Source organism: Variovorax sp. MSC1_012 (genome assembly GCF_023667525.1).
Lineage (GTDB): Bacteria > Pseudomonadota > Gammaproteobacteria > Burkholderiales > Burkholderiaceae_C > Variovorax > Variovorax beijingensis_B.
In genome coordinates, this window is record NZ_JAMOZJ020000002.1 from 57,672 (window position 1) to 170,465 (window position 112,794).

107 protein-coding genes and 3 pseudogenes (2 of these 110 running past the window's edge) are annotated in these 112,794 nt (G+C 64.3%); 70 read left to right on the forward strand and 40 right to left on the reverse strand.

Annotation, left to right across the window (positions count from 1 at the left end; all coding sequences use genetic code 11):
• Together L1081_RS25725 and L1081_RS25730 are read left to right on the forward strand one after the other, a co-directional pair.
• Positions 1–721: the final stretch of a phage integrase family protein gene (locus tag L1081_RS25725; protein WP_489417474.1), read on the forward strand. 986 nt of this gene lie to the left of the window's left edge; only the last 721 of its 1,707 coding nucleotides appear in the window; its start codon lies beyond the left edge, outside the window; it ends in the stop codon at positions 719–721.
• A 294-nt stretch (positions 722–1,015) separates the two neighbouring features.
• Positions 1,016–1,513, forward strand: coding sequence for a hypothetical protein (locus L1081_RS25730; protein ID WP_489417475.1), 498 nt, complete (start codon positions 1,016–1,018; stop codon positions 1,511–1,513).
• 52 nt (positions 1,514–1,565) lie between these two features.
• Here the strand turns inward: L1081_RS25730 and L1081_RS25735 are convergent, their stop codons facing one another.
• Positions 1,566–2,444, reverse strand: coding sequence for a macro domain-containing protein (locus L1081_RS25735; protein ID WP_489417476.1), 879 nt, complete (start codon positions 2,442–2,444; stop codon positions 1,566–1,568).
• Positions 2,441–2,941 carry a TIR domain-containing protein gene (locus L1081_RS25740; RefSeq protein ID WP_489417477.1) on the reverse strand — a complete coding sequence of 167 codons (501 nt, stop codon included), beginning with the start codon at positions 2,939–2,941 and terminating at the stop codon, positions 2,441–2,443. The genes L1081_RS25735 and L1081_RS25740 overlap by 4 nt, the downstream gene beginning before the upstream one ends.
• A 207-nt stretch (positions 2,942–3,148) precedes the next feature.
• Here L1081_RS25740 and L1081_RS25745 point away from each other — a divergent pair, with 207 nt between their 5' ends.
• Positions 3,149–3,559 carry a hypothetical protein gene (locus tag L1081_RS25745; RefSeq protein ID WP_489417478.1) on the forward strand — a complete coding sequence of 137 codons (411 nt, stop codon included), beginning with the start codon at positions 3,149–3,151 and terminating at the stop codon, positions 3,557–3,559.
• A 67-nt stretch (positions 3,560–3,626) separates the two neighbouring features.
• Here the strand turns inward: L1081_RS25745 and L1081_RS25750 are convergent, their stop codons facing one another.
• Entirely contained in the window at positions 3,627–3,785 is a 159-nt protein-coding gene (locus tag L1081_RS25750; RefSeq protein WP_489417479.1) for a hypothetical protein, read from the reverse strand.
• Between the two features lie 73 nt (positions 3,786–3,858).
• Here L1081_RS25750 and L1081_RS25755 point away from each other — a divergent pair, with 73 nt between their 5' ends.
• The 9 genes and pseudogenes from L1081_RS25755 to L1081_RS25795 form a co-directional block, all read left to right on the forward strand.
• The gene (locus L1081_RS25755; protein ID WP_489417480.1) at positions 3,859–4,209 is read left to right on the forward strand and encodes a hypothetical protein; all 351 of its coding nucleotides are present in this window, start codon (positions 3,859–3,861) and stop codon (positions 4,207–4,209) included.
• Between the two features lie 557 nt (positions 4,210–4,766).
• Positions 4,767–5,138, forward strand: a pseudogene (locus L1081_RS25760) (DNA-binding protein); the annotation flags it as partial.
• Between the two features lie 279 nt (positions 5,139–5,417).
• Positions 5,418–6,311 carry a DNA-binding protein gene (locus L1081_RS25765; RefSeq protein WP_489417981.1) on the forward strand — a complete coding sequence of 298 codons (894 nt, stop codon included), beginning with the start codon at positions 5,418–5,420 and terminating at the stop codon, positions 6,309–6,311.
• 513 nt (positions 6,312–6,824) lie between these two features.
• Positions 6,825–7,031: a type II toxin-antitoxin system VapB family antitoxin gene (locus tag L1081_RS25770; protein WP_145744535.1), complete on the forward strand. Its 207-nt coding sequence runs from the start codon at positions 6,825–6,827 to the stop codon at positions 7,029–7,031.
• The gene (locus L1081_RS25775) at positions 7,028–7,402 is read left to right on the forward strand and encodes a type II toxin-antitoxin system VapC family toxin (protein WP_489417481.1); all 375 of its coding nucleotides are present in this window, start codon (positions 7,028–7,030) and stop codon (positions 7,400–7,402) included. The genes L1081_RS25770 and L1081_RS25775 overlap by 4 nt, the downstream gene beginning before the upstream one ends.
• A 592-nt stretch (positions 7,403–7,994) precedes the next feature.
• Positions 7,995–8,234: pseudogene (locus L1081_RS25780) on the forward strand (ISNCY family transposase); the annotation flags it as partial.
• Positions 8,235–8,537: 303 nt separating this feature from the next.
• Positions 8,538–9,050 (forward strand): helix-turn-helix domain-containing protein, encoded by a 513-nt coding sequence (locus tag L1081_RS25785; protein WP_489417482.1) that lies wholly within the window; start codon positions 8,538–8,540, stop codon positions 9,048–9,050.
• A 62-nt stretch (positions 9,051–9,112) separates the two neighbouring features.
• Positions 9,113–9,742, forward strand: coding sequence for a nucleotidyl transferase AbiEii/AbiGii toxin family protein (locus L1081_RS25790; protein ID WP_489417483.1), 630 nt, complete (start codon positions 9,113–9,115; stop codon positions 9,740–9,742).
• A gap of 148 nt (positions 9,743–9,890) precedes the next feature.
• A pseudogene (locus tag L1081_RS25795) lies at positions 9,891–10,478 on the forward strand (IS21 family transposase); the annotation flags it as partial.
• On the opposite strand, the gene L1081_RS25800 reads toward L1081_RS25795, so the two are convergent.
• On the reverse strand, positions 10,448–10,822 hold the full coding sequence (locus L1081_RS25800; protein WP_489417982.1) for an autotransporter-associated beta strand repeat-containing protein: 375 nt from the start codon (positions 10,820–10,822) through the stop codon (positions 10,448–10,450). The pseudogene L1081_RS25795 and the gene L1081_RS25800 sit on opposite strands and share 31 nt — an antisense overlap.
• On the opposite strand from L1081_RS25800, the gene L1081_RS25805 reads away from it, so the two are divergent.
• Entirely contained in the window at positions 10,787–11,011 is a 225-nt protein-coding gene (locus L1081_RS25805) for a hypothetical protein (protein ID WP_489418027.1), read from the forward strand. The two genes, L1081_RS25800 and L1081_RS25805, sit on opposite strands and share 36 nt — an antisense overlap.
• A gap of 316 nt (positions 11,012–11,327) precedes the next feature.
• Here L1081_RS25805 and L1081_RS25810 read toward each other — a convergent pair whose 3' ends face one another.
• A complete protein-coding gene (locus tag L1081_RS25810) occupies positions 11,328–11,480 on the reverse strand; it encodes a hypothetical protein (protein ID WP_489417484.1) in 153 nt (50 codons plus the stop codon).
• Positions 11,481–11,716: 236 nt separating this feature from the next.
• Between L1081_RS25810 and L1081_RS25815 the strand changes: the two genes are divergently transcribed.
• A complete protein-coding gene (locus L1081_RS25815) occupies positions 11,717–11,899 on the forward strand; it encodes a DUF3606 domain-containing protein (RefSeq protein WP_489417485.1) in 183 nt (60 codons plus the stop codon).
• Complete coding sequence (locus tag L1081_RS25820; RefSeq protein ID WP_489417486.1) at positions 11,896–12,141, forward strand: hypothetical protein; 246 nt, start codon at positions 11,896–11,898, stop codon at positions 12,139–12,141. The genes L1081_RS25815 and L1081_RS25820 overlap by 4 nt, the downstream gene beginning before the upstream one ends.
• A gap of 43 nt (positions 12,142–12,184) precedes the next feature.
• Here the strand turns inward: L1081_RS25820 and L1081_RS25825 are convergent, their stop codons facing one another.
• From L1081_RS25825 to L1081_RS25860, 8 genes are all read right to left on the reverse strand, one after another.
• Complete coding sequence (locus tag L1081_RS25825; RefSeq protein ID WP_489417487.1) at positions 12,185–12,349, reverse strand: hypothetical protein; 165 nt, start codon at positions 12,347–12,349, stop codon at positions 12,185–12,187.
• A 331-nt stretch (positions 12,350–12,680) separates the two neighbouring features.
• Positions 12,681–13,715: an IS110 family RNA-guided transposase gene (locus tag L1081_RS25830; RefSeq protein ID WP_489417488.1), complete on the reverse strand. Its 1,035-nt coding sequence runs from the start codon at positions 13,713–13,715 to the stop codon at positions 12,681–12,683.
• Between the two features lie 206 nt (positions 13,716–13,921).
• Positions 13,922–15,742, reverse strand: coding sequence for an acyl-CoA dehydrogenase C-terminal domain-containing protein (locus L1081_RS25835; protein ID WP_489417489.1), 1,821 nt, complete (start codon positions 15,740–15,742; stop codon positions 13,922–13,924).
• Between the two features lie 270 nt (positions 15,743–16,012).
• The gene (locus L1081_RS25840) at positions 16,013–16,543 is read right to left on the reverse strand and encodes a MarR family transcriptional regulator (protein ID WP_489417983.1); all 531 of its coding nucleotides are present in this window, start codon (positions 16,541–16,543) and stop codon (positions 16,013–16,015) included.
• 83 nt (positions 16,544–16,626) lie between these two features.
• Positions 16,627–17,433, reverse strand: coding sequence for an alpha/beta fold hydrolase (locus L1081_RS25845; RefSeq protein WP_489417490.1), 807 nt, complete (start codon positions 17,431–17,433; stop codon positions 16,627–16,629).
• A gap of 125 nt (positions 17,434–17,558) precedes the next feature.
• The gene (locus tag L1081_RS25850; protein ID WP_489417984.1) at positions 17,559–18,716 is read right to left on the reverse strand and encodes a 2Fe-2S iron-sulfur cluster-binding protein; all 1,158 of its coding nucleotides are present in this window, start codon (positions 18,714–18,716) and stop codon (positions 17,559–17,561) included.
• Positions 18,717–18,781: 65 nt separating this feature from the next.
• Positions 18,782–19,633, reverse strand: coding sequence for an FAD binding domain-containing protein (locus L1081_RS25855; protein WP_489417491.1), 852 nt, complete (start codon positions 19,631–19,633; stop codon positions 18,782–18,784).
• Positions 19,630–22,011: a molybdopterin cofactor-binding domain-containing protein gene (locus L1081_RS25860; protein ID WP_489417492.1), complete on the reverse strand. Its 2,382-nt coding sequence runs from the start codon at positions 22,009–22,011 to the stop codon at positions 19,630–19,632. Before L1081_RS25860 ends, L1081_RS25855 begins: the two co-directional genes overlap by 4 nt.
• Before the next feature lie 573 nt (positions 22,012–22,584).
• Here L1081_RS25860 and L1081_RS25865 point away from each other — a divergent pair.
• The 14 genes from L1081_RS25865 (at position 22,585) to L1081_RS25930 (ending at position 35,594) form a co-directional block, all read left to right on the forward strand.
• Complete coding sequence (locus L1081_RS25865; RefSeq protein ID WP_489417493.1) at positions 22,585–22,902, forward strand: Rieske 2Fe-2S domain-containing protein; 318 nt, start codon at positions 22,585–22,587, stop codon at positions 22,900–22,902.
• On the forward strand, positions 22,899–24,152 hold the full coding sequence (locus tag L1081_RS25870; RefSeq protein ID WP_489417494.1) for an FAD-dependent oxidoreductase: 1,254 nt from the start codon (positions 22,899–22,901) through the stop codon (positions 24,150–24,152). Before L1081_RS25865 ends, L1081_RS25870 begins: the two co-directional genes overlap by 4 nt.
• A gap of 29 nt (positions 24,153–24,181) precedes the next feature.
• Complete coding sequence (locus L1081_RS25875; protein ID WP_489417495.1) at positions 24,182–25,492, forward strand: Rieske 2Fe-2S domain-containing protein; 1,311 nt, start codon at positions 24,182–24,184, stop codon at positions 25,490–25,492.
• The gene (locus L1081_RS25880; RefSeq protein ID WP_489417496.1) at positions 25,489–26,004 is read left to right on the forward strand and encodes a nuclear transport factor 2 family protein; all 516 of its coding nucleotides are present in this window, start codon (positions 25,489–25,491) and stop codon (positions 26,002–26,004) included. The genes L1081_RS25875 and L1081_RS25880 overlap by 4 nt, the downstream gene beginning before the upstream one ends.
• A gap of 17 nt (positions 26,005–26,021) precedes the next feature.
• Complete coding sequence (locus tag L1081_RS25885; RefSeq protein WP_489417497.1) at positions 26,022–27,017, forward strand: amidohydrolase family protein; 996 nt, start codon at positions 26,022–26,024, stop codon at positions 27,015–27,017.
• A gap of 24 nt (positions 27,018–27,041) precedes the next feature.
• Positions 27,042–28,085 carry a 2,5-dihydroxypyridine 5,6-dioxygenase NicX family protein gene (locus L1081_RS25890; protein ID WP_489417498.1) on the forward strand — a complete coding sequence of 348 codons (1,044 nt, stop codon included), beginning with the start codon at positions 27,042–27,044 and terminating at the stop codon, positions 28,083–28,085.
• Positions 28,082–28,723 carry an isochorismatase family protein gene (locus tag L1081_RS25895; protein ID WP_489417499.1) on the forward strand — a complete coding sequence of 214 codons (642 nt, stop codon included), beginning with the start codon at positions 28,082–28,084 and terminating at the stop codon, positions 28,721–28,723. The genes L1081_RS25890 and L1081_RS25895 overlap by 4 nt, the downstream gene beginning before the upstream one ends.
• 80 nt (positions 28,724–28,803) lie before the next feature.
• A complete protein-coding gene (locus tag L1081_RS25900; protein WP_489417500.1) occupies positions 28,804–29,982 on the forward strand; it encodes an ABC transporter substrate-binding protein in 1,179 nt (392 codons plus the stop codon).
• Between the two features lie 15 nt (positions 29,983–29,997).
• Positions 29,998–30,867 (forward strand): ABC transporter permease subunit, encoded by an 870-nt coding sequence (locus tag L1081_RS25905; RefSeq protein ID WP_489417501.1) that lies wholly within the window; start codon positions 29,998–30,000, stop codon positions 30,865–30,867.
• Positions 30,864–31,877, forward strand: coding sequence for an ABC transporter permease subunit (locus L1081_RS25910; protein WP_489417502.1), 1,014 nt, complete (start codon positions 30,864–30,866; stop codon positions 31,875–31,877). The genes L1081_RS25905 and L1081_RS25910 overlap by 4 nt, the downstream gene beginning before the upstream one ends.
• A complete protein-coding gene (locus L1081_RS25915) occupies positions 31,874–32,638 on the forward strand; it encodes an ATP-binding cassette domain-containing protein (protein WP_489417503.1) in 765 nt (254 codons plus the stop codon). The genes L1081_RS25910 and L1081_RS25915 overlap by 4 nt, the downstream gene beginning before the upstream one ends.
• The gene (locus tag L1081_RS25920) at positions 32,619–33,341 is read left to right on the forward strand and encodes an ATP-binding cassette domain-containing protein (protein WP_489417504.1); all 723 of its coding nucleotides are present in this window, start codon (positions 32,619–32,621) and stop codon (positions 33,339–33,341) included. Before L1081_RS25915 ends, L1081_RS25920 begins: the two co-directional genes overlap by 20 nt.
• Positions 33,342–33,452: 111 nt before the next feature.
• Positions 33,453–34,694: an MFS transporter gene (locus L1081_RS25925; protein WP_489417505.1), complete on the forward strand. Its 1,242-nt coding sequence runs from the start codon at positions 33,453–33,455 to the stop codon at positions 34,692–34,694.
• A gap of 27 nt (positions 34,695–34,721) precedes the next feature.
• Positions 34,722–35,594: a LysR substrate-binding domain-containing protein gene (locus L1081_RS25930; protein WP_489417506.1), complete on the forward strand. Its 873-nt coding sequence runs from the start codon at positions 34,722–34,724 to the stop codon at positions 35,592–35,594.
• A gap of 65 nt (positions 35,595–35,659) precedes the next feature.
• Here L1081_RS25930 and L1081_RS25935 read toward each other — a convergent pair whose 3' ends face one another.
• Positions 35,660–36,517 carry an EamA family transporter gene (locus tag L1081_RS25935; protein WP_489417507.1) on the reverse strand — a complete coding sequence of 286 codons (858 nt, stop codon included), beginning with the start codon at positions 36,515–36,517 and terminating at the stop codon, positions 35,660–35,662.
• Entirely contained in the window at positions 36,517–37,395 is an 879-nt protein-coding gene (locus L1081_RS25940; RefSeq protein ID WP_489417508.1) for an SIS domain-containing protein, read from the reverse strand. The genes L1081_RS25935 and L1081_RS25940 overlap by 1 nt, the downstream gene beginning before the upstream one ends.
• An 88-nt stretch (positions 37,396–37,483) precedes the next feature.
• Here L1081_RS25940 and L1081_RS25945 point away from each other — a divergent pair, with 88 nt between their 5' ends.
• Entirely contained in the window at positions 37,484–38,380 is an 897-nt protein-coding gene (locus L1081_RS25945; RefSeq protein ID WP_489417509.1) for an oxidoreductase, read from the forward strand.
• Positions 38,381–38,489: 109 nt separating this feature from the next.
• Here the strand turns inward: L1081_RS25945 and L1081_RS25950 are convergent, their stop codons facing one another.
• From L1081_RS25950 to L1081_RS25975, 6 genes are all read right to left on the reverse strand, one after another.
• Positions 38,490–39,473 carry a tripartite tricarboxylate transporter substrate-binding protein gene (locus tag L1081_RS25950; RefSeq protein ID WP_489417510.1) on the reverse strand — a complete coding sequence of 328 codons (984 nt, stop codon included), beginning with the start codon at positions 39,471–39,473 and terminating at the stop codon, positions 38,490–38,492.
• A gap of 120 nt (positions 39,474–39,593) precedes the next feature.
• Positions 39,594–40,370, reverse strand: coding sequence for an enoyl-CoA hydratase-related protein (locus tag L1081_RS25955; protein ID WP_489417511.1), 777 nt, complete (start codon positions 40,368–40,370; stop codon positions 39,594–39,596).
• A 9-nt stretch (positions 40,371–40,379) separates the two neighbouring features.
• A complete protein-coding gene (locus L1081_RS25960; RefSeq protein WP_489417512.1) occupies positions 40,380–41,570 on the reverse strand; it encodes a CoA transferase in 1,191 nt (396 codons plus the stop codon).
• A 48-nt stretch (positions 41,571–41,618) separates the two neighbouring features.
• Entirely contained in the window at positions 41,619–42,398 is a 780-nt protein-coding gene (locus L1081_RS25965) for a 3-oxoacyl-ACP reductase FabG (protein WP_489417513.1), read from the reverse strand.
• Positions 42,399–42,408: 10 nt separating this feature from the next.
• Entirely contained in the window at positions 42,409–43,545 is a 1,137-nt protein-coding gene (locus tag L1081_RS25970) for a thiolase C-terminal domain-containing protein (RefSeq protein WP_489417514.1), read from the reverse strand.
• A gap of 1 nt (position 43,546) precedes the next feature.
• Positions 43,547–43,906 (reverse strand): OB-fold domain-containing protein, encoded by a 360-nt coding sequence (locus tag L1081_RS25975; protein WP_489417515.1) that lies wholly within the window; start codon positions 43,904–43,906, stop codon positions 43,547–43,549.
• A gap of 187 nt (positions 43,907–44,093) precedes the next feature.
• On the opposite strand from L1081_RS25975, the gene L1081_RS25980 reads away from it, so the two are divergent.
• Both L1081_RS25980 and L1081_RS25985 read left to right on the forward strand, forming a co-directional pair.
• On the forward strand, positions 44,094–45,239 hold the full coding sequence (locus tag L1081_RS25980) for a PrpF domain-containing protein (RefSeq protein WP_489417516.1): 1,146 nt from the start codon (positions 44,094–44,096) through the stop codon (positions 45,237–45,239).
• A 224-nt stretch (positions 45,240–45,463) separates the two neighbouring features.
• Positions 45,464–46,243 (forward strand): SDR family oxidoreductase, encoded by a 780-nt coding sequence (locus L1081_RS25985; protein ID WP_489417517.1) that lies wholly within the window; start codon positions 45,464–45,466, stop codon positions 46,241–46,243.
• A gap of 56 nt (positions 46,244–46,299) precedes the next feature.
• On the opposite strand, the gene L1081_RS25990 is transcribed toward L1081_RS25985, so the two are convergent.
• On the reverse strand, positions 46,300–47,037 hold the full coding sequence (locus L1081_RS25990; protein WP_489417518.1) for a helix-turn-helix domain-containing protein: 738 nt from the start codon (positions 47,035–47,037) through the stop codon (positions 46,300–46,302).
• Between the two features lie 387 nt (positions 47,038–47,424).
• Between L1081_RS25990 and L1081_RS25995 the strand changes: the two genes are divergently transcribed.
• The 10 genes from L1081_RS25995 (at position 47,425) to L1081_RS26040 (ending at position 57,736) form a co-directional block, all read left to right on the forward strand.
• A complete protein-coding gene (locus L1081_RS25995; protein WP_489417519.1) occupies positions 47,425–47,733 on the forward strand; it encodes a hypothetical protein in 309 nt (102 codons plus the stop codon).
• A complete protein-coding gene (locus L1081_RS26000; RefSeq protein ID WP_489417520.1) occupies positions 47,730–49,748 on the forward strand; it encodes an FUSC family protein in 2,019 nt (672 codons plus the stop codon). Before L1081_RS25995 ends, L1081_RS26000 begins: the two co-directional genes overlap by 4 nt.
• Positions 49,745–49,957, forward strand: coding sequence for a DUF1656 domain-containing protein (locus L1081_RS26005; protein ID WP_489417521.1), 213 nt, complete (start codon positions 49,745–49,747; stop codon positions 49,955–49,957). The genes L1081_RS26000 and L1081_RS26005 overlap by 4 nt, the downstream gene beginning before the upstream one ends.
• 20 nt (positions 49,958–49,977) lie before the next feature.
• Positions 49,978–50,961, forward strand: a complete 984-nt coding sequence (locus tag L1081_RS26010) for an HlyD family secretion protein (protein WP_489417522.1) — start codon at positions 49,978–49,980, stop codon at positions 50,959–50,961.
• On the forward strand, positions 50,958–52,418 hold the full coding sequence (locus L1081_RS26015) for an efflux transporter outer membrane subunit (protein ID WP_489417523.1): 1,461 nt from the start codon (positions 50,958–50,960) through the stop codon (positions 52,416–52,418). Before L1081_RS26010 ends, L1081_RS26015 begins: the two co-directional genes overlap by 4 nt.
• 81 nt (positions 52,419–52,499) lie before the next feature.
• On the forward strand, positions 52,500–53,405 hold the full coding sequence (locus L1081_RS26020) for a LysR substrate-binding domain-containing protein (protein WP_489417524.1): 906 nt from the start codon (positions 52,500–52,502) through the stop codon (positions 53,403–53,405).
• 1,041 nt (positions 53,406–54,446) lie between these two features.
• The gene (yghU, locus tag L1081_RS26025; protein ID WP_489417525.1) at positions 54,447–55,322 is read left to right on the forward strand and encodes a glutathione-dependent disulfide-bond oxidoreductase; all 876 of its coding nucleotides are present in this window, start codon (positions 54,447–54,449) and stop codon (positions 55,320–55,322) included.
• A gap of 219 nt (positions 55,323–55,541) precedes the next feature.
• Positions 55,542–56,156: a glutathione transferase GstA gene (gene gstA / locus L1081_RS26030; RefSeq protein ID WP_489417526.1), complete on the forward strand. Its 615-nt coding sequence runs from the start codon at positions 55,542–55,544 to the stop codon at positions 56,154–56,156.
• A gap of 26 nt (positions 56,157–56,182) precedes the next feature.
• Complete coding sequence (locus L1081_RS26035) at positions 56,183–57,274, forward strand: oxidoreductase (protein ID WP_489417527.1); 1,092 nt, start codon at positions 56,183–56,185, stop codon at positions 57,272–57,274.
• A 117-nt stretch (positions 57,275–57,391) separates the two neighbouring features.
• Complete coding sequence (locus tag L1081_RS26040) at positions 57,392–57,736, forward strand: carboxymuconolactone decarboxylase family protein (protein ID WP_021004317.1); 345 nt, start codon at positions 57,392–57,394, stop codon at positions 57,734–57,736.
• A 78-nt stretch (positions 57,737–57,814) separates the two neighbouring features.
• Here L1081_RS26040 and L1081_RS26045 read toward each other — a convergent pair whose 3' ends face one another.
• The 3 genes from L1081_RS26045 to L1081_RS26055 all read right to left on the reverse strand — a co-directional run bounded on the left by L1081_RS26045 (position 57,815) and on the right by L1081_RS26055 (position 61,414).
• Complete coding sequence (locus tag L1081_RS26045) at positions 57,815–58,723, reverse strand: LysR family transcriptional regulator (protein WP_018907319.1); 909 nt, start codon at positions 58,721–58,723, stop codon at positions 57,815–57,817.
• Positions 58,724–58,788: 65 nt separating this feature from the next.
• Positions 58,789–60,177 (reverse strand): glutathione-disulfide reductase, encoded by a 1,389-nt coding sequence (gor, locus tag L1081_RS26050; protein ID WP_489417528.1) that lies wholly within the window; start codon positions 60,175–60,177, stop codon positions 58,789–58,791.
• Between the two features lie 292 nt (positions 60,178–60,469).
• Positions 60,470–61,414 carry a LysR substrate-binding domain-containing protein gene (locus tag L1081_RS26055; RefSeq protein WP_489417529.1) on the reverse strand — a complete coding sequence of 315 codons (945 nt, stop codon included), beginning with the start codon at positions 61,412–61,414 and terminating at the stop codon, positions 60,470–60,472.
• 207 nt (positions 61,415–61,621) lie between these two features.
• On the opposite strand from L1081_RS26055, the gene L1081_RS26060 reads away from it, so the two are divergent.
• The 4 genes from L1081_RS26060 to L1081_RS26075 all read left to right on the forward strand — a co-directional run bounded on the left by L1081_RS26060 (position 61,622) and on the right by L1081_RS26075 (position 68,807).
• On the forward strand, positions 61,622–62,797 hold the full coding sequence (locus L1081_RS26060) for an efflux RND transporter periplasmic adaptor subunit (RefSeq protein WP_489417530.1): 1,176 nt from the start codon (positions 61,622–61,624) through the stop codon (positions 62,795–62,797).
• On the forward strand, positions 62,794–66,000 hold the full coding sequence (locus L1081_RS26065; RefSeq protein WP_489417531.1) for a multidrug efflux RND transporter permease subunit: 3,207 nt from the start codon (positions 62,794–62,796) through the stop codon (positions 65,998–66,000). Before L1081_RS26060 ends, L1081_RS26065 begins: the two co-directional genes overlap by 4 nt.
• Positions 65,997–67,523: an efflux transporter outer membrane subunit gene (locus tag L1081_RS26070; protein ID WP_489417532.1), complete on the forward strand. Its 1,527-nt coding sequence runs from the start codon at positions 65,997–65,999 to the stop codon at positions 67,521–67,523. Before L1081_RS26065 ends, L1081_RS26070 begins: the two co-directional genes overlap by 4 nt.
• A gap of 261 nt (positions 67,524–67,784) precedes the next feature.
• Complete coding sequence (locus L1081_RS26075) at positions 67,785–68,807, forward strand: oxidoreductase (protein ID WP_489417533.1); 1,023 nt, start codon at positions 67,785–67,787, stop codon at positions 68,805–68,807.
• Between the two features lie 399 nt (positions 68,808–69,206).
• Here L1081_RS26075 and L1081_RS26080 read toward each other — a convergent pair whose 3' ends face one another.
• Positions 69,207–69,935: a UTRA domain-containing protein gene (locus L1081_RS26080; RefSeq protein WP_489417534.1), complete on the reverse strand. Its 729-nt coding sequence runs from the start codon at positions 69,933–69,935 to the stop codon at positions 69,207–69,209.
• Positions 69,936–70,040: 105 nt separating this feature from the next.
• On the opposite strand from L1081_RS26080, the gene leuC reads away from it, so the two are divergent.
• From leuC to L1081_RS26095, 3 genes are read left to right on the forward strand one after another with little or no spacing between them, the layout of a single operon-like run.
• On the forward strand, positions 70,041–71,426 hold the full coding sequence (gene leuC, locus L1081_RS26085) for a 3-isopropylmalate dehydratase large subunit (RefSeq protein WP_489417535.1): 1,386 nt from the start codon (positions 70,041–70,043) through the stop codon (positions 71,424–71,426).
• Positions 71,423–72,055: a 3-isopropylmalate dehydratase small subunit gene (gene leuD / locus L1081_RS26090; protein WP_489417536.1), complete on the forward strand. Its 633-nt coding sequence runs from the start codon at positions 71,423–71,425 to the stop codon at positions 72,053–72,055. The genes leuC and leuD overlap by 4 nt, the downstream gene beginning before the upstream one ends.
• The gene (locus L1081_RS26095; RefSeq protein ID WP_489417537.1) at positions 72,052–73,044 is read left to right on the forward strand and encodes a tripartite tricarboxylate transporter substrate-binding protein; all 993 of its coding nucleotides are present in this window, start codon (positions 72,052–72,054) and stop codon (positions 73,042–73,044) included. The genes leuD and L1081_RS26095 overlap by 4 nt, the downstream gene beginning before the upstream one ends.
• Before the next feature lie 42 nt (positions 73,045–73,086).
• On the opposite strand, the gene L1081_RS26100 is transcribed toward L1081_RS26095, so the two are convergent.
• Positions 73,087–73,830, reverse strand: coding sequence for an IclR family transcriptional regulator domain-containing protein (locus L1081_RS26100; protein WP_489417538.1), 744 nt, complete (start codon positions 73,828–73,830; stop codon positions 73,087–73,089).
• A gap of 138 nt (positions 73,831–73,968) precedes the next feature.
• Here L1081_RS26100 and L1081_RS26105 point away from each other — a divergent pair, with 138 nt between their 5' ends.
• From L1081_RS26105 to rrtA, 10 genes are all read left to right on the forward strand, one after another.
• On the forward strand, positions 73,969–74,937 hold the full coding sequence (locus L1081_RS26105; protein WP_489417539.1) for a tripartite tricarboxylate transporter substrate-binding protein: 969 nt from the start codon (positions 73,969–73,971) through the stop codon (positions 74,935–74,937).
• A 20-nt stretch (positions 74,938–74,957) separates the two neighbouring features.
• Complete coding sequence (locus L1081_RS26110) at positions 74,958–76,202, forward strand: Rieske 2Fe-2S domain-containing protein (RefSeq protein WP_489417540.1); 1,245 nt, start codon at positions 74,958–74,960, stop codon at positions 76,200–76,202.
• A gap of 27 nt (positions 76,203–76,229) precedes the next feature.
• A complete protein-coding gene (locus L1081_RS26115) occupies positions 76,230–76,694 on the forward strand; it encodes a nuclear transport factor 2 family protein (protein WP_489417541.1) in 465 nt (154 codons plus the stop codon).
• 2 nt (positions 76,695–76,696) lie between these two features.
• Positions 76,697–77,656 (forward strand): 4-hydroxythreonine-4-phosphate dehydrogenase PdxA, encoded by a 960-nt coding sequence (locus L1081_RS26120; protein ID WP_489417542.1) that lies wholly within the window; start codon positions 76,697–76,699, stop codon positions 77,654–77,656.
• Complete coding sequence (locus tag L1081_RS26125; RefSeq protein ID WP_489417543.1) at positions 77,653–78,666, forward strand: FAD-binding oxidoreductase; 1,014 nt, start codon at positions 77,653–77,655, stop codon at positions 78,664–78,666. The genes L1081_RS26120 and L1081_RS26125 overlap by 4 nt, the downstream gene beginning before the upstream one ends.
• Before the next feature lie 217 nt (positions 78,667–78,883).
• Positions 78,884–79,453, forward strand: a complete 570-nt coding sequence (locus L1081_RS26130; RefSeq protein WP_489417544.1) for a MarR family transcriptional regulator — start codon at positions 78,884–78,886, stop codon at positions 79,451–79,453.
• A gap of 124 nt (positions 79,454–79,577) precedes the next feature.
• Positions 79,578–80,765 (forward strand): Rieske 2Fe-2S domain-containing protein, encoded by a 1,188-nt coding sequence (locus tag L1081_RS26135; protein ID WP_489417545.1) that lies wholly within the window; start codon positions 79,578–79,580, stop codon positions 80,763–80,765.
• 67 nt (positions 80,766–80,832) lie between these two features.
• Positions 80,833–81,858 (forward strand): tripartite tricarboxylate transporter substrate-binding protein, encoded by a 1,026-nt coding sequence (locus tag L1081_RS26140; RefSeq protein ID WP_489417546.1) that lies wholly within the window; start codon positions 80,833–80,835, stop codon positions 81,856–81,858.
• 114 nt (positions 81,859–81,972) lie between these two features.
• Positions 81,973–82,875, forward strand: coding sequence for a 2Fe-2S iron-sulfur cluster-binding protein (locus tag L1081_RS26145; protein ID WP_489417547.1), 903 nt, complete (start codon positions 81,973–81,975; stop codon positions 82,873–82,875).
• Positions 82,876–83,457: 582 nt separating this feature from the next.
• Positions 83,458–84,069, forward strand: a complete 612-nt coding sequence (gene rrtA, locus L1081_RS26150; RefSeq protein ID WP_489417548.1) for a rhombosortase — start codon at positions 83,458–83,460, stop codon at positions 84,067–84,069.
• A 22-nt stretch (positions 84,070–84,091) separates the two neighbouring features.
• Here rrtA and L1081_RS26155 read toward each other — a convergent pair whose 3' ends face one another.
• The 3 genes from L1081_RS26155 to L1081_RS26165 all read right to left on the reverse strand — a co-directional run bounded on the left by L1081_RS26155 (position 84,092) and on the right by L1081_RS26165 (position 88,407).
• Positions 84,092–86,851, reverse strand: coding sequence for an endo-1,4-beta-xylanase (locus L1081_RS26155; protein WP_489417549.1), 2,760 nt, complete (start codon positions 86,849–86,851; stop codon positions 84,092–84,094).
• A 152-nt stretch (positions 86,852–87,003) separates the two neighbouring features.
• A complete protein-coding gene (locus L1081_RS26160; protein WP_489417550.1) occupies positions 87,004–88,218 on the reverse strand; it encodes a fumarylacetoacetate hydrolase family protein in 1,215 nt (404 codons plus the stop codon).
• A gap of 21 nt (positions 88,219–88,239) precedes the next feature.
• On the reverse strand, positions 88,240–88,407 hold the full coding sequence (locus L1081_RS26165; RefSeq protein WP_489417551.1) for a hypothetical protein: 168 nt from the start codon (positions 88,405–88,407) through the stop codon (positions 88,240–88,242).
• 141 nt (positions 88,408–88,548) lie between these two features.
• Here L1081_RS26165 and L1081_RS26170 point away from each other — a divergent pair, with 141 nt between their 5' ends.
• Positions 88,549–89,583 carry a LysR substrate-binding domain-containing protein gene (locus L1081_RS26170; RefSeq protein WP_489417552.1) on the forward strand — a complete coding sequence of 345 codons (1,035 nt, stop codon included), beginning with the start codon at positions 88,549–88,551 and terminating at the stop codon, positions 89,581–89,583.
• Positions 89,584–89,853: 270 nt separating this feature from the next.
• Here L1081_RS26170 and L1081_RS26175 read toward each other — a convergent pair whose 3' ends face one another.
• From L1081_RS26175 to L1081_RS26195, 5 genes are all read right to left on the reverse strand, one after another.
• A complete protein-coding gene (locus L1081_RS26175; protein ID WP_489417553.1) occupies positions 89,854–90,354 on the reverse strand; it encodes a winged helix-turn-helix transcriptional regulator in 501 nt (166 codons plus the stop codon).
• A gap of 30 nt (positions 90,355–90,384) precedes the next feature.
• Positions 90,385–91,728 carry an aminotransferase class III-fold pyridoxal phosphate-dependent enzyme gene (locus L1081_RS26180; RefSeq protein ID WP_489417554.1) on the reverse strand — a complete coding sequence of 448 codons (1,344 nt, stop codon included), beginning with the start codon at positions 91,726–91,728 and terminating at the stop codon, positions 90,385–90,387.
• Positions 91,725–92,735 carry a phosphotransferase gene (locus tag L1081_RS26185; protein ID WP_489417985.1) on the reverse strand — a complete coding sequence of 337 codons (1,011 nt, stop codon included), beginning with the start codon at positions 92,733–92,735 and terminating at the stop codon, positions 91,725–91,727. The genes L1081_RS26180 and L1081_RS26185 overlap by 4 nt, the downstream gene beginning before the upstream one ends.
• 92 nt (positions 92,736–92,827) lie before the next feature.
• Positions 92,828–93,493 (reverse strand): haloacid dehalogenase type II, encoded by a 666-nt coding sequence (locus L1081_RS26190; protein ID WP_489417555.1) that lies wholly within the window; start codon positions 93,491–93,493, stop codon positions 92,828–92,830.
• Positions 93,490–93,750 (reverse strand): hypothetical protein, encoded by a 261-nt coding sequence (locus L1081_RS26195; protein ID WP_489417556.1) that lies wholly within the window; start codon positions 93,748–93,750, stop codon positions 93,490–93,492. Before L1081_RS26195 ends, L1081_RS26190 begins: the two co-directional genes overlap by 4 nt.
• 175 nt (positions 93,751–93,925) lie before the next feature.
• On the opposite strand from L1081_RS26195, the gene L1081_RS26200 reads away from it, so the two are divergent.
• From L1081_RS26200 to L1081_RS26240, 9 genes are all read left to right on the forward strand, one after another.
• Positions 93,926–94,972, forward strand: a complete 1,047-nt coding sequence (locus L1081_RS26200; RefSeq protein WP_489417557.1) for a substrate-binding domain-containing protein — start codon at positions 93,926–93,928, stop codon at positions 94,970–94,972.
• Positions 94,972–96,459: a xylulokinase gene (gene xylB, locus L1081_RS26205; protein ID WP_489417986.1), complete on the forward strand. Its 1,488-nt coding sequence runs from the start codon at positions 94,972–94,974 to the stop codon at positions 96,457–96,459. The genes L1081_RS26200 and xylB overlap by 1 nt, the downstream gene beginning before the upstream one ends.
• Positions 96,460–96,490: 31 nt before the next feature.
• Entirely contained in the window at positions 96,491–97,855 is a 1,365-nt protein-coding gene (xylA, locus tag L1081_RS26210; RefSeq protein WP_489417558.1) for a xylose isomerase, read from the forward strand.
• Positions 97,856–97,880: 25 nt separating this feature from the next.
• The gene (locus L1081_RS26215) at positions 97,881–98,951 is read left to right on the forward strand and encodes a TIM barrel protein (RefSeq protein ID WP_489417559.1); all 1,071 of its coding nucleotides are present in this window, start codon (positions 97,881–97,883) and stop codon (positions 98,949–98,951) included.
• Positions 98,948–100,132, forward strand: coding sequence for a Gfo/Idh/MocA family protein (locus L1081_RS26220; RefSeq protein ID WP_489417560.1), 1,185 nt, complete (start codon positions 98,948–98,950; stop codon positions 100,130–100,132). The genes L1081_RS26215 and L1081_RS26220 overlap by 4 nt, the downstream gene beginning before the upstream one ends.
• Positions 100,133–100,166: 34 nt before the next feature.
• Positions 100,167–101,651, forward strand: coding sequence for an ATP-binding cassette domain-containing protein (locus L1081_RS26225; RefSeq protein ID WP_489417561.1), 1,485 nt, complete (start codon positions 100,167–100,169; stop codon positions 101,649–101,651).
• The gene (locus L1081_RS26230; protein WP_489417562.1) at positions 101,632–102,675 is read left to right on the forward strand and encodes an ABC transporter permease subunit; all 1,044 of its coding nucleotides are present in this window, start codon (positions 101,632–101,634) and stop codon (positions 102,673–102,675) included. The genes L1081_RS26225 and L1081_RS26230 overlap by 20 nt, the downstream gene beginning before the upstream one ends.
• A gap of 73 nt (positions 102,676–102,748) precedes the next feature.
• A complete protein-coding gene (locus L1081_RS26235) occupies positions 102,749–103,705 on the forward strand; it encodes a substrate-binding domain-containing protein (RefSeq protein ID WP_489417563.1) in 957 nt (318 codons plus the stop codon).
• Between the two features lie 301 nt (positions 103,706–104,006).
• Positions 104,007–105,152 carry an SMP-30/gluconolactonase/LRE family protein gene (locus L1081_RS26240; protein WP_489417987.1) on the forward strand — a complete coding sequence of 382 codons (1,146 nt, stop codon included), beginning with the start codon at positions 104,007–104,009 and terminating at the stop codon, positions 105,150–105,152.
• A 30-nt stretch (positions 105,153–105,182) separates the two neighbouring features.
• Here the strand turns inward: L1081_RS26240 and L1081_RS26245 are convergent, their stop codons facing one another.
• The 4 genes from L1081_RS26245 to L1081_RS26260 form a co-directional block, all read right to left on the reverse strand.
• A complete protein-coding gene (locus L1081_RS26245; protein ID WP_489417564.1) occupies positions 105,183–107,183 on the reverse strand; it encodes a phosphatase PAP2 family protein in 2,001 nt (666 codons plus the stop codon).
• A gap of 76 nt (positions 107,184–107,259) precedes the next feature.
• On the reverse strand, positions 107,260–108,786 hold the full coding sequence (locus L1081_RS26250) for a PepSY domain-containing protein (protein WP_489417565.1): 1,527 nt from the start codon (positions 108,784–108,786) through the stop codon (positions 107,260–107,262).
• 16 nt (positions 108,787–108,802) lie between these two features.
• Positions 108,803–110,914 (reverse strand): TonB-dependent siderophore receptor, encoded by a 2,112-nt coding sequence (locus L1081_RS26255; protein ID WP_489417566.1) that lies wholly within the window; start codon positions 110,912–110,914, stop codon positions 108,803–108,805.
• A gap of 119 nt (positions 110,915–111,033) precedes the next feature.
• The gene (locus tag L1081_RS26260; RefSeq protein WP_489417567.1) at positions 111,034–111,393 is read right to left on the reverse strand and encodes a hypothetical protein; all 360 of its coding nucleotides are present in this window, start codon (positions 111,391–111,393) and stop codon (positions 111,034–111,036) included.
• Between the two features lie 83 nt (positions 111,394–111,476).
• Between L1081_RS26260 and L1081_RS26265 the strand changes: the two genes are divergently transcribed.
• The gene (locus L1081_RS26265) at positions 111,477–112,289 is read left to right on the forward strand and encodes a DUF6891 domain-containing protein (RefSeq protein ID WP_489417568.1); all 813 of its coding nucleotides are present in this window, start codon (positions 111,477–111,479) and stop codon (positions 112,287–112,289) included.
• Between the two features lie 36 nt (positions 112,290–112,325).
• On the opposite strand, the gene L1081_RS26270 is transcribed toward L1081_RS26265, so the two are convergent.
• On the reverse strand, positions 112,326–112,794 hold the 3' portion of the coding sequence (locus L1081_RS26270) for an SgcJ/EcaC family oxidoreductase (protein WP_489417569.1). 17 nt of this gene lie beyond the right edge of the window; 469 of the gene's 486 nt are visible here — the last part of the coding sequence; the start codon falls outside the window, past its right edge; it ends in the stop codon at positions 112,326–112,328.

Consider the following 112,794-nt stretch of genomic DNA (forward strand, 5'->3'; position numbering starts at 1 on the left):
CAATCCCTTTGCCGGCGTGAAGGTCAAGGGAACGGGCCGTGGCGGCGCGCTCGATGCATCCCGGGTGTTCACGGAGCACGAATGGACGCTGATTCGCTCCACCGCCGACGGCATCGAGTGGATCAGCGGGTGGAGCGAGGAGGGCGCCCGGCGCCTGCGCTTCGTGCTGGATTTCTGGTACGCAACCGGTCTTCGGCCGAGCGAGATGGTCGACGCCCGGCTGGGCAGCATCGAACATGATGCGCAGGGCGACGACTGGCTGAACGTGGTCGGCAAGGGCAGCAAGCACGGGAAGGTGGCCTTGCCATTGCTGGCGCGGGGTGCGCTCGATCAGTACTTGGCGCAACGGGGGCTACCCGTGACGCGGCCGCGCTGGAACCCGAAGACCGCGTTGATTCCCGGCCTGGCAGAGGACGGCACCGGCATCAGCGCGTCGCGCTTGTGGGCGGTCATGCGCCGCTTCTTCCTCCACGCCGCGCAGGCCTTGGAGGGCGTGAGTCCGTCCACCGCGGACAAGCTCAAGCGCGCCACGCCGCACTGGATGCGACACACCCATGCGACCCACGCGCTCGCGCGCGGCGTCGAGCTGACGACCGTGCGGGACAACCTGCGGCATGCCTCCGTGGCGACGACCTCGGTCTACCTGCATACCGATGAGGTCAAGCGGGCACGGCAGATCGGGGAGGCTTTTCCGGCTCGACCTTTCACGAGCGCGGCTTAATTTGAGGTGCAGTCTCGGAATGGAGATCGGCGCCGCTCTAAAAAAACTTAAGCCGCTATCGGCCAGATCGCCACTAGGCCATCGCCACGACACTCGAGTACAGACGTCGCAGATGCTACTCCGACATATCCAGGATTGGCTCGTACAACCGAGCAAAAAAAAAGCCAACGTGCCAACTAAAACGCGCCCCTCGCCTGAAGTCTTCAAGAAGGCACGCGAGGCAGGAATCACCCTGTCTTGGCGCGAAGCCGACAAACCGGCCGCCGCTGCTATTAACTAAGTAAGATGTCGGGGATGAACCAGAACAACAGCCCACGTCTCCCACCCATGCTTAGTGGCGTCGAGAACGGCTCATTAGTCTGGAAGCGAATCACGGACATCGACCACGGACTGCTCGGGTACTTCCTTACGTGCCATCTTGTAATCGAGCACTATATGGACGAGTACCTGAAAGCAACCATCGAAGGGCTCGATTGGGAAAAGGCCAAGCTGACCTTTGGGCAGCGGATGAACCTCTTGAAGTGGGATACGCTAGTACGGGATCAGAAATTCGACCCTATCCCCGCGATCAAGCACATGAATACGCTGCGGAATAGGATCAGCCACCGGTTGGAGATCAAGCTAGACGCGGAAGCTTTGCTGCCGCTCACGTACTACTTGAAGGGCGTTGATCCGGGCCTTGCGATTCCCACAGACCCAAAGAAGCTGCTTGAAGTATTCGTCAACACGTGCTGTGCCACTTTCGCTAGTCACCTTTCCTTTCACCACCACGTGCGATACCCCAATAGCTAGAGTGAGTAGCGGCTGTCATATGTCCCCGCAGACGCTAGCGACCTGCGGAGCTCTAGGCGTGAAGGCTTTGTCCAAGAAAATCTCTAACCTGAAACAGGTTGAGGGAGAATTTCGAAGCTTCCTCCGGACGTATAACTATTATTAGCTTGTTCGAAAAAGCGCGTTCGCTACAAGCATCCGCAAAAGACTGAGCAATGCGCTCGATCATTTTTTTCCGAGGATACGCAACCCTGCCGCGGCCCGTGCCCATCAGTGGCATCACTATATCGCCGACTTCAGCTTTAGACGCCAAACTCAACCAGAGCTTTTCAAGGGCCTCATCGACAATCTTGAGGCTTGAGCGCGCATTTCGCTCCTCATCCATGTGAGACATAGCTACAAGATAAAAATTCTTTCCGTGCGCATTTACTCTGGCGACAGTGCCTATTGGGTATTCATTCTTTTTGCCAGGGCGATTCTCGTTAACAATGAAGCTTTCTTTAGCCAGCGACGCCTCGATTTGACGATCAATCTCTACAGTTTGGCCGTTGAATAATTGTGTGGCAAGTTGCCCTTGCAAACTCGCCGCAGCAATTAAACCCGACGCCATATCGGTATCAAAGGTCGAGCTAGTGCTGATGATGACCTCGCCAGGAATGTTGAAAAGATCACCAATACGAACCTCTATGGAAAAATCCTTGCTCGGAATTTTGTAGCTCACGCGTGACAAAGGTCTCCGCGTAGACACCACGTAAACGACTGCGAGTAAGGCCAGAATGAGTAGGCCGTAGTAGTGGTACTGATCCTTCTTATAAATGGCAAACGTATCGGCCAAGTCGACACACAAGTAAAGCACACTCATCGCGGCCAAAAATTTGCCAATAGCCTCGCCCGAAAACAAGGCATAACGCCAATACGACCACGTTCTTATCGATTCAAAGAAGTATTTCACAGGCCTAACTGCGTGTAGACGTGGTCGAGATAATAATAATCGCCACTCTTGCCCTCGCCGCGCAACCGGTGGAATTCAGACGGCCAATAATCCATTGCGTATTCAATGATGTTGTGCTTGAAAGGCACGTAAACCACGAGTTCGCTTCTAATCGTAGGCGGGCAACGAGCATCGATCGTTCGATTCCCGTTCAAATTTACACCAATGATCGGCAACCCCAATTTCAAAGCGACCTCCATTTCCCATTTCACGAATTTCGTGAGAAGACGCGTTTTTTCACCAATCAAAACGACTAGCAGCTTTGAATTTGCAAACCGCTCGCGAAGCTGCCGTTTGATGCTCTCTTCTTGACTTGAATCTCGTGCTGTATTCAATTCATGAGCATCATGGAAATTTAACGAGAAGCCGTCATTTGCCTTCCACGCCGTCATGAGGCGGTAGTAGTGCATGTCCGTGTCGCCATCGAAGGCGATATAGGTCTTGTTGCGGTAGCCCATCGGGAACTCCTCACTGCTAGAAGTTGTGTAGCAGCCTCAGGAGTGTAAGCGGGGACCTACAAATTTATGGTCGGTAGGTGCCCATATACGGGACGACCCTACGTCAGCACCCAATGCTCCAGATCGAGTTCCCGTACGCTTTCACGACGTCATCAGCCATGCGGCCCATGTACGTGCGAGCGCGATGCCGATCTGCGCCGCCAAGCCGTGGCCACCCGGTTGCAGTTTGTGGTGCCTGAAGGCCAGGCGCCGCTCGAACTGCAAGCGCGCAGCGAAACCCACGCGTTGCGCGGGGAGGGCGAACGGCTCATCGACGCACCCGCCACGCTGCGCCTGCCCGGAGGCGGGCAGTTGGTCATTACGCCGGGCGGTGACGACCTAGTGGCACTTGCGCGCGCGCACGGGGATGCCCGCGATGCACTGGGCGCGGCACTGCGGGCACATGGCGTAGCGGACATCGCGGAGGCTCGGTCGCGGTCGGCCGATCTCGACGCGCAGATCAAGCTCGCGCAGCACCACCGCGCATGCGGCGCTCGAACGCCTTCCGCCGCGAGCGGCAGAACCGGCCCTGTCGATCGAGGAAGCCGAAGCCGCGCAGCAGGCCGTGATAGTGGCTGAAAAGGCCGCACAGAAGACGCTCGTCGAGGCACAGCGCCGTCAATCGGCGGCTCAGGAAGCAAGCGCGTCAGCGCAGCGTGAACTCGCCTCTGCGCAGGCCGCGCTCGCGGACCCAGGCCGGCAGCAACGCCATGCGCAGGCCAGCAAGCAATGGCTGACGGTGGGCGCCGAGGTCGAGGCGCTGACCGCCCGTATCGAGCAGCTCACACGCAGCCATCTGCGCCACGATCAGTTGCTGGTTCTCGAAAACACGCTGCAGCTGGCCGGGGGCGCAGGGCCTGGAAGAACAGCGGGAGGCCGTGGCGGGGCAACTTGCCCAGGCGCGGCGCCGGCAAATCGAGCTGCAGCGCCGCGCCGATGCACTCGCGCTGCTGTGCCGCAAGCTCGAAGAGAAACGCCAGGCGACGCTGACCCCGCCTGCAGGCGCCGTTGCAGGCGCGCATGCAGCACTACCTGCCGCTGCTGGTGCCCGGAGCGACCATGCACATGGACGCCGGGCTGCGCCCGCCACTCTGACGCGCCTCAACGCTGGTGGCGCCGTCGAGAGCGGGCAGCTGCAAGAGCTGAGCTTCGGCGCGCGAGCAGCTGCGGCTCACAGCCGCTTCGCGTATGCCGACCTGTTGCAGGAAGCGGGCGCCCGACCCTGCTGATCCTGGATGACGCGCTGGTGCCCAGCGATGCGCCTCGGCCGGCGCAGATGAAGCGCGCTCTGTTCGATGCGGCGCAGCGGCACCAGGTGCTGCTGTTCACCTGTCACCCGGAGCATTGGCGGGACATGGGGGTTGCGCTTCGGCCTCTGCCTCCGTGAGATTGATCGGCGCTGCGGCACGCCGGCCCTCTGCCTGACCGGGAAGATTGAAGGCAGAAAGCCGCGAATTACAAGTCACGATGAGTTGGCGCAGTCAGAGTGGAGCCAAGCGACAAACCAGGCGAGTAGACGGGTGAACCACTTGCCGGCTCGCGGTTTCGCCGCACAGTCGGCGGCAGCTCCGAGCCAGGCATTTCGCATAGACATGTCAGTCTTAATGATTTTTGGCGCTTATGAGCTAAAACTGGCCGTATCCCGGCTTGACCTCCGTCCAGCTGAACGGCTATCACCGAATTCGCGTGAGGGTCGAGAGTGCCGAAATGCTGAAGCACCAGTCGCTCATCTGGATTAAAAATTGAGTCCTCCCCATCGTCGAACCCTAATTGCACTGGAGCAAGCATGGCCTCGGAGAACACCCCGCCGCCACCCACCGAATCTGGAATCGCCCCTCAACCTCCCGGTGTGCATGACGATCGGCCGGAGCCCTCTGATGGAGGCGAGCAGAGCGGCGTGGCCCGTTCCTCCGCCACGCCTGGATCCTCGAGCGCCGAATCTGAGGCAGTGGAGTCCGCAGTTTTACCAGTCCCGAGTTCCCCCCACGCGCCTTCGGAACCTCCCAGCGACGCCGAAGGCGCACACCCAACTCCGCGCGGAATCCAGGAGCACCGTGTTTGGGCCGCCGCCGACGCGCTGCTGATCGCGGGACTCCATCCGACAATCGAGCGCGTGCGCCAGAAGCTCGGGCGTGGTTCGCCCAACACTGTCAGCCCAATGCTGACGCGCTGGTACGGCGTGCTGGGTAAGCGGTTCGCCAACAATCTTGGGAGCACGCCGAGCCGCGCGACCGAGGCACCTGGGACCCCTGAGGTGCCGGGTGATGGACATCGAACGCCTCTACCCAAGGCAACTGACTTCCCGCCTAGACCCATGCTTTCGGACTCCACGAGCCCAAATCCGCCGCATGCGCCCTCAGGATCAACGAGCGATGGCGAAAGTGCACGTCGAGGGCCGCGTGGGGTCCAGGAGCACCAGGTTTGGGCTGCGGCAGACATGCTGCTGACGGAAGGACTACGTCCCACTATCGAGCGGGTACGTCAGAAACTTGGGGGCGGCTCGCCCAATACCGTCAGCCCTATGCTCGAGCGCTGGTTCGCGACACTCGCCACGCGGCTCACCAAAGGTCCGGGCGCTGCGCCAACTAACGCAGCAAATGTTGCCGTGGCGGTCGAATCGCCCAAGGTCGCGCACGATCAAAAAATGCCCCCTTTCATGGACACGTTTGTGCGCAAGCTCTGGGAGGAGGCGCAAACTGAGGCGCGCAACGCACTCGCGCGTCGGGAAGCCGACGCTCAAGCGGCTGAGCAACGGCACAGGGCGTACTTCGAGGCTCAAAGCGCACAACTGCGTTTGGAACAGGCCTCCTTCGCGCAAGCCCGCGGTGACCTGGAATGCGCGCTTGTGTCGGCTCATCAGGCCCTACGCTCGGTACAGGAGCAGCTCGAAGATGCCGCGCGCGCGCAACATGAGAGCGAGCGCGAAGCAGCACGCCTTAAGCACCAGCTCGCTCAGGCGCATGCTGAGCAAGAACGACAGCGTCGCGCTCTCGCGCAGGGGGAGACCCAGAGAGCGGCGGAAAATCGGGAGACCGAGGAGCGAGCGGCAGAACGCGAAAAGCGCCTGCTTTCGGAAATTGAGCAAGAGCGCTCTGCGACACGACTAGCGCTTGCCGACCTCCTGAAGGAACAGGAGAGAAAACTTCACGCCGAGAAAGAATTGGCCCGCGCGCGTGATGAGGGGTGCAACGCGCCCACCGAAAGCCTCGCCACCATTGAACAGTTGCGCCAGCGTTTGGCGTCCGAGGAGCAAGCGCATCAGGCCACACGAAGCCTACTTGCCGCAGCGTTGAAGGACAAGTCTCATGGCGGCTCCGCGGCGAGTGCTTAGGTCGAGCGCGAAAGTCTCACTCGAACCCAGAACGGCGTCATTTGCGCGCCAAGTCGCTCCTTCGTTCACCGCGGCTGTCCGGAATTTACTGTTCGATTTGCGCGGCTGTCTGGAGCTTATTGCAAAGCCGTCCGGAAGTTATTGCCAAAGTGTCTGCAATTTATTGTTCCCGCGGGCTCGAATGCGAAGACGGCGCCGTCGGGAAGGACTTCCCGGTGTGGAATGCCACGAAGAAAATTAAACAATGTATCTTATGTTAAATTAAGATCAGGCAGTTTGCCACTGAGGTTTCCGGTTGATCCCTACATGTGGTTCTAGTAATTCCTTTGACATCAACCGAACTCGCGCCCCTGCTTTCTGGGAGGTTCGCCTGCAGCGACGAAAACTTCCGACGTTTTCACAAAAAAATGGGGACAGTCGGGACCATAAACACAAGACGGGCACAGCTTTCGCAACGGCCGTTCAGATGATAAAATTGATGTCATATTGCATCAAAATGGATTCGGGCCGATCATGCGCACCACTGTCACCATCGAAGATTCTCTTTTCGAGAAAGCCTTGGAAATGGCCGATCCGGACATGGACAAAACGGAAATTTTTCGGGAAGCCTTCCGGACCTTCGTGCGTGTTCAGGCGGGCAAGCGCCTCATTGCGCTCGGAGGGGCGGCGCCCGACATCAAGGACGTGCCGCGTCGTCGGAGCGACCCTGTCTCGTCATGAGCGTGCTCGTAGACACGTCTGTTTGGGTCGACCATTTCCGCAGCGGCAACGCCGCACTCGCGCACCTGGTCGGCTCGGATTTCGCCTTGACCCATCCGCTGGTGCTCGCTGAGCTGGCCTGTGGCAAACCACCTTCTCCGCGGGAGCACGCCCTTGGCAGTCTGAGCCTGCTGAGGACATGCCATCAAGCAACGCTGGATGAGGTGCTGGAACTGATCGAGCGCGAAAAACTGTACGGGCTCGGGTGCGGATTCGTCGACATGGCGCTACTCGCATCGACCCTCATCACTCCTGGCGCACGGCTATGGACCCTGGACCGGCACCTGTCGGAGCTGGCGCAGCGCTTCAAGGTCGCTCATGGCATCCACTGAAGCCCCAGCCGAAAGGCTGTCGAATCGGTCCTTGACGCCTCTCAAGCGCGATCATGCGCTGCTAGGCCCCGGCCAACTTTCACAGATGGCTGAGGAAGTCGCGCACGAATTAATGGCCGAAGGCGAGTCCAACACACGCGCGACTCGTACAAGGCGGCGATGCGCTACTGGGCTGCAAGGAACGAACGGAACGCTTGTCCTTTGACCTTAGCGCCAAGGCGGCAGCGAACAATGCGCGGGTGGCCCCGTTGGGCGTCCTCTTCATTGAAGGTGCGCTCCTGAGGCCCACTACGGCGCTCCCGCAGCGCCCCCAATGGCTGCGATTCAACATCTTTTGTCCTATTGCGCATGGTTTCACCACGCCGGCAAGACTGCGCCACTCACGGATCCAGCAACGCAAGCCAGGTTGCCAGACTCATCCCCGGAGCGGTATGCAAAGGATGCTGGCCGCAGAGCAAGTAGTTGCGCCAAGCTCCAGAAGAGACCTCGGCTCGCAGCGTTCCGGGGTCGCTTCTCAGTGCAGCTCGCTCTTAAACTTGTATCTAGAAAATTTGTAGGCCCCAAATAGTAATGTCGCGTTTGGCCCGAATAGAAACCCAGCGATGAGCAACTAGCCCCAGGGATTTCCGAGCGTGCCATCACGATCATCCGCCAGCGTTACGCCGACTTCGGATTGACACTGGCAGCCGAGAAGCTGCAGGAATGCCATGGAGTCGTGCTCAGCAGCTGTTCGGGCGTTGATGTTGGCTGCAGGCTTGTGGACGCCCAGCAAACGATGGCGGCCAAGGTCCACCGACCGCGCAACCGTCGAGCGTGCGTCGGCGAGCTGATCCCTACTTCGACCTGCCAACCAGTTGCCGTCATCTGCCTGTACCCGTGCCGCCGTGCGCCAACGCGGGCAATGCCAGAAAAGCTTCTAGGTCGTCGAGCCGTTGAGCGCCCCACGTGTCTTCACTTGCCAAGCAATCCCCAGGCACCCTTCGGCTTAAATGATTGGCAAGGATGGCCTCAGTCTTTCTGCCGGCCGTTCCACTAGGCACACGGATGCAGTTCGGGGCATCGGGCCGACACAGCGCCCGCGTCCTTCGTGTCCAATATATTGCACATATGAGCCAGTCCTTGGCACAATATGCATATGTCCACTCTTCACGAAATTGGCAATGCTGTCCGCCTGCGCCGTACAGAGATGGGCCTTACTCAGGAGACCCTTGCGCATATCAGCGGCCTTTCACGCTCGACTATCAGCGCCGTCGAGAAGCAGTCCATCGGCAACTTGAGTATCACGAGAGCAGAGGAGCTGCTGGACTCCATCGGGTTGTCAATGCACGTGAGCGCGACAACGCCCTCCCCCGCTGATAAGAAATCCCGACCGAGCAGATCGGCACTGGACCGCGCCGCGGCCACTGCAAGCGTGAGTTATAGATCTGCGATGACTGCCAGGCAGTTGGAACGTGCACTGCTCAGGGGCGACACGCCGGAGCAGATCCGGCCACATCTTCAGGTCCTGCTCGATGAAGCGCCAATGTCGCTGCTTGCTAAAGTGGTCGACGAACTTCACCTTGAGAAGGGGATTGCTCGCGCTCAGGTCTGGAGTCAGATGCGGCGCCTGGCGCAGGATCTCCAGTGCTTCAGGCGCGTGTGGCAATGACCAGGGTCGATTTCAGTCGCGTGGGCCCATGGCGCAGGCTTTGGCCTGCGGCGCTACGACTCATGTCCCATCTGGAAGAGGTCACTGTGGAGCCACCCTGGACGTTCGGAGGCGGCACGGTGCTGATGCTCCGCTTCGATCATCGATTCAGCAAGGACATCGATCTGTTTGTGCCGGACCCGCAGTACCTAGGCTATGTGAACCCGCGCTTCGGCGGTCCCGCTGAGGATCTCACCAGCGAGTATGAAGAGAACGCGCAGTTCATCAAGCTGCAACTCGACGCTGGAGAGATCGATGTTGTGGTCGGCGCACCGCTGACGGAGCCGAACTTCGAGATCGTCGACTACAAGGGGCGCCCAATCCGCGTCGAAACGTCGGCAGAAGTCATTGCTAAGAAGATGTGGCATCGTGGCAATGAAGCAAAGGCACGCGACCTGTTCGATCTTTGCGCCGTGGCCACATTCGAACCGGAGGCCATTGGCATTGCGCTTCCACATATGGAGCGACACGCTGCGGCGTTCCTGAAGCGACTCGAAGATCGAGCGGAAGCCACAGAACTCGAGTTCGACATGATCGAATCTCGTTCTTTTCAGATGCCATTCTGGGAGTGCTTGACACTCGCTCACACGATATTGGCTCCCGTACTCCCGCCCAAAGAACGAGCCAAGCCTAGGGAGAACGGGGCGCAGTAGATTTCGGCATATCGCGAGCTCTGGAGGCTGGCGGACGACAATTATCTTGAGCGGTCGACGACAACTATCCTGAGCGGTTGACGCGCGCGCCCGGGGTGCGTTTGCGGTCGGGTTTTAAAGTGGATTGCCTCTAGAGGAGGCAGCCACCTTGCCCGGCAAACGCATATCGGATCATCAAGTGACCAAGTACAAGGAACTGCGCGGCAAGCACAGCCAGGAGGTGGCGGCTGCCAAGGCTGGGGTGAGTGTGGCCAGCGCGCGCCGGATCGAATCAACGGTTCTTCTGCCCTCCCAAAAGCCTGCGCGGACTTGGCGCACGCGCGTCGACCCGCTGACCGAGGTGTGGGCGGCGGAGGTCGTGCCGATGCTGGAGGCGGCCCCTGGGCTGATGGCGGTGACGGTGCTGGAGGAACTGCAGCTTCGATACCCACAGCGCTTTGACGGCGCGGTGTTGCGCACCCTGCAGCGCAGAGTGCGGCAGTGGCGCGCCGAGCACGGTGGCGAGCGCGAGATCTTCTTCGCCCAGGAGCATCCGCCTGGCCGGCTCGGCCTGTCGGACTTCACGGTGTGCGACGAGTTGGCCATCACCATCGTCGGGGTGATCTTGCCGCACCGGCTGTACCAGTTTGCGTTCGCGCACAGCGGCTGGCGCCATGCGTGCATCGTCCTGGGTGGCGAGAGCTTCCAGGCATTGGCGAGCGGCCTTCAGGAGGCGCTATGGATGTTGTTCGCCGTGAGCACCAGGGTGCCGGCATCGGTCTTGGTCAGCGCGCCAGCGCCGCCGATCGCACCGGTCAGCATGGTGAACGTGCCAGCGCCCATGCAAACCTCGATGCAATTCACCCGAGACTTCCAGTTGCTGTGACCTTCCTGTCTTGCGGACGGGCGGGCACCGCGGCAACACAGCAAGGGGTGCTTGGAGCCCAAGGGCTGAACGCCCTGGAAGAAATCTCCGACACGAGCTGGTGAATATTTCAGGCACTCTGGCTCAGGCGGTTCAGCAGTATCGATGCGATCGTTCGGACGCCCGACGAAAGCGCTGCCGTGCTGCCCATCGACTCCCTCCAAGAAATTGAGCATGCCAGCTTCCCTCTGGAGGAAGCGGATCACGCCAAGATCAGGTGCGTCGAATTGCTGCACGCTGTCGGCTATCTGGATGCAACGATCACCCGGGCTGGCCACGAGGACAGGCGAGCCCGGGTGGCGCGGATCACCTGGATGGGACGAACGGCGCTCACCAATCACCGCAAGAAGCCACGAACCTCTTGAGCCCGGGCGGTGGGAGCGACTCCCAGCCCTGATACAATCAAACCTCGCCTCAACTTGATTTGGGTGTTGACTGGCCAGTCAAGACGAATCTCACACCGGCGCGTCGAAGTCACTACGACGAGAAAAACAACAGGTGGCTTCCGCAAGTGAAAATTTGCCGTAACCGTGGACCGCGTGAGAGTTCACGACCAAATCTCCAAGCCCGCCTCGTGCGGGCTTTTTCGTGTCTGCTGTGCAGCGAGATCCTGCGCCTTTTATTGTTGTGGGTCCCGCGCGCGGTTGAGCTCTGCTCGCCCTTGCGGAGTTATGCGCAGGATCACGCCCCCGCGGCCCGGGCGGGGGCGTCGGGACCGGGGAGGTTCGCTTCAATAAGCTCGGCAGCGACTAGCACAGCTGCGCACTGAATGTCTGCCTCGTCATGGATGGCCAGGGGAAACGAGGCGTCCTCGATGCGGCGCAGGAAATTCATTGGCATAACTTCTCCTTGGTTCGCGACGAGCCGGATTGTTCATGGCCCAAATATTGACCCAACGCGTGACGGACTGACTTTCAGACCCCACAAGCCCGGCGGGCGGGGTCCAAGACGCCCGACGTAGGAGAAGCACTCCGGGAAAAGGCGGCACCCGGTGACGGCTCCAGTCTTTCAATTCAACCATCTTAGGGGCAACGCGCCCAATGGGACGCGGCGGCATCAGGAGCAAAGAAATGGCAGACGACCCGAAGAAGACCGGACTGGATCGCAAACTGGTCGCCTTGGATGAGCCGCACGAGGTGCGATCGTGGACGGAGACCCTAGGCTGCACGGAGGATCAGCTGCGATTCGCCGTGGAGGCCGGCGGCAATTCGGCAGACGCGGTTCGGAAATATCTCGCGCAGAGGCCTGAATGAGCCACCTGCGTCGGATCTGCGTCCATGTTGACGAGCCTGACCCCGGGCACTTTTACTGGGTGCTCATGGAAGAAGGCGACGACGCCAGTCAGTGGACGGAGCTCGAGTCGGCCGACGAACCTTATGGCATGTGGCTCGATGCTCTGCAGGCCGGCGTCCGGGCGCTGGAAGGCTACGCCCCGGACGAGCGCGTCGGCCCTCGCACCACTGGTGACGACGAAGACGTGAGCCCTGTCGGGTAAGCGCGGGAACGCATGCCGAAGCGCTGAGGGGTTCCGCTATCCACTACACGCGCATCAGCTGAAGCCCACCGTCTGGAGTTTCGAACGAGTTTTCATCGTTCTTGTTCAGATGGCGTCCTTCCATCAAATACTCTTTGAGGCCGGCGATTGAAGCTTCATTGCGACCGTCGAGCGTCGTGATGTGCATGAAGTCCGTGCGTTCTGTCACGGTGCGCCTAGGCGGCAGCGTTGACCGCTGCACTCGTCGTCAAGGCGAGTTGCCCGGACGTACATGGACGCCCCCTATGCCAAGCTCTCAATCTGCAACGACTCGAAGGTAAAGATTGCACCCGTACATCCGGACTTTGACGCGGCCTTTTGAGCCGCTGTCCCTGATGAGATTTGCTGGTTGACGCCTCGATCGCTTACATGCACTCTGGGTGCCTCGTCCGGCGCGGGCTTTGCCAACCACGGTCTGACCTGTCTTGCCATCACTTCATGATCGCCTTAGCAATCGGTGGTTTGTTCTCCCTGACGTTGTAGTTGCTGGTTATTCTGACTCAGGCCGCCGCTGTGCTGCGAACGTAGCCGGCGTCGAACTGCCTGTCATGCGCAAGCAGCGCCCACACGATTCGCGCGTTCTTGTTCGCGAGTGCCACTGCGGCCACGTTCTTGTTTCGTCGGTTGACGACTGAGCTGATCCAACTGCATGCGTCGGCCCGCTGGCTCACGCGGTAGATCACCGAGCGCGCGCCGTGGATCAACAATGTCCGCAGGTAGGTGTCGCCACGTTTGCTCATGCCGAGCAGGTTTGACTTTCCACCCGAGGAATGCTGCCGGGGAACCAAGCCGAGCCAGGCAGCAACCTGCCGGCCGCCGTCGAAGTTCTTCGCATCACCGATCGATGCGACCAGCGCGCTGGCGGTAATCGGCCCTATGCCAGGGACCATGGCCAGCTTGCGGCTGAGGTCGCTGCTGCGATGCCATGCATGAATCTTGTCTTCGAGTTCCTCGACCTGGCGATCCAGCTCCTTGAGGTGATCAAGCAGCCGCTGGATGAGCAGTCGGAACGCACCCGGCAGTTCGTTGGCACCGTCTTCGATCAGCTCGGGGACACGCTTGGCGATGTGGCTGATGCCCTGCGGCACGATGAGGCCGAACTCGCCCAGTAGCCCGCGGATCTGGTTCGCCTGCGCAGTGCGCGCCCGTACGAATCCCTGCCGGACCCGGTGCAGCGCCAGGACTGCTTGTTGCTCGACGTTCTTCACCGGGACGAAGCGCATGTTAGGCCGCCCGACCGCTTCGCAGATGGCTTCTGCATCGGCGGCATCGTTCTTGTTGGTCTTGACGTAGGGCTTGACGAACTGTGGAGCCATCAGCCGCACCGTGTGGCCCATGCTCTGCAGCTTGCGACCCCAGTGGTGCGCGCTGCCGCAAGCCTCCATGCCGATCAGGCAAGGCGACAGGTTGACGAAGAACGCAGCCATCTGGTTGCGCCGCAACTGCTTCTTCAACACTGCCTTGCCATGCTCGTCGATGCCGTGGACCTGGAACACGTTCTTGGCAAGGTCGATGCCAACAGTCGTAATCTTCATGGTGGACGCCCCTTTCGGTTCAAGTGGTTGGTGACACTTCCACTGTGGCACGCGAATGCCGGTATGGGTGGGGGCGTCCATCCCATTGCTTACGCTGAACGGACACCTCGCGATGAATTCCCTGGTTCGTCGGGAGTAAGTCGACATTCATCAAGCACGAGGAATTGATACTTGGCAGTAAGAACTTCGCCTTCGAATCATTCCAGTCAGTACATATCGGCTGGCAGCGCCGTGACGCTTTCAGCGCCGTCCACGATGCTGTCGCGCAGGCCCGGCGCCTTGGCAAGGATGTGCTCGGCGTAGAAGCGCGCGGTGGCGATCTTGGCCTGCATGAAGTCCACGTCGACGCTGTGCGACACCAGGTCCTCTGCAATGATCAGCGAGCGTGCCAGCTGCCAGCCCGCCACGAGGTTGCCCGCGAGCATCAGGTAGGGCACGCTGCCCGCGAACACCGCATTGGGCGATGCCTTGGTCTGGCCCGCGACGAAGTCGACCACCTCGACGAAAGCTTCGCGTGCGGCCTTAAGGCGCTTGAGAACCGCCGCGGCGGCCGCGCTGTCGCTCTTGGCCAGCTCGGCCTCGGTCTTCTCGATCTGCACTGCAATGGCCTTGGCGGTCTGGCCGCCGTCGCGCGCGGTCTTGCGGCCCACGAGGTCGTTGGCCTGGATGGCGGTGGTGCCTTCGTAGATCGTGAGGATCTTGGCGTCGCGGTAGTACTGCGCCGCGCCGGTCTCCTCGATGAAGCCCATGCCGCCATGCACCTGCACGCCGAGCGAGGTCACTTCCAGGCTCATCTCGGTGCTGTAGCCCTTCACGAGCGGCACCATGAATTCGTAGAAGGCCTGGTTCTGCTTGCGCGCCTCGGCATCGGGGTGGTGGTGCGCGGCGTCGTAGGCGGCGGCGGCCACCGAGGCCATCGCGCGGCAGCCTTCGGTGTAGGCGCGCATGGTCATCAGCATGCGCTTGACGTCGGGGTGGTGGATGATGGGCGCGCTCGCGTTCATCGACCCGTCGACCGGGCGGCTCTGCACGCGGTCTTTCGCATAAGCCACGGCGTGCTGGTAGGCACGCTCGGCAATCGCGATGCCCTGCATGCCCACGGCATAGCGGGCGGAGTTCATCATGATGAACATGTACTCGAGGCCGCGGTTCTCCTGGCCGACGATGTAGCCCACAGCGCCGGGTCCGGCGCTGTCTGCGATGCTCGCCGCCATGCCGTCGCCATACTGCAGCACCGCGGTAGGCGAGGCCTTGATGCCCATCTTGTGCTCGATGCTCACGCAGTGCACGTCGTTGCGCTCGCCGAGCGACCCGTCCTTGCCCACGATGAACTTCGGCACCACGAACAGGCTGATGCCCTTCACGCCCTCGGGCGCGCCGGTCACGCGGGCCAGCACCAGGTGCACGATGTTCTCGGCCATGTCGTGCTCGCCGTAGGTGATGAAGATCTTGGTGCCGAAGACCTTGTAGGTGCCGTCAGGCTGCGGCTCGGCGCGGCTGCGCACCAGCGCAAGGTCGCTGCCGGCCTGCGGCTCGGTGAGGTTCATGGTGCCGGTCCACTGCCCGCTCACCAGCTTCTCGAGGTACACCGCCTTGAGTTCGTCGGAGCCCGCCGTGAGCAGCGCCTCGATGGCGCCATCGCTCAGGAGCGGGCACAGCGCGAAGCTCATGTTGGCCGAGTTGAGCATTTCGCCGCAGGCCGCGCCGATGGTCTTGGGAAGGCCCTGGCCGCCGAAATCCGCCGGATGCTGCAGGCCCTGCCAGCCGCCCGACACGTACTGCGCAAAGGCTTCCTTGAAGCCCGGCGTGGTCGTGACCTGGCCGTCCTTGAAGGACGAGGGATTGCGGTCGCCCTCGATGTTCAGCGGCGCAACCACGTCCTGGTTGAAGCGCGCACATTCCTCGAGCACGGCCTGCGCGGTTTCGAGGCCGGCGTCCTCGAAGCCCGGCAGCCTGGCGATCTCGCCGATGTTGGCCAGGTGCTCGATGTCGAACAGCATGTCCTTGAGGGGGGCGATGTAGCTCATCTCAATCCTGCTTCCAAAAGCAGTCCCAAATTACTTAGTAAACACAACTTGCGTACCGGTCAACCAATTCCCAAGAGCCTGGGGCGTGGCCGGCTTCCCACGACTCTCAAGGGACAGCCAAAGAAATCAGCAGAAGACCGATCCACGGAGATACCGAGTCGCACGAAGACGGCAGCTGCTGCGAACGATCACCAAGGGATATGGGCGCTGAAAGTAATCAGTGCGCCGAAATTCATCCGCCTGTGAAAGACGAAAACTCCATCCGGCGACTCAGCTTTCCTTTTCCTTCTTTTCATGTGCATCGACAAGCTGCGCAAGCAACCTCATGAAGACAGCGCGATCCTCCGGCGACAACGGTTCGATCAGCAGTTCCTGGGAGCGATGAATGCTCTCTTGCAAGTCGTTGATCAGGTTGAGCCCATCCGTGGTGATCACCGACAGTCTTGACCGACGATCGTCCGGGTTGACGCGGGTTTCGACCAACCCCTTGTCACTGAGACGTTTGAGCACTTCCGCCGTCGTAGTCCTGTCCAGCGAAAGCTCTCGACCGATCGCTTTCTGATCCAGCCAAGGGTTCATCGAAAGCGCTGTCAGCATGCCGACCTGAAGCGGCGTGATGCTCTCGGACTTGCATAGATCGAAAAAGATCGCCTGTCCGATCTGGGTCAGCCTGCGGATGAGGAAACCCGGGCGACGCCACATGACCTGGCGCAATGGATTGAAAGGCTCCAGGACCGGTTGCTTTGCCACATCGGCCGAGCCGACTGTCTTTTTCTGAGCGGGAGAACGCTTTGTCATTATCTCGAGATCGCTGAAGGTGTCAGCCGACGAGTTTATCGACTCCCTTGAGGGTGAATGGAAACCAAACCGCGCTTCAGGTTGCGCTAACGCAGGTCGACCTTCAGGTAATCACCAAGCAAGCGATAAAAATCTTCCTCGTCATCCCACGGGATCATGTGCCCGGCATTCAAGGCCGTGCATTGCGACAATCCAGGCGCGAGAGCCTCGATCTCAGCAAGGTCTTCCGGCAGCATCACCCCTCCTCGGCCGGCCGCCATCAGAAGGCCCGGCGTCTGCAGTTTGGGTAGATCGGCGTGGATGTCGTCCTCATGGAAGCCAGCATGCGCCTGGACAATGGCATCCTGGTCGCAGGTATGAAGCCATTCGGCCCGAAGCTGCAACTGTTCGTCTGACCAGGTGGGTGCATAGGGGCGAAGCTCTTCGGCCGTGATGCCCTTGACAGCCATTTGGATCGACTCGACATACCAAGACAGGGGGACTGGGTAAGGCCGGCGCCCGGGGCCGGACATGGGCGGATCGACAAGCAGCAGCCTATCCATACGTCCCGGATCGCGCGCCGCGGCGCGAATCGCCACGCGGGCGCCCATTGAGTGACCCAGCAGCGTCACGGACGACCACCCCAGGACATTCAGCAGGTCCAGCACATCGGCCGCCATGGCATCAAGGCTCGCGACCATTCCCGTTGCGCTGAAGGACAGACCGCGCCCCCGGAAGTCAAGGACATGGACGTCGAAGTGCCGAGCCAATCGCTCGGCGACGAAGCCCCAGGTGATTGCAGGACTCGTGATTCCCGGCAACAGGAGCAGTCGAGGGCCCTGCCCACCGTAGCGCAAGAGGTGCAGCCGCACTCCGTTCGCGCGCACGTGATAGCCATGGAGAAAGGAACTCATTGAGACTCCAAAAAAGATCCACTCACTCGCCCGTATCCGAGGATCCAGCGTCCCGTTGGAAGCTGCGGTGAAAGCACCATCCAATCGCTCGCGTGTTTTGCTCATCGCACCTGGAGCGAGCCATGTCAGGGCTGCGGCGGTTTTCCAAACCAGCCACGGATGCGACTCCAGAGCACGCTCCACATCATCCCGGCGACGGAAACCGTGGATTGTGGTTCATTGGACGCAACCGTTTTCCCGCCCAACCGTCGCGTGATCTGTTTGCCGAAGTCCGCGACCATGCGGCGCACGAAATCCTTCACGAGTCCGGAGCGCGAGAATTGCGCCAGTGGACCCTGGAGGGCATAGATCATGTCCACGTGGACACGAGTGTTGCCCGCCGTCAGTGCTTCCAGGCGATAGGTGATGTCTCCCTGGGTGCGCGACTTGCTCAGGCTGTCCTGGCCTGCACCGCGCAGGACTGCGCGCCTGGCAACGTCGTCACGCTCCAGCCGCGCTGCACCAGCGAATGCCGCCGACATCGGACCGAACTTGATCGCGATGGTGCCCTTGACCCGCTCTCCCTCGTGCGAGTCGATGGTCGCACCGGGCAAGCAGGACGCAACGGCAGGCAGGTCGCCCATGAATTCCCACACCTGATCGGCGGGATAGGGCACATCGAAATGCACTTCGATCGCGTTGCCCTTGGCCTTGGCCTTGGCCATCGCGACGGGATCGACCTCCGCCATTTCCGCGGCAGCCACCGGATCCGCCGTGGGCGGCTTGGCGGTCGAACGCGCTGGCGGCTGCGCCTGGCTCGGCGTCGTGACCGGGCCCAGTGCCACGGTTCGCGGCAGGCTCAGCGTCTGCCGCAGCTTTTCGACTTGCGTGTCGGGGGCGTCACGCTGCTGTTGCAGCACATCCAGGATGGCGTCCACGATGCCCTGGTAGCCGGTGCAGCGGCACAGGTTCCCGGACAGCTCCAGGCGCACGCGCGCCTCGTCGGCGTGGGGCAGACGCAGCACGATGTCGCGCGCCGTGGTGAGCATGCCGGGTGTGCAGAAGCCGCACTGCAGTGCGTGATGACGCGTGAACGCCGGACGCAGCCTCTGCATCACCGCATCATCGTCGTAGCCCTCGATGGTGGTGACCTCCTGGCCTTCACATGCCACGGCGAAAGTGATGCACGAGCGCGTCGGTTGCCCGTTGACGAGCACCGTGCATGCGCCGCAGACGCCATGCTCGCAGCCAAGATGGGTTCCTGTCAGGCGCAGCTCGTCCCGCAGGAAGTCACCAAGATGCATCCGCGGTTCCGCCTGCCGGCTGAAGCCGCGGCCGTTGACCTGAATAGAGATGGGGTTCAAGTCTCTTACTCCGCTGGCTTGTGGTTGGAAAAGACACCGGACTGCTCGAGCGCGCGCTCGACGCAGGCCGTGAAGAGCTTCCGGTCGATAACGTCGCGATCAGGAAGCGCGATGCCAATGGCCGCGCTGACCTTTTCACGCCCCGCAGCCTGCGCACCCTTGCTGGCAACTTCCGCCGCGAACTCGTCCAAGAGGATCGGGGGCCCGTCCGCTGCCCCCAGAACCACGCGTGCACGCTTGCGCGAGACATCGAAATAGACCGCTGCGCTGGCTTCGGCAAATTCCCCAGGCTTGCGGCAGACCTTGTGATACCCCCAGCGCGTGCTCGGCGTCTCGGATGGCACATGGATCGCCACGATCAACTCGTCAGCCTCGAGCACGGTCGTATAGGCGCCGAGCATGAGGCCGTCCGCCTCGATCGTGCGTTCGCCGCGCGGCGACCTGAGCACGATGCGGGCACCAAGTGCAGCGAGCGTCACCACCCAGTCCGCAGCCGGATCTGCATGCGCCAGGCTGCCTCCGACGGTGCCGCGGCTTCGGATGGCCCGGTAGGCGATGCCACCCGCGACCTGGCGCATGGGATGCGCAGCCAGCGGCGGGTACACACCATCCTCGATCTCGGCATGCGTGACGGCAGCGCCGATCTCGACCCACTCGCCCTTGCGACTGACGGCGCGCAGCACCGCGATATGGGCGATGTCGACCACTTGCGCGGGTCGCGCCAGTCTCAAGTTGAGCATGGGACCGAAGGACTGGCTTCCGCTCATCGCCTTGGCCGTGCCGCCGCCCTTGGCCAGCACCTGGATCGCCTCATCCACGTCGAAGACCCGCGTGTATGCAAATTTCGCAGCCTTCATTTGACGAGCTCCTGTTGCGGCTTCGCGCTTTCGAGGGCCTTGAGCAAGCGGCGTGGCGTCAGGGGCGTCATCAGCACCTCGGCAGCGCCCGTGCCCCGCAACGCGTCGTTCACGGCGTTGAAGATCACCGCGGGCGGCGCGATCGCGCCCCCCTCCCCCACGCCCTTGGCACCGAACTCGGTGTGCGGCGAAGGGGTCTCGAAGTGCTCGATGCGGATGCGCGGCACTTCCGTGGCGCCAGGCAGGATGTAGTCGGCCAGCGTGGAAGCCAGGGGCTGGCCTTGGTCATCGTATGGGCTTTCTTCGTACATCGCGGTGCCGATGCCCTGCGCGATGCCCCCGATGGTCTGCCCCTCCACGATCATCGGATTGACCATGGTGCCGCAATCCTCGACGACGACGTAGTCGAGGATCTCGACCTCGCCTGTCTGCGTGTCGACGGCGACAACGACCGCATGGGTGGCATAGGTGAAGGTACCCGTGTCGACCCTGGGCTTGTATGCACGCGAAACCTCCAGTCCACCGAGATGCACGTTCTCGGGCAGGTCCTGTGGCGTGAGGTACCACGCGCCGCCCACTTGGGACAGCGGAATCGACTTTTCCCCGGCGACCGCGAACCCCTCGACCAACGCGACGGTCTGCGGGTCCACCCCCATGAGATAGCCGGCGATCGACTGGATGCGAGGCAACAGTTCCTTGCACGCCGTCGAGATGGCGCCTCCGGACATGACGGTGGCCCGAGACGCGTAGGTCCCCGAGGAGAAGGGCGTGAGCGCGGTGTCGCCATGCACCACCCGGATCCGGGCAACAGGAATGCCCAGCACATCATTGGCGATCTGCGCGAAGCTGGTCTCCATGCCCTGGCCATGCGAGTGCACGCCGACGCGCACTTCCAGTCCGCCATCCGCGGTCATCCTGACCACCGCCTGATCGAAACCAGGCACCACCGGCAATCCCCAGTTGGCGAACACGGTCGTGCCGTGCGCGGACTGCTCCGTGTAGGTTGCCGTTCCGAAACCGATCCGACGTCCGTCCGGCTCTCCCCGGGCTTGCCGGTCACGCACAGCAGCCAGTCCGATCATCTCCACGGCGCGGCGCAGGCTTGCGGGGAAGTCACCGCTGTCGAAGTGCTTGTTGGCCACGTTGACGTAGGGCATGGCAGCGGCCGGGACCAGGTTGTCCATGCGGACCTCCCATGGCTCTCGGCCCACTTCACGCGCCACGGCGTCCATGAGGAGCTCGATCGCGAAGCACACGCCGGTGCGCGCCACGCCGCGGTAGGCCATGAAGCCCGGCTTGTTGGTCGCGACACACAGGGTCTCGCAACGATAGCCGCGGAAGGTGTAGGGCCCCGGCAGGTTGCCGATTGCCTGACCAGGCTCCAGACCGACGAAGAAGGGATAGTAGGAATAGGCACCGCCGTCGATGGTGATGACAGCGTCCAACGCGAGGAGCTTTCCCGTGCGGTCCGCGTAGGCAGTGAGCTGGTAGTGATGCTGCCGCGTGTTGGCGCCGACGATCAGATGCTCACGCCGATCCTCAAGATAGCGAAATGGGGTCCGGTACGTCTTGGCCAGCCAGGCGATGCACAGATCTTCGGGGTACAGCTGCCCCTTGTAGCCGAAGGCGCCTCCCACGTCCGGAGATACCACGCGCACCGCCTCCTCGTTCATCGAGAGGTGCTGGGCGATACCGACGCGCAGCAGGTGCGGGACTTGCGTCGCACTGACGACCACGAGTTGATCGGCCTGGAAATCCCAGTAGGCCAGCACCGATTTGCCCTCCAGCGGCACGATGCACTGACGCGACAGCTCGACGGTGCGACTGACCTTCACTTCCGCCTTCGCGGCAAGTTCATCGAAGTCGCGATTGGCCCGCAGCGTGAGAAACACATTGTCTTTCCACCCAGGGTGGAGGAAGTCTCCTTTCGCCGCAAGAGAGGACTCCGCGCCGTGGTAGACGGGCAGCTCGTCATAGGAGACCTGCACCTCCTCGAGCAGGTCTTCCGCCACTGCACGCGTGGGCGCAACAGCCATGGCGACCGCCTCTCCCACGTGCCGTACCTTGCCCGAAGCCAGTGGCGGCAAGGCCGAGTACTGGTATGTGGGTAGCGAAGAAGGGGAACCGATGTCCGCCGCATCCGGCATCATCTCGCGCAAGAACACCTTCCCCGCAATCGCTTCCGGAATCTCGACACCCGTGATGGTGGCGTGCGCCAGAGGGCTGCGCAGGAACGCGACCTCCTGCAGACCCGGCAATACGAAGTCGCCCACGAAGTTGCCCTTGCCCACCATGTGGCGCGCATCCTCCTTGCGAGGCACACGGGCTCCGATGCCCTCGCGTTTGAGCACTCTCGCCGGAATGTCTGCTTGGTTCATGCGTTTCCTTTTGCTTGACTAATTTTCCCCGTGCACCGCACAGGATGTGCGACACGGCGGCACTGTCCCAGCGATCCCAGTGGCTGCTCACTCATGCGCACCGATGGTCCCGCGAAGCTGGCGCGTGACAGCACTTCGTGCGCCGCGTTCGCCGCCGCATCGCTGACTCATCGAAAGCCCCCGAGCGAAGCCATGACCTCGACCAGGCGCGCCCGATGTGCGCGCGAATTCGAGATGTTCAGCTGCCGAATCCCACCATTCGCATCGCAGTTGTCAGCGCGTCGCCCACGGCCTCATTCCTGTTTTATGACAGTACACATGCAGAAGTATAGACGTGCTGTCCGCGCGTGTGAAGGCAGCGTTTCTTGATGAAAACCCTGACGCCATGAACTCACTCATTTGGTGCCATACCTAATGAACATGCACATTCTTCGCTCTTTTTCCGATGCGTTTCCATCCACTCTGGTGCAGTGCCAACAAGTACAAACCCGCACTTGAAAAGACCAACTTATCCTACTAATATGACAGTTCACTGAGTATTTATTTCGGATCTTTCAACGACTGGATGGAGCCATGGATTGGATCAAGGTCGCCTCGGCGCAAGAGCTGAGCAACGATGAAGCGAAGACGGTCGATGTCGCTGGTTACGGTGTCGCGCTGTACCGCATCGACGACGAGTTTTTCGCCACCGACAGCATGTGCACCCATGCCACCGCTTTGCTGTCGGAGGGTTACGTGGAAGACGGTTGTGTCGAATGCCCCCTGCATCAGGGCCGCTTCGACATTCGTACGGGCAAAGCGATGTGTGCGCCGGTCACCGTGGACCTGCGCACCCATGCCGTGAAGCGGGAGGGCGATCACATCTACGTGTGGTCGCCTGCCGGCAAATGACCTCGCGCGGCATCGTCATCGTTGGTGCGGGCCAGTCGGCGGCTGTCGCGGCACACGCCCTGCGCGAGCAGGGCTACAGCGGGCGCATCACGATGGTGGGTCGGGAGCGCCACAGACCGTACGAGCGCCCGCCTTTGTCCAAGGCCGTCCTGATGGCTGCCGACGCCCCCCGGCTCGACGTCCTCACGGATGAATCCTGGGCGCGCAGCAAGATCGACCTGCTCAGCGGCAGCGATGCCGTTGCACTGGACCTTGTGCAGCAGCACGTCCGCCTTGCGGACGGGCAGGTGCTCGGGTACGAGCTCTGCCTGCTCGCCACCGGCGGCGAGGCGGTCACGCTCGCGTCCGTTCCGGCCGGCCGCCCGGGTGTGCACTACATCCGGACCCTGAATGACGCGCGCAGGCTGCGCGCAGCCCTTCAAGGAAAGCCGCAAGTCGCAATTCTTGGCGGGGGGTTCCTCGGCCTCGAAATCGCCCACTCGGCACTGTCCGCAGGCGCGTCGGTGACGGTGCTCGAACGCGCCACAGCCCTGCTCGATCGCTTTGTGCCGCGGGAGGCGTCGGCATGGCTGGAATCGCGAATGCGCGCAGCGGGCGCAACGCTCCTGCTCGGCGCGTCCTGCAGCGGCATCCATTCACTGCCGGCCGGTCGGTCGCGCCTGAGCACCAGCACCGGCGAGCTGGAAGTGGATGAGGTGGTCGTCGCCATCGGCCTGTTGCCCAACGACGCGCTGGCGCGCGATGCGGGGCTGCAGATCGCGGCAGGCGGCGGCATTCTGGTCGACACGTCCTGCCGCACCAGCGACGCACACGTGTTTGCATGTGGCGATTGCACCAGCCAGCGCCGCCCAGGCCAGGCGGCGCCAACGCGCCTCGAATCCTGGCAGAACGCGAACGAGCAGGGGCGCACGGCCGCTGCCGCCATGCTGGGCCTGCCTCTTCCTGCACCCGCGGTGCCGTGGTTCTGGACCGACCAGGGGAAACACAACATCCAGATGCTGGGCCTGCCGGCCAGCGATCTCGAATATGTGCGCCGCGGCGACCCGGCCGACGACAAGGTGCTGTGGATCGGCCATCGGGGTTCTGTCCCCTTGCACGGCGTCGCCATCAATGCAGGCGCCGATCTGCGAGCCGTTCGCCCTCTCTTCGAACGCGGGCGCCCCGTGCAGCTGGAGGACTTTCAACGGGACGCCATCCCTCTACGCGCATGGGCCAAGCAGATGCAGGCCCACGTCGCCATCACCGCTTAAACCACCTCTCTCAAAGCTAAGGAGCTTTCATGTATCAATCGCAGGCGGTCATCGGCATCACGAATGCCCGAAAGAACCCGCCCTTGGAACAGTGCGTCTGGCCAGCGGACGCCATGAACAACATTCCGGACTGGGTCTACACCAGCCAGGCGATCTATGACCAGGAGATCGAGCGCATCTTTCGCGGCGACACCTGGAACTTTGTCGCCCTGGAAGCGGAGATTCCCAACCCGGGCGACTACAAGCGCGGCTATGTAGGCGCCACGGCCGTCGTGATCGTTCGCGCGGAGGACCACACGATCTCCGTCTTCGAGAACCGCTGTGCCCATCGCGGCGCGGAGTTCTGTCGCGCCAGCCAGGGCAATACGAAGGAGTTCGTCTGCCCCTACCACCAGTGGTCGTACGACCTCAAGGGCAACCTGCAGGGCGTTCCGTTCAAGCGCGGCATCAACAAGGTCGGTGGCATGCCGGCGGACTTCAAGAACGCCGACCACGGCACCCGCCAGTTGCGCGTGGCCACGCGCAACGGCGTGGTGTTCGCCACCTACTCCGACAAGACCCCGCCCCTGGAAGAGTACATGACCCAGGAGATCGTCGAAGAGTTCGACGTCCCCTTCTCGGGCAAGAAACTCAAGATCCTGGGCTACTGCCGCAACGAGCTTCCGTGCAACTGGAAGATGTACCACGAGAACCTCAAGGACCCGTACCACGCGACGCTGCTGCATTCGTTTCTCGTGGTGTTTGGCCTGCTGGTTCCCGGCATCAAGTCGATCGTGTTCGCGGACAAGGCGCATGGCCGCCATGGCTTCATGGCGTCGGCCAAGCCGGACGAGATCTATGCCACTGTCGCGGACGACGACAAGGCGCAGATGCGTTCCTTCAGCGACAACCTCCGGTTGCGCGACGAACGGTTCCTGGACTACGTACGGGAGTTCAAGTCGCCCTGGTCCGCCAACATGATGACCATGTGGCCGAACCTCATCGTTCAGCGCCAGATGAACACGATGGGTGTGCGCCAGATCATCCCGAACGGTCCGAACAGCATGGTGATGCAGTGGACGATGTTCGGGTACGAGGACGACACGCCGGAGATGACACGGCACCGCCTGCGTCAGGGCAATCTGATGGGCCCGGCCGGCTTCCTGGGTCTCGAGGACAACGAGGCCTTGAAGTTCGTGCAGGAAGGCCTGCGCAACTCTTCCACGGACAACAACGTCGTGAAGCTCGATGCCGGCCACCAGGGCACGGCACGCAATCTCATCTCCGAGTCCTGTATCCGCTCCCTCTACCAGTACTACCGGGACGTGATGGACATCCGTGTCGCGGAGAAAGCAGCATGAAGGATCGGCTCGCCTACGCCAAGACCACCATCTCGCCCCGACGCGCGGCCGAGCTGCGAGCCGAGATCGAGTCGTTTCACGTCGAGTACTGCGCGGCCCTGGATGCGAACGACGTCGAACGCTGGCCGGACTTCTTCAGCCAGGAAGCGACGTACCGCGTGACATCGCGCCAGAACGCGCTTTTGAACATGCCCGTGGGACTCATCTACTGCGAGGGTCTGGACATGATCATCGACCGCGCCCTCGCCGTCGCGCACTCGCAGATGTTCGCGCCGCGACACATGCTGCATGTGCTGGGGATTGCACGCGTACTGCAAGAGACGGGAAACACGATCAGTTCCCAGACGCCCTTCATCCTGATGCAGACCCTGGTGGAGGGCCCATCGACGGTGCATCTGGCAGGGGTCTATCACGACCGCTTCGTGCGCGAAGGCGAACGTCTGCTTCTTGCCAGCCGTGAAGTGATCCACGACACGGAAATTCTCGACACCGCCTTGGCGTACCCCGTCTGAGGCCACCTAGGAAGACCATGAATCCAACCCCCAAGATCGCGCTGGAGGAGCACTTCTGCGCCCCCGGCTTCGACGCGTACTCAGCCCCATACACGCGAGCGCTGCCCGCCGAATTCGTCGCCAAGCTCGACGCCAGGCTGACCGATTTCGACGATCAGCGCCTTGCGGAGATGGACGCAGGGAACATCGAGTACGTCGTGCTGTCGCAAACGATGCCTGGCGTACAGGCTGAGGCAGATCGCGACACCGCCATCCGCCGAGCGCGCGAGAACAACGAGTTCCTTGTCGAGCGCGTGTCGCGCCATCCGCGACGCTTCGGCGCCTTTGCCCACGTGGCCATGCAGGATCCGACCGCCGCAGCTGAGGAGCTGGAACGCACCGTCGTCGAACACGGCTTCAAAGGCGCCATGATCAACGGCCATACCCTGGGTCGCTACTACGAAGGTGGCGCGTTCGATGTGTTCTGGGAGCGCGCGCAGGCGCTCGGCGTGCCCATCTATCTGCATCCCAACGCGTTCAGCCAGGCACCGGCTCTGCTCGAAGGCATGCCGGTGCTCCAGGGCGCTGCATGGGGATGGGGCGTGGAGACGGCGGGCCATGCGTTGCGCCTGCTGTTCGGCGGGGTGTTCGACCGATTCCCGCGCCTGACCCTGGTGCTGGGCCACATGGGGGAGGCCCTGCCGTACCAGCGCTGGCGCATCGACAGCCGTTTCGCCGCGTATCCATCGGGCATCAAGTTGGCGCGCAAACCCAGCGAGTACATCGGCAGCAACATCCTGATCACCACGTCCGGCGTGTGCTCTGCACCGGCCCTGCTGGGCGCCATTGGCGAGCTCGGGGCACAGGCCGTGCTTTTTTCGGTGGACTACCCCTACGAGTCCACCGCCGAGGCCTGCACCTTCATCGAAGACGCACCTCTCGACGACAAGACACGGGCACAGGTGTGCCATGGCAATGCGCGCCGGCTCTTCAAGCTAGGCAGCCCGGAAGACCTGGCGCTGCTGCAGTTCTGACACTTCACTCCAAAGGACGAAAAAATGGCAGTCAGCGATTATCAGATGATCAAGGCCTGGGACGAGGTCCTGAAGCTCAGCAAAGTGGAGCGCGGACAGACGGTCTCCATTCTGTGCGGCCCCCACACGCACCCGCAGACGCTCCAGACAGCAACGATCGCCGCGCAGGCCGCGGGCGCGATCGTGACCAGGATCGAGTTGCAACCCATCAACGCGGAGAAGGCCACCAGCCGCGACCTGATGAACTACCTGGGCGCGACGCCCCTGACCAACAACCCGGCCGCGCTGGCGGCGATGAAGAACAGTGACCTCGTCCTGGACTTGATGCTGCTGCTGTTCTCGCCCGAACAGATGGAGATCCTGGAGTCGGGAACGAAGATCCTCCTGGCCGTAGAGCCGCCGGAGGTCCTGGTGCGGGCAGTGCCCACCGAAGCCGATCGCAAGCGCGTGCTGGACGCGTCGAAGCTGCTCAAGAAGGCCAAGAGGATGCACGTGACGTCGCCGGCCGGCACGGACGTGACGTTCCAGCTCGGCGAATTTCCGGTCATCACCGAGTACGGTTTCTGCGAGGAACCCGGGCGCTGGGACCACTGGCCGAGCGGCTTCCTCTTTACTTTCGCCAACGAAGGCGGCAGCGACGGCACCATCGTGATCGATCGCGGCGACATCCTGCTGCCGCAGAAGAACTACGTCTCGGACAAGATCACGATGAATCTGAGCGGCGGCTTCGTGCGCAGCATCGAAGGTGACGTCGATGCCGCCCTGCTGCGCGAATTCATGGAAGCCTACAAGGACCCCGAGGCCTACGCCATCGCGCACATCGGCTGGGGGATGCAGCCGCGGTGCTACTGGCACACACTGTCGCTGATGGACCGCGAAGCGACGACCGGCCAGGATGCGCGCTCGTTCGAAGGCAATTTCCTGTTCTCTCTGGGCCCGAACAACGAGGCCGGCGGCTCTCGCACCACGCCTTGTCACCTCGACATTCCGCTGCGCAATTGCACGGTGGCGCTGGATGACATCGTCGTGGTTCGCGACGGCAAGGTGATCGACGAGGCTTTCCAATGAGCTTCGATCAAGACATCTACCAGAAGCAAGGGTTCGGCAATGCCGTGGCGCCCATGGCGCCCTACGGCCTGTTGATCATCGACTTCATCAATGGCTTCGCCGATCCGCTCACGTTCGGCGGCGGCAACATCGGCCCCGCCATCGAATGCACGCGCGGGCTTCTCGCCCAAGCGCGCCAGCGCCAATGGCCGGTCGTGCACACGCGGGTCGTGTACCAGGACGATGGCGCCGACGCCAACATCTTCGCGCTCAAGGTTCCTCCCATCCTTGCCCTGCGCGAGGATGCGCCCGAAAGCCAGATCGTGCCGCAACTGCAGCCGGTGGCCGGAGAGTTGGTGCTGCGCAAGACCAGTCCCTCGGCCTTCTTCGGGACTTCGCTGGCCGCCTGGTTGTCCCTGCGCGGCATACGGACCCTCCTGATTGCCGGCTGCACGACCAGCGGTTGTGTCCGCGCCAGCGTGGTCGACGCGATGTGCCACGGGTTCCGCCCCCTCGTCGTGACCGACTGCGTGGGCGACCGGTCGCCACAGGCACACGACGCCAACCTGTTCGACATGAATCAGAAGTACGCGACCTTGATGGCCCGTGATGTCGCGCTCGAAGCGACCACCAGGGCAGAAAACAACGCCTCGGTCTGACACCCGTTCGAAGGTCCGTCACCTCGTTCGAACCCCTGGTGCTCACGGCGCCAGACCCGCCCCACTATTTGGAGAAAAGAATGACCATCAAATTCGTTGCCGCCTTGGCGGTCTCACTCGCGACGATTGCCTTTCAGGCCCGCGCCGACGTCATCAAAGTTGGCGTCATCGCTCCGATGTCCGGACCGTTTTCAGCCGTGGGGCAAACCTGGGAGGGTGCGACCAAGGCATACCAGAAGCTCAATGGCACGACCGTGGGCAAACACACGATCGAAGTCATCTATCGCGACCTTCCGGAGATCAACCCCGCGCAAGCCAAGGCACTGGCACAGGAACTGATTGTCAAGGAAGGTGCCCAGTACATCGCCGGCCTCTATTTCACTCCTGACACCTTGGCCGTGGCTGCGCTCGCGCAGGAGGCCAAGGTGCCGGTCGTGATCTTCAACGCGTCGACATCCTCGCTTCTCGACAAGTCGGACTTCCTGCTGCGCACTTCGTACACCTTGCCGCAGATGGCGGTGCCTGTGGCCAAGTACGCACTGGAGAAGAACGTCAGGAATGTTGTCACGCTGGTCAGCGACTTTGGTCCCGGCCTGGACGCCGAGAAGGCCTTCACCACGGCGTTCGTCAGCGGCGGTGGCAAGCTGCTCGAGGCCATCCGCGCGCCGCTGAAGACAACCGACTTTGGTCCTCTGATGCAGCGCGTGAAGGCGCTCAAGCCCGACGCCCTCTACGTCTTTGCCCCAGGCGGTCCCGCGACCTACGCGATGGTCAAGGCATACAACGAGGCTGGATTGAGGGCGGCCGGCGTGCGTTTTCTCGGCACTGCCGAGACCGATGAGGACCAGCTGAGAGCGATCGGCCCGGATCTTCTCGGCATCGAGACGGGCATGTTCTATTCGGCAACGCACAACTCTGCGCTGAACAATGCCGTCATCAAGGCCCTCGGCGAGGTTGCCCCCAAGGCCATTCCGACCGTTCAGCTTGCGAACGCGTATGACGGTCTGCATGTGGTCTATCACATGGTCAAGGCAACGGATGGAAAGCGGGACGGCGCCAAGGCGCTTGCCAGCGCCAAGGGTCACGCCTGGGAAAGTCCGCGAGGCCCGGTGAAGATCGACCCGGCGTCCCGCGAGTTCGTGCAGAACGTCTACATGCGCGTGGTCGAAAAGGACCCGTCTGGACGCTACGTCAACCGGGAATTCCGCACGTTCGAGATGCAGCCCGACTACGGCCGCACCCAGAACGCGTCCAAGTAACGCAGAGTCTGCAGCATGTCTCTCGCGCTTCTTAGCAGCATCCTGATCGACGGGATCGCGTACGCGATGATCCTGTTCATGATCACAGTGGGCCTGTCGATGACGATGGGCCTGATGCGGGTGGTGAATCTGGCCCATGGCGCCTTCGCGATGCTCGGCGGCTTCTTCGCAGCCACGATCCCGCAATGCCTGGGCGTGCCGATCTGGCTGGGCTTCTTTCTCGCCATCGTCCTGGTCGGGCTGGTTGCGCTGCTGTTCGAGCGCATCCTGCTTCGGCGCTTCTATCGACGCGACGATCTCGATCAGATGCTGGTGACGATCGGACTGATGTTCGTGGCAACCGCCGCGGTGAATCTGCTGTTCGGTTCGACGGTGACATCGGTGGCGCTGCCGGAGCTGTTCAACGGCACGGTCGATCTTGGCTTTCGGTCCATCCCTCGGCATCGCCTCATCGTTGTGGCCTGTGGGCTCGTTGTGGTCTGCGTTCTTTGGCTGGCGGTGGACAAATCGTCCTTTGGCATCCGGGTACGCGCTGCCGTCGACAACGCGCCCATCGCACGAGCCATCGGCATCGACACGACGAAGATCTATGCCGCCACTTTTGTGATGGGTGCAGCGCTCGCCGCACTGGGAGGCATAGCCGGCGCGGAATTGCTGCCCATGGAGCCGACCTACGCCTCCAAATACTTGGTGATCCTCCTGGCCGTCGTCGCCGTGGGAGGCAACGGAAATCTGTTCGGCTCATTCTTTGCAGCGTTGCTGCTCGGCATTGTGGAGACTTCGATGAAATACATGGTTCCGCAGCTCGCATCCGCTGCGTTTTTCCTGACGATGATCATCGTCCTGCTGGTTCGACCGCAAGGGTTGTTCGGGAGACACGCATGAGCGCGGTCAGTGCGCCCATGACGGTGCCCGCACCGTCTCGCGCCCGGCCGTGGATGCAGCTGCGCGGAGAGCTCGTGCTGATGCTGGTGGGACTGCTGGCCTTCGTGCTGTTCCCGCAGGACCTGGGTTTGCTCACCAACATGGCGACCATGTCCATCTTCGCGCTGTCGCTGAGCCTCGTGCTGGGACAGGCCGGCATCGCGACCCTGGGCCAGGCCGCGTTGTACGGCAGCGGTGCCTACGTCGCGGGCTGGACGGCGCTGTACCTGACGGCAGACCCGATTGTGGGCTTGCTGCTCGGCGGGCTGGGCGGCGGCGTGATCGCGCTGCTGAGCGGCGCCGTCATGCTGCGATCGACCAAGCTGACGCTGGTCATGCTGACCATCGCGGTCGCCCAGTTGCTGCTTGAACTGGCCAACTGGGCGAGGTGGCTCACGGGCGGCGACGATGGACTTGCCGGTTTCAGCATCGCTCCCCTGCTGGGCATCTGGGAATTCAACTTCCTGAGCCACACGGGCTACTTCTATGCCTTGGGCGCACTTGTGCTCGTGTACTTCCTGCTGAGGAACCTCGTGGAGTCGCCGTTCGGCCTGACGGCCAGGGCGATCCGGCAGGATCCCGGACGCGTTCAGGCGCTGGGGGGGCGCGTCTACTTGCACTTGCTGGCCGTCTACACCGTTGGCGGGATCGTGGCGGGGCTGGCTGGCGCATTGACAGCACAGACCAGCAAAGTCGCCAACCTCTTCATGCTGGATTTCACGACATCGGCCGGTGTCGTGGTCATGATCGTTCTGGGTGGAACGCGCCGCCTGTCGGGCGCCGTGCTCGGCACCGTCGCGTACATGACCATCCATCACATCGCATCGACCTTGAACCCCTATCACTGGTTGTTCTTCATCGGGTCGATGCTGATCGTCGTACTCATCGTCCTGCCTGAAGGCTTGATCGGGCTGGTGGACCGCGCTGTGATGTACACCAAGCGGTCTGGCCGCAGTGGGGTGGCACGATGACCCACCGACTCCAGACTCATAACCTAAGTCACTCCTTTGGCGGCCTGGCGGTCACGCAGAACGTCACGCTGTCCCTCCCCCAGGGAGCCCGCACGGCATTGATCGGTCCGAACGGCGCTGGCAAGACGACTTTGGTCAACCTGCTGAGCGGGGCGTTGCGCCCGCAGTCGGGTGACATTCAGCTGGACGGCCGCTCGATCGTCCAGCTGCCGCAGCACGCACGCGTGCGCAACGGCATCGTTCGCACGTTCCAGATCAGCCGCCTGTTCAAGGAACTCACCGTGGCGGACAACGTCAAGGTCGCCGTGTTGCAGCGGCACCGGGCCTCCATGCAGTGGTGGCCCTCACCGACGCGTTCCGCACGAGTGCAGGAAGATGTCGACGAGACACTCGGCATGCTGGGGCTGCACCCCTATGCGAACCGGGTGGTGGGGCAACTGGCGCTGGGCGAGCAGCGGCTCGCGGAGATCGCACTGGCACTCGCGATGAAGCCCGAGGTGCTGCTGCTCGATGAACCGGGCGCAGGCGTGCCGCAGGGAGAGGGCGGCCGCATCATGGAAGCCATTGGGAGCTTGCCCAAGGATCTGTCCGTCCTGCTGATCGAGCACGACATGGACCTGGTGTTCCGGTTCGCGTCGCGCATCATCGTCCTGGTCGCCGGTGCGGTGATGGTCGAGGGGACGCCGCAGGAAGTCGCTGCCAACGAGCAGGTCAAGCAAATCTATTTCGGACGAGACGGTCATGCCCAAGCCCACCATTGAACTTCGGTTCGACGACGTCACCGCAGGCTATGGCGGCCTGCCGGTCCTAGAGCATCTCAGCTTCAGCGTACGCGAAGGCGAGCGCCTCGGTCTGATCGGGCGCAACGGCGCCGGCAAGACCACGACGCTCGCGACAGCCATGGGCCTGGCCGACCTGATGAAGGGGCGCATTCACTTCGGCGGCGACGACATCAGCAGCGCGAGCACCTATGCACGCGCGCGCGCCGGCCTGGGCTACGTGCCGCAGAGCCGCGACATCTTTCCCTCGTTGACGGTGGAGGAGAACCTGCTGTCGGGCCTGCAGGGACGCTCGGCCAGCGTTGCCCTGCCACCTATCTATACGCTGTTTCCGCGGCTCAAGGAGCGCCGACGCAACGCAGGCACGCAGCTGTCGGGCGGCGAGCAGCAAATGCTGTCCGTGGCACGAGCACTCGTCGGGCAGCCGCGCATCCTGTTGCTCGACGAACCGCTCGAAGGCTTGGCGCCGATGGTGCGCGAGGAGTTGATGGACGCCATTGTCCGGATGAGTGATCAGCTCGGCGTAGGCTGCGTCATCGTGGAGCAGCACGTGGATGTCGTTCTCGAATTTTCCAACAACGTGATCGTGCTGGAACGCGGCCTGGCCGCCTACTCCGGGTCTGCGGCGGTGCTGAGCGGCGAAGAGGCATTGCTGAACCGCACCATCGGCATCCAGAAGTGCTGAAGACGAACGCATCGTTTGTTCGACGTGACCTCGGCGCTGTGAGTTTCTTCTTGGCGAGGGTGACGACCGCTGTTCCTCTGTTCACTTTCATTTCGTCGTAAGGATCGGCACATGACGCCCTCTCCTCATTCACCTTCAGAACTGCGGCAGCATTGGCGCTACGTCCTGGGCTGCTTCCTCGGCTTGGCCGGCGGCGTCTCATCCCTGTACTTCTACAGTTCAGGTCTGTTTCTGAAGCCCCTCGCTGCCGAGTTCGGCTGGACCAGAGGCACCGCGTCCCTGGGATCGCTGATCAGCAGCGTGCTGCTCGGATGCGCGGCGCCGTTCATCGGGCAGGTGATCGACCGGTACGGCGCGCGACGCGTCACCCTGCTCTCCCTGGTGGGCCTATCGATCTCGCTCCTGCTTCTGGGCGTTTGGACACAGGGCCTGGCCAGTTTTCTGGCGCTGGTCGCTGTCCTGGCACTGCTCGGTGGCGCGACCTCGCCCTTGTCCTTCACAAGGATCCTCGTGGGCAAGTTCTCTCGCCAACGCGGACTGGCCCTGGGCATCGCCATCACCGGAACCGGCGTCGGGGCCATCCTGATTCCGCTGATCGTCACGCCGGCCATCGCCCATTTCGGATGGCGAGCCACCTACCTGGGTCTTGCGGCCGTTGTCCTTGCCCTCTTGCCATTGATTGCCTACTTCCTGCGGGGCGCGGATGCGGCCCCTGCAGAGAAGGGCCACCGTGCCCCGGCCGGAAGTAACCTGAAGGCGCTGGCCGATCCGCACTTCTTACGCATTGCCACCGTCTTCCTGTTGTGCTCGGTCGGCATCTTCGGCACGATCGTGCACGTCGTTCCGATGCTCACCGACCTCGGGCTTTCCCCGAACCGCGCCGCCGGTTTCGCCAGCATCCTTGGCGTGGCGGTCATCGTCGGACGAATCGTCACCGGCTTTCTGCTGGACGTGTTCGATGCCGCGCGCTTGTCGGCTACGCTCTTCATGCTGTCTGCCGCCGGCATGCTGCTTCTGGCAACAGGCCAACCGGCGCTGGTGCTTCCCGGGTTGCTCATGACGGGCTTTGCGGTCGGCGCGGAGTTCGACCTCGCAGCCTATCTGGTGAGCCGAAGATTCCCGCTGAGCCTCTACAGCACCCTCTTCGGGGGCGTCTATGCCACGGTGGCCATTGGTGCCGGCATCGGGCCATTCCTCGCGGGACGGCTCTTTGACATTTCCGGCAGCTATATCTCATGGCTCTGTCTGGCAGCGGGACTGCTGCTTGCAGCCGCAATGATCTGCCTCACCGAGCGTCCGGCCGCCAAGCACGCGAGCGGCACGGTCGCAGCGGCGGGTTCGAGCGAGCGCTGAGTTCGCTGCGCCTTCACTTTGGTCACGATGCACAGTCTCCGTGCGCTCCTGGGCCCGCTGCGCGTGTTCGATGCGGTGTGCCGCGCCAAGGGGATCACGCGCGCCGCTCAGGTGCTTCATGTGACGCCCGGTGCAGTCAGCCAGCAAGTCAAGCAGTTGGAGGTCGGGCTCGGAGCGCAGCTGTTTCAGAAATCTGGCCGCGAGATCGAACTCACCGCGGTCGGCAAACGACTGGCCCACCGCGTCTCGGATGCTTTCGATCGCCTGAACGATGCGCTCAATGACGTGGTCGATATCCAGCTGGACAAGCGGCTGCGGCTGAAAGTGGCGCCCAGCCTCGCCATCCGATGGCTGGTACCTCGCCTGCACGGTTTCTACGCGCAACACCCCGACATCGACCTCGAGATTTCGACCATTGCAATGGCCGACGACATCAGGCTCGAGGGCGCTGACTGCGCGATCCGGCATGGCATGGGAGAGTGGACCGATGTCGAGTTGGACCACCTCTTCGACGACGAATTTCTTCCGGTCTGCGCACCCAGCCTGGCCAGGCATCTGAAGACACCTCAAGACCTGCTGCAAGCCAACCTGCTGCACTCGATGATGCGGCCGGAAGCTTGGTCGCTATGGTTCAGTTCGGCTGAACTTGTAGATTCCCCGCGCCTGCATGGAATCACGTTGGCGAATGCCGCGCTGTGCTACCAGGCGGCGGCTGATGGATTGGGGGTTGCCATCGCCCAGCGCGCCTACGTGGATGACGACATCCGCAGCGGGCGGCTCGTCATTGCCGTGGATCACGTCGCCAGAACGGAGTCCGGGTACTACTTGGTCTGCGATCCGCTGAAAGCCTCAGAGGCTCCAGTGAGGCTTTTCAGAAATTGGATCCGTTCTGTTCGTTAGCAACGGGTATCAGCCATCACCTATGAGCCCCGGTTACCACGTGCAGAGCTGGCTCGAAGAAGGCGTCAAAGGCTGATCGCCGCGATCCCCGCCAGCACGATCACCGCGCCGGCAATGCGGCGCGCGAGATGACCCTCGCCAAACAGTCTGCATGCAACGAGTGAGCCAATGACGATGGACGACTCGCGCAGGGGCGCGACGAGCGCCACCGGCGCCTTCAGCATGGCCGTGAGAACGAGAATGTAGGCGAGCGGGGAGAACACAGCCACGATGAGGATCGGCACGGCGTCGGCACGGAAGGCCGCTCGAATGCGATGGCGCCGGCGCAGCAAACTGGGGGTCAGGATCAGGCTCTGCAGCAGCAGCGTGGCCGCGTAGTAACTCACAGGCGCCAGGTGCAGCGCGATGACCGAGTAGCCATCCCAGACCGTGTAGGCGGCGATGGTTGCCCCCGTCGCGGCGCCCCAGAACAAGCCTTGAAGCGGGCGGCTCCCGGTCCTGAACGGATTGCCGGTGACGACGAGAATGCCCGCCACGACAAGCGACGCGCCGAACATCGCGGCCGCGGTGAGCTGTTCATCCAGGAGCAGAATCGCGAACAGCATCGCCAGCACCGGCCCAGTGCCGCGGGCAACCGGATAAACCACCCCCAGCTCGGCGCGTTCGTAGCCGGCCTGCAAGGTCAGAGAGTAAGCGGTGTGCAACACGGCCGAGACGACGGCGCCCGCCGCGAGCTGCCAGCTGAGCGCCTGCTGCCCATTCGCCATGAAGACGAGGCTGATCGGGACGCACAGCAGCGCCGAAGCGTAGGTGTAGGCGCAGACGAACAGCAAGGCATCACCGCGCTTGTACTTCGAGGCCAGATTCCATACCGCATGGGCCACGGCCGCGGCGAGGATCATCGCGACGGTGCCGGGCAGCATCAGGCGATATCGGGCAGGTCGATGCCCGCCCGTTCCGCGCGGCGGCTGCGCTGCGGGTCGCGCAGCGCGACAGCCGCGACCAGCGCGTCGATCACCACGAGCTGTGCCAGCCGACTCCCGGCCGCGGCCATCTGGGCCGTCAGTGGCGCACCGCCAACGACAAGCGCGATGTTCGCGAGGGTCGCCAGCGGTGTGCCGTACTGGTTGGTGATGGCGATGAGCGAGGCGCCGGCAGAAGCTGCCGCATCGGCGATGGCGAGCGTCGTCGAGGTGCGTCCGGTCGAACTGATGGCGATGACGACGTCACCAGGGCCCAGGAGCCGCGTCGCGATCATTGCCGACAGATGGTCCGCGATGCCGATGGTCGTCACGCCGACTGCGCGCAGTCGGAAAACCGCATCAGCGGCGACCGTCGCGGAGGGACCGGCTCCGAATGCGATCACCTGGCGCGCCTGCTCGATGGTGCTGACCGCCCGCTCGAGCGCCGACAGCTCCAGGGCTCCGCCGAGCGCGGTCAGTGCGTCAGTGCCTGCGCGGATCGAGGCCTCGAGCACCGCAGCGGTCGTCGCACCCGCGGTGAGCACGTCGGATGGCGCGAAGAACTCGGTAGTCCCGCGGGCACGCGCGATTTCGATCTTCAGTTCGGTGAAACCGCTGAACCCTATCGCACGTGCGGCGCGAATCACGCTCGGCGGCGAAACGCCGGCGCGGGCAGCGACCTGCGCAGTCGTGCTCGCGCCCACGAACAAGGGATCGGCGAGCAGGAGCTCGACGACCTTTGCCTCGCTGGCAGCCAGATCGCCGGTTCGGGCCTGGATGCTTCCGATCCATTGCAACAAGCGCGCGTTGCCTGAAACCGTGTTACCTTCTTTTCTCATAATAGGTAATAGATTACATCGCGCCCGTGACGATCGCAAGCATGGCGTATACGGAACGCTGAAGGAACGCTCGAAGGAGTCTGTGTTCATGAATACAACAAGGGCTGCATCCATCGCCGTTGTGGGTCCCGGTGCGATCGGCACCGCGGTCGCGGCGGCACTGCACGAAGCCGGTCGCACACCGTTGCTGTGCGGTCGCACACCTCGGGAGCGCCTGACGCTTCAGGATGGTGATCGCCTCATCACCGTGCCCGGTCCGGTGCGGGTAGACCCTGCACAAATCGGTGAGACGGTCGAGGTGGTCTTTCTGGCGGTCAAGGCGACGCAGATCGAGGCGGCGGCAGACTGGCTCACCGCGTTGAGTGGCCCGAAGACCGTCGTGTGCGTTTTGCAGAACGGCGTCGAACAGTTGGAGCGGATCGCCCTGCATGCCCGGGCCGCGCAGATCGTCCCCGCGGTCGTGTGGTTTCCTGTGCAAGCCCAGGCCGACGGCTCGGTGCGCTTGCGCGCAGACATGCGCCTGAGCCTGCCAGACACGTCGCACGCCCGCGTGGCGGCCGAGGCGCTGCGGGGCACACGCTGCCGCGTCGAGCTGGCCGCGAACTTCCACGCGCTGGCCTGGCGCAAACTGCTGCAGAACGCGGTGGCCGGGCTCATGGTGCTCACGCAACGTCGCTCGGGCATGTTCGGCCGGCCCGATATCGCCGCGCTCGCCCTTGCCTATCTGCGGGAATGCCTGGCCGTGGCCCGAGCCGAGGGTGCAGAACTCGACGACGGGGTGCCGCAGGAGATTCTCGACAGGTTCCAGGCATCTCCCACGGACATGGGCACCTCCATCCTCACGGATCGCGAAGCCGGGCGGCCGCTCGAATGGGATATCCGCAACGGTGTCGTTGCGCGCCGCGGCCGGGCTCGGGGCGTCCCGACGCCGATCAGCGATATCCTGGTGCCTCTGCTCGCGGCCGCGAGCGACGGCCCTGGCTGATCCTGCGGCCGATGAGCGCACTGTCGCGCCTCTTCCTCCTCGCCGCCGGCGCCGCAATCCTCAGTCGAGTTGCTGTCCAGCCAGTGTGCGATCACAAGCCGCCACGGCGCTAGTCAGCTTTGAATCCCGAAGCTTTGACCACTGGCTCCCAGAAGGCACGCATTTCGTCAAACCTGGCTCGGGCCTGAGCCGGCGAGCTTCCCGTCTCCACAAAGCCGAGCGTGCGGATCCTGCGCGCGAACTGCTCGGTTGCAACTGCTTTTCGGACCGCAGTGCTCCATTCGGAGACGACGACCGCGGGCGTTCCAGGAGGCAGGCATATGGCCAATACACCCACTGCGGTGAGCTCCTTTCGGCCGAGCTCGCCGAACGTTGGAACGGCAGGCAGTAGCGGGGAGCGTTGCGCAGAGGTGACTGCCAGCACACGAAGCTTGCCGGCGTTGTGGTGCTGTGCGAAGTCTCCGACCGTTGAACTACCCGCTGCGACATTGGCGCCGACGAGGTTCACGATCATCGGGGCTGCGCCCTGAAACGGCACGTCCTGTAGCGGTGTTCCGATGACTTTTGCGATCCGCAATCCCAAGAAATGGGTCGGGCCTCCCGATGCGGCATGGCCGAAGTTGGCATGCTCAGGATGAGCACGCACCCATTGGGCATATTCGGCAAAGGTCTTGACGGGCGAGGACGCTGGTACAGCCAGCGCCATCGGAAACTCGACCACCGTCGACGCCGGCAGGATATCCCGCTGCGCAGCGTAGTTGAGCTTGTTGAAGACGAATGGATAGATCGATTGCAGGAAGTCAGGACACAACATGGCCACGCTTCCGTCGGCAGGGGCGGCACGCAGCGCATCGATCGCAATCTTTCCGCCGGCTCCGGGCTTGTTCTCCACCACGACCGTGCGATTGAGCGGCTCATGCAGCTGATCCGCAAGCGTCCTTGTGACGACATCGAGTGTCCCGCCGGGCGAGAAGCCCACAAGAATCCTTGCGGGCGGTCGGCTGGCCGACTGCGCGATGGCCGACGACGTGCCGAAGGACACGGCAACGATGAGTGCGAGGCTGTAGAGCCAGGCGGTGCTCGGTTTGTTCAAGGGCTGCTCCAGGAAAAATCAGCGAGGTCACGTCGGTTGTTGCAGCGTCGGCACGAGGCCACTCGAGGGGTTCGAGCGCGCGTCGACCCACGACGCTGGAGCCCTCTGCGCGAGGCAAAGTCAGCGACCGCGGAAGACCGGGGCGCGCTTGTCAGCGAACGCACGGCGCCCCTCCAGTCGGTCCTCGCTGTCCCTCAGCACTCCAAAGGCCTGGCGCTCCAGTTCCAGTCCACCGGCAAGCGGCAGCTCCCGTCCGGTCATCGCCAGACGCTTCGCAGCGGTCATCGCCAATGGCGCATTGGCAGCCATCGCTCGCGCCAGGTTGATCGCCGTTTCCTGCAGCTCGGGAAGGGGAACCACCTTGCTGACCAATCCGATCCGCAACGCTTCGTTGGCATCGATGCGTTCGCCCGTCAGAAGCATCCACATCGCGTCCGACTGGCCCACCGCGCGGATGAGGCGTTGCGTGCCCCCGGCGCCTGGGATGCTGCCGACGCGCACCTCCGGCAAGCCGAACTGCGCGTTGTCGGAACAAATGCGGATGTCCGCAAGCAAAGCCAGTTCCAGTCCACCGCCCAGGGCATAGCCATTGATCGCGGCGATGACAGGCTTGTCGGTCTGCAGCGTGCCGAAATTGGAATGCCGGGTACCGGTGCGAAAGACCTGCCGGGCTGCGCTGTCGGCAGGCGGCATCGTTTTCTTGAGATCTGCACCTGTGCAGAACGCACGCTCGCCCGCGCCCGTCAGCACGAGGACGCGAATGCCCTCGTCGCTTGAGATCTCGTCCCAGATCGCGAGCAACTGCTCGTTGGATTCCGGGTCGATGGAATTCATGGCTTCGGGCCGATTCAGGGTGACGATGGCGACGCCATCCTGGACTGTCTTGACGATGGGCATGGGTTTGTCTCAGTTCGAAGGAGAGTCGGCGGCAATGACCGCCTCGATGTTTTCTGGCGGCATGCCCAGTTCGACAAGCACCTCTCGGGTGTGCTGTCCGAGTGTGGGAGCGGACCGTCGCGCCCGAGGCCGCTCGCCAACCGCACCGATGACGCTGCGTGGCATCGTCAACGCACCTGCAACCGGATGCTGCAAGGTCTCTGTGAGCGCCGCGTCGACGAAGGGCGCGGACTGCGCGACCTCGGCATAGTTGTTGATCGGCCCGCAGATGATGTCCACGGCCGCGAACTGCTCGAGCCAGAAGGCGCGGGGATGCGCAAGCATGCGTGCTTCGAGCAGGCGCAACAGCGCCTCGCGGTGCTGCAACCGACTCTTGTTGTCAGCGAAACGCGGGTCGGATGCGAGTTCAGGCGCGCCGATTGCGGCACACAAGGCCTGCCATCGCGCGGGGTGATAGGCCGCCACCATGATCCACCCGTCGGCGCAACGCAAGGCCTCGTTCGGCGTCGAATACGGCGCTGCGTTTCCCTGCGGGCCGGGCACATGGCCGTCTGCGAAATAGGACGCGAAGCTCACATGCTGCAGCGCGATGGCGCTGGCGAACATGCTTGCTTCCACGTGCTGGCCCAACCCCGTGCGTTGGCGCTGCGCGAGGGCAGCCAGGATCGAGATGGTCGCGAAGGACCCCGTGACAAGATCGACAACGGGCACCGGCACCTTGCATGGCTGTCCATCGGGCGCGCCGGTGACGCTCATGAGGCCGCTGACGGCTTGCAGCACGCCGTCCACCCCGGGCAGGTCCCTTGCGGCCCCGTGCTGACCGTACGCGGAGACGGAGCAATAGATCAGCCGCGGATTGGCCGCAGCCACCGTGGCGTAATCAAGCCCCAGGCGTTCCATCACGCCCGGGCGGAAGCTCTCCACCAACACGTCCGCCTGCGCGACCATCTGCAGCGCCGCTTGCCGGTGGGTCGGCTGCTTGAGATCGAGCACGATGCTGCGCTTGTTGCGATTGAGCGCAAGGAAGGGAACACCCTCGCCATGAACCCAGGGCGAGAGCGCTCGCGACAGATCGCCTGTGGGGGCTTCCACCTTCACGACATCGGCGCCCAGGTCGGCCATGCACAGTGTGCACGTGGGGCCCGCCATGACCTGGGTGAAGTCGATCACCTTCAATCCGCTCAATGCATTTGCGAGCATGCGACCTTCGATCTCGTTGGATGTTCTTCTTGGATCCGCATTGGTTCACTACACCGACGGACTGCCGAGACTGCGTCCGCCGCAGACGTAAAGCAGCTGCCCCGTGACGTAGCTGGAGCCTGGCTCCGCGAAGAATCGAACGGCACGACCGATGTCTTCCGGCTGGCCGATGCGCTCCATCGGTACGGTCTTGTGAAGACCCTGCCTGACCTCTTCGGTGAGCGTTTCAAACAGCGGCGTCTCGACGATGCCCGGCGCGATGGCATTCACGGTGATGCCCTTGCGCGCATATTCGAGCGCCAGCGAGCGGGTCAGGCTCACCACGGCGCCTTTGGAAGCGGAATAGGCCGCCTGGCCGCGATTGCCCAGCCAGGCACGAGAACCGATATTGATGATGCGTCCGAAGCGGTTTTCCGCCATCTGCGTTAAGACCGCCTTGGAGCAAATGAATTGCGAGTGGAGGTTGACCTCGATCACGCGGCTCCAGAACGCCAGATCCATCTTGGAAACAAGCTTGTCTCCACCAATGCCGGCGTTGTTGACCAGGATGTCGATGCGCGTATGGGATGCCAGCAGTTGGGCCACGGTCGACTCCACCTGCTCCATAGAGCTCACGTCAACCTTGAAGGTCTTCACGTCGACCCCCGCGCTCGCAAGGCTGCGCCCGGCCGTTTGCAGGGCTTCTTCGTCGAAGTCCCACAGCGCGATGCGGCAGCCGCCCTGCGCAAGCTCGCGGGCGATGCCAAGGCCGATGCCCTTCGCCCCCCCGGTCACGACGGCGACGAGGCCTTGCAGCGAGGCAGGCGCGGTTGGATTTGTCTGGTTCATGTCGACCCGATCAGAGCGAAAGAATATGGATGGCGCAGGCGGCGTGATCCACGCCCCAAATACCGCCGCCAGTCACCTGCGTGAGGCCGATTCGCGCCCCCTGCACTTGCCGAGCTCCCGCGCGGCCTTGCAACTGCTCGCAGACTTCCACGATCTGTGCGACACCCGTTGCGCCGGGCGGGTGTCCCTTCGCGAGAAGGCCGCCACTCGGATTGACAGGCACCCGCCCGCCCAGGGCGGTCGCACCGCTGTGCAGCAACGCAGCCGCGTCGCCGCGATCGCAAAGCCCCAGTGCTTCGTAGTAGAGCAATTCGGAGATGGTGAAGGCGTCGTGCACTTCCAGCAGACTGAGATCCTGGGGTCCCACACCGGCCTGCTCATAGGCCAGCCTGGCGGCACGCGCCGTGATCTCGGCCTCCGTCATATCGACCGGCGTGGTTTCGAACAAGCCGGACTGCACCACGGACGCCAGGACCTGAACCGGCTTTGCGACGCCTTGGGAGGGCTTGGTGCTGAGCACGACGGCTGCTGCACCGTCAACCACGGCGGGACAGCATTGCAGCAGCGTGAGCGGCTCAGCCACCGGGCGGGACGCAAGAATCTCCTCGAGGGTCGCCAGCTTTGCAAACTTGGCGATGGGATTGAGAACACCGTGCTTTCGGTTCTTCACGGAGATATCCGCAAGCGTCTCGAGCTTGAGCCCGTGGTCGTGCATGTATCGCCGAGCGCGCATGGCGTACAAGGCGGGCATGATCATGCCCCGCCTGTTGTTCCAGTCTTGTTGGCTCAGCTGCAATGGGCCGCCCCCGAGACCGCTCAGATGGTCCATTCCGAATACCAGGACGGTGTCGTACTGCCCGACCTTGAGCGCCTGCAATGCAAGATTCAATGCGGTCGCACCGCTGGAGCAGGCGTTGTCCACGTTGTAGACCGCGCCCCCGTCCGCATGCAGTTCACGCAGTGCCCGCTGCCCCGGCAACATAGCCCCGAGCGCGTTGCCGCAGTAGAACGCCTGTACCTCGGAAAGCCGCGTGCCGGCATCTTCCAGGGCATCAAGAATGGCCGACTGGACCATGGCCTCTTCGGTGAACTCCGGAAAGCGGCCGAAGTCGGTAATTCCCACGCCGGTGATCATTGGTTGCTTCATTTCATTGCTCCTGGAAGGCGTAGTCGGGTGTGCCGTCCGGCAACGCGAATGACACCACCCGCACGCGGCTTTCGATCGCAGGCGGGCTTCCATCGAACAAGAGCCGACCGAAGGCGCGAACCCCCGACTCGAAGTCGACCATCGCCAGGCCATAGGCAAGCTTGTCCTTGCCGGGATGGACCACAGTGAAGCTGTAGAGGGATCCGGTTGGCCCGATCTCGATTTCCTCGATCGGCTGGTCGTTGTGGACGAACTCGATCGGCGGAAACTGGAGAGGCTGCCCGCCTGCCTGTGTGGCCACAAGCACCATGCCGCCGGGGGTGTCACGGATGTGGGAATCCGTACGCTTGATGATCTTCAAAGGTGTCTCCTGTTCCGGTGGCGATGGCCACGGCAACAGGAAGTGTGCTGACCCGGGGCCGCCCGGTCATTGGATTTCTGCTGGTCACTCTTTAGCCTTCCTAAAGAGTGTCAACCGTGTAGTTCTGCTAAATCGAGAGCAACCAAACTGCAAGGACGGGCGCCATGTGCACGCGCATACTGAATGAATGAAAGAACAAATACGCGTTCCGGTCACCTTGATGCGAGGCGGCACAAGCAAGGCTGTTTTTCTCGCGCAGCGTGACGTGCCATCCGATCCGCAAGCGCTGCAGCGATTCCTGCTGGCGCTGTTCGGGAGCCCCGATGTGCGCCAGATCGACGGGCTTGGAGGCGCCGACATCCTCACAAGCAAATGCGCAATCATCGGACCCCCGTCACGGCCTGGCGCAGACATTGACTACACCTTTGTGCAGATCGGGATCGACCAGCCCAGCGTGAGCTTCGAGATCGTCTGCGGCAACATCTCGTCGGCCACCGGTGTCTACGCGCTGCAGGAGCGCTTGATTCCCGTGCAGGAGCCCGCCACCACGGTCCGCGTGCACAACACCAACACCGGCAAGATTCTGCGCATGGTGGTGCAATGTGCGCACGGCGAGCCCCGTGTGGAAGGCGACACCGAAGTGGATGGGGTGCCTGCCAAGGGCGCCGAGGTCGCATTGGATTACTCAGGCACCAGCGGCGCCACCACGGGCAGGTTGCTGCCCACCGGGCAGGCACGTGATTCGGTCTACGTCTCCAAACTCGGTCGCGAGATACCCGTGTCGATCGTCGATGTGGGCACGGCATGTGTGTTCATCCGAGCAGCGGATCTGGGCGTCACCGGCACGGAGCTTCCCGGTCAGCTCGACTCCGACATCTATGAGATGGCCGAGGAGGTCAGGCGCTGGGCCGCCGATCGTTGCAACCTGCCAGCGTCAGGAACCCTCACGCCTTACCAGATCCTCATCGGCGAAGCGCAGGACTACCGAACCATCGGCGGCGATCGAATCGTCAAGTCGTCGGAGATCGACTTCGTTGCGCGCATGGTTCTCAATGGCGGCGCGATGCACAAGGCTTTTCCAGGCGGGGGCTCGGTCTGCCTTTCCGTGGCAGCACAGATCGCAGGGACGACTCCGGCTGAGGCGCGAGGCAGTCATGCCGGCCCGACGCGCATCCGCATCGGCCATCCGAGTGGTGTGATCGGAATTTTTGCGAACGTGGATCGCACTGCCGACGACGAGTGGACGGTCCGAGAAGTGCACTTCACCCGAACCGCTCGGCGGCTGTTGGATGGCACTGCCTACGTGAGACGAGCCCTTCTCGAAGTGGACTGATCTCGCCGGACTGCCGATGCAGCAGTTCCGCAGACAGCGGTACACAGAGCTTGCGGTCACGAACCTTTGGGACCGCCCCGGTGGGCCAGCCCGGGGAGCACGGGCCGCCTGCGTTTTACCGGAGCTCCCGTGTCGTTCTCATCAAGGCCCGTACGTCATCGACGGTCAAAAATCAAACAGGAGATATTTCACATGGGCAAGAACACCACGGTCGAGGCATCGCAATGCTGACGCGCGATCTTTTTTCTCTGCAAGGCCGCACCGCACTCATCACCGGTGGCTCTCGAGGCATTGGCCGCATGATCGCCGAGGGATTTCTGGCGCAAGGCGCACGCGTCTACATCAGCGCGCGCAAGGCCGCGGCATGCGATCTGGCGGCTTCGGAACTGTCGAAGCACGGACACTGCGTCTCGCTGCCCTACGACGTCTCCACCATCGACGGCTGCCAGGCCCTGGCCGCTGCCTACGCGCGGCATGAGACCACCTTGGACATCCTGGTCAACAACGCCGGTGCCGCCTGGGGAGAAGACTTCGATGCTTTCCCCGAAAGCGGCTGGGACAAGGTGGTCGATCTCAACATGAAGACACCCTTCTTCCTGACGAAGGCGCTGTCCGAGCCGCTGCGTGCCGCGGCCAAGGAGCGTGTGGGGAAGATCATCAACATCGCCTCCACGGATGGCATCGGGCTCAACCCTCAGGAGAATTACTCCTACGTCGCCAGCAAGGCGGGCTTGATCCACCTGACCCGGCGCATGGCACTGCGCCTGGCGCAAGACAACATCGCGGTCAGCGCCATTGCACCTGGCGCGTTTCCCTCCGAGATGAACCGCAACGCGCGCGACCGCGGCGACGAACTGTCCGAGCACATCCCCGCCAGACGCATCGGCACTTCAGAGGACATCGCAGGCACGGCGATCTTCCTGGCGTCGCGTGCAGGTGACTACGTGATGGGCGCTACCCTGGTGGTGGACGGTGGGGTGACCCACGCCCGAGCCTACAGGTGAGTGCGTCGATGGGATGACCGCCGGTGTGCGGCGACGCGCTGACATAAAATTGCGCATCATCCACCGACCCGAAAGCGGTCGTTGATGTAGGTGGCGGGCGGCTTTCCAAAAGCCTTCTTGAACATCGTGTTGAAGGCAGAGGGCGACTCATAGCCCAGGTCATAGGCGACTTGCTGGACGGTCGCGCCACCGGACAGCTCGCGAAGCGCCACGATCATCTGCAGCTGGCGCCGCCAGCGGCCAAAACTCAGGCCCGTCAGCGAGGTGCACAGTCGATTCAACGTTCGATCGCTCATGCCCAGTTCGCTTGCCCAGTTCGTCTGGGTCCTGCGATCGGAGGGATCGCGCATCATCGCCGTTGAGATCTTTCTGAGCCTTGCGTCCTCGGGCATCGGCAGGAACATCTCTTCCGTGGGCATCGCGCACAGCTGGTCGAGCAGCACCTGCGCCAGTCGATCGGTCGACCCGCCGGCTTCGTACAAGGGCGGCAATCCTGCGAGGTACTGAATCATCTCGCTGAGCATCGGGCTGATGCGCAAGGTGCAGCAACGATCCGGCAAGGGGGCAGCGCCAGGTTCGACGAAGAGGTAGAAGATCTGCGCGTTCGCCGTTCCTCGGTTGCTGTGCGGCGTACCGCCGGGAATCCACACGCCCGCCTGGGGTGGGACCATCCATAGGGCACCGGGCACCTCGCAGGAGACGGCACCGCGCAGTGCGATCACGAGCTGGCCGGACCGGTGCTCGTGCACAGGGATCTCTCGCTCACGCGCCGCCACATCGACGCGCAGTGCCATCACAGGTACTAACGGTTCGTAGTCCAGACCTGGCTCACCGAATTCTGCGCTTCGCATGTTGAGAAAGTTAGTGTTGCTCCCGCCACCGGGCTTGTTCGTGCATTGGAATGGCTCTGTTCGAGGCGGTTGAGATCGACCAAGGGGCGCAGGTGGACCACTCTTCCAGTTGCTGATCCGAAGGCACCGCCGCCACGCTGCAGCGCCTGTCCGTCGGACGTGATGACGGGCAAGGCTCACTTCAGGCCTCACTCCGAGTCGAACGACATCCGCGTCGATGCAGGCTCCTCATCATTGCCAGGACACGCCTTCTCAGCGATGACCGAAAAGAGAAGTCATTCGTCCAACTTTGCAATTCTCGGCGCGTGTGCCGGTCACTAGCATCGTCGCATGAAAATGATTCGCAATAAGAATGCGCCGGTTTCGACCCCGCCACTGCTCATTCTTCTCATCGGCCCGCTACTGATGGGCGCAATTCGTCGGACATGCACCACCGCCAGCGACGCACTCTCGGAATCTATCTCGCTGCGCTTCGGCACGCTGCGGCGCCCAACGATTCCGGCGCGGGAACTGGCACAGCTGGCCGGCCCCGCTCACCAATGGCTTCGCGATTTTGCCAGCATCACCGTCTGCGGTTTGCGCTCTCGCTCGCGTTTCGCATGCAAGCGTGCGCGTGCGACTTCTCGGGGCGCCGCGTGATCGCGCTGCCGCGTTTCTCTCGGCAGGAGTTGCTCTTTTCTCTCAAGAGCTTCGTCGCCGCCATGCTTGCGCTTTACCTGTCGAGCCGCTTCGGACTGCCCCGGCCCTTCTGGGCCATGATGACCGCCTACATCGTGGCCCACCCTCTGGCCAGCCATGTGCGCTCCAAGGCGCTCTACCGCTTTGCGGGCACCTTGCTGGGGTGCGCAGCGACCGTGGTGCTCGTCCCTTCGCTGTCCGGGTCCCCGGAGCTCCTGTCGCTGACCTTGGCGTTGTGGGTGGGACTGTGCCTCTATGTGTCGCTGCTGGACCGCAGCGCGCGTTCTTACGTCTTCATGCTGGCTGGTTACTCGGCCGCATTGATCGGCTTCCCTCTGGTCGAAGCGCCCGCGGCGATGTTCGACACGGCCGTCGCACGGGTCACTGAAATCGGGCTGGGCATCCTGTGTGCCAGCGTGGTCCACAGCATCGCGCTTCCTGCCGGCCTGGCCCCGTCCCTGCTTGGCGTGATGGATCGCGCACTTGGCGATGCGCGGCAATGGCTCACCGACCTGCTGCGCGAGACACCGATCGAAGCCAAGGATGCTCGAATGGCGGCGGACCGCCAGCGGCTGGCCCTGGACATCACGCAACTGCGTCTGCTGTCCACGCATGTGCCCTTTGACACCAATCTGCGCTGGACCGGGGGCGCCATCGACGCCCTGCAAGACCGTCTGGCCGCCCTCACCCCGGTGCTGTCGGCGGTGGAGGATTGCCTGCAAGCGCTGCGCACCGCCACAGGCGGTGTGCCGGATGACATCGGCTCGACCTTCGCGCAGCATTCGGGCTGGCTGGCGCCGAGCGCGACGAACGCGGGAGTGGATGAAGCGCGCGCCGCCTTTCGCGCCATCGCACACGGTCCGGCCGCTTCGCCCTGGATCCGCGCGCTGCGGATCGATCTGGCAACCCGCCTGGAGGACCTGGTCGCGCACTGGGATGCCTGCACCACGTTGCGCAACGATATCGACGCTGGCATTGCCGGGAACCCGGTGGCGTTGCGGCGCACCGCGGCTCTGGGTCGCAAGGTGCTTCACCTGGACAGAGGGCTTGCGCTGCGGTCGGCGATCACTGCGGTGTTGGGCACCTGCCTCTCGTGCGCGCTGTGGATTGCGACGGGCTGGCCCTTCGGATCGGCCATGGCCATGGGCGCTGCCGTGTTTTGCAGCTTCTTCGCCACCCTGGACGATCCGGTGCCTGCCATGCACAAGTTCATCACGGCGCTGTTGTGGTCGTTGCCCGTGTCGGCTTTCTATGTCCTGGGGGTCATGCCGCTGGCACATGACTTCGGCATGCTGGTGCTGTGCATCGCGCCTGTGTTTTTGGTGGTCGGGTGCTACATGGCACGACCGGCCAGTTCCCTGTCGGCCCTTGGCATGTTCTTCGGCGTCGCCGGAACGCTCGCCCTTCAAGACACGGCCACCGCCGATTGGGTGAGCTTCATCGGTTCCAATCTGGCCTTGTTCGTGGGTGCGGTGATCGCGGCCCGCGTCACCGCGCTCATGCGCAGCGTGGGGCGCGACTGGACGGTCAGGCGCATACGCCGCGCGACGTGGCACGATCTCGCCGATCTGGCCGCCGATCCGCAGGACGCATCCGCCCGAGACGCCTTTGCCTCACGCATGCTCGACAGGATCGCGCTGTTGGCGCCACGCGTCGCTCCTGACGGTCCCGAGGAGGTCCAGATCGCAGCACGCCGCGCGCTTCGCGAACTGCGCATGGGGGCAGACATCGCTGCGCTGCAGCGGCATCGCGGGCGCCTTCCGGGAGAACCCGTCAACCGCCTCTTCAGGGAATTGGCCCTCATCTTCCGCGCCCAGGTGGCAGGAGCACCACCGCGTCATGCGCCGCTGCTGCCGCATATCGATTGGCTGTTGCTCGATGCCCTGGTCGCGGACACCGAGCGGCCTGCCGTCGCGGCACTCGTGGGCCTTCGACGCAACCTCTTTCCAGCCGCTCCCGCCGCGCTCCAACCATGATCGAAGTCAACTTTTGGGGCATGCAGTTGCCCTGGCTTTTGCTGCTGGCAGCCGGCGCGCTGCCGTGTGCCTGGGCAATGCGCCGCCTGCTGGCCACCGTTGGTGCTTACCGATGGATCTGGCACCCCGCCCTGTTTGACCTTGCGCTGTACGTCCTGGTGCTCAGTGCCTTGGCTTGTCTCACCGGGGCAACCGCCACCTCGTCCTGATATCCGGACCGCTTCAACCCATGAAACCTCACGCCCTCCCCTTGCCCATCTCAACTTCCCGTCTTGCCCGTCCCGTCGTTCGTCTGTTGGTCACCGTGCTGATGGTGGCTGCAGCCGCCTGGGCGGGATGGCGCCTATGGGATCACTATGAACTCGCCCCGTGGACACGCAACGGACGCGTGCGGGCCAATGTCGTGCAAGTCGCGCCTGACGTGTCCGGCATGGTCGCGAATGTGGCGGTGCACGACAACCAGTCCGTTGCCGCTGGCGCCTTGCTGTTCTCGGTGGACAAGGCCCGCTTCGAGCTGGCGCGAGAGCAGGCCCAGGCCGCCGTCGAGACGCAGCGCATCGCGATCAGCAACCAGCGCATCACGCTCGCACAGGCGCAGCGCGAGAGCCAGCGCAATTCCGACCTCGGCGATTTGATCTCGCTGGAAGCTCGCGAGCAGTCGCGCCTGAAGGTGGACCAGGCCAAAGGCGCACTTCAAGCGGCCGAAGCGGCGTTGCGGCAGGCGCAGGTCGCGTTGAATACCTCGACGTTGAACCTGGAACGCACCCAGGTGCGCGCACCCACCGCTGGGCTCGTAACCAATCTCGACCTGCGCCAGGGCGCCTATGCGAGCGCCGGTCACCCCGTGATGGCGTTGGTTGACGCGGGTTCCATCTATGTCGAAGGCTATTTCGAGGAAAACAAGTTGGCTCGGATTCATCAGGGCGACCGCGTGCGAGTCACGCCCATGGGTGGCCCTGCGCTCGAGGGCACCGTCGAAAGCATCGCCGCCGGGATCGCTGACCGTGACCGCAGCACCAGCGCCGACCTGCTTCCCAGCGTCAACCCGACGTTCAACTGGGTGCGGCTTGCGCAGCGCGTGCCCGTGCGCGTGAAGCTCGATCAGACGTCCTCAGGCGCGCGTTTGGTGGCAGGCCAGACGGTCACCGTTGAAATCCTCCAGACTGCTCGGAGCACGACTACCACGGCCTGGACTTCGGAAAACCGCAGATGAACGCCATGTCCCGACTCCTGGCCGCCGCCGCGGCGGCAAGCGCACTGCTCACCGGTTGTGCCCACCCACCCGTGGGGCCGGACTACGTGCCCCCCGTCCCCCTGTCTTTCACGCAGTCCGCCTCCGCGGGCACCTTCCGATCTGCCGGTGGCGATGCGGCGGACACGACTCTGCCGCCGCACTGGTGGAGGCTCTATGACGACCGACAACTGGACGCGTTGGTCACTAAGGCGCTGGAACACAACACCGAGCTGCGGCAGGCCGTGGCCAACCTGGAACGCGACCAGGCGCTGGCGGCCGAGGTGCACGGAAATGAGAGGCCGACGCTGACAGCCAGCGGGGGGCCCGGCTTCGGACACGTGTCGGGCTTGAGCCTCATGCAGCGCGACGACGAACCGCCCAGCCGCGGCACATACAGCGCGGGTGTTTCCCTGTCGTATCAACTGGACCTGTTCGGTCAACTGCGCCGCGCCATCGAAGCAGCCGAAGCCGGTACCGGCGCTGCCCAGGCGGCGTTGGATCTTGTACGTGTGCGCGTGGCCGGCGGCGTGGCACATGCCTATGCACAAGCATGTTCAAGCGGCTATCGCTTGCGCGCAGCGCAGGAGTCAGTTCGTCTGCAGGAAGAGGCGATCCGGCTCTCCGAGCGGCTTCAACAAGCGGGCAAGGTGGGGGAAATCGACATTGCACGTGCGCGAGGCCAGTTGGAACAACTACGTGCTGCGCTGCCGCCGCTTCGGGCCCAGCGCCAAGGCGCGTTGTACCGGTTGGCAACACTGACCGGCGCAGCACCTCGCGACTTCCCTGCGGCAGTGGCCACGTGCGAGCAGCCGCCGCGCTTGGCGGGACTGCTTCCGGTAGGAGACGGCGCGGCGCTCTTGCGCCGGCGGCCAGACGTCCGCCAAGCGGAACGCAGCTTGGCCGTCGCCACCGCCCGCATCGGCGTAGCAACAGCCGACCTCTACCCGAAAGTGTCGCTGGGCCTCTCGGCCAGCTCGGCGGGCTTCTTGGCAAGATTTGGAAACCGGGAGACGCTCAGCTACAGCCTGGGCCCGTTGATCAATTGGACGCTACCCACCACCGGCGTTGCCCGCGCTCGCATCGCGCAGGCCGAGGCGGCCACCCGGGTTGCGGCTGCCCGCTTCGACGGGACCGTACTGACGGCACTGCGCGAGGTGGAAACGGCGCTCGATGTCTACGCCCACGAGCTGGAACGTCATGCCGCGCTCTCGGCCGCGCGAGATCAAAGCGCCATCGTCGCCCGGCAGGCACGCACCCTCTATGTCAACGGCAAGACCGCTCAGTTTGAAGCATTGGATGCGGAACGCACCCTGGCAGCCAGCGAAGCCGCTCTGGCGATATCCGACGCCCTGTTGGCAGAAGATCAAGTCGCCGTGTTCATGGCGCTGGGCGGGGGCTGGGAAGCCGATGAGCTCCTCGTGAATGCCGTGCATTAGCGCACGCCCGAGCGTTTCTTAAGCGAAATATGGGGCGAACGGAAATTCCACTGCGTAAGTCCGAGCGGAGCGGGATGCTTGATGGACGGGCTTAATCTTTTGAAGACCTTTTTGGAGGTCGCCAACGTCGGCAGCTTCTCGCGCGCAGCGGGCAAGCTGGGAATCTCCAAGGCGAGCGCGAGCAAACATGTCGCGACGCTTGAGGCGCGCTTCAACGTACGACTCATGAACCGCTCAACGCGGTCGGTGACATTGACCGATGCTGGAAGGCTGCTCCAGCTTCGCAGCGCGCCGCTGATGGAGATGGTCGAGTCGACGCAGAGCGAATTGCAGGCGCATGGTTCACGCCCAAACGGTCGTCTGCGCGTCGCGGGGCTTCATGGGCTCGTGCAAACCGGCTTCCCGAGCCTATTGAGCGAGTTCCTGACTCTCTACCCAGATGTCCATATCGACCTACAGATCGGCAATCGCGTGGTCGATCTCGTGGAGGAGGGTGTCAACATTGCCCTGAGGTTCGGGCGCATCGGCGACGAAAACCTGATCGTGCGTCGCCTCCAACGAGTGGAACTCACCCTCTGCGCCACGCCCAGTTACTGGGCCAGGCGCGGCATCCCTCAAATGCCCGACGACATGCGATGGCACGACGTGCTCACCTATTCGCTATCGGCGGGCGCCCCGCACATTCCGTTCGAAGTTGATGGCGAGCCATACAACCTCCCGATCTACGGACGCATGGATGCAAACGACTCAAGCACTCTCATCGCCGTGGCACTGGCCGGCATCGGCGCGGTGTGTGTGCCGGCGTTGCTAGCTCAGCCGCACACAGAACGCGGCAGCCTGATCCAAGTGCTCAAGGAATTCATGCCCCGTGACATCTGGCTCTACGCAGCGTACACCCAGCGCCGGCACAACAGCGCAGCCCTGCGTGCACTACTGAAATTGCTTGAAACGCGCATGGGAGGCGGCGTACCCGACCATCCGACCTAGCAGCGCCAGGCGAGTTCGTCGATCGCAAATCTCGTGAAAGCATCACAAAGCCACGTTTGTGTCTATGCACGGCGCATACGCTGCCGCGAAGCCCAACGCCGCGACCCAACCGTCGATAACCACAGGCACGTAAATACCCCCTTATCGCTAGTTGGTGCAGTCTCACATCTCAGCTTGCGATAACGAAAGTCACGAGAACACCCTATTACCGTTGGTTGGTTAAAAACCGTTGGCCCTGGCGCGTGAGCCGCCCAATGGGGAACACCGCCCGCCGCGCAGACGGCAACACGCACTCTCGTCATAAAGACCCAGCGATGATTTCATCAATCGTGTCCTAGCCAACAGCATACGACGACTAGAGAACTCAACCTGTAATCGCGAACTCCCTATCCTGGCCGTCCGACGGATCCGGCCACGACCATTGGCTTGAGCGTCTCGGTACCGGGATACCTCGAAGAGCAAGTAGATCTCGCATTCGTGCAACGCGATGGCGGCGCAGCCTGCAGTGGCGCGAAGCAGGCTCGCCAGACGCAAGTCCCGGCTCGGCGCTCGAGCTTCGAGATGCCAAAGGCGCCCACATTTTGCGAAATCCTGCTTCTCTTGAGGCGGTCGCCGCGCGTTCTGCGAATGCTTATGCACCTACGGAGGGCACCCTACGAAGTCAAGACCAGCGCACCGAGATCGAAAGCCTGCCGCATAGCCATTAGCACTGTTCCGCCGGATGAACGGTGAATTCGGCTTCAACTGGTTTATCAATTTAACCGTCTCTGTAAAATTTTTTGCATGCGATCCGAAGTCAGTCAATCTGCTAAACGTCCATTGGTGGGTATTTAAAAGGCTTGAATTGAGGAGATCTCAATTTCAGCCCTGCTGCGCTCGTGATTGGCCGACCCGGCAGTGCCGACAACGTAACTCGAGAGTGACTGCGACCCTTCTGAGTAACGCACCGATCAAGGTATGCAAAGTCACTAGATGCTCACCCATTGAATTCTCCGCCTCGGATCGCCTAATTCCGAATTCCTGTCTCACACGGAGCAACCGATGACCGATTCCAAAGTTCCAAATCAACCTGCCGACTATGTTCCAGCCAAAGTCTGGAGCCCGAAGAACAACTATGGCGGTACGTTCGGTAGCATCAACCGCCAGGTTTCCGGCGCCAGGTTCGAGAAGGGGTTGCCAGTCGGCAAGCATCCTCTGCAGCTGTACTCGCAGGGCACCCCGAACGGACAGAAGATCACAATCATGCTGGAGGAGCTTCTGGCGGCCGGGCATCCGGGCGCCGAATACGACGCGTGGCTGATCGATATCTTCAAGGGCGATCAATTCGGAAGCGGCTTCGTGGGCATCAATCCCAATGGCAAGATCCCGGCGCTCGTTGATCACTCCACGGATCCAGTCACGCGCGTTTTCGAGAGCGGCTCCATCCTCGTTCATCTTGCAGAACGATTCGGTGCATTCCTACCGACCGAAGGTCGGGCGCGGACGGAGACGTTCAACTGGTTGATGTGGCAGACGGGCTCGGCCCCCTTTGTCGGCGGAGGACTGGGCCACTTCTACGCCTATGCACCGCTAAAGATCGAGTATGCAATCGACCGGTACGCGATGGAGACCAAACGGCAGCTGCATGTGCTGGACACGCATCTGGCCACGCACGAGTTCCTCGCTGGCGATCAGTACACGATCGCGGACATGGCGGTCTGGCCGTGGTATCCAGGCAGCCTCTATGGCGTCTACAACACGCACGAGTTCCTGGCCGTCGAGGAATACACGCATCTGCTGCGCTGGTACAGGGCGATAGCAACTCGCCCCGCAGTTGCGCGCGGCAGGGTCGTCAACCGCGTAGCCGGAGAGCCGGGCACCTTCCTTCGCGAACGCCACGACGCCAAGGACTTCGAGTCAATACAGCAAGGCGAATAGTCAGCGCTCCCAGCCCCAGGCTGCACGACCACGCCACCCGCACGCGTCGCGCGCCCTGGTCCGGGCTCTCAAAGATTCAACCGTGTCTCCCAGGGCGATGCCTTCGCCCTTGGAGCTGCCGCATGGACATCCCCGCGGCGCCCCCAAGCATCTAGGCAATTTTCCAGTCCAGCAGACCGCCATACCCAGCGGCGCTTTCCAACCATCAAGGCTTTTTTTATGAAACTGTATTACTCCCCTGGCTCTTGCGGGCTTGCTTCGCAAATCGCACTGCGAGAGGCCGGACAGGCGTACGACCTGATCAAGGTCGACTTCAAAACCAAGACGACGGTCGAAGGCGACTACCTGAAGGTATCGCCCAAGGGCTTCATCCCTGTGCTGAAGATGGACGACGGCGACCTGCTCACCGAGGGGGCGGTCATTCTGCAGTGGATCGCAGACAAGAACCCGGCCGCCAAACTCCTGCCACCCTTCGGAACCCGCGAGCGCTACACGGCGCTGGAGTGGCTCAATTTCGTGGCAAGCGATCTGCACAAGGGCATGGCCGTGATGTTTTCGCCATTCCTCGATGAAGTAACGAAGAAAAGATTTGCGGATGGCAACCTGACCAGCAAGTTCGAATACATCGACGAGCACCTGTCCCGGAACGACTACGTCCTGGGCGCGCAATTCTCGGTCGCCGATGCGTATCTCTACAACGTCCTGTCATGGCCGTCGCGGGTAAGGATCGACGTCACCGGCTATGCCTCCATCCAGAAGTTCATGGCACGCATGGAGCAACGGGCAAGTGTGCGCGCGGCTTTGCAAGCCGAAGGCCTGCTGGCGAACGACTGAAATCCAAGCCCTCCCGAGGAACCTTCATGCCGACACTTTTTGATCCCATCGCGCTGGGCGCGCTCAACGCGTCCAATCGCACCTTCATGGCGCCCCTGACCCGGGCGCGCGCCACCCGCGACCATGTGCCGACGCCGATCATGGCCGACTACTACGCGCAGCGCGCCACGGCCGGGTTGATCATCGGAGAGGCCACTGGCATTTCGCGCCAGGCCGTTGGCTGGCCCTATGCACCGGGACTGTGGTCCTCCGAGCAGGTCAAGGCCTGGACGCCCGTCACGCAGGCAGTGCATGACAAAGGCGGGCTCATCTTTGCGCAGCTTTGGCACATGGGCCGCATGGCCCACTCAGCCGTGACGGGCCGTCAGCCTGTATCGGCGAGTGCCACGGCCATGCCGGGAGATGCGCACACCTATGAAGGCAAGATGCCATTCGAAATCGCAAGACCGCTGGCGACCGAGGAGATCCCAAGCCTGATCTCCGACTATGTCAGCGCCGCAAGCAACGCCATGGCCGCGGGCTTCGACGGCGTTCAGATCCACGCCGCCAATGGCCAGTTGCTCGATCAATTCCTGCGGGACGGAACCAACGCCCGGACCGACGAATACGGCGGCAGCATCGACAACCGGGTGCGGTTGCTGCGCTTGGTCACGCAGGCCGTTGCAGACGAGGTGGGCGCCAATCGCACTGCCGTCCGCCTGTCGCCCAATGGCGAAAGCTACGGCGTGGACGACAGCAATCCGGCGCCGCTGTTCACCGCCGCGGCGGAGATGCTAAACGCTATCGGTATCGCCTTCCTGGAGTTGCGAGAGCCTGGCCCGGACGGGACATTTGGCGCAACCGACGTCCCCAGACTGTCGCCTCAGATTCGCAGGCATTTCAAGGGCGCCCTGGTGCTCAACAGCGACTACGACGTGGCGCGCGCCAAGGCCGACCTCGACAGCGGCTTGGCCGATGCGATCAGCTTCGGGCGTCCCTTCCTGGCCAACCCTGACCTGGTCTGGCGCCTGCGCCACGGCGCACCGTTGACCAAGGACGAGATGGCGACCTACTACAGCCAGGGAGCTGAGGGCTACACCGACTACGAGACGCTGATGTGCAGCAAAGCCTTTGATTGAGCGGCTGGCCGCTACCCGCGCCATCCCGCAGTGAGTTGGGACAGCGAAATTTCTTCCATTCCCGCCGGACGCCAGGTTGGCGCCGGCACCCACAACCTTAGAAAAGGAACAAGAATCATGATGCAAGATTGGAACGGCTACCGGACGTCTCTGCTGGAGCGCGTGGGCGATTTCGCCAAGCAAAGTCCCGACGTGATGCGCGGGATGGCGGCCCTGGACAACGCCGCCGCAAAAACTGGCCATCTGGAGCCCAAGATCCACGAACTAATCTCCCTCGCCGTCGCCGTCACCACGCGTTGCGATGGCTGCATCGCCGTGCATACCAAGAAGGCCGCGGAGGCTGGCGCCTCGCTCGAGGAAGTTTCCGAGGCACTGGGCGTGGCCATTGCGATGAACGCCGGAGCGGCGCTCACGTATTCGGCCCGCGTGGTCGAAACGTATCAGCAACTGCCCGGCAAGTAAGCCGCTGCAGGAAGCGCCTTTGGCCTCGTCCCGGTGGCCGCAAGTATCTTGCCTGTGCCGGCGGGTGGCAGCCCTTCGTCAGCGCATGGTGGCGTGGTTCAGGAACAATTGCGCTACCCACTCGACGAACACACGCACCTTGGCCGAAAGGTGGCGGTTCTGCGGATACACCACGTGGATCGGCAGTGGTTCGTTGGTCCAGTCGTCCAGGACGGATACGAGCCGCCCGTCTTTGAGCATAGGCGCCATCAGGAAGTCTGCCATCTGCACGATACCCAACCCGGCCAGGCCTGCAGCCGTGTACGCATAGCTGTCGCTCAATGCGATGTGACTGGACAAGGCGACCTGGATCTTCTCGCCGTCCTTCTTAAAGTACCAATCGAACATCTTGCCCGAACGTGCGGAGAAATAATTGACGCAGCTGTGGTGTACCAGATCGTTGGGATGCATGGGCCGGCCATGGCGTTTGAGGTAGGCCGGCGATGCACAAGTGGTGTAGTGCATCGTGCCGACGCGGCGCGCGATCAGGCTGGAATCGGTCAGGCGACGGCCTCCGCGAATCGCGCAATCTACCCCTTCCTCGACCAGGTCCACCTGCCGGTCGCTGCAACCCAGTTCGAGCCGGATGTCCGGATACCGCTCGACGAAGTCGGGAAGCGCGGGAATGATCACCTCGCTGGCCAGGCCGGTGGGGGCGTCGATACGCAGCCTTCCCGCGGGGCTGCCCCTTGTTTGAGACACGCAGTCCTCGGCTTCGCGCACCTCCGACAGAATGCGCATGCAGCGTTCGTAGAAGGCGGCGCCTTCAGCGGTGACGCTGACATGCCGTGTGGTCCGGTTCAGAAGCTTGACCGACAGCGAACCTTCCAGCGACTGGATCAAGGTTGACACCGTCGCTTTGGGAAGTTTCATGTTCTCGGCCGCGCGGGTGAATCCGCCGGTGTCCACGACCTGGACAAACACTTCCATCGCCAAAAATTTGTTCATCCGTGGTCCTGAGCGAATCGGGTGAAAGCGGTCCGCGCCGCAAGGCGCACTCGAGCCATCAAGGTTCAAACGCGCACGCCGCCCCTGACGCGGTAGCTCGGCTGGTACATGGTCACGAGTTCCTCGGTTGCAGTGGGGTGGACAGCCATGGTCCGATCGAAGTCATCCTTCGTGGCCCCTGCCTTCAGGGAGATGCCGAGCAACTGCACCATCTCGCCGGCCTCGTGACCGAGGACGTGGGCGCCGACCACCTTGCGGCTTGCGGCGTCGACGATGAGCTTCATGAGCATCCTTTCCGTGCGGCCCGAGAGCGTCGCCTTCATCGGACGGAACTCGGCGCGATAGACCGCGATCTCGGGATACTTCTTGGCGGCCTCTTCTTCCGACAGGCCCACCGTGCCGATCTCCGGCTGCGAAAAAACGGCCGTGGGAATCAGGTCGTGATCGGGCGAGGTCGGATTGTTCTTGTACTCGGCCTCGATGAAGCACATGGCTTCATGGATGGCGACGGGTGTCAGCTGCACCCGGTGGGTGACGTCTCCCAGCGCAAATATGTTGGGCACATTTGTGCGGGAGTAATCGTCCACGACGATCGCGCCAAGCCCATCCACCTTCACACCGGCAGCTTCCAGGCCCAACCCTTGCGTGTTCGGCTCGCGGCCGAGCGCCAGCATGACGGTGTCGACCGAGATCGACTCGCCGCACATCGTTCTGACCAACAAACTGCCGTCAACCTTCTGTTCCACCTTCTCCATGACGTCGGTGAGAACGATGCGGATGCCCTTGTCGACCATGGCTTTGTGCAAGCCCTGGCGCAGGTCGTGATCGAAACGCGACAAGATCTCCTTGCCGCGGTAGATGAGCGTTACAGCCACACCAAGGCCGTGGAACACGTTGGCGAACTCGACCGCGATGTAGCCGCCGCCGGCAATCAGTATCGAGCGCGGCAGCTGCGGAAGATCGAAAGCTTCGTTGGACGAGATGCACAGCTCATGGCCAGGGAGCGCTGCATGGGGGTTCGGCGTGCCGCCTGTGGCAATGACAATCCTGTCGGCGGTGACGGTCTGGCCGGTCTGCACCAGGCGCACGGTGTGCGCGTCGACCAACTCGGCGCGGTCGTCGATGATCCGGGCGCCGTTGCTCTCGAGCCCACGCCGGTACAAGCCTTCGAGTCTTAGGATTTCCTTGTCCTTGGCGGCAAGCAAGGTGTCCCAGTCGAACGTGGTCTCGCTGACTTTCCATCCGTACCCTGCAGCATCCTCGAAGTGCTCGCGATACTGGGAGGCGTACACGAAAAGCTTCTTGGGAACGCAGCCCCGAATGACGCAGGTGCCGCCGAACCGGTGCTCTTCCGCGATCGCGACACGTTTGCCCAGCGCGGCAGCAACACGCCCGGCCCTCACGCCGCCCGAGCCACCTCCGATCACGAACAGATCGTAGTCATACGCGGCCATGAAAGATTCCTTTTTTTGACTGACGCGCGAAGGCGCGCAAAGCGCCCTCTCGTCGAATTTCGTGGCGGTCTGGTGATCGACCCATGGGCTTCGCCGCGTCCTTTCCCCGCCAAGTGGCTTTGAGCGTCAAGCGACACAGCGTCGTCGCACCCACGACCTTGAGCGCGAATTCTGAGCATGTTCCAGCACTCGATAAAGACCCCGGCGACGAATTGAATGTTCAGGCGACTGAACAACGGCGTGCACAACCAGCCGCATGACATATGAAACCGAGCGTCAGGGTATCCTGGGTCTAAGCTTGCCATCGTGCGGACTCGTAGGAGTCGACCCGCCATCCGGCTTCCTCCCTGCGCACGACTTCTGCAACCCAGTCTGCGAACGCTCGCACGGTCGGGGACAACTGACGATTCTGGGGGTATAGGACCGAAAGCGGCACAGTCGGCGACGCGTAGTCGGCAAGCACCTGCCGAAGGCGGCCGCTCAGAAGGTAGGGCCGCACCATGTAGCTCCCGGCACGGATGAGCCCAAGGCCTTCGAGGCCGCATGTCACGTAGGCATCCGTATCGTTGACGATGAGACGTTCTCGCATCCTGACGCTGCGGTGCTCGCCATTCACCTCGAAATTCCAATCCAGGGTGCGCGCGGTGCGGCTGGACAGGTAGCCAACCGCCTCGTGGTTCGCCAGATCCTCCAGCGATTTTGGCGTGCCGTGACGGGCCAGGTATTCCGGCGAGGCGCAGGTCACCCATTCGAACGAGCCGATGCGCTTTGCTACGAGTGTGGTGGAGTCCTCGGGCGTCCCCGCTCGAATGACGCAATCGATACCCTCCTGCACGAGCTCCACAGTGCGGTCAGACGCCGTCAGCGTGAGTTCGACCTTCGGAAAGCGAGACTGAAAGTCCTTGATGCAAGGCAGGACGACCAAGCGCGCGAGCGAGAGCGTCATATCGACCCGCAGGCAGCCTCGAGGCTGCCCAGCTCGTCCTGGGAAGCTGGACTCGACGCCTTCTAAGTCCGCAAGCAAACGCCTGCATTGCTCGAAGTACAGCGTGCCTTCCGGTGTCAGGCTGATGTGGCGCGTGGTCCGCTGCAAAAGTCGCACGCCCAAGAACTTCTCCAAGTCCTTCACGGCTCGCGTGACCCGGGATTTGGGCAGGAACAGGCTGTCCGCAGCTCGAGTGAAGCTGTGCATTTCGACCACGCGGGCGAAGATCTGCATCGACTGGAGGCGGTCCACGGGCTTCTCTCCTTGTAGGGCCACTATTGCACGGTACGGAACTAGGTGTGGCTTGCACCGCGAGAAATTCCATTTTTATCCCATTGGTAGGTGGCGACGACAAGTGATTGTTCCAACGGCGGCAACAAAGTAACCCAGGTTCCGGGCTCGATCTTCATGCGCCACACGCACAGACTGCAAACCGTTCAATTTTGTAGAGCACGTCGCATGAAAACCCTCAAGAAACAGCACCTGGCGATCGTCACGACTGCCGTTGCGGTGGTCGTTGCTGGCAGCATGTTTTGGAAACACGGTTCCGAAGCGCATGCTCAAGCCGCCGCCGCACTCCCCATCGTCAAGTACCGGCCAGCCTTGCAGCGCTCGGTGTCCGATGCGCAGGACTACACGGGGCGGCTCGAAGCCGTGGACCTCGTCGACGTTCGCGCCAAGGTACCGGGCTCGCTGCTCGCGGTGCACTTCAAGCCGGGCCAGCATGTTCGCCAGGGGGACGTTCTTTTCGTCATCGACCCAGCACCCTTCGAGACCCAGGTGCGCCAGGCGCAGGCCACCCTGGCAGGTGCCGAAGCACGGCAACGGCTGGCAGACACGGAGCGCGCCCGCGGACAGAGGCTGCTGGAGTCGAATTCGATCGCGCGCAAGGAGTTCGACACGCTCGACAATGCGGCGCGCGAGGCTGCCGCGTCACTGAAGGGAGCGCAGGCCGCTCTCGCGCAAGCTCAACTGCAGCTCAGCTACACCCAGGTGCGCGCGCCTATTGCGGGACGGATCTCCCGGGCGGAAGTCACCGCGGGCAATGTGGTGACGGCAGGCGGGGAAGCGACGCCGCTCACCAGAATCGTCTCTGACAGCAAGCTCTACGCATCCTTCAACGTGGACGAGCAGAGCTACCTCCAGATCATCGCCCCTTCGCTGAGGGCGGGCACGCAGCCTGTAGTCAAGGTCGGTTTGGCCACCGACACCGACTTTCCCTACGCGGCGTCCATCGAAGCGATCGACAACCAGATGGATACCCGGTCGGGAACCGTGCGGGTTCGTGCGCGCATCGACAAGGTGAATCCCGAGATGCTTCCCGGTCTGCGGGCGCGCATCCGTCTGCAAGGCGGTGCCCCCTACGACGCCGTGTTGGTGGACGAGGCCGTCGTCAGCACCGACCAGGACCGGAAATATGTTCTCGTCGTCAATGCGCAGAACAAGGTCGAGCGCCGGGTCGTCGACCTCGGCGTGCTGCAAGGAACGCAGCGGGTCGTGCGCAGCGGGCTCGCCCCGGGTGCCAAGGTCATTGTGGATGGCGCTTTCCGCGCATCCCCCGGTGCGTCGGTGTCCGCAGTCGCTGCAGAGGCCCCGGAGGCCTCCGCCGGCGCCACCAACGGAGGCAGGTCGTGAACATCTCGAAATTCTTCATCGACAGGCCGATCTTCGCTGGCGTCCTGTCTGCGCTGATTCTCCTTGCAGGGCTCGTAGCATCGTTCAACATGCCGGTGTCTGAATACCCGCAGGTCATTCCGCCATCGGTCGTGGTGCACGCGCAATACCCTGGCGCCAACGCCAAGACGATCGCGGAAACCGTCGCGGCACCGTTGGAGCAGTCTGTCAACGGCGTTGAGGACATGCTCTACATGGACTCGAAGGCCAGCGGTGACGGTCACCTGTACCTGACCGTGACCTTCAAGCTGGGAACCGATCCGGACAGGGCCCAGCAGCTGGTGCAGACCCGCGTCTCCCAAGCCCAGGCGCGACTGCCCGAGGACGTGCAGCGCCTGGGCGTGACCGCGGTCAAGAACCTGCCGATGATCACCATCGCCGTGCACATGGTGTCGCCAAAGGGGACCTACGACAACAACTACATCAGCAACTACGCCATCCTTCACGTGAAGGATCGTCTGGCCCGGATCACGGGCGTCGGCGACGTGGCGATCTGGGGGCCCGGCGGCTATGCGATGCGTGTCTGGCTGGATCCGGCCGCTTTGGCCGAGCGGGGACTGAGTGCGAACGATGTCGCCAGCGCCATTCGACGCCAGAACATCCAGGCCGCTGTCGGAACGATCGGAAGTTCACCCACCTCCGCGGACACCGCCTTCCAACTCAACGTCAACGCCGATGGCCGGCTCAAATCGCCCGAGGAGTTCAAGGCCATCGTCATCAAGTCCGATGCCCGTGGAGCGATCACGCGCCTGGGCGACGTGGCGCGCGTGGAACTCGGAGCCGAAGACTACGGCATCCGCGCCACGCTGGACAACGCGCCCGCCGTCGCCGTGACAGTGCAGGAATCACCTGGCGCGAACTCGCTTCAGATCTCCCGCGACGTGCACAAGGCCATGAAGGAGCTCGAGAAGGACTTTCCCGAAGACGTGGTCTATCGCATCGTCTATGAACCGAGCCGTGCAGTCCAGTCCGGCATCGACGCGGTCATCGAAACGCTGCTGGAGTCGGTGGCGCTCGTGGTGCTGGTCGTGTTCCTCTTCCTACAGACCTGGCGCGCTTCCATCATTCCGCTCATTGCGGTTCCCATCTCGATCGTCGGTACTTTCACTTTCCTGCTGCTGGCGGGGTACTCCATCAACACGCTGTCACTCTTCGGCCTTGTGGTGGCCATCGGCATCGTGGTCGACGACGCCATCGTAGTTGTCGAGAACGTGGAGCGGAGTATCGCGCGCGGGCTAAGCCCGCGAGAGGCGACCTACCAGGCCATGCGCGAGGTGAGCGGGCCCATCATCGCCATCGCGTTGACGCTCTCTGCTGTCTTTCTTCCACTGGCGTTCCTCAGCGGCTTGACTGGAGAGTTCTACAAGCAGTTCGCGGTCACCATCGCCATCTCCACGCTCATCTCGGCGGTGAATTCGCTGACGCTGTCGCCGGCGCTGTCGGCCTTGCTGCTGAAGGGACATGGCGATGCACCAGACGCGATGACCCGGGTAACCCAGAAGGTGTTTGGCCGCTCCTTCAGGCGCTTCAACCGCACCTTCGACCGCACCTCAGAGGCATATGGAGGAGGCGTCGGCCGTCTGTTGCGGCACAAGGGGGCGTTGCTCGTCGTGTACGCGCTCTTGCTGGGGGGAACCTGGTGGCTTACCGATCATGTCCCGGGTGGGTTCGTTCCTGCACAGGACAAGGAGTACCTCGTGAGCCTGGCGCAACTGCCCGAGGGCTCGACGCTGGACCGCACCGAGGCGACCATGAACAAGATGAATGCCATGGCGCTCAAGCACCCTGCCGTCCTCGGAACATCGAGCTACAGCGGTCTTTCGATCAATGGGGTGACCAAGAGCTCGAGCACGGCGCTGACATTTGTCTTGCTCAAGCCGTTCAAGGAGCGAAAGGGGATCAGCGCCGACCAGGTCGCGGCCGACCTGGGCCGTGAGTTCGGCAGCATCGGACACGCCTTCACCGGGATCTTTCCACCACCGCCGGTCTACGGCCTCGGAACCTTGGGCGGCTTCAAGCTGCAGATCGAGGACCGGGCGGACCTGGGTTACGACGAGCTCTACAAGGCGACACAAGCCTTCATCAAAAAGGCGTCCGAAGCGCCTGAGCTCGGCCCGCTCTTCTCGACTTACAACGTGAACGCGCCCCAGCTCAAGGTGGACATCGACCGCGCGAAGGCACAGCAGCTGGGTGTGGATACGCCAGCGGCCTTCAGTGCGATGCAGTCGTTCCTTGGTTCCTACTACGTGAACGACTTCAACTTCCTGGGCCGCGTGTACCAGGTGCGCATGCAGGCCGACGGCCAGTTCCGCTCCAAGCCGGAAGACATCGGGCAACTGCACGTTCGCGCCGAGTCCGGGCAGATGGTTCCGCTCGCGTCGTTCGCCAAGGTCAGCCAGACGTACGGCCCCGACCAGGTCAGCCGCTACAACGGCTTCACGTCGGCCGACGTGGGCGGCAGCCCGGCGCCGGGCTACTCGTCGGACCAAGCAATGGAGGCCATCCAGCGGATTGCGGCTGCAACCTTGCCACCAGGGATGACGTTCGAATGGACCGACCTGACCTACCAGCAGATCATTGCCGGCAACAGCGCGGTCTGGATTCTTCCACTCTGCGTTCTCTTGGTGTTCTTCGTATTGGCGGCCCAGTACGAGAGCCTGACGTTGCCGCTGGCCATCATCCTCATCATTCCGATGAGCATCTTCTCCGCGCTGCTCGGTGTGTGGCTCACGAAGGGCGACAACAACATCTTCACCCAGATCGGACTCATCGTGCTTGTCGGCCTGGCGTCGAAGAACGCCATCCTGATCGTCGAGTTCGCGCGCGAGCTCGAGATGGCGGGGATGTCCACGTTGAAGGCCGTGATCGAGTCCTGCCGCTTGCGGCTGCGGCCCATCCTGATGACGTCGCTGGCCTTCATCATGGGCGTGATCCCACTCGTTCTTTCGACAGGCGCAGGTGCAGAAATGCGCCAGGCGATGGGCATCTCGGTGTTCTTCGGAATGATCGGCGTGACGCTCTTCGGTCTTTTCCTCACGCCGGTTTTCTACGTGGCCGTTCGGGCCCTCAGCGGAGGAAGGCCACTTCGATCCGCAGCGCACCACGAGGCGCCTGCGATCGCTCCCCATCACCTTGAACTTCAGCAGCCGGAGGTTCAGGCATGACCTACCGAACTCAAGCGGTCCAGCGAGCGGCTCGAATGTCTAGAACCGCACTTGCCATAGCGGCCGGTCTGTTCCTGCTGTCCGCCTGCTCCCTCACGCCCGTCGAGAATCGTCCCGGAATCGACATTCCTGAGAAGTTCGCGGAGTGCGCGGGCCATCCGCTCGCATTGCAGGCGTCTGAAGATCCAGGTCGATGGCGACCGGCCGAGCCCGCAGATCAGCAGGCGCCCTCTCCATGGTGGGAAGTCTTCGGCGACCCCGTGCTTGTGCAGCTCGAAGAGGAGGCGATCAAAGTCAATCCTGACGTGACCATCGCGATGGCAAGGCTCAAGCAGGCACGCGCATTGATCTCGCAAAGCGAGTCGGCGCGGCTTCCTGAAGTGGGGGTAGGGTTCGGTCCCACTCGACAGCGCATCAGCGGTACAGCTGCGGGGCGCGGGGATGGTGCACCGGGATCCACGCAAACCCTGTGGCGCGGTCAGGTCTCCTTTGCATACGAAGCCGACATCTTCGGCAGGGTTTCATCGGGGGTCGCCGCCGCACGTGCCGATGCGGCCCGGCAGCAGGCATTGGCGCACCAGATGCTGCTGCTCGTCCAAGCCGACGTCGCCAAGACGTACTTCAGCCTGCGGCAGTTGGAAGGCGAACTTCGCCTTCTGCGGGACACCGTGAAGTTGAGAGAAGACGCTACGTCGCTGCTGGAGCGAAAGCTCGATGTCGGCGCCGCGGCCCCTTACGTCGTCGATCAGGCGAAGACAGAATTGTTTTCGGCCCGCTCAGAGCAACTGGCTCTGGAACAGCAACATGCGCTGGCATTACATGCCTTAGCGATCTTGCTGGGCAAGCTGCCAGCGGCGTTCTCCGTCGAGGTACGGCCTCTGGAGAACGTTGCGGTTCAGCTTCCGCCGGGAATGCCATCCACGTTGCTGGAGCGCAGGCCGGACATTGCCGCCGCCGAGCGCGCCATGACCGCGGAAAACGCCCGCATCGGCGTTGCGAAAGCGGCGTTCTTTCCGTCGCTTTCGCTGACGGGGTCCCTGGGCTATGAGTCGGCGGACCTGGGAAACCTAGCCAATTGGTCTCAACGCACGTTCCTGCTGGGTCCCCTGGTGGGAACGGTCTTGAGCATGCCAATCTTCGATGGAGGAAGGCGAAGCGCCGAAGTGGCCCGCGTGCGCGGCGTCTACGAGGAGAGGGTCGCCGAGTACCGCAAGACGGTGCTCCAGGCCTTCCGCGAGGTGGAGGACTCTCTGGTCTCGATCAGAACCCTTGACGCGCGAATTGTGCAACAGCGGGGAGCAGAAGACGCATCGTCCGGCGTTGCGCAATCAGCCAAAGCGAGATTCGACGAAGGCGACGTCGACTACCTGGTCGTTGTCGATGCCGAGCGCACCCGCTTGCGCAGTCGCCAGTCACGCATCCAGTTCGAGGGTGAGCGCGCGCGCGCGACCGTTGATCTGGTCAAAGCGCTCGGCGGTGGCTGGGACCTCTCAAAGGCCGAGAGGTCCGACATCAAAGGCTGATCCGACGGTGTTGGAGGAGCGGCCAAGGCGGTCTCCTTCCACGCGGCCGCATGCCGCACTCGAATTCAAGGCATTTGTAGCTGCGCGTTTGAGCGATTGCATCCGCCGCGGACGCAGTCCTAGTTTGGGTGCGGCTGGTCAACGGTCGCCGCCCGATCCCGATCTGCATTTCTAACCAATTTTTGGAGCTTTCCTGTGTCTGTTTCTGATCTCTTCAAACCGCTCACTCTCCTGCACGGCCCGGCGATGAGGAATCGCTTCATGCTGGCGCCGCTGACCAACCAGCAAAGCGAGCTCGACGGCACTGCCTCCGTGTACGACCATTTCTGGATGGAGCAGCTGTCTCAAGGTGGCTACGCGTTGATCCAGACTTGTGCCACGACCGTGGAAGCGAGCGGCATTGCGTTTGCGCGGCAGTTGGGAATCCACAGCGATGAGCACCTGCTAGGCCTTACCCGGATGGCCACAACCATTCGGAGCGGTGGTGGCCTCTCGGCGGTTCAGCTGCACCACGCGGGCCACCGCGCCAACCCGCTGCTGGGGGGCATTCCAGCTCCTGCTTCCAGTGACACTTTGCCGGGCATTCAGGCGATCTCGACCGACGTGGTGGAGCGGATCCGCGACAGCTTTATCGCCGCCGCGAAAAGGGCGCAACTGGCAGGGTTCGACGGCGTCGCGGTGCATGGCGCATTCGGTTGGATCCTTTCGGAGTTCATGTCGCCGTTCCTGAACGATCGCAAGGACAAATACGGCGGGAGCCTCGAGAACCGGGCGCGCCTGACTCTGGAGGTGATCGAAGGCATCCGCCGGGAATGCGGCCCTGATTTTCAGATTGGCTGGCGACTGTCGATCGAGCGGTATGGGTTGCGCCTGGAGGAACTGCGCGAGGTCACCGCTTATATCTTCGATCGCGAACTGATCGATTATCTTGACCTGGCCTTGTGGGACTCAGCTCAGGTCGTCAGAGAAGGGCCATTCCGCGGCAGGACCATGCTCAGTCTTTTCACAGAATTGCCTCGCAAGGGAGTTCGCCTGGGGACAGCCGGCAAGATCATGAGTGCCAAGCGTGCCGGCGAGTTGCTGGACGAGGGCTGCGACTTCGTGCTGATTGCCCGCGCTGGCATTCTTCAGCGGGACTTTCCTCTGCAGGTCAAGGCCAACCCGACGTACGACAGTCCAAGGCTTCCAGTGCCTGCCGAGTACTTGCGCGAGCGTGGGTTGAGCGAACGCTTCATCGACCATATGCGGGGATGGCAGACCTTCGTCTTGCACGGTTCGCGATAGGGGGCGGACGAATACCCGGTCCCCGACTCGCTCCCAGCACAAGGAGGCGGGTTGTCCGCGCGATCGCCGGACTATTACGACCATCGAAGAACGCAGGCCGGAGCAACGCCGAAACTCGGGGCCGAGGAAACAACCGACGATAACCAAAGGCACGTAAATACCCCCTTACTGTCTGTTGGACCGACACATGCACTCAACTCACGAGAAGGTGGCACTACGACGGTTTTCTTTGGCGAGCAGCGAGGAGCACTGCCGTGCTGTTGACGAGTTCCCGATCAGCGCGCGATAACGAAAGTCACGGGAATGCCAGGTTATCGGCTGCTGACTCGATTGCCCGCCTGCGTCCTGGCAGATTGCGATCCTGCTGCACTGCCGAGCGATATAAATCGCCCCTGGAGATCAGCCTCTGATCGTGACGTGCGTGTGGAAGCGGTCTGAAGGTCCGCGAAGAATCTGGAATTCGAAGGGCCTCCCCTTCTTGTCGTAGCCAATGCGCATCACGTCGACCAACGCAGAGCCGATGGCCACGTCGAGCAGCTTCGCAAGCGAGACGTCGGCCAGCGTGGCGCGGGTGACCATCTCGATGCGGTCGTAGCGGATGCCCTCCGCCTGCAGCAGCTCGGTCAGCGCGGCACGGCCGAAGTCGGCCTTGGCGAAACGCCGCCCAACGTCCTCCGTCAGGTAGGCCACGCTGTGCAGGATCGGCGTGCGCCCGGTCACCCGCACACGCACCACCTTCAGTACCACCGCTCCCTCTTCGAGCTGCAGTGCAGTCGCCACATCGAGCGGCGCGGGCACGAAGCCGAATTCCTTGACGCTGGGCGTGCTACGGGAGCGGCGCTCGGCCATGGCCTCGAGAAATGCGTTCATGGGCATCGGCAGCGGCGCCGATGCGAATGGCACAGACAGGTAAGTGCCACGGCCGCGCTGCCGCTTGAGCAGGCCCCGCGCCTCGAGCGACTGCAGGGCACGCCGCACCGTCACGCGCGACACGCCGTATTGCGCACGCAGGTCTTCTTCTGTAGGCAACTGGTCTCCGTCACGCAGCCTGCCGCTGGCCACCATGTCTTCGATCATGGTGGAGATCTGGTGATGCAGCGCGACGCCGGGTTGCCGATTGAGGTCCATTCGGAAATCTTAACGGCTGGGAATACTTGGTCTTGCCAAATGTATTGATGTCAATACAATAATACCAAGCAGGCCTTACCGGCCCAAAGCACCACGGGACAACGCATGGCAGGCCGCACGCTCTTCGACAAGATATGGGACACCCACGTGGTAGCGGGCCTGGGCGACGGCTTCTCCTTGCTGCATGTGGACCGCCACCTGGTGAGCGACCCCGGTAGCAAGGCGCTGGCTGCGCTGCGCCAGCGCGGGCACGCCGTGCGCAACCCCGAACTCACCTTCGCGACGCCCGACCACACGGTCTCCACCGCCCCGGGGCGCACCGGCCACACGGCCAACGCGTTGCGCTACCTCAAGGATCTGCGCCACGAGACTCACGCCCAAGGCATCCGGCTGTTCGATCTCGGGCAACCTGGCCAGGGCATCGTGCACGTGGTAGGCCCCGAACTGGGACTGACCTTGCCGGGCGCCACGATCGTCTGCAGCGACAGCCACACCTGCACCCACGGGGCCCTCGGAGCGCTGGCGTTCGGCATCGGCGCCACCGAGTTTCAGCATGTCGCGGCCACGCAGACCATCGTGCTGCAGCGCCCGCGCCAGATGCGCATCTGGTTCGATGGCGTCCTGCCGCAGGGCGCGAGCGCGAAGGACCTTATCCTGCATACCATCGGTCGCCTCGGCGCGACGGGGGCCTCGGGCTGCGCGGTCGAATACGCGGGCCCGGCCATCGATGCACTCGACATGGAAGCGCGCATGACGGTGTGCAACCTCTCAGTGGAAATGGGCGGGCGCTTCGGCATCATCGCGCCCGACGCACGCACCTTCGACTACCTACGCGGCCGCCCGTATGCCCCGGTGGGCGCGCTTTGGGAACAGGCGGTGGCGCAATGGCGCGAGCTTCGCGGCGACGACGACGCGGTGTTCGACCGCGAGGTGCGCATCGACGCCTCCGGCGTCGGTCCGCAGATCACCTGGGGCGTGAGCCCGCAGGATGTTCTCGATGTCGGCGACGTCGTACCCGCGCCAACCGGCCCGACCCAGAAAGCCGCGCTCGAGTACATGGGCCTTCGCGCCGGCGATCCGATCGCGGGCACGCCCGTCAACTGGGTTTTCATCGGCTCGTGCGCCAACGCGCGGATCTCGGACCTGCGGCTGGCCGCGGCCGTGGTGCGGGGCCGCCGCGTGGCCCCAGGGGTGAAGGCCTGGGTCGTCCCCGGCTCCGAGCTCGTCAAGCGTGCGGCGGAGGACGAAGGGCTCGATCAGGTTTTCCGCGATGCCGGCTTCGAATGGCGCGAGTCGGGCTGCTCGCTGTGCGTGGCCGGCAACGGCGAGGCGGTGCCGCCCGGGCAACGCGCCGTGTCGACCTCGAACCGCAACTTCGTGGGACGCCAGGGCCCGGGCGCGCGCACGCACCTGGCCAGCCCGCAGATGGCCGCGGCTGCCGCCATCGCGGGCTGCATCGTCGATCACCGCACGCTGGAGACACGCGCATGACACCGTTCACCGTGCTGCACGCCGTGGCCGCCCCGCTACTGCTCGACAACATCGACACCGACACGATCATCCGCGTCGAACCGCTTTTCGGGGGCGTGCCGCGCGACGAGCTCGGACCGCACGCACTCGCAGCCCTGCGCTTTCGCGCGGACGGCACCGAGGATCCCGGATTCGTGCTCAATCGCGCACCCTACCGCGAGGCGCGCATCCTGCTCGCAGGCGACAACTTCGGCTGCGGCAGTTCGCGCGAGGGCGCCGTGTGGGCGCTCATGGCACTGGGCCTGCGCTGCATCGTGGCACCGAGCTTCGGCGACATCTTCCACGGCAACTGCTTCCAGAACGGTTTGCTGCCGGTGCAGCTGCCGCGTGCACAGGTGGAGGCGCTCGCGCATGCGGTGGCGCAATCGCCCTCGGCGCTCATGGAGGTCGATCTTCGCGCGTGCACCTTGCAGGCGCCGGGGATGGCTGCGCTGCCCTTCGACATGCCTGCGCGGCGCCGCGAAGGCCTGCTGCGCGGGCTCGACGACCTCGAACTGACGCTGGCCCGCAGCGCCGAGATCGACGCGTTCCAGGCCCGCGATGCGCAGGCGCGACCGTGGATCTATCTGAAAACAAAGGAGACACCGTGACCCCTTACCCTTCCCGGCCATTGCGCCGCATTGCGCTACGCACCGCCATGGCCATTGCCGCCTCGGCGCTGTTGCCACGCCATGCGCTCGCGGCCGACTTTCCGGCCCGCCCCGTGCGCATGGTCGTTCCGCTGCCGCCGGGCGGCGCCACCGACGTGGTCGGCCGGCTGATGGCACAGAAGCTCGGCGAGCTCTGGAAGCAGAGCGTGATCGTCGACAACAAGCCGGGTGCCGGCACCATCGTCGGCACGCAGGCCATCGCCCGCGCGCCGGCCGATGGCTACACCTTCGGCATCGTGATCAGCGCATTCACCATCAACCCAGCGCTGCGCACCGACCTGCCCTACGACACGGTCAAGGATTTCACGCCGCTGAGCCTGCTGGGGTTCCCGGTGATCGCGCTCGTGGCCATCCCCTCGTTCCCCGCTGAGGACGTGAAAGGACTGATCGAGAAGGCGCGTGCGAAGCCCGGTTCGATCAGCTTCGCCTCGCTGGGCATCGGGACCGCAACGCAGCTGGCAGGCGAACTCATGAACGTGCGCACCAACGCGGGCATGGTGCACATCCCCTACAACGGCAGCGCACCGGCCTACAACGACCTGCTGAGCGGGCGCGTGCCGGTCGGCTTCGTGCTGCTCGACTCGGCCCTTCCGCACGTGAAGGCCGGCAAGCTCAAGATACTGGGCATCACCAATGCGCACCGCAGCCGCATCTACCCCGACTATCCGACCATCGGCGAAACCATTCCCGGCTACTCGCTCGAGAGCCTGTTCGGCTTCGTCGCACCGGCTGGCTTGCCTGCGCCGGTGGCGGCCAAACTTTCGGGCGATCTTGTCAAGGTGATGCAGATGCCCGAGGTGCGCCAGCGGCTGGCGGAACTGAGCGTCGAGCCCGTCGCCTCCACCGCTGCGGAGTTCGCCGTAACCATCCGCAGCGAAATCACCAACTGGGCGCCGGTCGTGAAGGCTGCCGGGATCAAGGCGGAATAGGCGGCGCACCGCGCGCGGCCCGTTTGCGTGCCGTGACGAAGCTCACGCCGCGTGCAGCCGCGTCACCAGGCTCCCGGCAGCCTTGCGCAGCGCGGGCAGGAAGGTTTCGCGCACCTCCGCCAGCGTCATGCGCTCGGCGCGCACGGCGATGCTCATCGCCGCCATGACCTGGCCCGAGCGGTCGAACACCGGCACGGCCATCGAGCGCACATCCAGTTCAAGCTCGCCATCGTTGCTGGCGTAACCCTCCTCGCGGCAACGCGCGACGAGCGCCAGCACCTCGTCCGCATCGGTGACGGTGCGCAGGCTCAGGCGCGGGCGCGGCATGGCGTGCACGCGCCGCGCCGCTTCGTCGGGCGGCAAGCCCGCGAGCAGCACGCGCCCCAATGCCGCGCAATACGCCGGCAGCCGCGAGCCGATGCCCAGCCCCGTGCTCAGGCTGCGCCGCGCGGTCGAGCGCGCAATGATGATCGCGTCGTCGCCCTGCAGCATCGCGAGCGAGGCCGACTCGCGCGTGCGCTCCGACAGCGCATCGAGCAGCGGCTGCGCGAGCGACGGCGCGGGCCGTGAGGCAAGGTATGCGTGCGCCACCAGCAGCGTCTTGGGCAACATCCAGAACCGCTTGCCGTCGCTGTCCAGGTAGCCCAGCGTCTGCAGCGTGAGCAGCGCGCGGCGGGCAGACGCGGGCGAGCTCTGCGTGAGCCGCGCTACTTCCGACACCGTGAGCCGGCTGTGCTGGCGGCCGAAGCAGGTCAGCACGTCGAGGCCCTTTTGCAGCGAGGTCACGAAGTTCTTGTCTGGTGCGGCCTCCTCGCTGGGAGAACTTTCTTGGTTTTTGCGCATTGCGCAAATCTAACTTGTTGCACGCGCAGAGGCAAAGAGACACTGGAATCCCCTCGACGCACGAGGAACACGGAGACAACAATGTTCCAGAGACTCGCCCGACGCACGCTTACGCTGCTGGCCTGCGCCTGCCTGATAGCGCAGGTTCAGGCGCAGAACGACAACAAGATCGCACGCCTGGTCGTGCCCTTCCCCGCCGGCGGCACCGCCGACATCCTGCCCCGCGTGGTGGCCGACAAGCTGCGCGACCTGTACCCCGCGGGCGTGGTGGTCGAGAACCGCACCGGCGCGGGCGGCAACATCGGCGCCGACGTGGTATTCCGCGCCGAGCCCGATGGCAAGACGCTGCTGGCCTCGCCGCCCGCGCCCATCGCCATCAACCAGCACCTGTACAAGAAGCTGGGGTTCGATCCGGCGCGCTGGGTGCCGGTGACCGTGCTGGCCACGGTGCCCAACGTGCTGGTGGTCAACCCCAAGCTGCCGGTGCACAACGTGGCCGAGTTCATCGCCTACCTGAAGGCGAACCCCGGCAAGGTGAGCTTCGCCTCGCAGGGCAACGGCACCACCTCGCACCTGACGGCCAGCCTCTTCATGCAGCTCACGGGCACCGAGATGACGCACGTACCGTACAAGGGCACCGCGCCCGCTCTGGTCGATCTCATCGGCGGCCAAGTCGATGTGTTCTTCGACAACATCTCCTCGTCGTTGCAGTTCGAGCGCACCGGCAAGGTCCGCATCCTCGCGGTGGCCGACGAGCAGCGCTCCAAAGCCTTGCCCAACGTACCCACCTTCGCCGAGCAGAGGCTGCCCGCGATGAATGCGGTGACGTGGTTCGCGGTGGTCGCGCCGCCGGGCACCCCCGCGGCCACGATCGATACCACGCAGAAAGCGATGGCCGCGGCGCTCGCGCTGCCCGACGTGAAGCAGAAATTTGCGGAACAGGGCGCCGAGCCACGCGGCTGGGACAGCGCGCGCACCGGCCAGTTCATCCAGGCCGAATCGGCCAAATGGCACAAGGTCATCCAGGCCGCCAAGGTCACCATGGAATAAGCGACCCAGCGAAGAACCCCATGCACAACGACATCCAACCCCAGCCGGTCCACTGGTCCGGCGCCGGCCTCACGCGCATTCCGTTCGCGGTGTACAGCGACGCGCAGCTCGCCGCCGACGAGCAGGTGCGGATCTTCCGCGGCCCGGTGTGGAACTACCTCTGCCTGGAAGCCGAACTGCCCGATGCCGGCAGCTACCGCACCACCTTCGCGGGCGAGACGCCGGTGGTGGTGGTGCGCGACGACGACGGCGAGATCTACGCTTTCGAGAACCGCTGTGCACACCGCGGCGCGCTGATCGCGCTCGAGAAATCGGGCCGCAGCGACAACTTCCAGTGCGTTTATCACGCGTGGAGCTACAACCGCCAGGGCGACCTTACGGGCGTGGCCTTCGAGAAGGGCGTGAAAGGCCAAGGCGGCATGCCCGCGAGCTTCTGCAAGGAAGCACACGGCCCGCGCAAGCTGCGCATCGCGAGCTACTGCGGCCTCGTGTTCGGCAGCTTCAGCGGCGACGTGCCCTCGATCGAGGAGTACCTGGGCGACGAGATCTGCCAGCGCATCGAGCGCGTGCTGCACAAGCCGGTGGAGGTCATCGGCCGCTTCACGCAGGCGCTGCCCAACAACTGGAAGCTGTACGTGGAGAACGTCAAGGACAGCTACCACGCGAGCCTCCTGCACATGTTCTTCACCACCTTCGAACTGAATCGCCTGTCGCAGAAAGGCGGCGTGATCGTGGACGAGACCGGAGGCCACCATGCGAGCTTCTCGATGATCGATACAGCCGCGGAAAAGGATGCCTCGTACAAGGAGCAGGCCCTTCGCTCCGACAACGACCGCTATCGCCTGAAGGATCCGAGCGTGCTGGCCGGCTTCAAGGAGTACGACGACGGCGTGACGCTGCAGATCCTCTCGGTGTTCCCCGGCTTCGTGCTGCAGCAGATCCAGAACTGCCTGGCCGTGCGTCAGGTGCTGCCCAAGGGCACGGCGCGCACCGAACTGAACTGGACCTACATCGGCTACGCCGACGACACGCCCGAGCAGCGCAAGGTGCGCCTGAAGCAGTCGAACCTCGTGGGGCCCGCGGGCTTCATCTCGATGGAGGACGGCGCGGTCGGCGGCTTCGTGCAGCGCGGCATCGCGGGCGCGGCGGACCACGAGGCTGTCGTCGAGATGGGCGGCGATGCGGCCGTCTCCGGCGAAGGCCGCGCCACGGAGGCCTCGGTCCGCGGCTTCTGGAAGGCATATCGCCAGCACATGGGCGCCTGAGTCCAGCGAAGCAAAGAGAGATTCCACATGATCGACCTGCTGGCGCTGTGCGCCTTCAACGCGGCCTACGCCGATGCCATCGACAGCGATGCGCTGGAGCAATGGCCCGGCTTCTTCACCGAAGGCTGCCACTACCGCATCACCCACATCGAGAACGAGCGCGAAGGCCTCGCGGCCGGCATCGTCTACGCCGACTCGCGCGCCATGCTCGAAGACCGCATCGCCGCGCTGCGTGAAGCCAACATCTACGAACGCCAGCGCTACCGGCACTTGCTGGGCATGCCGCTGGTGCAGAACACCGATGCCGAGGCTGCGGAGGCGCGCACGCCCTTCCTCGTGGCGCGCATCATGGCCACGGGGCAGACCGAGGTGTTCGCCACCGGCGTCTACCAGGACCGCTTCGTACGGCAGGACGGCCAGCTGCGCCTGCAGTCGCGCGTGGCGGTATGCGACAGCACCGTGACCGACACGCTGCTCGCGCTGCCGCTGTGACCATGCGCGCCCCGTCCCGAAAACTCGCGCTGGCCGCCGGAGATCCGAACGGCATCGGCCCGGAGATCGCGCTGAAGGCACTCGCCGCGCTGCCCGAGGCCGACCGCGCGCGCCTCACGCTCTACGGCCCGGCCAGCGTGTTCGAACGCACGGCGGCACAGCTGGGCATGTTGGCATTGCTGCGCGACGGGCGGCTGGTGAACGCGGGAGAACTGCCCGCGAGCGCCGCGGTGCCCGGCCGCATCGATGCAGCGGCGGGCGCCTCGACCGTCGCCTCCGCCACCGCCGCACTGCAAGCGTGCCGGCGCGGCGAGGTCGATGCGGTGGTCGCCTGCCCGCACCACGAGACCGCCATCCACCAGGCCGGCATCGCGTTCAGCGGCTACCCGTCGCTGGTCGCGCGCGTGTGCGGCGTGTCCGAAGACCGCGTGTTCCTGATGCTGGTGGGCGGCGGTCTGCGCATCGTGCATGCCACGCTGCATGAGAGCGTGCGCACCGCGCTCGACCGGCTGACACCCGAATTGGTTGCGCACGCCGCCCGCGCGGGTGCGCAAGCCTGCGCACTGCTGGGCGTGGCCGATCCGTCGATCGGCGTGTTCGGCATCAATCCGCACGCCTCGGAAGGGGGGCTGTTCGGCCCCGAGGACGCGGCCATCGTGGTGCCTGCCGTCGCCGCACTGCGCGCCGAAGGCCTCCGCGTGGACGGCCCTGCCGGCGCCGACATGCTGCTGGCGCAGCGTGGGCACGGCGGCCACGATCTCTACGTGGCGATGCTGCATGACCAGGGCCATATCCCGGTCAAGCTGCTTGCGCCGCAGGCGGCCAGTGCGCTCAGCATCGGCGCCGATGCGCTGCTGTCGAGCGTCGGGCACGGCAGCGCCATGGACATCGCGGGCCGCGGCATCGCCGAACCGCAAGCCGTGCTGCGCACCATTGCGTTGCTCTCGGGAGGCAGGACATGAGCCATCGCATCGCCATCGCGAACAGCGACCTCGCCTTCGACTGCGCCGGCAACGAGAGCGTGCTCGATGCGGCCGCGCGCGCCGGCATCGAGCTGCCCTACTCGTGCCGCAAGGGTGTCTGCGGCAATTGCGCCGGCGCAGTGGTGCGCGGCGAAGTGGCGGCCATCGGCACAGGCACCCTCACCAACGAGACCTGTCTGCCGGGCCAGGTGCTGTTCTGCATGTGCGCGCCGCGCGGCGACATCGAGATCGCACCGACCGCGATGCGCCGGATCGAACCCGCCGCGCGCAAGCGCTTCACCGCGAAGGTGTTCCGCAACGAACGGGTCGCGCCCGATGTGTCGGTGCTGCAGCTGCGCCTGCCCGCGGGGCAACGCGCGAAGTTCAGGGCCGGGCAGTACCTGCAGCTCTCTCTGCCCGACGGCAGCACACGCAGCTATTCCATGGCCAATGCGCCGCACGAGAGCGATGCCGTCACGCTGCACGTGCGCCACGTGGCCGGCGGCGCCTTCAGCGCGCGCGTGCCGCAGCTGGCCCCTGGCGAGCTACTCGACATCGAGCTGCCCTTCGGCGCTTTCTCGCTGCGGGAGGATCAAACGCGCCCCCTGGTGTTCGTGGCGGGCGGCACGGGGTTCGCGCCGGTCAAATCCATCCTGGACGACATGCTCAAGCGGCGAATCGATCGGCCGATCACGCTGATCTGGGCGGCGCGGCAGGCCGACGGCATCTACTTGCGCCCCGCGGTCGCACGCTGGCAGAAGCAGTGGCCGGCGATGCGCTTCGTCAGCGCGTTGAGTGACGACGGCGCGGCGAGCGATGTCGACTTCGCGGGCCGCGCCGACGAGGCACTGCTGGCGACGTGCCCGGACCTGAAGGGACACGAACTGTATTGCTGCGGCTCACCGGCCATGGTGAACGCGGTGCGTGACGCGGCGGTGCGGCATCGCGGGCTCGACGCGGGCGACTTTCACTCGGACGTGTTCGTCGAGGGGCCCGCCGCGCACCCGTGATCGCAACCGCTCACCGAAGGCCTCGCAGCAGCGGCATGCTTTCAGGGCTCTCCCTGCAGACGGCATCCCATCACCTCGGGTAATGATCACCACGCCAGGATATCGGTGCCGCCGTCGGGGTTGAACTCACTCCGGGAACGGACACACGAATTCGCATTGTTGACATATCAACGTTGATTGATCAACAATCAATCCTGCATATTTTTTCCATCCCACGATGCCAGCCAAGAAAACCATTGCCGCGCCTGCGCGTCCTTCCCGTGTCCACGGCACGCCCAAAGCGGCGCAGCGACGGACCGAGATGTCCGACCCGGTCGTCGATCGACCGCTGCCGGCGCTCGCGACGGACTTCATCGGATGGCTCGTCACGAGCCTGTCCGTTCGACTGAGCCGCAGCGCTTCGAGCTTCTACATGGAGCGCTGGGACATCGGGACGACGGAGTACCGGCTTTTGCTCGCGCTGGGCGTGGAGCACGAATGCAGCGCGGCCTTCGTGGCCGCTGCCGCGGATGTCGACAAGGCCGCGGCCAGCCGCAGTCTGCAGGTCCTGAGCCAGCAAGGCCTGGTCACGCTGGCGCGCCACGGACGCGAGATGACGATCACCCTGACAGAGTCCGGCCGCTCGCTTTCGCAGGAGCTCTACAGCACGTCGCAGCAGCGCGAGATCCGGTTGACGCACGGCATGAGCGCGGCCCAGGTCAAGCGCCTGCGCGCCGACCTGCACACGTTGATCGAGAACCTCCCGAGATTGGGCGACGAATCCTTCGACGCCGACCTTCCGGACTGACACCTCCACGCACCTTCAGGTACCCCACGCAATCATGCTCAGCAGAGAAAACAACGACCTCCTCACACGCACCAATTCCGACACCCCGATGGGAAAGCTGATGCGGTGCTTCTGGACACCCGCCATGACCGAGGCTGAGGTGCCTGCCGCCGACGAGCCGCCCGTGCGCCTGCAGCTGCTCGGCGAAGCGCTTGTGGTGTTTCGCGACACAGAGGGCCGCGTCGGCGTCCTCGACCAGCAATGCCCGCATCGCGGTGCCAGCCTCTTCTTCGGCCGCAACGAGGAAGGCGGCGTGCGTTGCGTCTATCACGGCTGGAAGTTCGGCGTGGATGGTCAGTGCCTGGACATGCCGACCGAGGCGCCCGATAGCCCCATGCGCTGCAAGGTGCGCGCTCGCGCCTATCCGGCGCGCATCGCCGGGGGCGTGCTCTGGGTCTACATGGGCGAGACTGACAAGATGCCTCCCCTGCCCGACTTCGAATGGCTCGGCCTGCCCTCCTCGCATGTGTACGTCTCTCGCTGGGAGCAGGACTGCAACTACGCCCAGGCCATGGAGGGAGAACTGGACAGCGCGCATGTCGGCTTCCTGCACAGCCTGGTCGACAAGACGAACGACGACGATCGCGCGCTGACCGGGCGGTTCTTCAAGAATGACAAAGCCCCGCTCTGGAAGATCGTTCCGAGCCCATCAGGCTTCATGGCCTGCAACGGGCGCCGCGTCGACGAGGGCCAGCGCTACTGGCGCCTGAACCAGTTCCTGCTGCCCTTCTACACCATGATCCCTCCGCATCCGGCCGAAGCCCGGCTGGTGCGCATGTGGGTGCCGATGAACGATGAGCGCTGCTGGGTGCTGTGTGCCACCTTCCGGCCGGATCGCCCGCTGGAAGACAAGGAGCTCACGGCATGGCGCAACGGTGACTACGCGCACCGCCGCGTGATTCCCGGAACCACCCGTCCGACGGAACGCCTGGACAACGACTACCTCATCGACCGCGCGCAGCAGAAGACCGTTTCCTTCACCGGCATTGCGGGCATTCGCGCCCAGGACGCCATGGTCGCCGAGTCGGCCGGCCCCATCGTGGACAGGACGCGCGAACATCTCGGCACCAGCGACCGTGCGGTGGTCGCAATGCGCCGGTTGCTCATCGACACAGCGCTCGCTTGCGCGGATGGCCAGCGCCCCATGGGCCCTGACATGCCGCACCTGTACAGCGTCCGTGCCACGCAGACCGTGCTGCCGGAAAGCCTCGACCCCACCGAGTCGGACGAGCTCATGAGCACCGCACGACCGAAGGACCTGTCGGCCACCTGAGGTCAGCTCGGCGTTTCGCGACCCGGCGACACCCGGCGCTTCCACACACAAGACCAGGAGACAAACGATGAAATTCCCTCACCTTCCCTTCGGCGCGCGGGCGCTGATCCGCAACCTTCTTCTTGGCGGCGTCGTCGCCCTTGGCGCAGGCCATGGGCAAGCGGCCGAGACGGACTTCCCCAAGCAGCCGGTGACCATCATCGTGCCGTTCGCGCCCGGTGGCAGCCTCGACGCAACGGCCCGCGTGCTCGCGGAAAAGCTGCGCGACCTGCTGGGCCAGCCGGTGCTGGTCGTGAACCGTCCGGGTGCAGGCAGCGCGGTCGGAGCGCGCTATGTCGCGCAGGCCAAGCCCGATGGCTACACCCTGTTCATTGCGTCCGGGTCCGCGTTCGGATTCCTGAACCTCATCGTGCCGAACTTCGAGTACCAGTTGAAGGACTACGCGCCGCTCGGCGGCGTGGCCGTCTATACCTCGCTGTTCGCCGTCAACTCGTCGGCACAAGTGAAGACGTTGCCCGAGTTGGTCAAGCTGGCACACGACAGACCGGGCGGCCTGAGCTTCTGCACGACTGGCGTGAGCGGGCTGAATCATCTGCAGCTGGAGATGTTCAAGGGCCTGGTGAAGTCCAAGACCGGAGCGGCCCTGAACGTCATCCATGTGCCCTACAACGGCGTTGCCCCAGCTCTGACCGGCCTTCGTGCGGGCGAGGTACAGGCCTGCGCCCTTCCGTACAGCTCGATCGTTCGCAATTTCGAGGGCAACGGCATCCAAAACATCGCGGTTCAACGACATGAGCGCTTGAAGGCCATGCCGCAGGTCGGAACCACCGGCGAGCAGGGCTACCCGGAGATGGACGGCAACGAACAGCTCGTGACGCTGTCGGCACCCGCGGGCACGCCGGCGAGCGTGGTCGCGAAGCTAGAGGCGGCGCTGCAGACCGCGATGAAGGACGCAGACATCGTCAGGAAGCTGAACGATCTCGATGTTCAACCCACCTTTGTTGGCTCTTCCGACGCCAGGAGGTGGCTCGAGAAGGACGTGGCCAAGTTCAGCAAGGTCATCAAGGCCGCCGGCCTCGCGGTGCAACAGTAAGGAAGGCTGAAGACCACCGGCCCGTTGCGGCCGCGGTCTCGAGAAGAAATGCAGGAACAAGCAGAAAAAAGCGCGAGTCAGGCTGGGAGCGCCTTCGCAGTCCAAGTGGCTGCCATGCGCCTCGAATCGCGGGACGTGCTGAGCATCGAACTTCGCCACATCGAGGGTCTCCGGCTCCCGCCCGCCTCGCCAGGCTCCCATGTGGACGTACGTCTTGCCGACGGTGTGACGCGCCCCTATTCCGTGGTCAGCGGTGACGAAGGAATCTACGTGCTGGCCGTGAAGCGTGAAACGGGCAGTCGAGGTGGATCGGCCTATGTGCACGGCCGGCTGCGTGTCGGCGACGTGATTCAGATATCCACGCCTCGGAACCAGTTTCCACTGGCAGACCATGACGGCCCGTCACTGCTCGTTGCCGGAGGCATCGGCATCACACCGCTGCTGCCGATGGCAAGGACCTTGGAACGCGAAGGCCGGCCATGGCGCCTGCACTACACGGCCAGCAACGCGGCGGTCGCGCCTTTTGCGCGAGAGCTTCAGCAACTGGGAGAGAAAGTGCACCTGCACAGCAGTGCCAGCGCTGGCCGCATCGACTTGAGGGCGCTCGTGGCCGACGCCCCGCCAGGCACGCACTTCTACTGCTGCGGGCCGGAGGGCATGCTTGATGCGTTTGCCGAAGCGACCCGGGACATCGATCCTGCGCGCGTTCACGTAGAGCGCTTCGGCGTCGCAACTCCGCCGCCTGATGCGGGAAGCTTCGAAGTGCGCCTGGCCAAGAGCGGACGCAGCGTCATGGTGGGACCCGAAGTGAGCACACTGGACGCGCTTCTACAGGCCGGAGTGAACGTCGACTATTCCTGTCGCCAGGGCATCTGCGGTTCCTGCGAGGTGCGTGTGCTCGAGGGCATCCCCGAACACCACGACGAAATCCTTACCGCGGCCGAGCGGGCGAGCAACAAGACGATGATGGTTTGCTGCTCGCGCGCTTGCAGTCCGACCGTAGTACTTGATCTGTAGGTGCTCCCACGACCTGCCGACGCAAACCACCCTGGTCCGGTGCGATGACGCACGAAAGGTACGGAGATATTAATTGTCGATGGTGAAGATTCAACCAGCCTTTGGCTAACGACCGAGGTCCATCCGAGCCTGAGCACATTTGGCACAGGCTCCAGGCAGGACACCAGTTCACACCAGATGGGATGGTGCATGTGCAAGCTGTGCCGTGCCGGAGGGGTTCTCATGCTCCAATAATGTGAACTTCATCACGCCGTATGCCATTGAAAGCACCCGCAGCGCCACGAGAACACCCTATTGCCGGTGGTTGAGAGCGCCCCACTCACGCTGTCTGGCACCAAGCAGTCGTTGGACCCGAGGACCAACAAAAGCGCGAGTGAGAGCAGTGCAAGTTGCTGCGGCTTTCGACCTGTTTCAGTCGCTCGTCGCCTGGACGATGGGTATCGGAGAACACACGCGATGTTGCCGAACTCGCTCGAGGCCGGAGCAAGCCAACGCACAATTCCGCCATAACAAGGCATTCCCCGAGTACCTTCAATCCTGCCTCACGGCAAATTACCCCAATCTCTGAATGGGCCGCGCCCCGTGCAACCTCTCCCACGTCGCTCCTTCGCCAATTGGCTCGTTCCCGTCGCGCTCGCCTGCCTCGTGCTGGCCTTGCAGGCGGGCGGTGAGCCGGTGTACGAAGCGCTGCGCTACGAACGCGCGGCCGTGCTCGGCGGACAGTACTGGCGCCTGCTCTCGGCGCATGCGGTGCATCTCGGCTGGGCGCACTGCCTGATCAACGCCGGCGGGCTGGCGCTGTGCGCCGCGTTCGCGGCAGGCACCCGCAGCGGGTGCGCCTGGGCCGCCGCGATCGTCGTGCTGGCCCTCGGCGTGGGGATTCTGCTGGTGGCTGCATCGCCCCAGGCCACGAACTACGCGGGCCTCTCGGGCGTGCTCTACGGGCTGTTCATCTGGGTGCTGGTGCCGCGCGCCTGGCGCGGCGATCGCGTGGCCTGGATCGTCCTGGTCGCCGTCATCGCACGCATCAGCTGGCAGATGTTCCATCCGCCTTCGGACCCGCAGCGTGCGCTGATCGGCGGCGAGGTGATGGTCGAGGCGCACCTGTACGGCGCGCTGTGCGCACTGGCGCTCTGCCTCTGGCAGGGTGCGTGGCCGCACTTGCGGCGGGCCTGGGCCGGCGCCGAGGACTGACCTCGGCGCCGGCTTCACCGCTTCAGGACCGACGGCGGCGGGCGAGCGCAAGCGCCGCGAGGCCGGCCAGCGCCAGCGCGAGGTCGCCCGCGTCGAGCGATCCGCCGCGTCTGCTGAATGGGAAGGCGATCGGCATCACCGCCGGAGGGGGCTCCGTCGTCGGCGGCGTCGTCGGCGGCGGCGGCTCATTGTTCGACGCGTAGGGCTCGATGTCGTAGGCGTAGAGCTTGACACTCGTCCCCTCCTTGGGACTCTCCGCCTGCATGGCGACGAACCCGCCAACGGACGCCTGCCGCTGACTGATGGCGTTCCCGGCGTCCCTGTTCGGCGTCTCGCCATCGTCCACTTCCTTCAGAACATGATGTTGCTTGACACCGTCCTTGTCGGTAAACAGGAACATCTTCATCTCGCCGGTCTGCTGGTCGATGGGCGTGTTGAACCAGACCGCCTGATCCAGCGCTCTCTCAGCGATCTGCGAACCCTCTTGGCCGTTCGTCTGTCGCGTGATCAGCGAATGCTGACCCGCCACGACGGTGCCATTCGCTCCATTGCCCCTGAACACGACATGCGGGTAGGCATTGGTGCCATGGATGAAGCTCTGCATCGTGTGCCCTTCCTGGGCGGCGTACGGCCCTGCGGCAGGGCTCTTCGCCTCTTCGAAGACGAACTTGAGGTTGTCCTGGGCCAGCGCGGGCTCAGTCGCGGGCGCATTCGAATTGCGCAATGGCAGAAGGATGTCGCCACGGAGGATGACAGGCGTGCGCGACAGCGATTCCGGCGAGGCCGCCGTCGCGGGCTTGCTTCTGTTGGTCAAAGCAGCGGCCTGCGTCTGTCCGTTGAAAGCCGACTCCCCGGACACGACCATGTACGTCCTTCCGGGTTCAAATCTCGTGACGAGTCGCCAGGCTTTCTCCGTCGCCGCATGCTTGTGCAACCGCAGTCCGAAAGGGTTGGCGACCGGGTCCTGCGATGACAGGACGAGCGTGTTGCGACCATGTTTCGGCACAGCCTTCGTTTCCGCGACGCCGGACGCTCTCGCCATGCCGTCGCTCCCATAGGAGGTCTTGTACTGTTTGAAGGGAGTCACGCCGTCGCTGAAGCGAACTTCCGCATAGGACAAGGGTGCCTCCAGTGCATTGGCGGCATCCATCCACCCGACGGTCATCTTTCCAAAGGACAGGACGAACGTCGCCGTGTTCTCCGCATAGGCAGTTGCCGGTGCGGGCCCCCTCGCGGTCACCGTCACATGGCAGGGTTTGCCGGGAACCACAGCGCAGTCGGGCGGGTTGAACTTCATGCTCTCAACGGCAAACCCCGTGGGCAGGGAGACGTTGTCAGCGGTGAAAACGACGTTCTTCGTGGCGACCGGCACGTTGATGTCGAGCATCGCCTGAGCGTTCTTGCCGCCCCAGGTCCGGGCTTTGAAGGATTCGCCGCCATAGCTGAAAGTCGCGGTGACCCCGTTCGGCGGCAAGCCCGCATCGATCAGGTACTGCTCCGGGTTCGTCGTGGCCCAGTACGCCTCCTTCGGTCGGCCGACACCAGACCACGGATACCCGTTGGTGTGATAGCCCGGGTCCGTCATCCCCCACCAGGTGACCCGGTGCACGCCCCCCTTGTACTCAGGGTGACGACCTCCCGGACCGGCGGCGTACTCCTTGAGCAGGCTGAAGAGTTTCGCGTACTGGATGCCCTGCTCCATGAACAGGGCCTCCATTTCAGGGCCATTCTGAATCCGCTGGCCTTTGTCCAGACCCAGGGTCGGCGCGAGATCCAGCTCGGTCAGATCGACATTCGCCCCGGTTTCGAGATAGGTCTTGATGGTCCTCTCGAAGGCGTCCAGGTTGAGCCTCATGTCCCAGTGCCCCTGCGTGCCGATGACGTCGATCAGCGGCCTGGGTTTCCCCTTGGCATCCAGAAGTATCCGCCCTCTGCCTGCGGCCGATTCCGCCGCGTACCGTTCATTGAATTCCTTGACCATCGCAGCGATCGCCGTGGCCTTCGAGGCTCTCTCGTTGTCGTTGAAGTCGTTGTAGTTCAGGATCGCCGTCGTGTTTTGGCGCGCGTAATAGAAAGCGTCATACATGTAGTCCCAGCTCTTCCCACCCTTGGCATAGGCTTGGGCCCATCGGGCCGGCCGCTCCTCGGGGCTGTAACCAGTTCGGAGGGCGTTCCTCCAGTCGGCGGGGTTGTCGGGGTTGTCTTTGAACGCTTCGTTGACGACGTCCCAGGAGTAGGCCTTGAAGGGTTCCCGATCGAAATGGCCGGCCACGGTCCGGACGTAATGCTCCAAACTCGTCTTCGCCGTTGCGTAGTCCCACGGAGTTTCCCATCCGCCAGTCGAAGTCAGGACGTTGGGGGCGGGCCATTGGGCCGACTGGTTGTGCCAGAGCAGCACGTGCCCGGTGACCTTGACGCCGCGCGCATTGGCCGCGCTGATGTCAGCGTTGATGCCCGAGGTCAAATTGGTAAGGAAATTCGGGGTTGGATTGCTCATCCCTCCATTCCAGAAATCCGGCTTCATGGCGTTGCTGGGCGTCACCGCGTTGAAGTGTTTCAAGGTCATGGCGGCGACCGAGTTTTCGCCCGGCACCACGTCGGAGCCGAAGTTGCGCGCGTCGAGATTGGTGCTGCCGATCAGGAAGTAGTTCTTGTACACATCCTTCAGCCCCGGCCAATCGGCAGGGTTCGCAGGCCGATCAGCCGCCAAGGCGGCGTTCGCGATCACAAGTCCGGTTGGCAGCGCAATCAAAAGACGCTTGAAGTCAAGTCTGCTGAACATGATCCCGATCCTCCTGGTGATTCCGACGATCGGAGAGTTCTCGATGGCTGGCTCTGCGGCAGACGCCTGTGCGCCTTATCGCAGATCGACGTTCGATGGTCAGATGCATGCTTGTCTCCTTGGGTTGAAAGGAATCATGAGGCGACCGGCCGTCACAGCCGCGCTCCCTGCAGCAGGCCGCGGTCGGCCAGGTTGCCGATGAAGGCACGCAGGCCGAAGCGCCAGGGCGGTGCGGCCTCGCAATGCGTCACCCGGTTCCTCAGGCTGCCCAGCCAGTGGCTGTGGATGCTGACCACGTCGCCCAGCTTGTGGGTGAAACCGCCGCCCGGCTCGTCCCGGTCTTCGGTGGGAGCGAACAGCGTGCCCAGGAACAGCATGAAGCCGTCGGGATACTGGTGGCAGGCCAGCGTCTGCGCCACCAAGTCGACCGGGTCGCGGCTGATGCTGGCCATGGTGTTGATGCCTCGCAGCGTGTAGCCGTCGTCGCCGGTCACCTGCAGGTGCACCGTCTCGCGGCGCAACTGGTCGAGGCCGAAGTGGCCATCGAACAGGCGGATGAAGGGGCCGATAGCGCAGGACGCGTTGTTGTCCTTGGCTTTGCCGAGCAGCAGCGCGCTGCGGCCTTCGATGTCGCGCAGGTTGACGTCGTTGCCCAGCGCGGCGCCGACGATGTCACCGCGGCTGCTGACGGCCAGCACCACCTCGGGCTCGGGGTTGTTCCAGGTCGATTCGGCGCGGATGCCGATGTCCTGGCCATGCCCCACCGATGCCAGCACCGGCGCCTTGGTGAAGACCTCGGCATCGGGCCCGATGCCGACCTCCAGGTATTGCGACCAGAGCTTCTGCTGCTGCAGCAGGTTCTTCAGCGCCAGCGCTTCGGCCGAGCCGGGACGGACGTCGGACAGGCTGGTGCCGATCAACGCAGTGACCTGACTGCGCAGCCCCAGCGCACGACTGGCGTCGCCGCCGGCCTGCTCCTCGATCACGCGTTCGATCATGCTGCCGGCAAAGGTCACGCCGGCGGCCTTGACCACCTGCAGGTCGCAGGGCGCCAGCAGCCAGGGAACGGCGGGGTCCTGGCCTTCTGGCCTGCTATTGTCGAGCAGCGCATCGACGCTGCACAGGAACTCGCCGGCCACCGAATGCACGGCTTGCGCCGGCTGGTCGGTCTCCAGCAGCGTACTCATGGTGGCGAAGTGCTTGCTCAGATCGAACACGCCATCGGGGCGCAGCACCACCACAGCCGGGCCGGCGGGCGTGCCGGCACGCCAGACGCGACCTACGAGCGTTCCGGCCAGGCCGTCTTGCGGCAGCACCTGGCGCAGGCCATCGGTGCGCACCGGCATGGCCGTCGTTGTTGCAGTCATTCAGATTTCCTTGGGGCTTGATCAATGGTTGTGGCGCGGCGTGCGTTCGGCGATGCGGCGGCACTTCAGGGCCATGCCCAGCGCGGCGGCGCCGGTCTGCAGCCAGCGCAGGCCGCCGCCAACTGCGCAAGGCGGGGCCGGCCAATGCAGCCAGCAGTGCAGCCGCCAGAGCCAATGATCTGATTTCATGATGTCTCCGGAATGGGATATGCGGGGTGCGGCGACCTTGCCGCGACTCGCCGGCTCTCTGCGGGCCGTACTTGATGGACCCGAAGGCTAGGTGACGGCCCCCTGCCGGTCCACTGACTTTTTCGCTAGCATCCATTCCAAATGCTGATGAGTTCAGGCAAGACCTCTGATAAACCCCTGATGCTGGCGCAAGTCTCGCGTCTGCGTTTCCGGCATCTGCAGTTCCTCGACATCCTGGGAAAGACGCGCAATCTGCGCCTGACTGCCGAGCAGATGTACATCACGCAGCCGGCGGCCACCAAGGTGTTGATGGACATCGAGGAGATGCTGGAAGCGCGCTTGTTCGATCGCCTGCCGCGCGACATGCAACCCAACGAGCTGGGACTCTTCACCTTGCGTTATGCGCACTCGGCACTGGACGGCCACCGCAAGTTCGTGGACGAGTTCAGCACCCTGAAACAGGGAGGGCACGGCCATTTGTCAATCGGCGCCATCTCGGGTTCGGCGGCGCATCTGCTGATTGCGGCGGTGGCCGAGCTGCAGCGCCTGCGGCCGCTGCTGGTGGTGAAGGTGCTGGAACAGAGCAGCGACCAGCTGATCGTGTGGTTGGCCGAGCGCAAGATCGACGTGATGATCGGCCGTTTCACCGACGAATCTCAGCGCGACCAGTTCCATTACGAAAACCTGACCGGTGAAAGGTTGCAGATCACCGCAGGCGTGCATCATCCGCTGCGCGGACCGAACGTCCCTGGGCTGAGGGAACTGTCGAACTGGCCGTGGATTCTGTATCCGACATCCACGGCGCTGCGCAAGGTGTCGGATGACATCTTCCGTAGCACAGGCCTGTCGCTCACCTCGGGCATCGTCGAGACGCCGTCGTTTCTGTTCGCGCTGGAACTGATGCAGAGCACGACCATGCTGTCGCTGCAGCCCGCCGCGCTGGTGGACAAGTATGTACGGCGCGGGCTGCTGACGCGCATCGCGGCCGAGCTCCCCAACCGCATGCCCGACTTCGGCCTGATCACGCTGCAAGGCGAGCCCCCCAGCACGGCCGTGCTGGCGTTCATGGACGTGATCCGCAACATGGCGGACCACGAGGCCGAAGAGACATTGGCCGAAAGAGCGGCGCCCGGTGCCAGGCCCAAGTCACGGGGTCGCGCGTCTTCTCGCTGTTGATCAGACGGTCGAGGCCCAGCCCGGTTGCTGTTCTTCAGCGCATCTGGCAGCGGCGCATCCGGGAGGCGCCTCGATACCAGCACAGCCGCTTTGGAGCCAGGCCCACGCCACCGAGCCCTTCCGCCTGCGCGTCAATGGGGTGTCACGCAGCTGAAGTTCGCCCGCGGCCACGGGCTGAATGGGCGGAGAAGTCCGATTGGTGCGATTTGCGCGACGTGAATTGCTGGTCTGACCGGCGGCCGGCGAGGGCTGTGCCAGCAACGCAACCCCTCACTCCCACCGCTTTTTCGTCGCGATGATGCCCAGCGGATACCCGCGGCGTCCCAGCGACTGGCGCAGCACGATCCGGCTGGCGAAGCGCTCGATGCCGATGTCGTCCTCCAGCATCCTTTCCATCAGCGACTGAAAATAGCCGACGCCCGGCGCCACGATCTTCAGCAGGTAGTCGTAGCCGCCGCTGACGTTGTACCACTCGACGATTTCCTCGTACTTCCCGACGGCTCCCTCGAACTTGCTGAAATCATGCGGCCGATGGCTGCCAAGGGTGACCTCCGAGAACACGATGACATGGTCGCCCAGTTTTTCCAGGGCGATCTCGGCGCCATAGCTTCGGATCAGCCCGGTCTCCTGCAGTCGCTTGGTCCGCAGCAGGCACGGGCTGGGGCTGAGGCCCACAGACTCCGCCAAGTCAACGTTCGAGCAGCGACCCTCGCGTTGGAGATGCACAAGAATCTTGAGGTCGAACCGGTCGAACGAAACTGCTGATCTCATGGCGTCATCGTACGTTCAAGTCGACTCGGGCTACCCGCTCTGCGCCTCGGCGAGCGATTCGTCCAGCGCTTCGATCACCATGCCGGCCTGTTCCGCCGAGAGCACCAGCGGCGGCCGGATCTTGAGCACGTTGTGTCCCTGGGCGCAGGCGCTGAGCAGCACGCCTTTGTCGCGCATCAGGTTGACCACCCGGCTGGTAAGGCCGCGCTCCGGCGCGCGGGTCGTTCGGTCCGATACGAGCTCGACGCCCACGAAGAGCCCCGCCCCCCGCACGTCGCCGATGGCCTCGTGCTTTGCGGCGAGTCCGGTAATGCCGTCGAGCAGCAATTTGCCAACCTGGGCTGCGTGCGGCATCAGCCGTTCCCGTTCGATGGTCTCCAGCACCGCCAGGGCGGCTGCGCAAGAGACCGTGTTGCCGGCAAAGGTGTTGAAGTAGCGCGAGTGCTTGCCGAATTCCGCCAGCGCATCGGCTGTCGCAAGGAGGCCCGCAATCGGCTGGCCATTGCCCATGGGTTTGCCCAAGGTAACGATATCGGGAACGAGGCCGTGGCGCTGGAAGCCCCACATGTGCTCGCCGGTACGGCCGAAGCCCGGCTGCACCTCGTCGGCGATGAACAGCCCGCCCGCGCGTTTGATTGCCTCGTCCGCTCCCTTCAGGAAGCCTGCCGGCTCCGGCAGGATGCCGTCGCTCGTGAAAAGCGAATCGACGATCAAGGCTGCCGGCTTGATGCCGTGGCGCTGAAGGTCGGCGATCGCCGCCTCGACGTCGCGCGTGAAGCGCTTTCCAAGGTCGGCGCCTTCGGCGTGGTACTGGCGCGGCGCCGGCACCAGGCGAACGTGAGGACCTAGGGCGACCGTCACCCCGAGCGATGGCGAGAACTGCGACACGGCGTCGGTGATGCCGTGATAGGCCGTGTCGGTGACGATCACACCCGTGCCGCCCGTGCGCACCTTGGCGATGCGATACGCCAGGTCGTTGGCCTCGCTGCCGGTGCAGGTCAGCATCAGGTGGGCAAGGTCGGTGCCGGGCACGCTGGCGAGCAGGCGCTCGGCCAGTTCGAGGATCGTGTCGTGAAGGTATCGCGTGTTGGTCGCGAGTGTATTCACCTGGCGGCAGATCGCCTCGGTCACGGCGGGATGGCAGTGGCCGAGCGAGGTGACGTTGTTGTAGACGTCGAGATAGCGGCGGCCTTCCGGGTCCATCAGCCACACGCCGTCACCGCGCACGATGTGCAGCGGGTGTTCGTACATGAGCCGGTAAGCGGGGCCGAGCAGCGCATTGCGCCTCTCGATCATTGCCTCGGTGGCGGGCCCGACATTGGCACGGCCGGGGATGTAGGCGTTGACCATGTTGAAGTCAGCGGTGGTTTTCATAGGGAGGTTCCAGTTCGTGCGGGGGTCAACAAGCGGTCGCGCGCTTCGTGGTGGGAGAGGTCTGCCATTTGAGACAGCGCCTCCCAGGCCGCGGGGTTGTGGCGCATGATGTAGGCGCGGTTTTCGGGATAGCGCAACGCGCGCCACTCCGAGATCAGCGCCGTGATGAGATGGCGCGTCGCCATCAGGTCGGCGACGATGTCCTGCTCCGGTTCAGTAAGCGGCAGAACGGCCTGGTAGGCGCCGACGAATTGCGCCGCTCCCTCGAACGGGTCGGCACTGCCGGTCATGTGGAAGGCGGCAGCCGTTGCCACCTCGCCGACCAGCGGCGCATGGAGCATGTCGCCGAAGTCGATGATGCCGGTGATGCGCGCCGGGTCGTCCGGTGCGACCAGCACGTTGTAGAGGTGGTAGTCGTTGTGGATCACCTGCGCCCGGAGCGACGCGAGGCGGGGCAGCACGTGATCGGTGAAGCGCGTCATGAACGACTGGGCCAGCGCGCGCCGTGGTCCTTCGACGAGGCTGTCGAGCTGCACGGTCAGACGGTGCGCGGCCGACACGTTCCACAGCAGGTCGTGCGTGGCCGCGGGGTGCGTGAAACCTTGCAGAGCGAGGTTGAGTTCGGCCAGTCCCTTGCCCATCGCCACGCGTTGCGCGGCTCTGCGCGGTGTCTCCCGGATCTGGATGCCTTCCAGGTAGGTAAGCATGCGCACGGTGGTTCGAGCGCCGTCAGCCAACATCACGGTGTCGCGCGTGCGGCCGTCCAGCGTCCGCACGACGCGGGGGACGGGCTGGCTGGGCGATGTGCGGGCGATGTGCTCCAGGGCGGCGATCTGGAAATCGACCAGCGACACGGGCTCGGAGGGGTTGCTGATCTTGAACACGTAGCGCGTGCCGTCGGCAGACTCCACGGCGCAGTTCTGGTCGCGCTCGCCGGCCAGCGACTTCACATTGCCGTCGATGCCGTAGAGGCGCGCCACCAGCGCCTGCACCTCGGCTGGCGCCATGTTAGGCACTGCGGTGCTCAGCGCGGCAACTTCGCTTGGGCGTCCCTCGGGCCTCGCGCCCTGAGGTCCAGGGTGGGGGTCAAGGCTGGGCATCAGAGTCCGAGCAGCGCAGGAAGCTGGCGGACATCCGTCAAGCGGCTCACGCCGTATTCGGTCGACGTAGGCTCGTGACCCCGGTCGATGAAGGCCTTGGCCATGAAGCCCAGGTCGGAGGCCGTCATCAGGTCATACCGGAAGCTCGACGAGACATGCATCATCTGATCTGGCCCGCAACCGAGCCGGTCGAACATGTGCTCGAAGGCTTGCATGCGCGGCTTGTACGCGCGCGCTTCCTCGGCGGTGTAGACCGCGTGGAAAGGAGCCTTGAGGTGCGCGACGCTGTAAGGGATGAGGTCGGTCATCGAGTTCGACAGGATCACCAGCGGCACGTGCGGCGCGATCACCTCCAGCACCTCGACCACGTTCGGGTGCGGCTGCCAGGTGGGCACGGCTTCGTACAAAGCGACTCCATCCGATGCGAGGCATTCGATGCCGTGTGCCTTGCAGGCACGCTGGATGGAGTTCTCCACCACGTCGAAAAACGGCTTCCACTCGCCAAGCACCTCATCGAGGCGATAGGCTTTGAAACTGTCCAGGAACGCCGCCATCCGGTCGGCCGAGATCCGGTCTTTGAACAGGTCTTTGGCCGTAGGACCCATCTCGAAGTTGATGAGCGTGCCATAGCAGTCGAAGCTGATGAATTTGGGTTTGAAGATCATGGTAGACCTGCTGCGTTGAGGTGAAACAAGTCTAGGTTTGCCTCCCCTGCAGGAGATGCCATATCGCTGTGGATACCGAGCAGTTTCTTGGTCAATCCGAAGGGTGTGCGGCATTTTTGGCGGCGCTGTTCGGGGGTGCAGCGCTTCTTGCCGAAAAAGCTCTTCACGAGCCGGTGGCTTTGCCCATCGATCAGAAAATCGAGTTCGACCTGCGGCGCCGTACCGCCGCCCTCCCCCCAAGGCCGCAGGTCTTCCACGGCCGTGGAGCGGTGGCGCTCGAATAAGGCCGCGCGGATGGCGCGCCAACGTGCTCTTGCCGGCCTCGTTGGGCGCGGCATCGAGCACAAAATGATGTGCGCACATCATCCTTCCAAAAGAACATGGTGTAAGCACCTATGCTGCATTTGAGGTACGTACCTCAAACTTTCGGCCATGGAGTCGAAACCCTCTCTCAAGGTACGCGCCACATTGGAAGACGTGGCCCTGGACGCGCAGGTCAGTCTGGCGACGGCCGATCGGGTGGTAAATCAGCGCCCCGGCGTGCGCGCGGCCACGGTGGCCAAGGTCCATGCGGCCATACGCCGGCTGGGCTACAGGCCGGATCCCGCCGCAGCCCGGCTGGCACGTGCCCATCCGCGGCAGGTGGCGTTTCTGCTGCCGGCTGGCAGCAACCGCTTCGTCGGGTTGTTGAGTGAACAGATCGAGGCCAATGCCGAATGGATGCGCGACCAGCGCATCGAATCGGAGGTCCTGTCGGTCGACGTCTTCAACCCGGCTGAACTGGCCAAGGCGCTGCTCGCGCAGAAGGGCCGCCGCGATGCCGTGGTGGTGATGGCGCTGGACCATCCCGTGGTTCGGTCGGCGATCGACCTGCTGACGCAGGCCGGCACGATCGTCATCACGCTGGTCTCGGATGTACCCTCTTCCATTCGGCAGCACTACGTGGGCATCGACAACACGGCGGCCGGCCGCACAGCGGCCACGCTCATCGGCCGTTTCGTCGGCAAGCGCCCGTCCAAGGTGGCCGTTCTCCTCGGCAGCCTGTCGCTTCGCGACCATGCGGAACGCTACTTCGGCTTCAACCAGGTGATGGCCCAGGAACACCCGCATCTGGTCGTCCTGCAGCCCGTCGAAGGCCAGGACGATCCCGCGCGCAACGAAGCGCTGACGACCCAGCTGCTCCGCGCCCACCCGGACCTGGCCGCGATCTACAGCGCGGGCGCCGGCAACGGCGGCATTTCCGCCGCGCTTCGCGCCGCCGGCCGCGCGCTCGAGACCGTGTTCGTCGGCCACGAGCTCACGCCCGACTCCCGCGCGGACCTGCTGCACGGCACGATGGACGCCGTCATCAACCAGGACGCCGGCCACGAGATTCGCTCCGCACTGCGGCTGGCCCTGGCTCACTGGTCCAAGGGGCCGGTGCTGGCGGATCAGGAGCGCATCCGCATCGACATCTACCTCAAGGACAACCTGCCGTGATCACCTTGGGCCTCGACCTGGGCACATCGGGCATGAAGGCGCTGCTGCTGGACGGCGACGTCACCGTGGCCACTGCCACGGCGCCGCTGACGGTGCAGCGGCCTGCGGCGGGCTGGTCGGAACAGCACCCCGAGCAATGGTGGCAGGCCACCGAGCGCTGCCTTGACCAGCTGGCAGCCGAGCACCCCCGCGTCCTGGCGGCCGTGCGCGGCATCGGCCTCTCGGGCCAGATGCATGGCGCCACGCTGCTCGACGCGAATGACGAGGTGCTTCGTCCGTGCATCTTGTGGAACGACGGCCGCAGCGCCGCGCACTGCGCACAGCTGGAAGCCCCTGGCCTCGAGTTGCGCCGGCTGGCAGGCAATACCGCGATGGCCGGCTTCACGGCACCCAAGCTGCTCTGGGTGCGCGAGCACGAGCCCGAGGTCTTCGCGCGCATCGCCAAGGTGCTGCTGCCCAAGGCCTGGTTGCGATGGAAGTTCACGGGCGAATTCATCGAGGAAATGTCCGACGCCTCGGGCACGCTGTGGCTGGACGTGGCTCGGCGCCGGTGGTCGCCCACGCTGCTGGCCGCCTGCGGGCTCTCGGAAGCCCAGATGCCGGCCCTGGTCGAAGGCACGGACCCGGCCGGCGTCCTGCGCAATGAATGGGTCATGCGCTGGCGCTTTGAACAGGTGCCGGTCGTCGCGGGCGGCGCAGGCGACAACGCCGCTGGCGCCGTGGGCGTGGGTGCTGTCAAGGCCGGCGATGCCTTTGTCTCGCTCGGCACCTCCGGCGTGCTGTGGGCCACGACCGCCAGTTTCGCGCCGGCGGCCGACCAAGGTGTGCATGCCTTCTGCCACGCCGTGCCCGACCTGTGGCACCAGATGGGCGTGCAGCTTTCGGCCGCTGCATCGCTGACGTGGTGGGCGCGGGTGAGCGGCACGACCGAGGCGCAGCTGCTCGCAGAACTGGACGACCGCCACACAGGCCCGTCGTCGTGCTGGTTCGCGCCCTACTTGTGCGGTGATCGCACCCCGCACAACGACGTCGACGTTCGCGGCGGCTTCCTGCATCTCTCGGCCGACACCGAGCGGCCGGCCATGACCCAGGCCGTGCTGGAAGGCGTGACCTATGCCTTCCGCGACGCACGAGACGCGCTCGCCGCATCCGGCACGCAGTTGCACGAAGCCGATCTGCTCGGCGGCGGCGCACGCTCCGCGCAGTGGAGCCAGATATTGGCGGACGTGCTGGGGATGCCTCTGCATCAGGTCGAGGGCGGCGAGCACGGATGTGCGCTCGGTGCCGCCCGGCTGGCTCGCGCGGCGGCGGGCGGCGGCAGCGACTTCGGCAAGCCGCGCCGACTGCGCAGCTTCGAGCCCGACCGTGCCCGCCAACCGCTCTACGACGAAGCGCATCGCCGCTGGCAAGCGCTGTATGGCCTGGCACGCCAGGTGGCGGCGCCACAGGCGCCGGCACTTTTTTCTCCAACGGCCCAGGCCGCTTGATTCCTTCAACCTTTCAGGAAGAACGCCCTTCATGCAGACCCTCGACCCAGCACCCCCGGCGATCGCCAAGCGGGGTTCCTACTTCTCCTTCCAGCAGCCCATCGCATTTCGCGGCGAAGGCTTCCAGCCCACCGCCAACGAGCCCTTCGCCTACCGCTACTACGACAAGAACCGACTGGTGCTGGGCAAGCGCATGGAAGACCAGCTGCGCTTCGCAACCTGCTATTGGCACAGCTTCGTCGGCAATGGCAGCGACCCCTTCGGCGACCCGAGCTTCCTGCGGCCCTGGCACGGCGCCGGCGACCCGATGGCGCAGGCACTGCACAAGGCCGACGTCGCCTTCGACCTGTTCCGCCTGGTCGACTCGCCCTTCTTCACCTTCCACGACCGCGACGTGGCCCCGGAAGGGGCAACGCTGCGCGAATCGAACGACAACCTCGAGCGCATCGTCGGCGTGTTTGAACGCAAGATGGATGAGACCGGCGTGAAACTGCTGTGGGGGACGGCGAATCTCTTCAGCAACCGGCGCTACATGGCTGGTGCCGCCACCAATCCCGATCCGGACGTGTTCGCCTACGCCGCCGCGCAGGTGAAGAGCGTGCTGGAGGCCACGCATCGGCTCAAGGGACACAACTACGTGCTGTGGGGCGGGCGCGAGGGCTACGAGACCCTGCTCAACACCGATCTCAAGCGCGAACTGGCACAGCTCGGGCGCTTCCTGAACCTGGTGGTCGAGCACAAGCACAAAATCGGCTTCACCGGCCAGATCCTGATCGAACCCAAGCCGGCGGAACCGACCAAGCACCAGTACGACTACGACGTGGGCACCGTGTACGGCTTCCTGAAGGCGAACGGACTGGAGAAGGAAATCAAGGTCAACCTGGAGCAGAACCACGCACTGCTGGCCGGACACACCTTCGAGCACGAGATCGCGCTGTCCGCCGCGCTTGGCATCTTCGGCTCGCTGGACATGAATCGCGGCGACGAGATGCTGGGTTGGGACACCGACCAGTTCCCGAACAACCTGCAGCACGTGGCGGGTGCGTTGTACGAAGTGCTCAAGGCCGGCGGCATTGGCCAGGGCGGCCTGAACTTCGACGCGAAGCTGCGCCGCCAGTCGATCGAGCCCGACGACCTGGTGTGGGCCCACGCCACCGCGATGGATCTGTGCGCGCGCGGCCTGCTGGTGGCCGAGAAGATGGTGCAGGACGGCGCGCTGCAACGGCACGTGCAATCCCGCTACCAGGGCTGGGACACGCAGCGCGGGCGCGCCATCCTGCAGGGCGACCATTCGCTGGAGGCACTGGCGCGCGATGTCGAAACCCAAGGCACTGAACCGCAGCCGCGCTCCGGACAGCAGGAGCGGCTGGAGCACCTGGTCAGCGGCTATTTCTGAAACCCGGACCACGAGAGGCAATCACATGGCAAGCAACATCAAGGGACCAGGCATCTATCTCGCGCAGTTCGCAAGCGACACCGCGCCCTTCGATTCCTGGCACGCCATCACGCGCTGGGCCGGCGGTCTTGGCTTCAAGGGCGTGCAGATCCCCTCGTGGGACAAGCGCATCTTCGACCTGGACAAGGCCGCGGAATCGCAAACCTATTGCGACGAGGTGGCAGGCGTGGCACGGGAGAACGGTGTCGAGATCACCGAACTGGGCACCCATCTGCAGGGACAGCTGGTGGCGGTGCACCCCGCCTACGACGAGGCTTTCGACGGCTTTGCCCCCGAGGCGGTGCGGCGCAACCCGAAGGCGCGACAGGCCTGGGCGGTGCAGCAGATGGTGCTGTCGGCCAAGGCGTCGCGCCGGCTGAACCTCAAGAGCAACGTGAGCTTTCCGGGCGCACTGGCCTGGCCCTACCTGTACCCGTGGCCGCAGCGCCCCGCCGGCCTGATCGAGGCCGCGTTCGACGAACTCGCCAAGCGCTGGAAGCCGATCTTCGATGCGTTCGAGGACGCCGACTGCAACGTCTGCTTCGAGTTGCACCCGGGCGAGGACCTGTTCGATGGCACGACTTTCGAGATGTTCCTGGATCGCGTGAACCAGCACCCGCGCTGCTGCATCAACTACGACCCCTCGCATTTCCTGCTGCAGCAGCTGGACTATCTCGCGTTCATCGACATCTACCACTCGCGCATCAAAGCGCTGCACGTCAAGGATGCCGAGTTCCGTCCCACCGGGCGCCAGGGCGTGTACTCGGGCTACCAGCCCTGGGTCGACCGCGCGGGACGCTTTCGCTCGCTGGGCGACGGCCAGGTGGACTTTGGCGCCATCTTCTCCAAGATGGCCCAGTACGACTACGACAGCTGGGCCGTGCTGGAGTGGGAGTGCTGCCTCAAGCACCCCGAAGCCGGGGCAGCCGAAGGTGCGGAGTTCATCCGCCGCCACATCATCCGCGTGACGGAAAAGGCCTTCGACGATTTCGCCGGTGCAGCCACCGACCCGCAACAGCTGCAGCGCATGCTCGGCCTGCTGGAAAGAGCGCCATGACCATCGAAGGCGCTTCCGACGCAAGCTTCGCCGCGCGCGGCCGGCGCATCCGCCTGGGCATGGTGGGTGGCGGCGAAGGCGCGTTCATCGGCGCTGTTCACCGCATCGCCGCGCGCCTGGACGACCACTACGAACTGGTGGCCGGCGCGCTCTCTTCCACCCCGGAAAAGGCCTTGCGTTCGGCGCATGCGCTGGGCCTGGCCCGCGCCTACCCCGACTACCGTGCCATGGCGCGCGAGGAAGCCGCACGCGGCGCCGACGGCATCGAGGCCGTGGCCATCGTCACGCCCAACGACCAGCATGCATCGGCCGCCGAGGTTTTTCTCGAAGCCGGCATCCATGTGATCTGCGACAAGCCCGTGACCAACACGCTGGCGCAGGCCCAGCGGCTGCGCGAGCTGGCGCGCGCGCGCGGGCTCGTGCTGGCCGTGACCTACAACTACAGCGGCTACCCGATGGTGCGCCACGCGCGCCGCCTGGTGCGCGAGGGCGCCCTGGGCGAGATCCGCGTGGTACAGGTCGAGTACGCACAGGACTGGCTGACCGAATCGCTCGAGGCCACGGGGCAGAAGCAGGCCGCCTGGCGCACCGACCCGGCGCGTGCCGGCGCGGGAGGCTGCATCGGCGATATCGGGACCCACGCCTATCACCTGGCGAGCTTCGTCAGCGGCCTGCAGGCGCAGTCGCTGTGCGCCGAGTTGAGCACCTTCGTGACGGGCCGCGCGCTGGATGACAACGTGCAGGTGATGCTTCGCTTTGCGGGCGGCGCGCGCGGCATGCTGTGGGCCAGCCAGGTCGCACCGGGCAACGAGAACGGCCTTCGGCTGCGAATCTACGGCAGCCGGGGCGGCATCGAGTGGTGCCAGGAACACCCCAACCAATTGCTCTGGTCACCCTACGGGCAGCCGTCGCAGACCGTCTCGCGCGGCACCGCCGCGGCCAACGCCGATGCGGCGCGCGTGACGCGGCTGCCTTCCGGCCATCCCGAGGGCTACCTGGAAGGATTCGCCACCGTCTACGCCGAGATCGCGCAGGCCCTGCGCGCTGCGCGCGATGGCTCGGTGCTGCCGCCCGACATCGTGTTCCCCACCATCGAAGACGGTGCGCACGGCATGGCGTTCATCGAGGCGGCGGTGCACTCGTCTTCCCGGGGCGGCGCGTGGGTAGAGGTGACGGCATGAAGCGCCTCGCGGCGGACGCAGGGAGGGTGCGCCCGTGAGCCTGCGCGTGCGCTTCAACGAGGTGGTCAAGGACTTCGGCCCGGTGCGCGTGCTGCACGGCGTGAGCTTCGAGCTCGAACCCGGTCGCATGGTCGGGCTTCTGGGCGAGAACGGCGCGGGCAAATCCACGCTGATGAAGATCCTCTCGGGTTACGAGTCCCCGAGCGCAGGCAGCCTGGAGATCGACGGCGCGGTGCGGCACTTCGCCAGTTCGCGCGAGGCCGAGGACGCAGGCATCGTGCTGATTCACCAGGAGTTCAACCTGGCCGATGACCTGACGGTCGCTCAGAACATCTTCCTGGGCCGCGAGCTGCGCCGGGGCCTGTTGCTCGACGAGAGCCGCATGCGGCGTGCCGCACGCGAGGTGCTGCAGGAGGTGGGACTGCACGTCGACCCCGATACCCGCACGGGCGACCTGATCGTGGCCGAAAAGCAGCTGGTGGAAATCGCCAAGGCCTTGTCGCGCCAAGCGCGCCTGCTCGTGATGGACGAGCCCACCGCCACGCTGACGCCATCGGAGACGCAGCGCCTGTTCGCGCTGATTGGGCGACTGCGCGCTCAGGGCGTGACCGTGGTCTACATCTCGCACAAGCTCGACGAGGTGGAGCGCATGACCGACGAGATCGTCGTCATGCGCGACGGCCGCTTCGTCATGCGCGGGCAGACGGCGCAGCACACGAGGCACCAGATGGCCAACCTCATGGTGGGCCGCGAGCTGTCGGACATGTTTCCGCCCCGCCTCGCACCGCCGCTCGCCGCCCCCCTGTTGTCGGTACGCGGGCTGTCGCTGCCGGGCTGGGTGCGCGATGTCAGCTTCGACGTGCGCCCGGGCGAGATCCTCGGCTTCGCGGGGCTGGTCGGCGCCGGTCGCACCGAGCTCTTCGAATCCTTGTTGGGGCTGCGCAAGCGCGCCGGCGGCGAGGTGCAGCTCGGCGGGCGCGTGGTGGCCTTCCGCGATCCGCGCGAGGCAGCGCGCGAAGGCCTGACCTACCTCAGCGAAGACCGCAAGGGCTGCGGCCTGCACATCCACATGTCGCTCCAGGAAAACCTGACGCTGATGAACCTGGAGCGCCATGCCAGGCCGTGGCTCGATCCGCGTTCCGAACGCCGCGCGCTCGAGCGGGCCGTGTCCGATTTCGGTATCCGCACCGGCACGCTCGATGCAACGGCAGGTGCGCTCTCCGGCGGCAACCAGCAGAAGCTGGCCATGGCCAAGGTTCTGCAGCCCGGCCCGCGTGTCGTGGTGCTGGATGAACCCACGCGCGGCGTCGACGTGGGCGCCAAGCGCGACATCTATTTTCTGATCCAGCGCCTGGCGGCCGAGGGCCGCGCCGTGGTCGTCATCTCGTCGGAGCTGATGGAACTGATCGGCTTGTGCCATCGCGTCGCCGTGATGCGCGCGGGCGCCCTGCAGGCCACGCTGGACGCCGACCACCTGACCGAAGAGGAGCTTATCGCCCATGCCACCGGCACTCACTGATTCCGTGCAGACTGCTGCCGGTCTCCCCGACCCCACCGCGCCAGCGTCTGCACGGCAAGCCGCCAGGCAATTGCGCGTACGTCTGCGCGACGCGGGTCCTGTCATCGGCCTGGTGTTGCTGTGCATCGCCGGCGGCTTGCTCAACCCGGACTTCGCGACCTGGGACAACGCGATGAACGTGCTCACGCGCACCGCCTTCATCGGCATCATCGCGGTGGGCATGTGCTTCGTCATCACCTCGGGGGGAATCGACCTGTCCGTGGGCTCGATGGCCGCCCTCATCGCCGGTTCGGTGATCATGGTGATGAACTGGGTCGCGCCGCTTGCCGGCAGCCCGGGGACCGCGGTGCTGGCCGGCATGGCGGTCGCATTGACGCTGGGCGCCGCGTTCGGGCTGGTGCATGGGCTGCTCATCACCAAGGGGCGCATCGAGCCCTTCATCGTGACCCTGGGCACGCTGGGCATCTTCCGTGCGTATCTCACCTATTTCTCCAACGGCGGCGCGCTCACGCTGGACAACACGCTGGCCGATGCCTACGGCCCGGTCTACTACGGGGCCTGGCTGGGCGTGCCGATCCCGATCTGGGTGTTCGCGGCGGTGGCACTGGCCGGGATGCTGCTGCTCAACCGCACCAGCTATGGCCGCTACGTGCAGGCCATCGGCTCGAACGAGCAGGTGGCGCGCTACGCGGCGGTCGCGGTGAACCGCATCAAGATCTGCACCTATGTGCTGCTGGGCATCTGCGTGGGCGTCGCCACCCTGCTCTACGTGCCGCGTCTGGGCTCGGCATCGCCCTCCACCGGGCTGCTCTGGGAGCTCGAGGCCATTGCCGCCGTGATCGTCGGCGGTACCGCACTCAAGGGCGGGCACGGCCGCATCGTGGGCACCGTGGTCGGCGCGGTGCTGCTGTCGGTCATCGGCAACATCCTCAACCTCACCAGCATCATCAGCGTCTACCTGAACGCAGCGGTGCAGGGCTTCGTGATCATCGTCGTGGCCTTCCTGCAACGAGGGCGACGATGAACTTCCGGCCGCGCAGCCCGTCGGGCCAGCGAGCCATTCCCGCCTCGAAGATCCATGAAAGAAGGAGACATCCATGAACAGAAGAATTTTCTCTTCCATCGTACTGGCCGCATGCGCGATGGCTGGTGGCGCACCGGCGTTCGCCGACACCAAGCTGGTGATGGGCGTGTCGGTCCCCGCGGCAACGCATGGCTGGACCGGCGGCGTGGTGTACTGGGCCAATCGCACCAAGTCCGAACTGGAAAAGCAGTACCCCGGCGCCAAGGTGATCGTGAAGACCGCAGGTTCCGCCACGGAGCAGGCCAACCAGGTGCAGGATCTCCAGACGGTCAACAAGATCGACACGCTGGTGATTCTTCCCTTTGAGTCGGCACCGCTGACCAAGCCGGTGGCCCAGGTGAAGAACAAGGGCGTGTTCGTGACGGTGGTCGATCGGGGCTTGACCGACCCGAGTGCGCAGAGCGCCTACGTCGCGGGTGACAACCCCGGATTCGGCAAGGTCGCCGCCGAGTACATGGCCAAGACCTTGGGAGGCGCAGGCAATCTCGTGATCTTGCGCGGCATTCCCACGGTCATCGACAACCAGCGCGTCGATGCGTTCAACGAAGTGATGAAGGCCTACCCGAACATCAAGGTGCTCGACGCCAAGCACGGCAACTGGAACCGGGACGACGCCTTCAAGGTCATGCAGGACTACCTCACGCGCTTCAAGCAGATCGATGCGGTCTGGGCCTCCGACGACGACATGGCCGTGGGCGTGCAGAAGGCCATCGCCCAGGCCAAGCGCAGCGACGTGAAGCTCGTCGTGGGCGGGGCAGGCTCCAAGGACTACATCAAGAAGGTCATGGATGGCGATCCCATCGTCAGCGCCGATGTGACCTATGCGCCGAGCATGATCGCGGATGCCATGAAGGCCACGGCCGAGGCCCGCATCAAGGGGAGCGCAATGCCCGCCACGACGATCATTCCCTCGGTGCTGGTCACCAAAGAGAACGCCTCCAAATACTACTTTCCGGATTCGCCTTTCTGAGAGCTGCTGACACAACCGCTCGTCGCCGAGCGCATCCGCGGAACGGAAGAAGGCCTGGACCGGCTCGGGTCGGAAATAGCTCGGCTCTAGACGATCAGTACCGCCTTCAGTGATGCAATCTGGTGCAGCGCTGGAGAAGCGCGTAGCATGCGACCGGCTTTGCGGGCTCGCGTTCTCCAACGCTTCTTCCATCGTTTTCATGGAGTGAGTCGTGGCACAAGAAAAAATCGATTCGATAGTGAATAGTTCGGTACTACGCCGCAGGCTTCTTCGCGGCGTGGGGGCCGGGGTAGGCGCCTCCATCGTCCTGCCGCGATGGGCTCACGCGCAGGCCGCCTCCGGCGGGCCGGCTGCGCCGCCGAGCACCATCACCCAGCCTCCGCGCGACTTCAGCCCGCGCGGGGCTCCTACCACCTACTTCACCGATCCCGACGTGCTCACCGTCGATCCGGCGTTCGATGGCCTGCGCCAGCCCAATGCGCCGATCCAGCGGCTGTGGACCGGCGCGCTGTGGTCCGAAGGACCGGCATGGAATTCGGTCGGCCGTTTTCTGGTCTGGAGCGACATCCCGAACAACCGCCAACTGCGATGGAGCGAGGACGACGGCCACGTCAGCGTGTTCCGCGCGCCTTCCAACAACAGCAACGGCAACTCCTTCGACTACCAGGGAAGGCAGCTGTCCTGCGAGCATCTGACGCGGCGCGTGGTGCGCTACGAGCTCGACGGCTCGGTGACCGTCCTCGCCTCGAGCTTCAACGGCAAGCGGCTCAACTCGCCCAACGACATCGTCCCGCATCCCGATGGCAGCTACTGGTTCACCGATCCGCCCTACGGCGCCCAGCTCTACGAGGGCACGGTCGATGCCGCGGGCGGGCCCGCGAACAAGGCCGGCCGGCTCAATCCGAAGCTCGGGCAGCCGCCCGAGATCGGTTCGTACAAGCGCGAACTGCCGACCGCGGTCTACCGCCTCGACAAGAGCGGAACGCTCACGCAGGTCGCCGGCGAAGACCTGGTGCCGGACCCGAACGGCCTGTGCTTCTCGCCCGACTTCAAGAAGCTCTATGTCGTCAGCACCGGGCAGGGACCGGGCGACACCATCGCCGGCGGCAAGGGCGACATGTACGTGTTCGACGTCGGCTCGGACAACAAGCTCCACAACGGCAAGCTCTTCAGCAACTTCATGGTCGATGGCGTGAAGTGCGGCCCCGATGGCGTGCGCGCCGACGTCGACGGCAACCTGTGGTGCTCCAGCAATGCGGGCCGCAGCGTGGGCTACAGCGGCGTCACGATATGGACGCCGCAAGGCCGGCTGATCGGGCGCATCCGGCTGCCGGAGGTCTGCGGCAACGTCTGCTTCGGCGGCCCCAAGCGCAACCGCCTGTTCATGGCGGCCAGCCAGTCGCTGTATGCCGTCTACACGGCGACCCAGGGCGCGGCGCCGGCGTAAGGCGGGGCTGCGCTGCGTTCCAGCGCCAGATCAAGCGTCGAAGCGCACGATGAGCTGCGTTCCCGTATAGGTCGGCGTGACCTTGAAGCCCGGCGCGTTGATGGCCGAGAACCGACCGGTCAGGGCACCGCTGCTGATGACCGTGAGCGTGTCGCCCGCGCCGGGCGCAAAACCGGGCTTGAAGCTCAAATTGAGCGTTCCGTCGAGGGCAGCCACGCCGGCCACGTTCAGGCGGCCGGCACCGCCGCCGCCGCCCAGGTTCAGTTGCAGCACCGTGCCCGCCAACTGCGTGTAGGCGCCCGCCATCATGACTGTCGAAGCTGCGTTGCAGACCAGCGTGCCGCCGCCGACGTAGACATTGCCCTTGCCGAACGCATCTGCGGTATCCGCCTGCAGCGTGCCCTCCGCGAGCTGCGTGCCGCCCGCATAGCTGTTGCTGCCACCGAGCGCGAGCGTGCCGCTGCCCTTCTTGGTGAGCTTGCCGGCGCCTGAGATGTTGTTGCGCCAGCTGTCCTGCGCATGGAAGCCGCCGAGGCTGGCATCCATGGTCACGACCACGTCGCCGTTGAAGACGCCGTAGCCGTCGGCCGCGTCGAACAGGTTGAGCCGGCCCCAGCCTTCGGGGTCGTCCATCACCGGGTAGCCCGAAGCCACTGCGGTGGTCTTGAGCACCACGCGGCGCTGCGCGGCGTCGAGGTACGGCAGGCGCGTTTCGAGAAGCACTTCGGCGCCCTTGGGCACCACGGCAGGCTTGGTGATATCGGCCACCGGCTTGAAGCCGAAGGTCAGGCGGCGCAGGTAGTCGGCCTTGCTCGCGGCATGGTCGGCGAAGCGGTCGGCCGCGGCATCCTGCGAATGGGCAAAGCTGTTGAACGCGGCGGCATCGCTCGCCCCCACGGCCGCCATCAGCACCGACTGCGCCTGCTCATACGCCGCGCTCTTGCGCGCGACGTTGGCCCCGGTGGCCAGGCTCGCGGCCGCCGCGGCCTGACCCTGCACGCGCCCGCCGATCACATCCAGCGGCGAATGCATGCCCGACAGGATGCGGTTCTCGCCGAGCTCGAGGCCCCGTGCCACCATCTCCTGGAACCGCTGCGGCACGACGTAGCCGAACGCAATCGCCTTGCGTACGGCCTCGGCCGTGTGGCCGCTCACGAAGCCGCCGTCGGTGGTGGGCGTGCCGCTCTTGGCGGGCTCCAGCGCAGGCACCACCTTCACGCTGCTGCTCCAGCGCCATGGGCGCGCGTACTTGAAATAGCGCTTGGCGGGCTCGGTGGAGGCGTTCTCGCCGATGTTGTTGAGCAGGTCCACCACGGTGCCGAAGGTGGGGTTGGCGGCACCGGCCACGCCGATGTCCTTGCCGGTGTCGTTGTAGAGCACGGTGGTGGCGTCGGCGGCGATGCCATTGATGGTGGTGCTCTGCTGCGTGGCGGCGCGCCAGGCGCTGGTGAGCGGACCCATGCCGTCGCTGATGCTGTAGCCCTTGCCGCGGCGGTCGTCCAGGTAGGCGGCCAGCTCCTGCGCACTGGTGCGCGCATTGGTGGCGTCGATGACGTACTGGACGTTGCTGCCCAGCACTGCGGCGTTGAGGATCTTGCCATCGCTGGCGTCGCCCGGAATGCCGCTCCACGTCGAAGGAACGATGGCCGGGAAGCTGCCCTGCGCAGGCGCCGAGACGCCCGCGTCGACCAGCAGCGTGCTGGGTTGCCAGAAGTCGAGAAAGCCGGCCAGCACGCGCACGCCGGCATTGGTTTCCTTCGTTGCATAGCGTGCATCGCCGCGCTGGTTGGTCGCGGCGTTGTCGACGAAGGGCGGCACGGCAACTTGATCGGGCACCGGTGCGGTGTCCGTGAATCCCAGGTCTTTCGGCGGACCGGCGACGGCAACGGCGGGCGGGTTCGTGGTGGCCGGCGGCGTGCCGACGATGGGAAACGAGGCGCCGCCGTCGCTGCCACCGCCGCATGCCGAGAGGCAGAGTGCCGCGACCAGGGTGATGGCAAAGGGTCGGCTGAAAGACGAGAGGGACGGCATGGCGAGATGAATGAAGATTTGAAAACGCAAGCGGACCGCGCAATCTATCCACCCAACAAGTCATTTCTATTAATAATCATCTGGCGCGGCCTGCCCTGGCTTGAGTGATCCAGGTCGACACGCGCCGGTACCCGATCACGATGCCCGTCACGCTGACCAGCAATCCCCCGAGGCTGAGGACGATCAGCACGGCCTCTCGCAAGGCCGCCGCACGCAGCATGGCCGGCAGGTCCCAGCTGTGCAGGAAACTGAAAAGCCATCGGCCCGCGCGCTGCGATCTGTCCGCACTCAGCGCCACGTCTCCCGTTCGGGCGTCCAGGTACACCCAGCTGTCGTGAGGATCGCCGAAGCGAAGCCGCACCACCGGCAGACGGCGCTGTGCGGCGCCCATCATCGCCTCGGGCTGTCTCTCGTAGTAGTACGCGTCGTAGCTGTCGAGTTCCTCCTGCACCAGGATGGGCGCAGCAAGCAGCCGCCTCGCCGCACGCAGGAGATCCGCCTGGGGCCATCGGTCGAGCACGCGATACCGGCCCTCCTTCTGCACGACCAGGCGAGTGTCGTTGGCGGCATTGCGTGCAAGAACGAACGGACGCCCGTCGAGCAGCCGCCATTCGAGTTCGCTTGCATCAAAGCGCGCGGCTTGCAGGAGCGTGAGGATTCGAGCCACGGGAATATCCAGGCGCGTTGCCTCGGGGGTGCCTCCGCGGTACTGCGCCATGTCAGGACGGGGCCCCCTGGCGTCGAAGATACCTGCCGGGTTCATCGACATCAGGCCGCTGAAGATCCATGCGAAGACGATCGACGCGAAGGCCAGCCCCAGCACGTGGTGCCAACGCAGATGGAACTCGCGGTAAGGAGAACGGGAGCCCGACTTGTAGCGGCCACTGAAGCGCCAACGCCAGATGCCGGTCACCGTCCCCGTGACCGATGTGAGGAGGCACACGGCGGACAGCACGATCACGATCCAGCTCCAGCCTGGGTCGATAGACCGGTCGCGGAACATGTAGACCCAATGCAGCCACGCGCCGACATGGTTCCACATCCGCTGCGCGCGCGGTGCATCCATCACCACCTGGCCAGTGGTGGAAGAGACGTACAGCAGCGTGTGCGCCGCGTCACCCATCTGCACGACGTGCAGCGGGCGGTGTGCATCGAGGCCGCGCGAGTGCGTCCATCGATCCTCCTGGACGAGGCCCAGGTATTGGCCGTCGGTCCCGGCGACAAAGAGCCTCGCCGCGCCCAGTGCCGAACGGGCATCGACCGGCGGCAGCGGCCTCCCTTCGGCGGCGTCGACGAGCAGGTATTCGCCCGCGGCCGCGCGGACGCGGTAAGCCGGCCGTCCACCCACGCTGGTCAGGACGACCTCCTGCGCGCGTCCGCTTGCGCCGCTCGCGGACAACGCCACGCCGACCGGCACGCAGCACCGGGCGGGATCGAGCGCGGGCAGTGCCCGCATCCGCTCCCACGGCGTGAGCTTCGGGTAGCCCACGAACAGCATCACCACGCCGCTCACGAACCACAGTGCCATCAGCACGCATGCCCCCATGCCCGTCCAGCGGTGGACGAGGTAGGTCAGGCGTTTCATACGCTTGCCCAGCGACATCTTGAGGCTCCTGCGCTCAGAACCGGTGATGGGCGCTCAGCTCAACCCGGCGCCCCTCTCCGACGAACCATTGCGTGCTGGTGTAGTACGCGGTCGTGTAGTAGCGCTTGTTGAAGACATTGAAGCCGCGAAGCGTCACCGTGGTGTCGGGCGTGAGCTGCCACCGGAGCGCCAGGTCTGTCGTGGTGTAGGCGGGCAACGTCAGGGTGTTGGCACTGTCCGCATAGCGCTTGCCCACATAGCGCAGCCCCGAACTCAGCGTCCATTTCGGCAGGAAGTTCCAGCTCACCCACACATTCGCGAGCCGCTCAGGCACATCGGTCGGCACATTCCCCGCGCGGGGAACGGCAACGCCCCGCACCGTTTCGGAGAACTCGTCATACCGCGCGCGCAGCACGGCCGCGTTGGCATCCAGCTGCCAGCCGGAAGCGAAGGCCATCGCCACGTTGGCTTCGAGGCCGCGCGACGAGCGCTGGCCGACCTGGATGCTCTGCGCCGGGTTGTTCGGGTCCCGCGTGACCAGGTTGTTCTTGGTGATGTGGTAGGTGGCCAGGCTCCATTCACCGCGCTGGTCCCAGAAGGTCTGCTTCACGCCGACCTCGGCCTGCTTGCCCGTGGAGAGATCGAACTTGCTGTTGACCGGCGACAGCATGAGCAGCCCGCTCACCGGGTCCGCGGCCTTGGCAAACTGCGCGTAAAGGGCAAGGTTCGGAACGATCTCGAACACGGTCCCGATGCGCCACCCGGTGTGGGAGAAGGACTTGTCGAACGCCGCCGTGCCGCCCGCCAGGTCCCGGTGCGATATGCGCGCGTGGTCGTGGCGCAGGCCCGCGACCAGCGACCATCGATCGCTCAATTCGAGCCGATCCTCCGCGAACACCGCCGACTGCCTGGCCTCGTTGCGGTAGCGAGGGATGAAGGGCACACCGCTGATGAAGTAGCCAGGCATCGGGTTCAGCGGGTCGACGGACGGGGACGAGCCGACGTAGGTATTGTTCGTGTGCGTGAATGAGCTCGAGTTGATGTCGAACCCCACCGACGCCTGGTTCCTCAGCCCGAACAGAGTGCCTTTGAACGTCGCATCGGTCGTGTTCCCCGTCTGCGACTGGTCATGCCGGATCTGCGTGTTGCCGGAGCGGTCGATCAGCCCTGTTTGCGGGTTGTAGGCATAGGACTCCGCGTTGCGCCAGTAGCGCTGGCTGTCGATGCGGTACAGGCGGCTTCGCACCGTGGTGTCCGCGCTCGGCGTCCATTGCGCCGCCAGTTCGGTCCAGCGGTCCCGGTACTGGATGGTGCTGTCGCCGACGTTGTAGTTCTTCTCGCGCAGCACCGGGAGTTGCTGCCCGCTGATCAGCGGCGTTCCGAAGTAACGCATCGGGTTCTGCCTGCCCTGGGCATGGCTGAGCCGGAGGCTGAACTCGGGAGAGACGTCGAGTTGAACCGCCCCCGAGAACGTCCGGTTGCGCGAATCGCCCCTGTCCACCCAGCCGTCGGAGCGGTCGCCGCTGACATCGAGGCGGTACGACAGCCTGTCGTTGAGGGCCCCGCCGCTGCCGAAGCCCAGTCTTTGCGTGTTGTCGGTTCCGATGGTGGCCAGCACCTCGTTCTCGATCGGCCCGCGACGTGGCTTCTTGGGAATCACGTTGATCACGCCGCCGATGGCGCCGTCGCCGTGGATGACCGATGCAGGCCCACGAAAAACCTCGATGCGATCGATCGACCAGGTGTCGAACGGAAAGGTCACGCCAACGCCGCCGTACTGGCGCGTGCCGTCGTACAGCCGCATCACGGAAGTGGCGTCGGTGAATCCGCGTGCCGCGAGGGAGGAGCCGCCGTTGCCGGGGTGGGCCAGGCTGCTGATGCCCGTGGAGCGGGTGACGGCGTCGACGATGCTTGCATCGCCGCGCTTGTCGAGCTGCTCGCGCGTGATGGTGCTCACGCTTGCTGGCGTCTGGAACGAGGTGATATCGAGGTTGGATCCGGTGGCAACCGGTGCATGGAGGCCGGAGTCGCGCGTGGCCATGATCGATACGGAGGGAAGCATGGCTTGTTCGTCGGCGGCACGAGCCGGCGTTGCCAGCCAGGGGAACGCCGCGCCCAGCGCGAGCCACGGAATGGTCTTCTTCATGGATGCTCTCTGCGGCACCCGAACGGGCGCCGGCTTGTCTGCGGAAAAGAACGAAGCGGCGCTCGCCGCGATGGTCGAAGGACCGTGCAGGCGCTACGCGCTTCGGAATCGAAAGCGGGTCAGCAGAGAGCGGGAGGGCCGCGCGCGGGCAACGGCGCGGCGGTGGCTGCAGCGAGACGCGCGGCCGGAATCGACTGGACCGCGTGGCCCAGCGGCAAGATGCCAGGGAGATCGATCGCCTGCGCAACAGGCGGTGGTGCGCCGTTGGGCACGCACATCGGGCAATCCAGCTGGCTGGCGCCGAGCTCGCGCGCGCCATCGTCGGTCTGGACAACCACCTTGATCGCACCGGCAGCCGAACACACGAGTTCCATCGCCTGCGGATGGATCACGGGCGATGCGATCGCCACGCCCAGCGACAGGACGAACCAGGCCAGCACGAGGCGCGCGAGGTTGCGGGTGTGGCGCAGGGCAGTCATGCCGCGGATTATCAGCCAGGAGCGGACAGGCGAAGTCCGCCTCTTGCGCGTGCGGCAGAATCCCGAAACCAACGGGAGATGCCATGAATCCGAAGAAGATCTTCGACGCGGCGCGCAATGCCGATGTCGACACGGTGCGCGCATGCATCGAGGCCGGCGCCGACCTGGCCGCCCTGAACAAGCAGGGCTTCACCGCGCTGCAATGTGCCGCAATGGGCGCCGACGAGTGCGAGGTCGAAGCGAACCTCGCGGTGCTGCAACTGCTGCTCGACGCTGGCAGTCCGCTCGAATACGCGGGCGCCGACGGCCGCACCGCGCTGTACCTTGCCGCCGAATTCGCGCCGGGCACGGAGGCAGTGCAACTGCTCATCGACGCCGGCGCCAACGCCGACGTGAGCGACAGCCACGGCAACCACGTCACGGAGAACGCGATGATGGAAGAGGTGGCCGAGCTGCTGGCACGCGTCAGCGGCCACGCCGCCCCCGCGCCGCCGCCGCCTGAACCCGAGCCGGTGAAGATGAGCGCCGCACAGTGGCGCGCCGCCGAAGCGCGCATTGCCGAGGTGTTCGCCGCGCTGACGCAGGCCGGCCTGGTCGCGTTGCAGGATGCGGGAGAAACGCAGTCCGACGGTTTCTCCGATTGTTCGGACGCGTTCCGCGAGCGCGGCGGTAGCAAGGCCGGCGTGCATGGCTTCTGCTTCTACACGCGGCAGGACCTGAACCGCGCCAAGCGCACCAGCCAGCTCTCGCTCGCGTTCTGGGGTGCGCCGGAGGGCGGCGATGCCGACATGCAGCGCGTCGGTGAACTCGTCGTCGGCCAGTTCCGCGGCGCAGGCTTCGAGGTGCGCTGGAACGGCGCCGCATCGATGCGGCCCGAAGTCGACCTGCGGTCGTAGCGGGCCTCGGGGCCGGATGCCGCCCCTTTAGCCCCTTTACTTTGCCGCGACGCTCTCGGGCATTGCCGACGAGTGATGGTGCGCAATCAGCCACTGGCCGTTGAGCCATTCGTACACATAGGTGTAGCGGGCGTGCACCGCCTTGCCGTCCTTGAACTTGAAGGTGTAGGTGCCGACGTCCTGCGCGACATTGCAGCCGACCCGGATCGTGCGCGAGTCGATCTTGCCTTGCGGCGCACCCTTGAGGAACTTGACGAAGTAGTCGCGGATTTCTGCCGGACTGGTGCGCGGCTGGTTCGACACCGTGGCCAGCAGCACGCCGTCCGGGGCGTAGTTGGCCACCACCTTGTCGGGATCCAGCGTGGCGAGGGAGGCATTCCAGCGATCGAACAGTGCCGCAATCTGGCGTTCGTCGGCCGGAGCGCAACTTGCGCTCGAGGCGGTCTGCGCGGACACGGAGGTCGACATGCAGAGCGCCAGCACGGCGGCGGCGGGAAGAAGCTTG

What these genes read in the sequence shown, in the direction of transcription:
- L1081_RS25730 (WP_489417475.1), top strand. Translation starts at nt 1,016, where the DNA reads ATGAACCAGAACAACAGCCCACGTCTCCCACCCATGCTTAGTGGCGTC.
- L1081_RS25740 (WP_489417477.1), bottom strand. Translation starts at nt 2,941, where the DNA reads ATGGGCTACCGCAACAAGACCTATATCGCCTTCGATGGCGACACGGAC.
- L1081_RS25765 (WP_489417981.1), top strand. Translation starts at nt 5,418, where the DNA reads ATGCTGCTGACGGAAGGACTACGTCCCACTATCGAGCGGGTACGTCAG.
- L1081_RS25770 (WP_145744535.1), top strand. Translation starts at nt 6,825, where the DNA reads ATGCGCACCACTGTCACCATCGAAGATTCTCTTTTCGAGAAAGCCTTG.
- L1081_RS25775 (WP_489417481.1), top strand. Translation starts at nt 7,028, where the DNA reads ATGAGCGTGCTCGTAGACACGTCTGTTTGGGTCGACCATTTCCGCAGC.
- L1081_RS25785 (WP_489417482.1), top strand. Translation starts at nt 8,538, where the DNA reads ATGTCCACTCTTCACGAAATTGGCAATGCTGTCCGCCTGCGCCGTACA.
- L1081_RS25790 (WP_489417483.1), top strand. Translation starts at nt 9,113, where the DNA reads ATGTCCCATCTGGAAGAGGTCACTGTGGAGCCACCCTGGACGTTCGGA.
- L1081_RS25800 (WP_489417982.1), bottom strand. Translation starts at nt 10,822, where the DNA reads ATGCTCAATTTCTTGGAGGGAGTCGATGGGCAGCACGGCAGCGCTTTC.
- L1081_RS25810 (WP_489417484.1), bottom strand. Translation starts at nt 11,480, where the DNA reads ATGAATTTCCTGCGCCGCATCGAGGACGCCTCGTTTCCCCTGGCCATC.
- L1081_RS25815 (WP_489417485.1), top strand. Translation starts at nt 11,717, where the DNA reads ATGGCAGACGACCCGAAGAAGACCGGACTGGATCGCAAACTGGTCGCC.
- L1081_RS25820 (WP_489417486.1), top strand. Translation starts at nt 11,896, where the DNA reads ATGAGCCACCTGCGTCGGATCTGCGTCCATGTTGACGAGCCTGACCCC.
- L1081_RS25830 (WP_489417488.1), bottom strand. Translation starts at nt 13,715, where the DNA reads ATGAAGATTACGACTGTTGGCATCGACCTTGCCAAGAACGTGTTCCAG.
- L1081_RS25835 (WP_489417489.1), bottom strand. Translation starts at nt 15,742, where the DNA reads ATGAGCTACATCGCCCCCCTCAAGGACATGCTGTTCGACATCGAGCAC.
- L1081_RS25845 (WP_489417490.1), bottom strand. Translation starts at nt 17,433, where the DNA reads ATGAGTTCCTTTCTCCATGGCTATCACGTGCGCGCGAACGGAGTGCGG.
- L1081_RS25850 (WP_489417984.1), bottom strand. Translation starts at nt 18,716, where the DNA reads ATGCATCTTGGTGACTTCCTGCGGGACGAGCTGCGCCTGACAGGAACC.
- L1081_RS25855 (WP_489417491.1), bottom strand. Translation starts at nt 19,633, where the DNA reads ATGAAGGCTGCGAAATTTGCATACACGCGGGTCTTCGACGTGGATGAG.
- L1081_RS25860 (WP_489417492.1), bottom strand. Translation starts at nt 22,011, where the DNA reads ATGAACCAAGCAGACATTCCGGCGAGAGTGCTCAAACGCGAGGGCATC.
- L1081_RS25865 (WP_489417493.1), top strand. Translation starts at nt 22,585, where the DNA reads ATGGATTGGATCAAGGTCGCCTCGGCGCAAGAGCTGAGCAACGATGAA.
- L1081_RS25870 (WP_489417494.1), top strand. Translation starts at nt 22,899, where the DNA reads ATGACCTCGCGCGGCATCGTCATCGTTGGTGCGGGCCAGTCGGCGGCT.
- L1081_RS25875 (WP_489417495.1), top strand. Translation starts at nt 24,182, where the DNA reads ATGTATCAATCGCAGGCGGTCATCGGCATCACGAATGCCCGAAAGAAC.
- L1081_RS25880 (WP_489417496.1), top strand. Translation starts at nt 25,489, where the DNA reads ATGAAGGATCGGCTCGCCTACGCCAAGACCACCATCTCGCCCCGACGC.
- L1081_RS25885 (WP_489417497.1), top strand. Translation starts at nt 26,022, where the DNA reads ATGAATCCAACCCCCAAGATCGCGCTGGAGGAGCACTTCTGCGCCCCC.
- L1081_RS25890 (WP_489417498.1), top strand. Translation starts at nt 27,042, where the DNA reads ATGGCAGTCAGCGATTATCAGATGATCAAGGCCTGGGACGAGGTCCTG.
- L1081_RS25895 (WP_489417499.1), top strand. Translation starts at nt 28,082, where the DNA reads ATGAGCTTCGATCAAGACATCTACCAGAAGCAAGGGTTCGGCAATGCC.
- L1081_RS25900 (WP_489417500.1), top strand. Translation starts at nt 28,804, where the DNA reads ATGACCATCAAATTCGTTGCCGCCTTGGCGGTCTCACTCGCGACGATT.
- L1081_RS25905 (WP_489417501.1), top strand. Translation starts at nt 29,998, where the DNA reads ATGTCTCTCGCGCTTCTTAGCAGCATCCTGATCGACGGGATCGCGTAC.
- L1081_RS25910 (WP_489417502.1), top strand. Translation starts at nt 30,864, where the DNA reads ATGAGCGCGGTCAGTGCGCCCATGACGGTGCCCGCACCGTCTCGCGCC.
- L1081_RS25915 (WP_489417503.1), top strand. Translation starts at nt 31,874, where the DNA reads ATGACCCACCGACTCCAGACTCATAACCTAAGTCACTCCTTTGGCGGC.
- L1081_RS25920 (WP_489417504.1), top strand. Translation starts at nt 32,619, where the DNA reads ATGCCCAAGCCCACCATTGAACTTCGGTTCGACGACGTCACCGCAGGC.
- L1081_RS25925 (WP_489417505.1), top strand. Translation starts at nt 33,453, where the DNA reads ATGACGCCCTCTCCTCATTCACCTTCAGAACTGCGGCAGCATTGGCGC.
- L1081_RS25930 (WP_489417506.1), top strand. Translation starts at nt 34,722, where the DNA reads ATGCACAGTCTCCGTGCGCTCCTGGGCCCGCTGCGCGTGTTCGATGCG.
- L1081_RS25935 (WP_489417507.1), bottom strand. Translation starts at nt 36,517, where the DNA reads ATGCTGCCCGGCACCGTCGCGATGATCCTCGCCGCGGCCGTGGCCCAT.
- L1081_RS25940 (WP_489417508.1), bottom strand. Translation starts at nt 37,395, where the DNA reads ATGAGAAAAGAAGGTAACACGGTTTCAGGCAACGCGCGCTTGTTGCAA.
- L1081_RS25945 (WP_489417509.1), top strand. Translation starts at nt 37,484, where the DNA reads ATGAATACAACAAGGGCTGCATCCATCGCCGTTGTGGGTCCCGGTGCG.
- L1081_RS25955 (WP_489417511.1), bottom strand. Translation starts at nt 40,370, where the DNA reads ATGCCCATCGTCAAGACAGTCCAGGATGGCGTCGCCATCGTCACCCTG.
- L1081_RS25960 (WP_489417512.1), bottom strand. Translation starts at nt 41,570, where the DNA reads ATGCTCGCAAATGCATTGAGCGGATTGAAGGTGATCGACTTCACCCAG.
- L1081_RS25965 (WP_489417513.1), bottom strand. Translation starts at nt 42,398, where the DNA reads ATGAACCAGACAAATCCAACCGCGCCTGCCTCGCTGCAAGGCCTCGTC.
- L1081_RS25970 (WP_489417514.1), bottom strand. Translation starts at nt 43,545, where the DNA reads ATGAAGCAACCAATGATCACCGGCGTGGGAATTACCGACTTCGGCCGC.
- L1081_RS25980 (WP_489417516.1), top strand. Translation starts at nt 44,094, where the DNA reads ATGAAAGAACAAATACGCGTTCCGGTCACCTTGATGCGAGGCGGCACA.
- L1081_RS25985 (WP_489417517.1), top strand. Translation starts at nt 45,464, where the DNA reads ATGCTGACGCGCGATCTTTTTTCTCTGCAAGGCCGCACCGCACTCATC.
- L1081_RS25990 (WP_489417518.1), bottom strand. Translation starts at nt 47,037, where the DNA reads ATGGCACTGCGCGTCGATGTGGCGGCGCGTGAGCGAGAGATCCCTGTG.
- L1081_RS25995 (WP_489417519.1), top strand. Translation starts at nt 47,425, where the DNA reads ATGAAAATGATTCGCAATAAGAATGCGCCGGTTTCGACCCCGCCACTG.
- L1081_RS26005 (WP_489417521.1), top strand. Translation starts at nt 49,745, where the DNA reads ATGATCGAAGTCAACTTTTGGGGCATGCAGTTGCCCTGGCTTTTGCTG.
- L1081_RS26010 (WP_489417522.1), top strand. Translation starts at nt 49,978, where the DNA reads ATGAAACCTCACGCCCTCCCCTTGCCCATCTCAACTTCCCGTCTTGCC.
- L1081_RS26015 (WP_489417523.1), top strand. Translation starts at nt 50,958, where the DNA reads ATGAACGCCATGTCCCGACTCCTGGCCGCCGCCGCGGCGGCAAGCGCA.
- L1081_RS26020 (WP_489417524.1), top strand. Translation starts at nt 52,500, where the DNA reads ATGGACGGGCTTAATCTTTTGAAGACCTTTTTGGAGGTCGCCAACGTC.
- yghU (WP_489417525.1), top strand. Translation starts at nt 54,447, where the DNA reads ATGACCGATTCCAAAGTTCCAAATCAACCTGCCGACTATGTTCCAGCC.
- gstA (WP_489417526.1), top strand. Translation starts at nt 55,542, where the DNA reads ATGAAACTGTATTACTCCCCTGGCTCTTGCGGGCTTGCTTCGCAAATC.
- L1081_RS26035 (WP_489417527.1), top strand. Translation starts at nt 56,183, where the DNA reads ATGCCGACACTTTTTGATCCCATCGCGCTGGGCGCGCTCAACGCGTCC.
- L1081_RS26040 (WP_021004317.1), top strand. Translation starts at nt 57,392, where the DNA reads ATGATGCAAGATTGGAACGGCTACCGGACGTCTCTGCTGGAGCGCGTG.
- L1081_RS26045 (WP_018907319.1), bottom strand. Translation starts at nt 58,723, where the DNA reads ATGAACAAATTTTTGGCGATGGAAGTGTTTGTCCAGGTCGTGGACACC.
- gor (WP_489417528.1), bottom strand. Translation starts at nt 60,177, where the DNA reads ATGGCCGCGTATGACTACGATCTGTTCGTGATCGGAGGTGGCTCGGGC.
- L1081_RS26060 (WP_489417530.1), top strand. Translation starts at nt 61,622, where the DNA reads ATGAAAACCCTCAAGAAACAGCACCTGGCGATCGTCACGACTGCCGTT.
- L1081_RS26070 (WP_489417532.1), top strand. Translation starts at nt 65,997, where the DNA reads ATGACCTACCGAACTCAAGCGGTCCAGCGAGCGGCTCGAATGTCTAGA.
- L1081_RS26075 (WP_489417533.1), top strand. Translation starts at nt 67,785, where the DNA reads ATGCTGGCGCCGCTGACCAACCAGCAAAGCGAGCTCGACGGCACTGCC.
- L1081_RS26080 (WP_489417534.1), bottom strand. Translation starts at nt 69,935, where the DNA reads ATGGACCTCAATCGGCAACCCGGCGTCGCGCTGCATCACCAGATCTCC.
- leuC (WP_489417535.1), top strand. Translation starts at nt 70,041, where the DNA reads ATGGCAGGCCGCACGCTCTTCGACAAGATATGGGACACCCACGTGGTA.
- leuD (WP_489417536.1), top strand. Translation starts at nt 71,423, where the DNA reads ATGACACCGTTCACCGTGCTGCACGCCGTGGCCGCCCCGCTACTGCTC.
- L1081_RS26105 (WP_489417539.1), top strand. Translation starts at nt 73,969, where the DNA reads ATGTTCCAGAGACTCGCCCGACGCACGCTTACGCTGCTGGCCTGCGCC.
- L1081_RS26110 (WP_489417540.1), top strand. Translation starts at nt 74,958, where the DNA reads ATGCACAACGACATCCAACCCCAGCCGGTCCACTGGTCCGGCGCCGGC.
- L1081_RS26115 (WP_489417541.1), top strand. Translation starts at nt 76,230, where the DNA reads ATGATCGACCTGCTGGCGCTGTGCGCCTTCAACGCGGCCTACGCCGAT.
- L1081_RS26120 (WP_489417542.1), top strand. Translation starts at nt 76,697, where the DNA reads ATGCGCGCCCCGTCCCGAAAACTCGCGCTGGCCGCCGGAGATCCGAAC.
- L1081_RS26125 (WP_489417543.1), top strand. Translation starts at nt 77,653, where the DNA reads ATGAGCCATCGCATCGCCATCGCGAACAGCGACCTCGCCTTCGACTGC.
- L1081_RS26130 (WP_489417544.1), top strand. Translation starts at nt 78,884, where the DNA reads ATGCCAGCCAAGAAAACCATTGCCGCGCCTGCGCGTCCTTCCCGTGTC.
- L1081_RS26135 (WP_489417545.1), top strand. Translation starts at nt 79,578, where the DNA reads ATGACCGAGGCTGAGGTGCCTGCCGCCGACGAGCCGCCCGTGCGCCTG.
- L1081_RS26140 (WP_489417546.1), top strand. Translation starts at nt 80,833, where the DNA reads ATGAAATTCCCTCACCTTCCCTTCGGCGCGCGGGCGCTGATCCGCAAC.
- L1081_RS26145 (WP_489417547.1), top strand. Translation starts at nt 81,973, where the DNA reads ATGCGCCTCGAATCGCGGGACGTGCTGAGCATCGAACTTCGCCACATC.
- L1081_RS26155 (WP_489417549.1), bottom strand. Translation starts at nt 86,851, where the DNA reads ATGTTCAGCAGACTTGACTTCAAGCGTCTTTTGATTGCGCTGCCAACC.
- L1081_RS26160 (WP_489417550.1), bottom strand. Translation starts at nt 88,218, where the DNA reads ATGACTGCAACAACGACGGCCATGCCGGTGCGCACCGATGGCCTGCGC.
- L1081_RS26165 (WP_489417551.1), bottom strand. Translation starts at nt 88,407, where the DNA reads ATGAAATCAGATCATTGGCTCTGGCGGCTGCACTGCTGGCTGCATTGG.
- L1081_RS26170 (WP_489417552.1), top strand. Translation starts at nt 88,549, where the DNA reads ATGCTGATGAGTTCAGGCAAGACCTCTGATAAACCCCTGATGCTGGCG.
- L1081_RS26175 (WP_489417553.1), bottom strand. Translation starts at nt 90,354, where the DNA reads ATGAGATCAGCAGTTTCGTTCGACCGGTTCGACCTCAAGATTCTTGTG.
- L1081_RS26180 (WP_489417554.1), bottom strand. Translation starts at nt 91,728, where the DNA reads ATGAAAACCACCGCTGACTTCAACATGGTCAACGCCTACATCCCCGGC.
- L1081_RS26185 (WP_489417985.1), bottom strand. Translation starts at nt 92,735, where the DNA reads ATGGCGCCAGCCGAGGTGCAGGCGCTGGTGGCGCGCCTCTACGGCATC.
- L1081_RS26190 (WP_489417555.1), bottom strand. Translation starts at nt 93,493, where the DNA reads ATGATCTTCAAACCCAAATTCATCAGCTTCGACTGCTATGGCACGCTC.
- L1081_RS26200 (WP_489417557.1), top strand. Translation starts at nt 93,926, where the DNA reads ATGGAGTCGAAACCCTCTCTCAAGGTACGCGCCACATTGGAAGACGTG.
- xylA (WP_489417558.1), top strand. Translation starts at nt 96,491, where the DNA reads ATGCAGACCCTCGACCCAGCACCCCCGGCGATCGCCAAGCGGGGTTCC.
- L1081_RS26215 (WP_489417559.1), top strand. Translation starts at nt 97,881, where the DNA reads ATGGCAAGCAACATCAAGGGACCAGGCATCTATCTCGCGCAGTTCGCA.
- L1081_RS26220 (WP_489417560.1), top strand. Translation starts at nt 98,948, where the DNA reads ATGACCATCGAAGGCGCTTCCGACGCAAGCTTCGCCGCGCGCGGCCGG.
- L1081_RS26230 (WP_489417562.1), top strand. Translation starts at nt 101,632, where the DNA reads ATGCCACCGGCACTCACTGATTCCGTGCAGACTGCTGCCGGTCTCCCC.
- L1081_RS26235 (WP_489417563.1), top strand. Translation starts at nt 102,749, where the DNA reads ATGAACAGAAGAATTTTCTCTTCCATCGTACTGGCCGCATGCGCGATG.
- L1081_RS26245 (WP_489417564.1), bottom strand. Translation starts at nt 107,183, where the DNA reads ATGCCGTCCCTCTCGTCTTTCAGCCGACCCTTTGCCATCACCCTGGTC.
- L1081_RS26250 (WP_489417565.1), bottom strand. Translation starts at nt 108,786, where the DNA reads ATGTCGCTGGGCAAGCGTATGAAACGCCTGACCTACCTCGTCCACCGC.
- L1081_RS26255 (WP_489417566.1), bottom strand. Translation starts at nt 110,914, where the DNA reads ATGAAGAAGACCATTCCGTGGCTCGCGCTGGGCGCGGCGTTCCCCTGG.
- L1081_RS26260 (WP_489417567.1), bottom strand. Translation starts at nt 111,393, where the DNA reads ATGACTGCCCTGCGCCACACCCGCAACCTCGCGCGCCTCGTGCTGGCC.
- L1081_RS26265 (WP_489417568.1), top strand. Translation starts at nt 111,477, where the DNA reads ATGAATCCGAAGAAGATCTTCGACGCGGCGCGCAATGCCGATGTCGAC.